Below are 113,310 nucleotides of genomic sequence, written 5' to 3' on the forward strand. Positions count from 1 at the left end.
TAGACGAACGGCCAGTTCACCTGGAACGCGCCCGAGCCGGACTGGAACTCCAACCGGACCGGGTCCTCGGTGGCGTTGCTGAACGACGGCGACGTAACGCCCGACGTGGCGAACGTCTTCAGTTGCTCCAGCGCCCGGACCGTGCCCTCGTCCATCACGGCCTTCTTGCCGTCGTCGGAGAGGACCTTTCCGCCGGCGCTCTCGGCCAGCGTGTTGTAGAGGACGACCAGACCCTCGTACTGGGCGCCCATGGTGAGCACCTGGTACGGCTTGCCCTGGTCCTTGAGCTGCTGGGCAGCGGCGATCATCTGGTCCCAGGTGGTCGGCGGCTGCGGCACCAGGTCCTTGCGGTACCAGAGCAGTTGCACGTTCGTGTTCTTCGGCGCGGCGTAGAGCTTGTCCTCGTAGCGGGCGGTGTCCAGCGGCCCGGCGAGGGTGCCCTGCTCAACGTCGGAGCGGTCCTGGCCGGTCCACTCGCGGATCCAGTCGGCGCTGGCGAACTCCTGGGTCCAGGTGACGTCCAGACCGAGGACGTCCATCCCGCTGTCCTCGGCGGCCAGCCGACGCACCATCTGTACGCGCTGGTCGTCGGCCTGGCGGGGCAGCACCCGGTAGACGATCTTGTATCGTCCCTGGGCCTGCGCGTTGCAGTCGTCGACCACCTTCTGCAGGTTCTGCTCCGGCGGGTAGTACAGGTTGATCGTCGGCGTACCGCCGCCACCGTCGTCGGCGCCGCACGCGGCCAGCGGCGCGACAAGCGCCAGCGCGGCGGCCGCGGCGCCGAGCCGGGCAACCGGTCGACGCCGGTGTCGAGCCGTTTCGGGGTCCGTCATCGCCCTCCCCCTCTCTTCGGCGAGAAACCGGGGAGGGGCATCCGTGCCCCGGTGCACGGCGAGACGATTCCGGGCCGATGAGCTGCGGAAACACCCCGGCCCGGATGCTCCTGGCGGCTACACTGCCCCACCCGCGAAGTCACGAAACCTGCCTGTCTCAGCGGAAATCCGGGCTGATCGACTCGGGTTCACGGAAGTCGGGCGATCGCCGCGCCGGGATGCCCCCGTTTCCAGAAAGCCGAGTCGATCAGTTCGGCCGCTCGCGCCGGGGCCAACCGTGGCAATGTCAGCCCCGGGCTCTCGCCCAGGAGAGGAAGCGCTCGGTCATCTTCGCCGGCGGGTGGTTGGGGTGGAGCTGGGTGAGCTGAGCCGTCGCCTCGTTCATCAGCGTGCCGAGATAGATCAGCAGACCAATCCGGTTGGTCCGGTACTCCGTCAGCAGGGCCAGCTTGGCCGGCTGGCAGGGCCACTGCCTGCCACAGCTCCGGCACCGCCACAGCGGGCGCATGGCGACGTGCGGGACGGGCGGACGCACCACCATCACCGCCACCGTGTTTCGTCGTGGTGGTCTGTCGGGCTCGGCACACTGACCTCCTCGGGACGTGGGAGGGGGTCGCTCCCGCAAGGGGAGACGGGAGCGACCCCGGGCAGAGCCCGCCGCCGCCTGTCCGGCCACCAGCGAGCCCGCCACCGGTGACAGTTTGCGATGACCCGACTACGGTCGATACGTGCTCGCGCCATCCGTGCAGCTCAGCGGTCCGGTCGAGCAGCCACGAAGGACACGCCGGTGCATGTTGGGCAGGGATTGGGGATTCGATGGGCAACGTCACCGACTACGTGTTGGAGGAGCTGCGGTTGTTCCGCACGACGCTCGGGCTCAGTCAGGACGACTTCGGCCGGGGCATCGGCTATTCCGGCTCACACGTCAGCTCGGTGGAGACCGGCGGGCGACCGCCCACGAAGGAGTACATGCGGGCGGTCGACGCCCACCACGAGACCGCCGGACGCTTCCAGCGCATGCTGGAGCGGTTGGGCCGACTGGACGCCGAACCGGCCTGGCTGCGCGAGTGGATCGAGTTCGAGCGCGAGGCGACGACGCTGCGCTGGTTCGAGTTGGCGTACGTGCCGGGCCTGCTCCAGACTGAGCGGTACGCCCGCGCCACGTTGGCCGGTGGCCGGTTCGACGCCGAGGACGTCGACCGCATCGTCGCCTCCCGGCTGGAGCGCCAGGCGATTCTCCAGCGCCCGCGCCCGCCGCAGCTCATCGCCGTTCTGGACGAGGCGGTGTTGCGCCGGCCGGTGCTCGACCAGCCGGGCCTCATGGTCGAACAGTGCGAGCACCTGGTGCAGTTGGCGACGGCGGAGCATGTCCAGGTGCACGTCGTGCCGGCGGATGCGGGCATGTATCTGGGCCTGGCGGGTCAGTTCATCATCGCCGAGATGCCCGACGGCGCGCGGGTGGCCCACGCGGACAACCAGCTCATCGCGCAGTTCGTCGATGCCCCGACCGACGTGGCTAAGCTGGCGAAGACGTGGGAGATCGTGCGCAGCGAGGCGCTCCCCCGCCGGCAGAGCATCGAGCTGATCGAGAGAGTGGCGAAGTCATGGACATGCTGACTCCACAGTGGCGCAAGTCGACCAGGTCCGGCGGCAACGGCGGATCCTGCGTCGAGGTCGCCGACAACATGCCGCACGTCGTGCTGGTGCGCGACACCAAGGACCGCGAGGGCGGCACCCTGCACGTCACCCCGGCGGACTGGAAGGCGTTCGTCACGTACGCCAAGCAACACTGACCGCAACCTCCTGAGATCTTGGACAGTTTCCGTCCGCGCAGAACGGAAACTGTCCAAGATCTACGCGGAAGAATCCCGCGACCACCAGGGCGGCGCTGATCGGGCATCCTGGGGGTGTGATCGCACGCTTCAAGGACCTCTGCCTGGACGCCTCGGACGCGCGCCTGCTGGGTGCCTTCTGGGCCCGGATCCTCGACGGGGAGCTGGCCGACGCCGGCGGCGACGACACCCGCGTCGACCCCCGCTCCGCACGTTCCGACGCCGAGTCCATCTGGGTGAACCGGGTGCCCGAGCCGCGGGTCGGCAAGACACGCGTACACCTGGATCTGCGGTTGGCCGGCGCGGACCCGGCGGCGTTGCTCGCAGCCGGCGCACGGCTGGTCCGCGAGCCGGCCGGTGCGGCCACCTGGTGGGTGCTTGCCGACCCTGAGGGCAACGAGTTCTGCGCTTTCCCGGCACGCGAGGGCACCGGACCGGGCCCGTTCGAGGTGGTCGTGGACTCGGTCGACCCGGTTCGCCAGGCGACCTGGTGGGCCGGCGTGGTGGGCGGCACCATCGAGCACGAGCCGAACACCTCGTCGGTGGTCGGCGCGGCCGGGTTCCCCTGGGAGCACTGGGTGTTCCACGCGGTGCCCGAGCCCAGAACGGTCAAGAACCGCATGCACTGGGACGTCGAGATGCTCAGCCCGGAGCCGGCCGCGCTGCTCGACGCGGGCGCGACGCTGGTCCGCGAGCCGATCGACGAGGCGCGGTGGTGGGTGCTTGCCGACCCGGAGGGCAACGAGTTCTGCGCCTTCGCGCCGCGCCCCACCGGGTGAACGGCCGACTACCCAGCGCGGGCGGCGTCGGCTAGCGTTTCCGTAGCGCCGCAGCCAGCGCGTTCGCCGCCGACGTCGACACGCCTCCGGCCGGCCCAGCCTGCCCGATCGGTTGGTTATCGCGGGAACGTCCCACCGCCGCTGCACCGGTTCGGCAGGATCGTCCCAATGAGGGAGGTGCCGTCGTGCAGGACACCCGCGCTCTCGCCCTGACGTTCGAGGTGAGCGGCCTGCCACCGGTCAAGACCGAAGCGTTGTCCATCTTCGCCGCCGGGCATCGGCAGGCGACGAGGGTCCGCACCCTGCTCCAGGCCGCCCTCGGCGCGGCCCAGCGCACCGGCTGGACGCCGTTGCCCGGGCCGATCGAGGTGGACCTGGTTCTGCGCTGCCCGCCCGGGCACCGTACGTCCGACGCCAGCACCCTGCTCGGCGGCGTCTGCGCGGTGCTCCAGGACAAGAAGCGGGTCTCCACCATCGGCCTGACGCACCTCGGCGTCCTGGTGGACGTCGCGCTCTACGACGACGACAGGCAGATCCGCCGCTTGTCGTACCACGAAGAGCCGGCGGAGGACTTCTCGTACCAGGTGCGGGTCGCCGCCGTGCCGACAGGCGTTTGACCGACGGCCGCGGTGGGGTATCGCGGACGCCGACGAAGGGAGCACCGATGTCGGAGCCACATGTCACGCTCGACCCACGCGGGCTCGATCCCGTGCAGCAGAAGCTGCGCGGGCCGCTGGAGGAGCAGCTGACCTCGGCTCTCCAGGCAGCCACCGACCGAATTCGGGCCGGCTACGCCGGTGAGCCGGTCGAGCTGGTGTGCCAGCGGCTGTTGGACGAGACCCGATCCGGGTTGCATCCCGACATCGCGGCAGGGTTCAACCCGGACATGGACGAGTTCTGCCGGGTGGCGATATCGATCGTCCGCGGCGGGTCCGACGAGTCGGACGCCCACCACACAGGCGACGGCCGGCACCGCGCTTAGGGCCTGTGTCATGAGGACTGGCCGGGTCAGGACCGGGTCCGCAACTACCCGGTCCTGACCCCCGGCCGTCCGACGGGGGAGCGGACAGGCCGGCACCCACCGCGCGCATGGGCGCGGCACGACGCCACGCGGCTCGGTGGGGAGGCCCGGCCGCCCTGCACTCAGCTCCACGGTGCCCACCTGCCGGACGCCGGTGCGCCCCCGGCACACCCCGAAAGGCCGCGAACGCCGGCCCAGGTTAGGCCGTTCGCGCAGGGCCGGACAAGCGTTGCCGGGCCGTCTGCGACGTGACTGATCTCAAGGGCGAAAAGCGGCATGTACGCGTAACGAGACCATGATCGTCGACGCTGTTCGGGTTCGACGGTCAGAAGTGTCGGAGCAGGTCCCGGAAGGCGGCCAGGCGCAGCACGCCACCGTCGGTCGGGTCCAACTCGTCGTTCTCCAACACCCAGGTGTTCTCGTTCGGAATGAACACCGCGTTCAGACCGGCCGCCCGCGCCGGAAGGATGTCGGACTTCGGGGAATTGCCGATCATCCACGCGTCGTCCGGTGCGAACCCGTGCTCGCGGATGAGCCACCGGTAGGTGTCGACGTTCTTCTCGGCGACGATGTGCGCGGCCCCGAAGTGGTGCAGCAGCCCGCTGGCATCCAGCTTGCGCTGCTGCTCGTCCCGATCACCCTTGGTCAGCAGCAGCAGTTCGTGCCGGCCGGCCAACTCGTCGAGCGCCTCGGCGACACCGGGCATCAGCTCCACCCGGTGCTCCACGAGCGCCAGGGCCAATCGGTCGATCTCCTGACGCTCGGCGTCGGTGGCCGGCCGTTCGCGCAAGCGCTCGAGGCACTCGGCGAGGCTGCGGAGGAAGACCTTGCTGCCGTACCCGTGCGCCACCGCGTTGGCCCGCTCGATGTCGTCGAGGATCGCCCGGGTCTCGGCCCGGTCCAGGGTGGGGTGGTCGAGCCAGGCCAGGAAGTCGTCGATCACCCGCTCGAAGACGACGTTGTTCTCCCACAGGGTGTCGTCCGCATCGAAGATCAGCACCCTCGCCTGCCGCCGTGCCGTCCCGCTGGCCGCCATCTGTCCCTCCCCCGCGCCGACGGTGCCCGAAGGCCGAGGGCCCAGAATAGGCGGGCGAAAGCCCGGGCCTTTTCGAGGAGTACGCCATGTCCACGGTGAATCGGGTTGCCGGCGCGGCGATGCTGGCGTGCGTCGGGCCGGCCAACCGCGAGCCCCTCGACTGAGCAGGATGTGCTCACGGCCACCGCAGTAGCCGTCGTGCGATCAACGCCTCCCGGTCCTCCTGCCCCTCGGGTCGCAGTCGACCACCTCGGGTGAGCATCACCACGCCGTGCAGCAGGCTCCAGCCCACCTCGGCGAGGGTGTCCGGGTCCCGGCCCTCCGCCAGCGGGGTCAGCGCCGCGCGCAGCTCGGCGAAGACCGCCCGCGGCGCGGCGGGCACGCCATCGACGCCGAGGGCCAGGTCGGGGGTCAGCGCGAGCATCGCGTCATAGACCTCGGGATTCGTGTACGCGAAGTCGAGGTACGCGGTCGCGACCGCCGGCCACACACCCTCGGGGTTGCCGACGGCCTGACTGTGCGCCAGCGCGAGAGCGGCGGCCAGGTCGGCGAAGGCGCACACCGCGACGGCGGCGAGCAACGCCTCCAGATCCGCGAAGTGCCGGTAGAGGTCGCCGACGTCGACCTCGGCCCGATCGGCCAACCGTCGGGTGGTCATCCCGGCCCAGCCCTCCGCCTCGGCCAGCTCTCGGGCGACCGTGACGATCAGGTCGCGCCGGTCCTGTTCGGTGGCCTTCTCGGCGGGTCCGGGCACGTCCACGAGCGTAGAGGCGAACACAGCGCGTGGTCGCCGGCTGACGGATTGGTGACTTGGTCGCGAGACTTCCGAAAACCCTTGCGCAATGGTCAAGAAACGTTGACCATTGCTCCCATGCCTACCGACGATCTTCCCGAGACGTTCCACGTCACCACCGACGACCAGCTCCGTGCCGTCTCCAACCTCACCCGGCACCGGATCATGGCCATGCTCCGCTTCGAGCCCGCGACGATCACGCAGATCGCCGAGCGGGTGGGCCTGGCGAAGGGGAGTTCCAGCTACCACGTACGCCTGCTGGAGCGGGCCGGCCTCATCACCGTGGTGCGGACGCGGAAGGTCCGGGGGGTCACCGAGCGGTACTACGCCATGGCCGCGCGGTCGATAGTGCTGCCGGATCCGGGTGAGGGAGGGCCGGACATGCTCATGCGGCATGCGGTGGCCGACCTGGAGGCCGCGCCGGCGCAGAGCGAGCGGCACGTACGGATGGCGCACCTGCGGCTCACCGAGGAGCAGTTCGCGGAGTTGGGGGCACGGCTACAGGCACTGGCGGACGAGTACCGGGAGCTGTCGGATCCCTCCCTGCCGGACGCGTCCCTCGTCTTCGCGCTGTTCCACCCGGCCCGCCGCCAGCAGGCCGAAGGGGGTGCCAAGTGACCTCAGACGCGCAGAAGTTGCCGACCGGGTTCGGACGACTGTGGACCGCGCAGACGGTCTCCTCGCTCGGCGACGGAGTGTCGCGTGCCGCGCTGCCGCTGCTCGCGTTGACGTTGACGCGGGACCCGATGGCGCTCGCCGTCGTCGCGGCCGCGGGGACGCTGCCGTGGCTGCTCTTCGGAGTGCTCGGCGGCGCGCTGGTGGACCGCTGGGACCGCCGTCGCACGATGTGGATCACGGACGCGGCGCGTGCGGTGCTGCTCGGGATACCCGCGGGGGCGGCCATGCTCGACGTGCTGAGCATTCCGCTGCTCGCGATCGTCGCCTTCCTGCTCGGCCTCGGCGGGCTCTTCTTCGACACGGCCGCCACGGCCTACCTGCCGGACCTGCTCGGCCGTCACCCCGCACTCCTGGAGCGCGCCAACGCCCGCCTGCGCGGCGCCCAGACCGCCATGTCCGGCTTCGCGGGGCCGCCCGCGGGCAGTGCCCTGCTCGCCCTCGGACGGTCGGTGCCACTGCTCTCCGACGCGGTGTCGTTCGCGATCTCCGCGCTGCTCGTACGGTCGCTGCCCGCCGCGCCCCGGCCCGTGCCGCAGGTCCGTGAGTCGCTGCTGCGGCAGGCGCGGGCCGGCGCGTCGTACGTCTTCCGGGATCGGCTGCTGCTCGGCCTCGCGCTGCGTCCGGCGGTCGGGAACGTCGCCTTCCTCGCCGTGGAGACCGTCCTCGCCCTGTTCGCACACGACCGCCTCGGCATCGACACCTACGGCTTCGGTCTGCTCCTCACCGCGGAGGCCACCGGCGGTCTGCTCGGGGCGGGCATCGCCTCGCAACTCGGCCGGCGACTCGGCACCGGCACCGCACTGACCTGCACAGCCGCCCTCGAAGGGCTCGCCATCCTCGGTCTGGCCGCCGCCCCGAACCCGTACGTCGCCGGTCTCGCGCTCGCCGTCTGCGGAGCGGGCATGGGCGCCACGATGGTGCTCGGCCCGTCCCTGCGGCAGACGATCGTCCCCGCCCACCTGATGGGCCGGGTCGCGTCCACGTCCCGCATGCTCGCCATGTGCGCCGCCCCGCTCGGCGCCTTCCTCGGCGGTTGGCTGGCCACCGCCTACGACGTACGCACGCCGCTCTACGCCGCCGCGGGTCTCCTCCTCGCCATGACCGCCGTAACGGCGACCATGACCAGCAACCGTCGGGTCGAGGCGGCGCTACGTGGTGCTTCCGAACGGGAGAGTCCGGCGGAGGACAGCCGCACCCACGCACTGATCTCCGCCTGATCGACGCGCCCACCCGCTCCGACGTCACGACTGCCGGAAAGGCACCAGATGTTCTACTCGACCGCACGCGTCAGCACCGACCGCCCCCGCCGCCAGCTCACGCACCTCGTCTCCCACCTGGGGCACGATGCGCCCACCGACCTCGACGAGGAGCGCTGGTCCATCAGGTTCGGTGGCGGCCACTGCCTGCTCGTGGCGTCGGCGACCCACTTCGACATGATCGTCAGAGCCGGCGACGCGGACGCCGTCGCGGCGGTGGAGGACACCATCACCCAGCACCTGCTGCGATCCGCGACCGGGGACGAGCGCCCCGTCGACTGGCGGCCCCTGGTGCGACAGGCCACGAGCGACGACGACGCCGCCCTCCTCGCGCTCGACCGAGCGGCGTGGACCGCCGGGTCGGGGCTCGCCTCCGCCGAGGGCGAGGAGCGAACGGCGTACTTCTCCGAACGGCGCAGGCCCGAGACCCACCTGGTAGCAGCCCTCGGCGACCAGATCGTCGGCGCCGTGAGCACCCACCGGACGACACCCTTTCCGGAAGCGGCTCACGTCTTCGGCCTGTGGAACCTGGTGGTGGCCGAGCAGGCCCGCCGCAGGAACATCGCCTCGGCCCTGCTCGCGGCCGCCGAACGCCGTGCCGCCGCAGAGGGCGCGAAGAAGGTCGGCCTGCGCGTCCTGGCGACCAACACCGGCGCCCTACGCCTCTACGAACGGCACGGCTACGCCGTCGAAGGCCGACACCTCGACGAGTTCCTGATCGACGGCGCCTACGTCGACGACATCAGCATGGGCAAGCGCCTGACGCCGCTCTCCTGACGGACGTCGCGGCCGACGCTCCCTGCCTCCGCGTGCCACAGCCGATCCCTCGCTCGTTGGGCGAGGAGAGCACCACGACGGGAGGGCACATGGCCGTTGGGCGGCGCCGGCCCGTGGCAGGCCGATGAGCGGGAAGCCTGGCGTACCGCTGGTGCGCGGCGAGGCCAGCCTCCAGCGGGCCACCTTCCTGGAACTCTTCCTCGACCTGGTCTTCGTCTTCGCCCTCACCCGGATCTCGGCGCGGGTGATCGTCGACTTCACCGACGGCCAGCGCGGGGTGCTCGCCGGTCTCGGGCAGGCCCTCCTGCTGTTCCTGGCCCTCTGGGCGGTCTGGTCGCTGACCGTCTGGTCGACCAGTTGGCTGGACCCGGAGGCGCCGATAGTCCAGACCGTGATCGTCCTGACGACGGTCGGCGCCATGACGATGGCCGTCGCGGTGCCCGACGCCTTCGGCGCGCGGGCCGCCCTCTTCGCCATCACCTACGTGAGCCTCCAGATCGGCCGCGTCGTCTACTTCCACGTCGCCGGGCACGGCCGACCGGATCCGCGCCAGACCCTCCGGGTCCTGCTGTGGTTCGGTGTGAGCGCGCCGCTCTGGATCGTCGGCGGGCTGGTCGACGACGGCACGGTCCGTGGGCCCCTGTGGACCGTCGCCGTCCTGGTCGACTACACCGGGCTCTACCTCGGATGGCCGACCCCCCGCATCGGCGCGCAGCGGATCGGTGGCCGGATGATCGCGGCCGAGCACCTGGCCGAGCGGTACCAGCAGTTCCTCCTCATCGCGATCGGGGAGGCGATCTTCGTGCTCGGGTTGGCGTTCAGCGGCAGCGGGTTCCACGCCGACCAGACCGGCGGCTACGTCCTGGCGCTGACGACCACCGTGCTGCTGTGGCGGATCTACTTCCACGTCGCGGGCAGGGTGCAGGACGCCGCAGTCAGCCACTCCCACAACGCTCCTCGACTCGCCACCGAGATGGCGTTCGCCCACCTGCTCATGATCGCGGGAATCGTGCTGACCGGAGTCGGCTTCGAACTGTTCATCACCGAGCCACGCGGGCACCTCCCGGCAGCCTGGCTCATCGCCATCCTCGGCGGCCCCGCGCTCTTCCTCGCCGGACGGTCGGCCCTCGAGTACCAGGTCTTCGCCCGGGTCTCCCGCTCCCGGCTGGCGGGCCTGCTGGCCCTCGGCCTGCTGGTGCCGGTGACAGTTCACCTCGAACCTCTCACCGCCGGAGCCGCCGCCGCTGTCGTCCTGGTCGCCGTCGCCGTCGGGGACGCGCGACGCTCCCGCCAGCGGCCGGCGGAGACACCCCGACCTCCGTTCTAGCTCCGCCCGCGGCTCAGCGGCCCCGACCCACCTGCGCCACCACGAGGCGAGGTTCAGGCAGCCTTCGTGACCCTGGGGCCGCCGCGGACCCGAGCCCTTAACGGAATGACCTGGACGGGATAACCTGTGATGATCGGGGTCGTGTCTGTTCCCACGCGTCAGATCCGTGCCCGCTTCTCGGCTGACACGATCACCGTCTATCAGGCGTACCCCCCGGAGATCGCGCTGCCGGCGGTGACTGCCGGCCGCTTCGTGGCCCCCTTCAAGCGGGATCGCATGACCTGGATCAAGCCGTCCTTCCTCTGGATGATGTACCGCTGCGGCTGGGCCACGAAGCCGGGGCAGGAACGCGTGCTGGCTGTGGACATCACGCGGGAGGGCTTCGAGTGGGCGCTGGAGCGAGCCTGCCTGAGTCATTTCGACCGCAGGCTGCACGCGGACAGCGCCACCTGGTCGCGACAGCTGAAGGCCAGCCCGGTGCGGGTGCAGTGGGATCCGGAACGGACTCTGCGTCTGAGCGCGCTGCCGTACCGCTCGCTTCAGGTCGGGTTGTCCGGCGAGGCTGTCGACAGGTACGTCGACGACTGGATCGTCGGAATCACCGACATCACCCCCACTGTTCACCGCATCCGCGACCTGCTCGTCGTCGACGACGAACCAGCGGCGGCGGCTCTGCTCCCCGTCGAGGGGGTCTACCCACTGCCGGCGGGGATCGGCGCCCGGGTGGACGCCAGCCAGGACGCCGCCGCCGGCGCGGAGACCTGAGCGGCAGACGATCGATCTTGTCCCGCTAACCTGGCGGCATGACGCCGGAGACCGCGCCGAGGAGACGACGGACGAAGCGCGTCCTCGTGGCCGTCTCCGTCACGGTGGGCCTGCTGTCGTGCCTGTGGGTTCTGTGGTTCCTGTCGTTGCGCGTGTTCGGCGATGAGGGAGCCCTACCCCCGAAGTCGCGACTACCCGAGGTGCCGGCCGGGGCGAGCGTCGTCGACGAAGGCACGGAATGCGCGTCCGGTGGGTGCTGGCGGCAGCTCACCCTGGCGCCCGCGGCGGGGCAGACACCGGAGGACCTGGCACGCGAGATGGGCCTCACCGAGGAGCAGAGCCTGCCTCCGACGTTGTTCGACCCCGGGTCCGTCTACGTGGGGGCCCGCGTCGCCGAGGGCAAGCTGATCGTGCACCTCGGCTACGAGTGAGAGCCCTACTCCGGGCACTCAGAGGTCGGTGAGCGTCTTGATGTCGTGTTTCTCGAGCAACGCGGGCAGCGGGTCCGCGAGGCGCCGACGACGGGGCCGCCAGATGCGTCCCACTGTGGTCGGCGAGTTCGGTCCCGGCACGTCGTAGGGACCGCCCTGGGGGTAGACCGTCAGGGTGCTCCCCCACAGCCCCGCGTCCACCCAGCCCAGGCGCACGATCTCGGCCCAGGCGTACGAGCGTCGCAGACCACCGCGACCGCGGACCAGCAGCCCCACCTCGTCGGCGAGCACCGCGTTTCGCCGGACGATGACGGCCACGATGATCGAAGCGGCGGCAGCCGCCAGGACGTTCCAGCCGAACAGGTCGAAGACCAGCCCGACAACGATCACCACGACCAGGACCGCGACGGGTATCGCGATCGCGGGCCAGGCCCGGGACTCGCCGAGGACATGCACCTCACCCACCGGCCGCACCGACTCCCCCATAGCCGTTCACGATAGTGAATGGGTCACACATTCTCGTCCCCGAGCTGGCGGGTCGCCGGCGCGTACGTCGCGTCACATCGTTTGACTTGAAGCGCTTCAAGTTGGGGACGCTTCACCCATGGCAGCGACGGCAGCGGGACGAACCGAATTTCCCCTGACCATTCAGGAGATGGCCCAGCGGTCGGGCTTCAGCGAGCCCACGCTGCGGTACTACGAGAAGATCGGCCTGCTCGGCGTGGTGCCACGTGACGACAGCAGCGGCCACCGCCGCTACGACACCCGGCTCGCCGAGCGCGTCGACGCCCTGGCCTGCCTGCGCTCGTCCGGGATGAGCGTGGCGGATATGCGCCGGTACCTGACGTTGCTCACCGAGGGCGACCGCGAGGCGGCCGCCGCGCAGCGCGACCTGTTCGCCCGGCACGCCGAACGGCTGTCCGCCGAGATCGAGCGCCTACGGGTACGCCAGGCGTACATGCGTGGCAAAGCGGACATGTGGGACGCCCGACACCGAAGTGACGCCGCCGCCGAGACCCGCGCGATCGAGCAGGTCGAGCGCGCTCTTCAGGATTTCTGAGAAACGAGGACACAAACAATGTCGAACGACGTTCAACTCCGCGCCACCGACGACGCGCTCGTGCTGGTGACCGGTGCCACCGGGCACGTCGGCGGGTACTCCGTGGCCAGACTGCTCGACGAGGGCTACCGGGTACGGGTGACAGTCCGCGCGCCGGGCCAGCAGGACGAGGTGCTCGACCGGGTCCGGCAGACCGGCACCAACCCGGACGACCGGGTCGAGTTCCGGACCGCGGCCCTCTCCGCCGACGAGGGCTGGGCCGAGGCGGCCGAGGGGGCGCGGTACGTGCTGCACCACGCATCACCCTTCCCGTTCACCCCGCCCGCGAACGACGACGAGGTGGTCCGCCCAGCCCGCGACGGAGCGCTGCGGGTCCTGCGGGCCGCCCGCGAGGCCGGGGTACGGCGTGTCGTGCTTACCTCGTCGTACGCCGCGGTGGGCTACACGGTGAAGCCCGACGGCCGGTACAGCGAGGCGGACTGGACGAACGTGGACGACGACATCCCGGCGTACCACCGGTCGAAGACGCTCGCCGAGCGGGCCGCCTGGGACTACGTCCGGGACAACGGCGGGGTCGAGCTGAGCGTGGTCAACCCGACAGGCATCTTCGGGCCGCTGCTGGGCGCGCGGATGTCCGCGTCGACCGGGCTGGTGCGGGCGTTCCTCCAGGGCGCGATGCCTGTCGTACCCCGGATGTACTTCGGGGTCGTCGACGTCCGGGACGTCGTCGACCTGCACCTACGCGCGATGCTGCATCCGGCGGCCGCCGGCGGACGGTTCATCGGTGTCGGCGGCCCCTCGATCAGCTTCCTCGACCTGGCGGGAATGCTGGCTCGGCACCTGCCCAGCCTGGCGGACCGGGTGCCGGCTCGGGAACTCACCGACGACGAGGTCCGCGAGGCCGCGAAGACCGAGCCGGCGCTACGCGACGCGGCCGCCCTGCGGGGTCAGGTGCCGGTGATCAGCAACGACAAGGCTCGCAACGTCCTCGGCTGGCGGCCACGTCCGGTGCGGACGACCATCACCGACACCGCCGACAGCCTGATCAAACTCGGCCTGATCACCGCCTGACCGTCAGCGGCGCAGGGTGAGGATCAGGTCGGCTACCAGGGCCGTCCAGCCGGTCTGGTGCCAGGCGCCCAGGCCGGCGCCGTTGTCGCCGTGGAAATACTCCGGGAACGAGATCAGGTCGCGCCAGTCCGGGTGGGTCTGGAACAACTGCGCAGCCCCATAGATCGGTCGACGACCCCAGTCGTCCTGGGTGAACAGCGAGATCAGCCGGGCGGACAGGTCGTCGGCGATCTCGTCCAGCGAGAGTTTCACGCCGGAGCGGGTCGGATACTCCACCTGCAGGTCGTCGCCGAAGAACGCCGCGTAGTCGCGCAGCGCGCTGATCAGCAGGAAGTTCGTCGGCATCCAGATCGGCCCGCGCCAGTTCGAGTTGCCACCGAACAGGCCGCTCGTCGACTCGGCCGGTTCATAGCCGACGGAGAACTCCTGCCCGCCGAGCGTTACCGAGAACGGCTTGTCCAGGTGCGCGCGGGACAGCGTCCGCAGGCCGAAGTCGGAGAGGAACTCGTCGGGGTCGAGCATCCGGGCGAGCAGCCGGACCACCTGCTCCTGGCCGACCATGGACAGCAGCCGCTGCTGGCGGCCGTCCGGGCCGAGCCGGCGGGTGCCGATCACCTGGGCGTACTCCGGGCGGTTGGTGAGGAACCAGCGCAGCCGGGCGCCCAGCTCCGGCAGCCGGTGCAGGGTCTTGGCGGTGAGGCGGGTGGTGGCGGCCAGCGGCAGCAGCCCGACCACCGAGCGGACCTTCAGCGGCACCTTGGTGCCGTCGGCGAGGCGCAGCACGTCGTAGAAGAAGGCGTCCTCGTCGTCCCACAGCCCCTGCTCGTACGCGGCGGCGGCGATGTAGAGGAAGTGCTCGAAGAACTTCGTGGCGGTGTCCACCCACGTCCGGTCGTGCTCGGCCAGCACGATGGCCATGTCGAGCAGGTTGAGGGCGTACATGGCCATCCAGCCGGTGCCGTCGGACTGCTCGAGCACACCGGCCACCGGCAGCGCCGCCGAGCGGTCGAACGGTCCGACGTTGTCCAGCCCGAGGAAGCCGCCCTCGAAGACGTTGTTGCCACCGGTGTCCTTGCGGTTGACCCACCAGGTGAAGTTGAGCAGCAGCTTGTGCATCACCCGGCCCAGGAACTCGAAGTCCCGGCCGCCGTCGATCTCGAACACCTTGAGCGCCGCCCAGGCGTGCACTGGCGGGTTCACGTCGCCGAACGCCCACTCGTACGCCGGGATCTGCCCGTTGGGGTGCAGGTACCACTCGCGCAGCAGGAGCAGGATCTGCTCCTTGGCGAAGCCCGGGTCGACCCGGGCGATGCTCACGCAGTGGAAGGCCAGGTCCCACGCCGCGTACCAGGGGTACTCCCAGGGGTCGGGCATGGAGATGACGTCGAAGCTGGTCATGTGCCACCAGGCGCTGTTGCGCCCGTGCCGACGCCCGGCCGGCGGGGGCGACGAGCCCGGGTCGCCGTCCAGCCAGCGTTTGACGTCGAAGTGGTAGAACTGCTTGCCCCACATCAGCCCGGCGATGGCCTGCCGCGCGACAAGCGCCTCGTCCGCGGTCGCGGCCTCCGGGATCACCCCGGCGAAGAAGCGGTTCGCCTCGGCCCGCCGGGCCCACACCACGGCCTCGAAGCCGTCGCGGAGGTCGGCCGGGGGTGGCGGGGCGGCGGCCGGCGGGGAGGCGGTACGGGTCAGCCGCAACCGGATCTGGCGCTGCCCGCCGGCCGGCACGTCGAGCACGTAGTGCAACGCGCCCTTGGTGCCCTCGCGGGCCGGGTTGACAGTGGGGGCGCCGTTGACCACGTGGTCGTTGATGCCGTCCTTCGGGTACGGGGAGCGGCCGGGCAGCCCCCACAGCCGTTCGGCGTTCGTGTCGTTGTCGCAGAGCAGCGGCACCGGGCCGCCGTCGCCCTCCAGCAGCAGTTGGCCGAGCACCCGGTGCTCACCCACCAGCCGGGTGCCCTCCCCGGTCAGCCGGGGGATCCGGTCGCCGCCGGGCAGCCCCCAGGCCCACGTGTTGCGGAACCACAGGGTGGGCAGCACGTGCAGGGTCGCCGCCCGGTCGCCCCGGTTGGCCACTGTCACCACGATGCACAGGTCGGTCGGTGACGCCTTGGCGTAGTCGACGGTCACCGCCCAGTACCTGTCGTCGTCGAAGATCCCGGTGTCCACCAGCTCGTACTCGGTGTCGTCCCGGCCGCGCAGCGCGTTGACCGCGACGAGTTCGTCGTACGGGAAGGCGGCCTGCGGGTAGTGGTAGCGCCAGCGCATCCAGGAGTGGGTGGGCGTGGAGTCCTCGTACCACCAGTACTCCTTGGCGTCCTCCCCGTGGTTGCCGCTGTCGCCGCCGAGGCCGAACATCCGCTCCTTGAGGATCGGGTCCCTGCCGTTCCACAGCGCCAGGGCGAAGGCGAAGGTCTGACGGTCGTCGCAGACGCCTGCCATCCCGTCTTCGTTCCAGCGGTAGGCTCTGGACCGCGCATGGTCGTGTGGGAAGTAGTCCCACGCCGTACCGTGCTCGCTGTAGTCCTCCCGTACCGTCCCCCACGCCCGTTCGGACAGATAGGGACCCCATGCGCGCCAGTCCTGCTCCCCCGAGTCGGCCTGGGCGAGCCGGAGCCGCTCAGCGTCGGGTGGCGAGGCGTCGGAGGACGAGCGGTCATTGATCACGTGCACATCTTTGACGCCGCCGCGGTGCTTGACCACAGCGGCCATTCTCGTCGTGGTGTGTTACACCTCGGCGGCGGTGGAGGAAAGTTGATCGACATTAACTTCGGCCCGCAGGTCTGCGGCGACCTGACCAGCGCGTCCAGCCGGGAGTGGCTGGTGCCCGACGGCCTCGGCGGATACGCGATGGGCACCGTCGGCGGGCTGCGGACCCGCCGCTACCACGGTCTGCTGGTGGTGCCGGGCGAAACTCCCGCCTCCCGCCAGGTGGGACTGGTGAGCCTCGACCCGACTGTCACCCTGCCGTCCGGCGCGCGGGTCCGGCTCGGCGCCCACGAGTGGTCCTCCGGCGACGTCGACCCGCGCGGCTTCGAGCTGCTGGAGCGCTTCGACCTGGTCGACGGGCTGCCCCGGTGGCGGTGGCGGATCGGCGCGGTGGTGATCGAGCGAGAGCTGGCCATGCTGCCCGGCCGCTCCTGCGTGGCGGTCGTGCACCGGCTGGTCGCCGGCGGTCCGGTCCGGCTGGAGCTGTCGGCCGCGTGCACCTGGCGCGACGCGCACGGCGAGCGGCGGGCCGACGGCCCGACGCCGCAGGTCGAGGCGGTCGCCGACGGCGCGGTGGTCGAGGGCGCGTACCGGCTCGCCGGCCCCGGCTGGACGCCGGAGGGGCAGTGGTGGCTGGGCGTGCACCACCGCGAGGAGGCCGTCCGGGGTCTGCACCCGAACGAGGACGTCTGGTACGCGGGCCGCTTCGCCGGCGAGTTGGAGCGCCCCGGCGACACGGTGTCGGTGCGGGCCTGGGCGGGTCGGCTGGACGAGGAGCCGCCGCCGGCCGCCGAGATCGTGGCGACTGCCCGGCGACGCAACCGGCAGGTGGTGGCCGCGGCGAAGCCGGCCGATGCGGTGGACGCGACGCTGGCGCTGGCAGCCGACGCGTTCGTGGTCCGTCCCGGTGGCGCGGCTGTCGACGTGGTGGCCGGGTACCCGTGGTTCGGCGCCTGGTCGCGGGACACGATGATCTCGTACGAGGGGTTGTTCCTCTGCACCGGCCGGGCCGCCGAGGGGCGTGAGCTGCTGCGGGCGTACGCGGCGACCCTGTCCGAGGGGATGCTCGCCAACACGGCCGACACCGGCCGGGTGGAGTACAACACCGTCGACGGCACGCTGTGGTTCCTGCACGCGGTGAGCCGGCACGTGACGGTCACCGGCGACACCGACCTCGGTGACGAGCTGCTGCCGGCGCTGCGCACCGTCGTCGACGCGCACGTGGCCGGCACCCGGTACGGGATCGCCGTAGACCCGGCCGACGGGCTGCTCACCCAGGGCGCCCCCGGCAGCGCGCTCACCTGGATGGACGCCCGCGTGTACGGGGTGCCGGTCACCCCGCGTACGGGCAAGCCGGTCGAGGTCAACGCGTTGTGGGTCAACGGGCTGGCCGGCCTCGCCGAGCTGACCGAGCTGGCCGGGCAGGACGCGGCCGAGCTGTGGCGGCGGCACGCGCAGGCGACCGCGTCGTTCCGGGACCGCTACCCGTCCCCGACCGGTTGGCTGCACGACGTGCTGGACGCGCCCGCGCCGGCGTACCCGCTGGGTGGGTCGGCCCTGCACGACGACGACGCGCTGCGCCCCAACCAGTTGCTGGCCTGGTCGTTGCCGTTCGCACCGTTGGAGCCGGACGAATCGACGCTGCGCCGGATCGCGACCGGGCTGCTCACCCCGCTCGGGCCGCGCAGTCTCGCCCCGGATTCTCCCGAGTTCGTGGCTCGACACCGGGGTGGCCCGGCCGAGCGGGACGGCGGCTACCACCAGGGCACGGTGTGGCCGTGGCTGCTCGGGCCGTACGTGGACGCCGCCCGGCGGGGCAAGATGTCGGTCGATGACGCATTGATCGGCATAGAGTCCCATCTGACCGAATATGGGCTAGGATCGGTAAGTGAGACGGCCGACGGCGTCGCGCCGCACTCCGCGACCGGCTGCCCGTTCCAGGCGTGGTCGGTGGCCGAGTTGCTGCGGGTGCGCCGAAAAGGCCAGTAGCGCTTTACACGACCGCAACGGCGGTGTCTCCGCTGGTTATCTCGGCCCGGGCAGGATTGGCCCCGATCCAGACGCGACGGCGACATCGACTCCGGTGTCGGTCGGCGCGCGCCCGGGGACAACTCAAAGGGGGCCGCATGTCACCCGACGCCCACGTGATCGACATCCACCCCGCTCGTCAGCTGCGGGTGCTGATGCTGTCCTGGGAATATCCGCCGGTGCTCGTCGGCGGCCTCGGCCGCCACGTGCACGCCCTCTCCGTCGCCCTCGCCGCCGCCGGCCACGACGTCACAGTCGTCACCCGCCACGCCGAGGGCGCACCCCTGGAGGAGTACGCCGACGGCGTCCGCATCCTGCGCGCACCCGAAGACCCCGTCGCCTTCCCCCTCGCCACCGGCTCCCTCCTCGCGTGGACGATGGCCTTCAACCACACCCTCACCCGCACCGCCCTGCGCGCCACCCAGGCCGGCAGCTACGACGTCATCCACGCCCACGACTGGCTCGTCGCCCACACCGCGACCACAGTCGCCGAACACCTCGACCTGCCGCTGGTCACCACCATCCACGCCACCGAGGCGGGCCGGCACCAGGGCTGGCTGCCCGAGGAGATGAACCGCACCATCCACGGCGTCGAGCACTGGCTCAGCGGGTCCTCCACCCGGGTGATCACCTGTTCGGGTTACATGCGCGACCAGGTCAGCGCGCTCTTCGACGTGCCAGCCGGGCTTGTCGACGTGGTCCCCAACGGGGTCGACGACCGGGCCTGGCGGGCCCGCCCGCGCGCTGTCGCGTCGGCCCGCGCGCGGTTCGCCGCGGACGGCCCCCTCGTCGGGTACGCGGGACGCCTGGTCTACGAGAAGGGCGTGCAGCACCTGGTGCACGCCGTGCCCCGGCTGCGCGAGCGGCACCCCGGGCTGCGCGTGGTGATCGCCGGCGACGGCCCGTACCGCCCCGAGTTGGAGGCGCAGGCCCGCCGCCTGGCGCTCGGCTCGACAGTCCGCTTCACGGGCTTCCTCGACGCCACCCAACTGCCGGCGGTGCTCGGCGCCACCGACGCGACAGTGGTCCCCAGTCTCTACGAGCCGTTCGGCATGGTGGCCCTGGAGGCGGCCGCTGCCGGGGCACCCCTCGCCGTGGCTCGCACCGGCGGCCTCGCCGAGATCGTCGAACCCGGCGTGACAGGCGTGACGTTCCCGCACAGCGACCCGGCCGCCCTCGCGGGCGCGGTCGACCAACTGCTCGGCGACGAGGTCTTCGCCCGACGGGTGGCCCGGCAGGCCCGCACCATGGTCGGCGAGCGGTACGGCTGGGCCACCATCGCGGCCCGCACCGCCGCCAGCTACGCCACCGCCCGTCGTGAGTACGGCCCGCTCCAGGCCCGCCGGGCCGCCGCCCGACTGGCCGGGGGGCGTGACCGGATCGCCATCCCGGAGGGCAATCTGCTCGCCGCCGTCGACCACGCCGCCTGCTGAGCCAGGTCGGTCGACCGATAGGTGACTTCCGATCCGCTGGTTAGGGTGTACCCCGGACAGCGGCTGAGGAGGAGCGTGCGCAGGTGCTGATCGCCGGTCGGTACCGGCTGCTCGACCTGGTGGGTCGTGGGGGCATGGGTCGGGTGTGGCGAGCCCGCGACGAGATGCTGCACCGCGAGGTCGCCGTCAAGGAGGTCGTACCGCCGAGTTGGTTGGCCGACCACGAGCGGGCCGAGCTGCGCTCGCGCACGCTGCGGGAGGCGCGCGCCGCGGCCCGGCTCAACCACCCCGCCGTGGTCCGGCTCTACGACGTCGTCCCGGTCGAGGGCAGCCCGTGGATCGTGATGGAGTACGTCCCGTCGCGCACCCTGCAGGACGTCGTCGACGCCGAGGGACCGCTGACGCCGGTCCGCGCCGCGCGGATCGGCCTGGCCCTGCTCGGCGCGCTGGAGGCCGCGCACACGGCAGGAGTGCTGCACCGCGACGTCAAACCGCAGAACGTGCTCGTCGCCCACGACGGTCGGGTGATGCTCGCCGACTTCGGGCTGGCCACCTTCGACGGCGGGGACGGAGCGATGACCCGTCCCGGGATGGTGCTCGGCTCCCCGCAGTACGTCGCCCCGGAGCGCGCCGCCGAGGGGGTGTCCACTGTCGCCGCCGACCTGTGGTCGCTCGGGGCCACCCTGCACGCCGCCGTCGAGGGCCGCTCCCCGTACGCCCGCAGCAACGCCATGGCCACGCTCAGCGCGCTGGCCGCTGGCCCACCGGACCCGGCCCCGCACGCCGGACCGCTCGCGCCGGTGCTCGCCGGGCTGCTGCGCCGCGACCCGGGTGACCGCCTCGACCACGACGGGGCCCGCCGGCTGCTCACCGCGGCCGCGACCGGCCACCCCAGCCCGCCGGTGCACCAGCCGGAAGCCGCACCCGGCGCCCCGACCCGCTCCGCAGGCTCGACCGGCTCGGGGGCGTCCGCTTCGGGGGAGCCGGCCGACCAGGACGCCACCATCGCGCTGTCCGAGCCCGGCCGGACCGCCGCCACCAAGGGCGGTGGCGCCGTTCCACCTGGAAACGCTTCGACCGGCGCCCACCCGAGCGCCGAACCGGGCGGCCGGGCCCCGACGGAGGCCACAGCCTCCACTCCACCAGCGTCGGAGCGACCGGCCGGGCGACTGGGCCGACGACCCACGGCGCGGCGGGGTGCGCTTGTCGTCACCGCGCTGCTGGTGGCCGCCGCGGCCGGCGTGGGCACCGCGCTGGCCGTCGCCGGGGACGCCCCGACCGACACCGCCGGGCGGTCCACCGCGCCATCGACGAACCGTCCCAACGACGGCGGCGGCGCGAACGGGGGCTACGGCGACGACCGGGGCGGTCCGTACGGCGGTGGCGGTCCCGGCGGCCCGTACGGCGGTGGTGGCCCCGGCCGGCCCGGCCCGCCGCCGAATGGCCGCGACGTTCCTCCGCCGCCGTTCCCGTGCGTCCATCCCGACGTCGCGGGCCCGCCGGTCTCGGCCGGATCCCCCGGTCCGGGCGAGCGGTTCCGGCCGCCGGCGGGTTGGGTCTGGCATGCCGACAGCACCGGCTTCCGGGTCTCCGTGCCGGCGACCTGGCACTACTCGCGCGAGGGCGGGGTGGTGTGCTTCCAGGACCCGGCCACCGGGCGGGCGTTGAGCGTCGCGCAGGGCGGGGCGGCCGACCCGCTCATCCGACTGCGGTCGGCCCGCGACGAGGCGGCCGGCGCCGGGGCGCTGCCGGGCTACGACGAGATCCGGCTCGCCGCGGGCGGCGGCGGCGCGGAGTGGGAGTGCCGGTGGACCGCCCCGTACGGGCCCGTGCTGCACGCCCGGCGGCAGATCCTCGCGGACCAGCGCTGGACACTGGGGTGGATCACCGACGACAGGGACTGGACGGCCGCCGGCGCGGACTGGACCGCAGTGCGAAACAGTTTCCGACCACCCCGCTGACCTGCGCCGTATGGCCCTGCTCGGCCCTCCGTCCGGCGTGGATCGAGGCCGCTCAGCGGATGAGAAAACCCACAGTGGTGGCTATCGTGTAACTCGGGGTGACCGAGGGGGAGCGGCGGTGCAGCAGTTGCTGATCGCGGGTCGGTACCGGCTACTCGACCTGGTCGGCACCGGCGGGATGGGCCGGGTGTGGCTGGCCCGTGACGAGATGCTGCACCGGGACGTGGCGGTGAAGGAGGTTGTGCCACCGGCCTGGCTGGCCGAGGCCGACCGCGCCGAGCTACGACTGCGGACGCTACGCGAGGCGCGCACGGCCGCGCGGCTCAACCACCCCAACGTCGTACGCCTCTACGACGTGGTGCACGACCGGGAGAACCCGTGGATCGTGATGGAGTATGTGGCCTCCCGGTCGGTGCAGCAGATCATCAGCGCCGAGGGCCCGCTGAGTCCACAACGTACGGCCCGGATCGGGCTGGCGGTGCTCGCCGCGTTGCGGGCGGCACACACCGCAGGCGTGCTGCACCGCGACGTGAAGCCGCACAACGTGCTGGTCGCCGACGACGGGCGGGTGGTGCTCACCGACTTCGGCCTGGCGACCTTCGACGGCGGCGACGGGGCGATGACCGGCCCGGGCCTGGTGCTCGGCTCGCCGCAGTTCGTCGCGCCGGAGCGTGCCCGCGACGGCGTGTCGGATCCGCGTACCGACCTGTGGTCGCTGGGCGCCACGCTCTACGCGACGGTCGAGGGGCAGTCCCCGTACGCCCGGTCCAGCGCGATGGCGACGCTCAGCGCGCTGGCCACGGAACCGCCGGATCCGATGCGCCGGGCCGGCCCGATGCGGCCGGTGATCACCGGTTTGTTGCAGCGCGATCCCCGGCGGCGGTTGACAGCCATCGAGGCCGAGCCGCTGCTGCGCGCCGCAGCCGCCGGTCACGACGGGCCGGCCGGGCCGGCCCGCTCCTCGGCGGTGGCGGCGGTCCGCAGCGCGGGCCGTTCCGCGCTGGCGGCCCAGGGCGGCTCGCCGGACGACGCGCCGCCACCGACCCGCCCACCGACGGCCCGCCCGCTGGTGACCCGCCCACCGGCCGACGCGCCGTCAACGGCCCGCCCGCCGGTGGCTCGCCCGGCCGGCCGACGCGGCCGGCTGATCGCGCTGGGTGGCGCGGCGACCGCCGCCGCCCTGCTCGTCGCCGGGGGTGTCACGGCGGTGCTGCTCAGCCGTCACGACGAGCGGACGCCGCCGTCCGGCGCCGGAGGTGGCGCGACCGCCTCCCGACCGGCCGCGTTCGCCTGCGCGGCGCCTCCACCGCCGACGGCCACCCCGGTGCCGTCGGTGTCACCGCCCCGCGATGCGCGGTACGGGCTGCTGGAGGGTTGGACCTGGCACGTGGATCCGACAGGCTTCCGTATCGCGGCGCCGGTGGCCTGGGCACGCTGGACCGAGGGCGCGGTGACCTGCTTCCGGGAGCCGAATGGGACCCGGGTGCTCAGCGTCGAGGCGGGGCCGCCGCGGGTCGATCCGGTGGCGCACTGGAAGGCCGAGGAGAAGCGGCTCGTCGGCGGTGGCGCGCTGCCGGGCTACCGCAAGGTGGACATCTCGGCGCTGGACATCTTCGACGGCGGGGCCCTCTGGGAGTGCAGTTGGGAGAACGCCGCAGGTGAGCAGGTGCACAGCATCCGGCTGCTCGCCAACACCTCGGCCGGGCGCGCCTACACCGTCTCGTGGTTGACAAAAGAGTTCGACTGGCAGGTCAACGCGGCATACTTCGTGATGATCCGGCAGAGCTTCACGCCCGCCCTCTGACGATGTCCTGTGTGGACGACACGACCGGCGCCCCTGTGACACGGGCGCTGGCTACAGTGGCGTAGTTTTGGGCGCTCAAGATCCCTGGGGAGGGTGAGCCGAGATGATGGGACCGTCGCACGCGCTGTCCGGCGCGGCGGTATGGCTGGCCGGGTCCTGGGCGCTGGACCAGTTCGCCGACTACCACCAGTCGCCTCTGGCGCTGGCGGTGGGCACGGCGGTCTGCGCGGGTGGGGCGCTCTTTCCCGACCTGGACCTGTCCGGCAAGGTGACCCGCAACCAGGGTGGTGCCACCGTCGCCCGCACGTTCGGGGTCTTCTCGCTCTTCGTCGCCGAGGTGATGGAGAAGATCTCCCTCGGTGTCTACTACGCGACGAAGCTCAGCAAGGATCCGCGCCGCAACAACGGGCATCGCACGCTCACCCACACGCTTCCGTTCACGCTGCTGGTCGGGTGGGGCACCACCGCGCTCTGCGCCGCGTACGGCAAGTGGGCGGTGATCACGATCCTGTTCTTCATGTTCGGTCTGGCCCTGCGCGGGCTCTTCGACGAGTGGGCCGAGCGGGCCGGCTGGGTGATCGTGACGCTGGCGTCAGCCGGGGCGGCCTGGTTCACCTTCGCCAACCTGCCGGGCGGGCGGGGCTATCCGCTGATCGGCACGGCCGTCGGGGTGGGCTGCTTCGTGCACATCCTCGGTGACATGATCACCAGGGCGGGGGTGCCGATCCTCTGGCCGATCCCGATCCGACGCCGCATGTGGACGATGATCGGCCTGCCCAACAGCATCGCACTGCGTACCGGCAGCAAGACCGAGGTGGTCGTGCTGCGCACCGTCCTGACCGTCGTGGTGGCGCTCGCCACCGTCGGCCTGATCGCCCCGTCGGTGCTGCAGCGGTTCAACATCGACATATGACCGGCCCCGCGCAGCCGTCGCCTCCGGCCGCGGACGCGCGGGTGCCGGAGTTCTGGCGCGGGCTCGGGCTCCCCGGGCTGGCGGACGTGCACGTGCACTTCCTGCCGCCGAGGCTGCTGCGCCGCGTCTGGGAGTACTTCGACGCCGCCGGGCCGCTGGTGGGCACCGAGTGGCCGATCCGCTACCGGTGGAGCGACGCGGACCGCGTCGCCCACCTGCGCCACCTCGGGGTACGGGCGTTCAGCGCGCTGGCGTACCCCCACCGACCGGGCATGGCGGCGGACCTGAACCGCTGGACGCTGCGATTCGCCCGGGACACCCCGGGCTGTCTGCCCTCGGCCACCTTCTTCCCCGAGCCCGGTGTCGCCGCGTACGTCGACGACGCGCTGACCGGCGGTGCACGGCTGTTCAAGGTGCACGTGCAGGTCGGCGGCTTCTCCCCCACCGATCCGGCGCTGGACGAGGTGTGGGGGACGCTTGCCGACGCGGGCGTGCCGGTGGTCGTGCACGCCGGGCACGCCCCGGTGGGGACGACGCACACCGGGCCCGCCCCGTTCGCCGACCTGCTCGCCCGCCACCCCCGGCTGGCCGCCGTGGTGGCGCACCTCGGTGCCCCCGACTACCGGGCGTTCCTCGACCTCGCCGAGGCGTACGAACGGGTCCGGCTGGACACCACCATGGCGTTCACGCCGTTCTTCGACCGGTTCGTGCCCTTCCCCGCCGACGAGTTGCCCCGACTGCGCGACCTGGGCCTCGCCGGCAAGGTGCTGCTCGGCAGCGACTTCCCCAACATCCCCTACCCGTACGCCGACCAGCTGACCGGGCTCGCCCGACTGGGCCTGGGCGACGACTGGCTACGCGCGGTGTGCTGGCACAACGCCGCCACCCTGTTCGACCTCACCTGACGCGCCGCGCGGGGGTCGTGGGCAAGATCTGCGCCAGATCAGGGATGTTGCTGTCTCCCTCGGAGGCAGCAACATCGCGGAAGTTGTGCGGATCTTCGCGTGGAGTCGCGGTTGGACTTGTTCTCGACATCGGCTATTGACGTCTCCGTAACAGGTGTCCTAGCGTCTGTCGAACCGCTTCGTCGAAACGCTTCGACGATCATTCGGGGGCGATCCCGTGCTCCCGGGCCGGAGGAGGTGCGCGGTGGCCACCATGCACGACGTCGCCCGCCTCGCGGGGGTCTCGGTCAGCACGGTGTCGTACGTACTCACCGGCGCCCGGCCGATCTCGCAGGGCACCCGGGACAAGGTCCTCGCCGCGATGAAACAGCTCGACTACCAGCCCAACGCGATGGCCCGTGGGCTGGCCAGCCGCCGCAGCCGCATCCTGGGTCTGTTGATGCCGATGGACGAGCGCGGCCTCGGCGCGACCGAGACCGCGTTCGTCACCGGCGCCGCCGCGGCGGCCAGCGCCGTCGGCTACCACCTGGTGCTCTCGCCGGTCGGCGGCGGCAACCTCGGCGACCTGCGCCGGCTGGCCAGCCAGCGGATGCTCGACGGCGTCGTGCTGATGGAGGTGCAGCTCGCCGACGAGCGGGTCACCGTGCTCCAGGAGGCGGGCGTGCCGCTGGTGCTGATCGGGCGCACCGGCGACACCACCGGGCTCTCCTACGTCGACATCGACTTCGAGCAGACCGTGCGGGAGGCCGTCGCGCACCTGGTCGACCTGGGGCACCGTCGGATCGTCTACGTCAACCACTCGGCCGCCACACTGGCCAGCGGCTACGGCCCCGCGTTGCGTACCCGGGACGCCTTCGTCACGGCGATGAGCGGGCACGGCCTGGAGCCGGTCATGATCCCGGCCGAGGACAGCGCCGCCGGCGGGCGGGCGGCCCTGGCCGCCGCGTTCGCGCGGACGCCGGAGCTGACCGCCGTGCTGGCGATGAACGAGACCGCGATCTTCGGCATCCTCGGCGAGCTGACCGGCCGAGGGCTGTCGGTGCCCGACGACGTCTCGGTCGTCTCGATGGTCACCTCACCACAGGTCGCCGAGCTGGCCACCCCGGCGCTGACCGCGATGACGTCGCCCGGGTCGGCCCTGGGCCGGATCGCGATCGAGGCGCTGGTGCGCCACCTGAACGGACCCGGCAACGAGCGCCACCAGCAACTGCTGCCGTGTGCGCTGGAGATCCGGGGATCGACCGCCGAGCCACGACGGCCGGCCCTGGTCAGCGCCGAACCGTCTCCGACGAGCGGGGGCTGACCAGCCGAAACGGCCCGCCGCCGCGCGGCAACGCGACGACGGACCCAGTGAAGTACCGGGCTCGATACTCACGAGGAGGATAGCAATGCAGCGATTTCGCCGGATCGTCGCGGCGATCGCCCTGGCGGCGACCGCGACGACCACCGTGGCCGCGTGCGGCGGCGGCGAGAGCGAGGACGACAGCGGGGCCAAGACCCTCAAGCTCTGGCACTACGAGAGCGAGAACAGCGCGATGGGGGTCGGCTGGAACCGGGCGATCGAGATCTTCAAGGCCGAGCACCCGGGCGTCGAGGTGCGCTTCGAGCGCAAGGCGTTCGAGCAGATCCAGCAGAACGCCGGCATGATCATCAACTCGTCCGAGGGCCCGGACATCATGGAGTACAACAAGGGCAACGCGACGGCCGGCCTGCTGTCGTCGCAGGGTCTGCTCACCGACCTGAGCGCCGAGGCCGACAAGCGCGGCTGGGCCGGCAAGCTCAGCCCCAGCCTGCAGACCACCGCCCGGTACAGCGACAAGGGCGTGATGGGGTCGGGCAAGTGGTTCGGCGTGCCGAACTACGGCGAGTACGTCACGGTCTACTACAACAAGGACCTGTTCCAGCGCAACGGCGTCAAGGTGCCGACCAGCATGGCCGAGATGACCGCCGCGATGGACACCTTCGTCGGCAAGGGCGTCACGCCGCTGGGCATGGCCGGCGCCGAGTACCCGGCCGGGCAGCTCTTCTACCAGCTGGCGCTGTCCAGGGCCGATCGGCAGTTCGTCGACAACTACCAGCTCTACAAGAACCCTGTCGACTTCACGGCGGACCCACTGAAGTACGGCGCGGACACCTTCGCCGAGTGGGTGCGCAAGGGCTACGTGGCCAAGAACTCGGCGAGCCTCAAGGCCGAGGACATGGGCACCGCGTTCATCGCCGGCAAGACCCCGATGATCGTCTCGGGCAGCTGGTGGTACGGCCGGTTCAAGACCGAGATGAAGGCCAACTGGGACACCTTCCTCTTCCCCGGCAACACCCTCAACGCCGGCTCGTCGGGCAACATCTGGGTGGTCCCGGAGAACAGCAAGGCCAAGAGCCTGGCGTACGACTTCATCGACATCACCCTGCGTCCGGAGATCCAGGACCTGATCGGCAACAACGGTGGCGTACCGGTCGCCGCTGACGCGTCGAAGATCAGCGACCCGAAGGACCGCAAGCTGATCGAGGACTTCAACACGGTCAGCAAGTCCGACGGCCTGGCCTTCTACCCGGACTGGCCGGTGCCCGGCTACTACGACGTGCTGGTCGGTGGCTTCCAAGCCCTGATCAACGGGTCGAAGTCTCCGGACCAGGTGCTCGACACGATCGCCAAGCCGTACGCCGAGGGCGTCAAGGAGATCACCGGCAAGTGACACGGCGAGCGGCGGGCACGACAGGCACGACAGGCGTGCCCGCCCGCTCCACCGGGAAGGATCGTCCATGGCAGCCTCCGAGACCGTCGCCGCCACATCCCCGACGGCGACGACACCCACCCCGCGCGAGACCGGTCGCGCACCCCGCGGCCGCAAGGCGGCGTACTGGCTCTACCTGCTCCCCGGAGCGGTGCTGTTCGTCCTGGTCATCGGCGCTCCGCTGGTCGGCACGGTCTACCTGTCGCTGACGAAGTGGTCCGGGATCGGCGACCCCACCTTCGTGGGGTTCGACAACTACAAGCGCCTGCTGGACGACGACGTGTTCTGGGCGTCGTTCCGCAACACCGTGGCGATGATCGTCGCGATGGTGGTGGTGCCCACAGCACTCGGGTTGCTGCTCGCCTCGGTGCTGTTCGACGTCATCGGGCGTCGGTTCAAGCCGCGTACCGCCGCCGCGCTGCGGGCCGCCTTCTACCTGCCGCAGGTGCTGCCCGTGGTGGTGGCCGGCATCGTGTGGGGTTGGATCCTGCGCCCCGACGGCGCGTTCAACAGCCTGCTCGACGCGGTCGGCCTCGGCGCGCTGCGTCACGACTGGCTCGGCGACCCGGGCACGGCCCTGCCGGCCGTCATGGCGGTGATGATCTGGGTGCAGATCGGCTATCCGGTGGTGGTGTTCATGGCGGCGTTGCAGCGCGTCGACCCGGAACTGTACGAGGCCGCCGAGGTCGACGGCGCGAACTGGTTGCACCGGTTCCGGGCGATCACCCTCCCGCAGATCCGGCCCGAGACGTTCGTGGTGGCCCTGACCTGCACCATCGCGGCGCTGAAGGTGTTCGGCCCGATCTTCGCGCTGACCCGGGGCGGCCCGGAGAACGCCACGAACGTGCCGTCGTACTTCGCGTACTACACGTTCTTCAAGAAGCTCCAGGTCGGCTACGGCTCGGCGATCTCCACGGTGCTCACGCTGATCATCGTCGTGGTGGCCGGGGTCTTCATCTGGATGCAGGCGCGCAGCGAGCGCCGGGACCGGGGGTTCTGACATGGCAGTCACGCTCACGCCGGTGCCGGTGCACCGGCCGGTGCCCGACAGGCACCACCGCGGTGTCAGCCGCTGGGTCGTGCTCGTCCTGGTCACCCTCGGTGCGCTCGTCATGCTGGTGCCGTTCGCGTTCATGCTGCTCAACGCGTTCAAGTCGCCAGGCGACTACTCGTCGGGCGGCCCGCTGAGCTGGCCGACGGAGTTCTACAGCAAGGGTCTGCGGACGTACTGGACCGCTGTGAACTTCCCCCTCAAGCTGTGGAACTCGGCGCTCATCGCCGGCTCGGTGGCGGTGCTCGGCGTGGTCGTGTCCCTGCTCAACGCGTACGCCCTGGGCATCGGCCGGGTCCGCGGCCGGCTGTGGATCGTCGGGTTGTTCCTGCTGGCCAACATGCTGCCGCAGGAGGCGCTGATCTACCCGCTCTACTACGTGGCCAAGGAGGTCGGGCTCTACAACACCCGACTCGCGGTGATCATCATCTTCACGGTGATCCAGAGCGCGTTCGGCACGTACCTGCTGGCCTCGGTGCTGGGCACGTTCCCCCGTTCGCTGCTGGAGGCGGCCGCGCTCGACGGCGCCGGCAAGTGGACGGTGCTGTGGCGGGTGGTCTTTCCCAACCTGCGGCCCACCCTCGCCGTGCTGCTCATCTTCTTCTTCATCTGGACCTGGAACGAGTTCCTCATCCCGCTGGTCATGCTCATCGACAACCAGACGCAGACGATCCCGGTGGCGCTCGCGTCCCTGCAGGGTGACCGGCTGATGGACGCCCCGACGACGAACGCCGGCGCGTTGATCAGCCTGGTGCCGGCCATCCTCTTCTTCCTCATCTTCCAGCGCACTCTGGCGCGCGGCATCACGGCAGGAGCCGAGAAGTGAAGTTCACCGACGGGTACTGGCAACTGCGTCCGGGAGTCAGCGTGCTGCGCCCCGGCACGGTGGAATCGGTCGAGCCGGACGACCGCGGCTTCACCGTCTTCGCGCCGGCCGGTCAGCTCACCGGGCGTCGCGACACCCTCAACCGGCCCGTCGTCACCGCCCGGTTCTTCTCCCCCGCCCCCGGCGTCGTCGGGGTGACCATCGGTCACCACAGCGGCGGGCTGCCCCGCGAGCCGCACTTCGGGCTGAGCACCGACGACGAGCACCCGGTCACCGTCGACATCACAGGCATCACCGCGTCACTGACCACCGGCGAGCTGACCGTCCGGGTCGCGCTCATCGACGGCTGGCGGGTGGAGTTCCTGCACGGCGACCGGCTGATCACCGCGTCCACCGCGCGCAGCGTCGGCATCGTCACCGACGGCGAGGGCCGCCGGCACGTGCACGAACGGCTCGCCCTCGGCGTCGGCGAGACGGTGTACGGGCTGGGCGAGCGCTTCGGCCCGTTCGTGAAGAACGGCCAGAGCGTCGACATCTGGAACGCCGACGGCGGCACCGCCAGCGAGCAGGCGTACAAGAACGTGCCGTTCTATCTCAGCAGCGCCGGCTACGGGGTCTTCGTGGACCATCCGGAGCACGTGTCGTTCGAGGTCGGCTCGGAGGTCGTGGCGCAGAACCAGTTCAGCGTCGAGGGTCAGTCCCTGACCTACCACGTCATCGACGGGCCCACTCCGAAGGACGTGCTGTGCCGCTACACGGCGCTGACCGGCCGTCCGGCCCGGGTGCCCGCCTGGTCGTACGGGCTGTGGCTGTCCACGTCGTTCACCACGTCGTACGACGAGAAGACGGTGACCGAGTTCGTCGACGGGATGGCCGAGCGGGAGCTGCCGCTGTCGGTGTTCCACTTCGACTGCTTCTGGATGCGCCAGTTCCACTGGGTCGACTTCGTCTGGGACCCGGCGACCTTCCCCGACCCCGAGGGGATGCTGCGCCGGCTGCACGAGCGCGACCTGAAGGTGTGCGTCTGGATCAACCCGTACATCGCGCAGCGCTCGTACCTCTTCGAGGAGGGCCGCCAGGCCGGCTACCTGGTCCGCAACCCGGACGGGTCGGTCTGGCAGTGGGACATGTGGCAGGCCGGCATGGCGCTCGTCGACTTCACCAACCCGGACGCCGTCCGCTGGTTCACCGGCAAGCTCAAGGTTCTCCTGGACATGGGCGTCGACTGCTTCAAGACCGATTTCGGCGAGCGCATCCCGACCGACGTGGTCTGGCACGACGGCTCGGACCCGAAGCGGATGCACAACTACTACTCGTACCTCTACAACAAGGCCGTCTTCGAACTGCTGGAGACCGAGCGGGGCGAGGGCGAGGCGGTGGTGTTCGCCCGCTCGGCCACCACCGGCGGGCAGCAGTTTCCGGTGCACTGGGGCGGCGACTGCGAGTCGACGTTCGTCGCGATGGCCGAGTCGCTGCGCGGCGGGCTGTCCCTGGCGTCGTCCGGTTTCGGCTACTGGAGCCACGACATCGGCGGCTTCGAGGGCACCCCGGACCCGGCCGTCTTCAAGCGGTGGATCGCGTTCGGCCTGCTCTCCTCGCACTCCCGGCTGCACGGCTCCGGCTCGTACCGGGTGCCGTGGGCGTACGACGAGGAGGCCGTCGACGTGCTGCGGCACTTCAGCCGGCTCAAGCTCAGCCTGATGCCGTACCTGGCCGCCGCCGCGCAGGAGGCACACCGCGACGGCATCCCGATGATGCGCCCGATGATCGTGGAGTTCCCGGACGACCCGGCCGCGGCGCACCTGGACCGTCAGTACATGCTCGGCTCCGACGTACTTGTCGCACCGGTGCTCAGCGCCGACGGCCAGGTCACCTACTATGTGCCCGCCGGCACGTGGACACACCTGGTGACCGGCGCTCAGCTCACCGGCCCGGCCTGGGTGACCGAGAAGCACGAGTTCGACAGCCTTCCGGTGCTCGCCCGGCCGGGCGCGGTCATCCCGTTCGGGGCGCGCTCCGACCGGCCCGACTACGACTGGGCGGACGGCGTGCAACTGCGTCTCTACGCCCCGGCGGAGGGACAGCGGCAACGGGTACGGATCCCGTCGCCCGGCGACGGGCCGGGCGCGGAGTTCGAGGTGAGTTTCCGCGGCGGCGTGGCCACCGCGGAGCTGGTGACGGGCGACTCGTCGGCGTACCACTGCGTGGTCGCCGGCACGGAGGTGGCAGGACGATGACGGCACGTACCTTTCCGGAGAGTTTCCTCTGGGGTTCGGCCACGGCGGCGTACCAGATCGAGGGCGCGGCCAGCGAGGACGGGCGGGGGCCGTCCATCTGGGACACCTACAGCCACACCCCGGGGCGAACGCTGAACGGCGACACCGGTGACGTGGCCGCCGACCACTACCACCGCTGGCCGCAGGACCTCGACCACATCGCGGAGCTGGGCCTGGGCGCGTACCGCTTCTCGATCTCCTGGCCGCGGGTGCAGCCGGGCGGGTCCGGCCGGTTCAACCAGGCCGGCCTGGACTTCTACTCGCGGCTGGTCGACGGACTGCTGGAGCGCGGCGTCCGCCCGGTGGCCACCATGTACCACTGGGATCTGCCGCAGGAGCTGGAGGACGCCGGCGGGTGGCCGGTGCGGGACACGGCGCTGCGCTTCGAGGAGTACGCGTCGGGGATCGTCGCCGCACTCGGTGACCGGGTGCACACCTGGACGACGCTCAACGAGCCGTGGTGCTCGGCGTACCTGGGCTACGGCTCCGGCGTGCACGCGCCGGGGCGGACCGAGCCGGCGGCGGCGCTGGCGGCGGTGCACCACCTGAACCTGGCGCACGGCCTGGCCGGCCGGGTGGTCCGGGAGTTGGCCCCGACCGCCGAGCTGTCGGTGACGCTGAACCTGCACGTGATCCGCCCGGCGTCGGACTCGGCGGCGGACGTCGACGCGGCCCGCCGCATCGACGCGCTGGCGAACCGGGCGTTCCTCGGCCCGATGCTCACCGGGGCGTACCCGGCCGACCTGCTGGCCGACACGGCGGGGGTCACCGACTGGTCGTTCGTGCGCCAGGGCGACGAGAAGGTCGCCGCTGTTCCGCTGGACGTGCTCGGCGTCAACTACTACTCGAGCACCCTGGTGCGCGCCTGGGACGGGCACTCGGCCCGCTCGGACGCCGACGGGCACGGCGCGTCGGCACACTCGCCGTGGGTAGGCGCCGACGACGTCGACTTCCTGCCGCAGCCCGGCCCGTACACGGCGATGGGGTGGAACATCGACCCGCCGGCGCTGACCGAGCTGCTCCAGCGGCTGGGCCGGGAGTACCCGGGCCAGCCGCTGATGATCACCGAGAACGGCGCGGCCTTCGACGACGCCGTGTCGGCCGACGGCCGGATCCACGACGACCGGCGGATCGACTACCTGCGTCGGCACATCTCCGCCGTTGCCGACGCCCGCGAGCAGGGCGTGGACGTCCGGGGCTACTTCGTCTGGTCGCTGCTCGACAACTTCGAGTGGGGCTACGGCTACGACCGCCGGTTCGGGATCATCCGCGTGGACTACGACACCCAGGAACGCGTCTGGAAGGACAGCGCGCACTGGTACCGGCGGCTCGCCGCCACCGGCGAACTGGACCAGGCGCGGGACTGACCCGAGCGTCCGCGACGCGCTGGATGCGCTCGGCCTGAGCCGAGCGCATCCGGGTTGTCGATGGTCACCGCGTCAGCGGTCGTCCAGCGCCGGCCTCCCTGGACGCGATGGGAACGTCGTCGGCACCGGACCTGCGCGGTGTCACCATCCGTGGGTACCGCGTCATGGCGACACGGCGCTCCCGCCGGCAGACTCGGGGCATGGTTGAGCGGGTCACCGTTGTCGGCTTCGCGGGCGTGCAGTCTCTGGACGTCAGCGGGCCGTGGGAGGTCCTCGCCGGGGCGAACCGGTACCGGACGGTACGTGGTGACCGCCCCGCGTACGACCTGAGGCTGGCCGGAACCCAGGCCGAGGTGGTGTCCGAGAGCGGCCTGACCATGGTGGCCAGCGCGCTCGGAGAGCCCGTCCGGGCCGGCACCCTCGTCGTGCCCGGTGGCCGTTCGGCGGCCGCCACGGATGAGCACGCCGACCTCGTGGCCTGGTTGCGGCGGTGTCGCCCCACGCGGCTGTTGTCGATCTGTTCCGGCGCGTTCCTGTGCGCGCGGGCCGGACTGCTCAGCGGTCGCCGGGTGGCCACCCACTGGTCGCTGTCCGGCGATCTCGGCAGGCGTTTCCCCGACCTCACCGTCGACCACGACGCCCTCTACGTGCATGACGGGCCGGTGTGGACGTCGGGTGGCGTCACGGCCGGAATCGATCTGGCCCTGGCGGTCGTCGCGGCCGACCACGGACCACGGGTCGCCCAGCAGATCGCCCGCTGGCTCGTGATGTTTCTGCACCGGCCCGGACAACAGGGTCAGTTCGCCGGCCCGGTGTGGTTGGAACGCGCCACCGAGAAGCGGGTGGCGGCCGCGCAGCGCGTCATCGACGCCGATCCGGCCGCCCCGCACCGGGTCGACGACCTTGCCGCCGCGTACGCCATGTCGCCCCGGCACTTTCAGCGTCTCTTCGCGCGGGAGACCGGGCTCACCGTCGGGCGTTACCTCACCGAGCTACGCCTGGAGACGGCCAAACGCCTCCTGGTGCAGTCCGACCTCGCCCTCGACACGGTGGCGACCAGGGCGGGGTTCGGGTCGGCCGAGTCGCTGCGACGCGTCTTCGGTGAACGGCTCGGCACGACCCCCGGCGCATTCCGCGCACGCTTCTCGACCCTCTGACCGCAGCCACGTCGTCGACAGGAGCTTCCGGTGACCCACGTCGTCATCCCGCTGTACGAGCGCTTCACCGCGTTGGACGTCATAGGTGTCTACCAGCCGCTGGCCCTCACCCCGGGCATCGAGGTGGTCCTGGTCGCCGAGCGCCCGGGGCCCGTCCGCGACGACTGCGGGACGGTGTCCCTCGTGGCCGGGCAGGCGTTCGACGACGTGGTGGCGGCCGACGTTCTCGTCGTCCCCGGAGGACCCGGGACCATCCAGGCCCTTGCCGGGCCCCTGCCGGGCTGGATCAGGCGGATCCACGAGACGACGTCGTTCACCACGTCTGTCTGCTCCGGTTCGGTTCTCCTGGGAGCGGCCGGTCTGCTTCGGGGACGACGGGGCACCAGCCACTACCGGGTGCGGCAGGAACTGACCCGCTTCGGCGCCGAGCCGACGGACCAGCGGGTCGTCGAAGAGCTGGACGCGCGGATCGTCACCGCCGCCGGTGTGTCGAGCGGCATCGACATGGGTCTGCGACTCGTCGAGCTCCTGACGGACCGGACGACCGCGGAGGCCGTCCAACTCTGGATGGAGTACGACCCCCAACCGCCCTTCGACAGCGGCCACCCCTCTCGCGCCACCGACGAGGTGATCGCACGAGCGGCGGCGTACGAGAGCGCGGCCCGAGTGGCCACGTGACCTGTCGGGCCGGCCGGTCCCGGCCGCGTTGGCCTCAGGTTCGACCACCCGTCGCCCCCACTGATGCGGGCACCGCCCGGTCGCGGCCGAGCGGTGACCTACACCCCCACCCGCTGGGGCGGGACCGTGAGCCCGTAGAGCGCCATCAACTCCGGGGTGTCGACGCGACTGCCGTCGGCCACCGTGTCGCAGGCGATGTCGACGATCTGGTCCTTGTGCGCCAACAGGTACGGCCGGGCGCCCACGTCGGCGCTGGCCAGGGTCGCGATGCCGGGCCAGTGCCGCCGGCCGAACAGCATCGGGTAACCGCGCAGCCCGTCGTAGGTGGCGCAGACCAGCACATCCGGGTACGGCAGCGCCGCCACCCGGCGGACCGCGGCGGCGGTCAGGCCCGGCATGTCCACGGGCACCACCACCACCGCCTCGATCCCCGCGTCGTCCATGGCGGCCAGACCGGCGCGGATGGACGAGCCGACCCCGGTGCCCCACGCCTTGTTGATCACAACGGTCGCCCTGCCCAGGTCGGCGGTTTCCCGAACCTGCTCCGCGGCGGCCCCCAGCACGACCACGATCTGCTCGCAGCCCGCCTCGGTCATCGTGTCGATCATCTGGTTGACCAGGGGCTTCTCACCCTGGTGCAGCAGTGCCTCGGGCCCGCCGATGCGGCGTCCCCCGCCTGCGGCGATGATCATTCCTGCGATCCGGTTCAGCTGCGCCCCCTCAAGCACGGGACCACCCGTGACCGGGCGCCCCCTCCTACGGACACTGCAACGAGGAGGGCCGCGCACGAGTGGCGGGGCAAAAAGGAGGAATAGCGCAATCGTTACGCACCAGGCGGCCGGTCAGGCCGCGTCGGCGTAGCAGTCGACGATGGACAGATCCAGGGGGAAGCGCACCGGAGTGTCGCCGAACAGCAGGGCGGTGGCCCGCTCACCCGCGCGGCGCACCGTCGCCGCCACGGTCTCGGCCTGCTCGGCCGGACAGTGCGCCAGCACCTCGTCGTGCTGGAAGAAGACCAGCTCGGCGTCGGTGTCGGCCAGCTCGGTGCGCAGCGTGGCCAGCAGCGTCGAGGCCCACTCCGCGGCGGTGGCCTGGATGACGAAGTTGCGGGTGAAGCGCCCCCGGGACCGGGCGGCCCGCGCCCGAGGGCTCTGCCGGTCGGCCACGGCGTCCGGATCGGTCGGCCCCTCGTCGGGGTCACCGAGCCCGACCGAGCCGGGTGGGCAGGTGCGCCCCAGCCACGAACGGACCAACCCGCCCGCCTCGCCGGTGCGCGCGGCCGCCTCGACGTAGCCGAACGCCGTCGGGTAGCTGCGCTTCAACACCGCCAGCGCGGGCACCGCCGCGCCGCCGGTCTGCCCGTACATGGCGCCGAGCAGGGCCACCTTGGCACGGGGACGGTCACCGCCGAACGAGTCCCGGGCGAGCGCGGCGTAGAGGTCGCCGGCGCCGCCCGCCGCCGCCAGCCGCTCGTCCCCGGAGACCGCCGCCAGAACGCGGGGCTCCAACTGGCCGGCATCGGCGACCACCAGCCGCCAGCCCGGATCGGCCACCACCGCCCGGCGGATCACCTTGGGGATCTGCAACGCGCCACCGCCCCGGGTCGCCCAACGGCCGGAGACCACCCCGCCCGGCACGTACTCCGGCTGGAACCGACCGTCGCGCACCCACTGCTCACGCCAGGACCAGCCGTGCGCCGTCCAGATCCGGTACAGCTCCTTGTATTCCAGCAGCAGGGGCACCGCCGGATGGTCCACCCCGCGCAACACCCAGGCCCGGGTGTTGGGCAGCTCCACCCCGGCCCGGGCGAACGCCCGCAACAGCTCGGCCGGGGAGTCGGCGTGCAGCTGGCGGACGCCGAACGCCTCGGCGATCCGGGCCGCCAACTCGGCCAACCGGCGTGGCGGCCCGCCGACCGGGGACGGCTCCCCCAACAGCTCGGCGAGGATCGCGTCGTGCACCTCGGCCCGCCAGGGCAGCCCGGCGACGCCCATCTCCACCGCGATCAACGCGCCGGCGGACTCGGCGGCCACCAGCAGCCGGAACCGACCCGGGTGCTCGGTGGTGGCGACCCGGGCGAGCTGGTCGGCGTACACCCGGGCCAGTGCCTCGATGCCCGGGCCCGGCGGGCCGGGCAGCGTGTCGAAGAGCGCGCCCTGGCCGTGCCCGGGTGGCGCGGCGGCGCGCGGCGGAGGGTCGGCCGGCACCGGTGCACCGGTCAGGCGGGCCCAGGCGGCGGCCAGCGAGCGGGGCTCACCCCAGCGGCCGGCGTGCCCGAGCAACAGGGCCTCGGTCAGCTCCACGTCGTGGCAACGCTCGACACGAACCCCGGCCCGCAGCAGCGCCGGGTAGATCGCGCCCGCGGCGGCCCAGACCCACCGCGGGTGCTCGGCCGCCTCCCGCGCGGCCATCGCGGCCGCGAGGTCGCTGACGGTCTCCGTCGGGCCGACGGGTCGGCCGGCGGCGTCGAGCGGACGCAGCTCTCCCCCACCGCGTTCGCCCGCCACCACCGCCACCAGCACGAATATGATTCTGCCCTCCCCCTCCGACAGGAAAACGGGTCGGTAGGTCGGGCCGGTGCTCGATAGCGTGGTCCGGTGCCTCCCCAGATCCCGCACTCCGATCCCGGCACCCCCGACACCCGCGGTCCGATGCGATACCTGTGGTGGCTGGTCCGCTGCCAGCCGTGGCGGGTGCTGCGCGGCAGCGTGATCGGCACGGCCTGGATGGTCGGGCTCTCGGCCCGGCCCTACCTGATCTCCCGTGCCGTCGACGACGGCCTGCGCGCCCGCGACAGCCGCGCCCTGGCCCTGTGGGTCGCGGCGATCGTCGTGGCGGGGGTGGCGTTGTCGTACCTGGGCATCTCGCGACACCGCACGATGACCTTCATCCGGGAGGACGCCAAGGCCCGCTCGGCGGAGGTACTGCTGCGTCAGCTGTCCCGGGTCGGCGCGGCGCTGCAACGCCGTACCGCAGCAGGTGAGGTGGCCACCGTGGGCGGTTCCGACATCGACTGGTCGGCGCAGGTGCTGACACTGACCGGGCCGGGCGTCGGCGCGATCGTCGCGTACGGGGTCATCGCCGTGGTGCTCTGGTCGATCTCCCCGCTGCTCGCGCTCTGCGTGCTGGTGGGGATGCCGGCGGTCGGTCTGGTCGTGGGGCCGCTGCTGCGCCGGCTGGAACGCGCCGAATCCGTCTATCGTCGGCAGCAGGGCGCGCTCACCGCCCGCTCCGGCGACATCGTGGCCGGGCTGCGCGTGCTCGCCGGGGTGGGTGGCCGGGATCTGTTCGCCCGACGGTACGCGGCCCGCTCCCAGGAACTGCGCGCCGAGGGGTACCGGGTCGGCGCGGTCAACAGCTGGATCGACGCGGCGACGGTCGCCATCCCCGGGCTGTTCCTGGCCGCGGTGGTCTGGCTGACGGCGCGGATGGCGGTGAGCGGCGCCGTCACGATCGGCGAGCTGGTCGCCGTCTACGGCTATGTGGCGACCCTGATCGTGCCGGTCTGGTTTCTGCTGGAGGGCAGCCACCAGTTGATCCGGGGGCGGGTCGCCGCCCGACGCATCGCCGACCTGCTCAACGTGACCCCGGACGACGTCGGTGGCCCGGGTCGCCGGTGGCCGTCCGCCGTCCCCGAGGCGCGTCACCCGCACGCGGCGGCCGCGCCGACCGGCCCCGCCAACCTGCACGACCCGGTGACCGGGCTGACCGTACGCGCCGGCCAGCTGACCGCGGTGGCGGCCGACGACCCGGCGGCGGCCGTGGCGCTCGCCGACCGGCTGGGCCGGTACGTCGTCAGCGACACCACCTGGGGCGGCGTACCGCTGGCCCAGGTCGCCCTGGACGAGGTCCGTGCCCGGATCCTGGTCGCCGACCACGACTCGTACCTCTTCGCCGGGACGCTGCGCGACGTCCTGCGCCCCGGGGCCGACGACGAACGGCTCGGCGACGCCCTGCGGACCGCCTCGGCCGACGACATCGTCGACGCCCTCCCGGCCGGGCTGGCCACGCCGCTGGACGCCCGGGCCCGGACGCTCTCCGGCGGTCAACGCCAACGGATACGCCTGGCCCGGGCGCTGCTCGCCGAGCCGGAGGTGCTGATCCTCGTGGACCCGACGTCGGCCGTGGACGCGCACACCGAGGCACGGATCGCCGAGCGACTGTCGACCGCTCGGGCCGGCCGGACCACACTGGTGCTCGCCACGTCGCCGCTGCTGCTCGGCCGCGCCGACGTGGTGGCGCTCCTGAGCAAGGGCGGAATCACCGCCACCGGCACCCACGACGGCCTGCTCGAATACGTGCCGGCCTACCGGCACCTGGTGGCCCGGGGCAGCGCGGATCTCGACCAGGCCACCGACGCCGACGCCGAGGAGGTCTACCGGTGAGCCGGCTGCCGGTCGCCGACCGGGGCACCGTACGCCGCGCCCTGCGCGACATGATGAACCGCCATCGCCGGGCCGTCGGCGTCGTACTGGCGTTGCACAGCGCCGCCGCGCTCACCGGGCTGGCCCCACCCTGGCTGCTGGGCGTCATCATCGACCGGGTCACCGCCGGCACCGGCGTGGCCACCGTGGACCGGCTGGCACTGGCGATCACCGGCTGTGTCCTGGTCAGCGCCCTGCTCTCCCGCTACGCCCAGTACGCCGGCCACCGCTTCGGTGAACGGGCCGTCGCCGAGCTGCGCGAGCAGTTCGTCGGCCGCACGCTCGGGTTGCCCGTCTCGGTCGTCGAGCGCGCGGGCTCCGGTGACCTGGCGACCCGCAGCTCGGTCGACGTGGCGACGGTCGGCACCACGGTCCGGGACGTGGTGCCCATCATCGTCATCGCCTCGGTGCAGTTGACGTTGCTGTTCGGGGCGGTGTTCCTGCTGCATCCGCTGCTCGGGCTCGCGGCGCTGGCCGGGCTGCCGTCGATCGTGGCGGTGACCCGGTGGTATCTGCGTCGGGCCAGCTCCGCGTACCTCGCCGAGGGCGCCGCGGCTGCCGAGCTGACCGAGGCGTTGACCACCACCGCCGAGGGCGCCCGCACGGTGGAGGCGCTGCGGCTGGCCGACGACCGGATCCGACACGGCACCACCCGCGTCACCCGGCTGTGGCAGGCCCGACGGGCGACCCTCGCGCTGCGTACGGTGTTCTTCTCGGTGGTGGAGGCCAGCTATCCGCTGCCCATCGCCATGGTCCTGCTCGTCGGTGGCTACCTGCTCGCCGCCGACCGGGTCACGCTCGGCGCGGTGGTCGCCGCCGCGCTCTACCTCCAGCAGGCCATCGACCCGCTGGACCGGCTCCTGCTGTGGACGGAGCAGGCGCAGCGCGGCTTCGCGTCGTTCGCCCGGGTGCTCGGCGTCGGGCTGGTCCCACCGGAGCCGCCCGGCACCAGGGCCCCGTCGCCGGGCGAGCGGCTCGTCGTCCGCGAGGCGCGGTTCTCCTACGCCGACGGGCACGACGTGCTGCACGGCATCGACCTGGAGGTGCGGCCCGGCGAACGGCTGGCAGTCGTCGGCCCGTCGGGCGCCGGTAAGTCGACCCTGGCCCGACTGCTGGCCGGCATCGACGCGCCCCGCCGTGGCGTCGTCAGCATCGGCGGCTGCCCGGTCACCGACCTGGACCCGGCCGAACGCCGACGGCGGATCGCCCTGGTCACCCAGGAGCACCACGTCTTCATCGGCTCGGTACGCGACAACCTCGCGTTCGCCGCGCCGGACGCCTCGGACGAGCAGATGCGCGCCGCGCTGGCCACCGTGGGCGCCGACTGGTACGACGGGCTGCCCGAGGGTCTGGACACGGCGCTCGGCGACGGCGCACGGCAGCTCGGCGCGGCCGAGGCCCAGCAACTGGCGCTGGCCCGGTTGGTGCTCGCCGACCCGCACACGCTGATCCTGGACGAGGCGACCGCGGCGCTCGACCCGAGCACCGCCCGGCGGACCGAGCGGGCCCTGGCCGCCGTGCTCGTCGGGCGGACCGTCATCGCCATCGCGCACCGGCTCAACACCGCGCACGACGCCGACCGGGTGGCGGTCCTGGCCGACGGCCGGATCACCGAGATCGGCAGCCACGACGACCTGGTGGCGGCCGGCGGGGCGTACGCCGCGCTCTGGCGCTCGTGGCACGCCCACGCCGACGAGGGGCCGAGGTGAGCGCCTACTTCACCGCGCCGGAGGTGAGGCCGGCCTGGATCTGACGCTGGAAGACCGCGTACACGATGATCATCGGGAGGATGGCGATCGTCAGCGCGGCGAACAGCCCGGACCAGTCCGCCTCGTAGCCGGCGTTGACCGAGATGTCGGCGATGCCCTGGGTGAGCACCCACTTGTCCTTGGCGTTGGAGAGCAGCACCAACGGGAGCTGGTACTGCGCCCACTGCCCGATGATGTTGAAGATCGCCACGCTGATCAGACCCGGCTTCGCCATCGGCATCATCACCTGGAAGAACAGCCGGGTGTGCCCGCAACCGTCGATCATCCCGGCCTCGGCCACCGACGTCGGCAGCGTCTTGAAGAACGCGGCCAGGAAGAAGATCGTGAACGGCAGCGAGTACGCGGTGTAGACCAGGATCACGCCCTGGTAGGTGTCCAGCATGCCCAGCTGCTTCACCACGAAGAAGAGCGGCACCAGGGCCAGGAAGACCGGGAACGCCAGCCCCGAGACGAACAGGTAGTAGATCGCCCGGTTGCCCCAGAACCGGTACCGCGCCAGCACGTAGGCCGCCATCGAACCGAGCAGCATGGTGAGGAACGTGCTGCACGAGACCACGAGGACGCTGTTGAGGAAGTACCGGCCGACGTGCGCCTTGGTCCACGCCCGGCCGAAGTTCTCCCACCGCAGCTCCGCCGGGAGCGTCCACGGGCTGCTGAAGATCTCGCTGGTGTTCTTGAACGCGGCGAGGAAGGTCCAGAGGATCGGCACGATCACGATCACCGCCCACACGGCGAGCGCGACGTGTCCCAGGCCGGCGAAGAGCCGTACCTCCGAGCGGGGGTCCTTGCCGCGCCGGCCACCGGGCGCGGACGGGCTGCCGGTCTTCGGCGGTAGGGCCGCCGGCGTCGGCGGCAGCGTCGACTGCGGGTTCATCAGTACTCCACGCTTTCCCGCTTGGTGAGCCGCAGCGTCAGCGCCGCGAACGTGAGGGTGAGGAAGAACAGCGCCACGCCCATCGCCGAGGCGTAGCCGTACTTCGAGTAGACGAACGCGTTGCGGTAGATCTCCATGGCCAGGACTGTGGTGGCGCCGTCCGGGCCACCCCCGTCCACCGAGAGCACCGCCACGATGGCGAACGCGTCGAACGCCGCGATGCCCAGATACACCCACGCGACCTGGAGGGTGTCCCAGAGCAGCGGCAGGGTGACCCGGAAGAACAGCGTCACCCTGCTCGCCCCGTCCATCTCCGCGGCCTCGTAGATCTCACCCGGGATGGAGGCCATCCCGGCCGAGAAGAGCACCACGTAGAAGCCGACGGCCTGCCAGACCAGCACCGCGAGGATCGACCAGAGGGCCAGGTTCGGCTTGACCAGGAAGAGGATCGGGTCCAGGCCGAGCTTCATCAGCACGCCGTTGATCAGACCCGACTCGTTCGGCCGGTAGACCATCTGGAACAGCACCGCGATGATCGCCACCGCCAGGACCTGGGGGAAGAAGAACACCACCCGGTAGAACTTCGCCCCCCAGACCCCCTGGCGTTGACCGCCGCTGCTCTTGCCGCCCACGTTGAGCAGGAAGGCGAAGAACAACGCGATGGCGATGGTGATCAGCGGCAGGGCAAGCAGCAGTACGCCGTGGTGCTGGACCGCCTTCCAGAAGGCGCCGTCGTCGAGCAGCCTCCGGTAGTTGTCGAAGCCCACCCACTGCGGGGCGGAGAGCCCTCGCCAGTTGGTCATCGAGATCTGGAACGCCTGCGCGTACGGCCAGATCACGAATGTCACGTACAGCGCGACCGGGGCGAACAGGAACCCGATCACGAATGGATACTTGCCGTGCCGCATGACCCTAGCTCCGATCGATCAGCGCTTGAACTTGGCGACCGAGCTGTCCTTCTTGATCGCGTCGGCGCGCTTCTGGATCCGCTCCACGAAGGCGTCCGCGTTGATCCGGCCGAACATCAGCTCGTTGGTGGCGCTGCGCGCCTCCGTGTCAAGCTCCTTGTACCAGCCGTCGAAGTACAGGTTGAACACGTCCTGCCCGGCCGCCTTGAGGGCGGCCTGCGAGCTGGCCACACCGGGCGGGAAGGCGAAGCCCTCCGAGCCGGCGGTGACCACGGTCGGGGCCTTGACCACCTCGGTGAAGCCCTTCGCGCCCGCCTTGGACAGCATCTGGCGCATGTACTCCAGGCCGCCCTTGGGGTTCTTGCTCTTCGCCGAGACGAAGTAGCCCTCGCCCGCGGTGGCCCGCAGAGCCGTCGCCGGCAGCTTGTCCGACGCGGTGAGGCTCGGCACCGGCATGAGCTGGTAGTCGAAGCCGGCCGGGGTGTCCTTCTTCTGCTCGCCCTCCAGCCAGTCACCGCTGGGGTACAGGGCCACCTTGTACTGGTTCTGCCGCAGCTGCACGTCGGTGTGCTTGAGCCCCTCGAAGCTCTTGTCGCTGAACTTCGCCCCGACCTCGGCCCACGCCGTGGCCGCCTGCTTGACCGCGTCCTGCTTCCAGGCGCCGTCCTCCAGGTTGTCGATGTTCTTCAGCACCTCGACGCCACCGAGCTTGGCGGCCTGGGTGAGGATGACGTTCCACTGGTAGTACGCCGCGTTCGCCCCGGCGTACCCGTACGGGGTGATGCCCTTGGCCTTGATGGCGGTGAGCAGGGTGATGAACTCGTCCCAGGTCTTCGCCGGCGCCCAGCCGTTGTCCTTGAACAGCTTGGCCGAGTACCAGATGCCGAAGACCGTGGAGACGTAGTACAGCACGTACGGCTTGCCGTTGAACGAGCCCGCCTCGACGGTGCCCGGCACGACGGTGTCGCGGACCTTCTTGGCCGGGTCGTCGACCGACGGGGCGTCCCACAGCTCGGTGAGGTCCTGGAGCTGACCGTCGGCGACAAGCGCACCGAAGTCCATCAGCTTCTCGCCCGAGTTGTTCACGAACTCCGGCGGGTTGCCGGACGCGAACCGCGGCTGCAGGACGGTGGAGACCGCCTGCGTGGACTGGTGCTTGATCTCCGCCTTGGGGAACGCGGTCTTGTACAGCGGCTCGTGCACGTCGGTGGCGTACTTCTCGCCGTAGCCGCCGTTGAAGATGATCACCTCGATGGGCGCGTCCTCCTTGACGCCCAGCGGGTTCTTCTCGCTCTTGGTGCCGCCGGCGACCTGCTCGTTCTCCTTGTCACCGCTGCTCGTGGCGCAGGCGCTGAGCAGGCCGATGGCCGGGGTGGCGAGCATGCCCACGGCGGCGGCGCGACGCAGCACCGTGCGACGGTCGAGTGCGGCCGGGTGCTCGGGGGTAATCGACATCGTCGTCTCTCCTTGTGGAATTCGGGTCAGGCGGTGCGCCGGAGACGCCCGGCGTACCGCGACTCGAGGGCGTTGTTGTGCTCGTCCCCGCCGGGGACGTTGGCGGAGAGGTAGATAGGGGGTACCTCCCCGGCCTGGTGGAACCGTCGTACGACCTCGGCGGTCAGCAACTGCGCCAGCAGCGCCGTGGTGACCGAGGAGACCGCACAGACCGCGCCGCCGCCCTCGAGCGGCAGCAGTGCGTCACCGTACGGCGCGCCGTTGTCCAGCACGACGTCGGCGAGGTCGGCGAGCCGTTGACCGGACGGGTGCCGTGGCGCCACCCGTGCGGTGTGCTCGACCGAGGTGACCGCGATCAACGGGTGACCGCGCTCGGTGACCAGCGCCGCCAGCTCGACCACCGAGCCGTTGATGCCGGACTGGGACGCCACCACGAACACGTCACGCGGCTGGGGCGCCGCGAGCGCGTAGATCTGGTGGGCGATGGAGGGATCGCGTTCCAGCTTGGGGTCGGCGAGCACGTCACGCGGGGCGTCACCGTGCACCACCAGATCCCGTACCGAGAGCCGGTTGGTGGGGACCAGCCCCCCGGCGCGGGCGACGAGCTCGGCGGCGAACGCCTCGGAGTGCCCCGCGCCGAACGCCTGGAGCACCCCGCCGGCGCGCAGACTGTCGGCGATCAGGTCGGCGGCCCGGGTGATCCCGTCGGCCTCCGAGTCGAGCAGCCGGTCGAGCACCGGGCGGACGGCGTCCGCGTACCCCTGGGCACTGATCATGAGAGGGTTCCCTTCGCGGCCTTGTGCCCGTCGACGGCCTGCGCGGTACGGCGGAAGGCCGCGTGGGCGCGGTCGTGGGTGCGCTGGGCGACGGCGATGTAGAGCAGGTCGAGCACCACCAGTTGCGGGTGGCGGGCGGAGAGCGCGTCCGGCCGGAAGGTGGTGGCCTGGCTCGCGGTGAGCAGCACGATGTCGGCGAGCTCGGCCAGCGGTGAGCGGGGAAAGCCGGTGAGGGCGAGAGTGGTGGCGCCCCGGCTGCCCGCCTCGGCGAGCATCTCGATGGTCTCCCTGGTCTGCCCGGTGTGCGAGATGCCGAGCGCGACGTCGCCGACACCGAGCAGCGCGGCGCTGGCCAGCCCCTCGTGCACGTCGCTCCAGGCCCAGGCGGCCACGCCGATGCGGTGCAGGCTGAACTGCATCTCCTCGCCGACGAGGGCGCTGCCGCTGGCGCCGAAGATGTTCACCCGGCTGGCGCCGGCGATCGCCACGGCGGCGCGTTCCACCTCGCCGAGGTCGAGCAGCGCCGCGGTGTCGTGCATGGCCCGGGTGTCGGCGGCCATGATCTGGTCGAGGACCCGCGCGAGGGGGTCGTTCGGTTGGATCTCGCGGCCGATGTCGACGGTCCAGCCGGCCGAGCGGGCCCGACCGGTCTCGGCGGCGATGCCCAGCCGCAGGTCGGCGTACCCCTCGAAGCCCATCGCCCGGCAGAAGCGGGTGATGGTGGCCGGCGAGGTGCCGCTGCGCTCGGCCAGCTCCACGATCGTCGAGCGCGCGGCGGCCTCCGGGTCGCTGAGCACGTGCTCGGCGACCCGGCGCAGCGCGCCGGTCAGCTCGCCGAGGCTGTTGCGCACCCGGGCCAGCACGCCGTTGGAGGGCGAGTGTCGTCGGTCGGTCACGGGGGCGTCGACCATCGCGGTCCCCGCGACGGTGTCCACCTCGTGATCAACCATGGGACGCCTCACCTTTCCGAAAAGACTGTTAACTGTTAGTGGTAAAAGTTCTTACTGAACGGCCCTCCGTGTCAAGACTGTGGGCGAAGTTTTCAAACTGTTACCTGGCGCACTGGCCCTCGCGGCCGCCCGAAGTTGCCCTACGCGGCCGCGCCGACCAGCATGAACAGGCCCAGTACCGCGCAGCGCAAGGAGGCTCGTGCCGATGTCCGACACCGTCGTGGTCGGTCTCGACGTCGGGGGTACGTCCACCCGGGCGACAGCCCTGACCATCACCGGCGAACGCCTCGGCACCGGTCGGGCCGGCGGTGGCAACCCCACCAGCCACGGCGCCGAACGGGCCGCCGCCGAACTGCTGACCGCGCTACGCGCCGCGCTCGCCGACGTCGACCCGACCCGGGTGGCCGCCGGCACCATCGGGCTGGCCGGCGCCCCCCGGCTGCTCGCCGACCCCGCCGGACGGGCCGCCTTCGACCGAGCCTGGCACGACGCCGGCCTGCGCTGCCCGTACGCCGTGCACGGCGACGCCCTGGTGGCCTACGCCTCCGGCACCGCCGAGCCCGACGGGACGGTGCTCATCGCCGGCACGGGCGCGATCACCGCGCAGGTCACCGACCTGCGACTCGACCGGATCGCCGACGGCCACGGCTGGCTGCTCGGCGACACCGGGTCGGGCTTCTGGCTCGGCCGCGAGGCGGTCCGCCGGCTCCTCGCCGACCTGGACGCCGGCCACGCCCCCGGCACGCTGGGGGCGGCGGTGCTCACCGACCTGCTGGGCAGCGCCGACGTCGCTCCCCGCCCCCGCGACACAGTGGACGCCACGATCCAGGCGGTCACCCGCCGGCCGCCGATCGAGCTCGCCCGGCTGACGCCACTTGTCGTCACCGCCGCGACCGACGGCGAACCGGTCGCCACCGCCCTGATCGCGGAGGCTGCCGCCCACCTCGCCGAGAGCGTCGGCCGGATCCGTCCTGCGGGGGCGACGACGCCTGTGGTCCTCGGCGGCGGGCTGCTCACCGCGGACACCCCGCTGGCCACCGCCGTCCGCGCCGAGGTCGGCCGACGCTGGCCGTCCGCGCCCCTGCGTACCGCAGGTGACGGGGCCGCCGCCGCGGCCTGGCTCGCCGCCCGCGACCTCCCCGAGGTCACCGACCCGGCGGCCCTACACGCCCGACTCTTCCCCAACCCCTGACCCACCCGCCCGGGCGGCCGGCGTCGTGATCGGTATCGGTCAGTAGTGAGTGTGTCCTACTTGAGTTGGCCGGCGGTGAGGCCAGCCTGGACCTGCCGCTGGAAGGCCACGTAGATCGCCAGCACCGGCAGCACCGCGATGCTCAGCCCGGCGAAGAGTCGGGCGTAGTCGCCCGCGTAACCCTGACTCACCGACAGCGCGAACAGCCCTTGGGCGAGCATCCACTTGGACTCGTCGCCCTGCATCAGCACCTGCGGCAGCAGGAACTGGTTCCAGTGGCTGAGGAAGTTGAAGATCCCCACGCTGATCAGTCCCGGACGTGCCATCGGGAGCATCACCCGGAAGAACAGCCGGAAGTGACCGCAGCCGTCGACCATGGCCGCCTCCGCCACCGAGGTCGGCAGGGTCCGGAAGAAGGCGGTCAGGAAGAACACCGTGAACGGCAGCGAGTACGCCGCGTACACCAGGATCAGGCCGGTCCAGGTGCCGAAGAGGCCGGCGTTGCGGACCACGAAGAACAGCGGCACCAGTGCGAGGAACACCGGGAACATCAGGCCGCCCACGAACAGGTAGTAGAAGATCTGCCGGCCACGGAACTCATAGCGGGCGAAGACGTACGCGGCGGCGGCGCCCATCAGCATGGTGAGGCTCACCGAGCCGGTGACCACCACGAGGCTGTTGAGGAAGTACCTGCCGATGTGCGCCCCGGTCCACGCCCGCGCCCAGTTGTCCCAGCGCAGGGCCTCGGGTAGCCCCCAGGGATCGGCCAGGATCTCGCCGTTGGTCTTGAACGAGCTGAGGAACATCCACAGCAGCGGCAGGACGGTGAGCAGGCCCCAGAGCAGCAGGAAGCCGTGCGAGAGAGCGTTGGCGACGCCGAGTTCCCGGCGGACCGGGCGGTCCCGGCCGGCGACCGGCGTCGGCGCGGTGACTGTGGGCTGGTCCAGTGTGGTCACGAGTACTCGATCCGATCGCGCCGGCCGACCCGCAGCGACAGCACCGCCACCGAGAGGGTCAGGAAGAACATCACCACGCCGATCGCCGACGCGTAACCGAACTTGGTCTCGCTGCCGAAGGCGGTGTCGTACATGCGGACGCCGATCACGTCGGTGGAGAAGTTCGGCCCGCCGTTCGTCATCAGCTGGACGAGGATGAAGCCGTCCAGGGCGAAGATCGCCAGGTAGACCCAGGCGACCTGCACGGTGTCCCAGAGCAGCGGCAGGGTGATCCGCCGCAGCGTGGTGAAGCGGGACGCGCCGTCGAGCAGCACCGCCTCGTAGATCTCCTTCGGCACGGCCGACATCGCGGCGCCGAACAGGACGACGTAGAAGCCGACGTTGCTCCACACCATCACCGCCAGCACACACCAGAAGGCGGTCGCGGGGTCGCCGAGCCAGGTCGGCGCGGGCAGGCCGACGGCGTGCAGCGCGCTGGTCAGCAGCCCCTTGTTGGGGTGGTAGACCTCCTTGAACAGCAGCGCGATGATCACCACGGAGAGCACCTGGGGAAAGAAGTACACGGTGCGGTAGAACGCGCCGCCGCGTACCCCTGTCACCCCGGCGCGGCCCCGGCGCCCGCCCAGGGCGAGCATGGTGGCGAAGAAGAGCCCGAACCCGATGGTCAGCACGGGCACCAGCGCCAGCAGGATCGCGTTGTTCGTCAGCGCGTTCCAGACGTAGTCGTCGTGCCACAGGGCCCTGAAGTTCGCCAGGCCGACCGGGTTGGCGTCGGCCGAGTAGCCGAGCCAGTCGGTGGTGGAGATCTGGAACGCCTGCAGGTACGGCGAGACGACGAAGAAGACGTACAGCAGCACCGGCGGCACCAGGAACGTGACGATCAGCGGCCACTTGCCATGTCTCACGAGGGGACCCCTTCCGTTGGGTACGGCCGGTGGGGGTGGATCTCTCCCCCACCGGCCGGGCGGTCAGGCCGCTCGCTTGTACTTCTTGATCGAGCTGTCCTGGGCGATCGAGTCGGCGCCCTTCTGGCACTGCTCAAGGAACTCCGCCGGGCCGATCCGGCCGCTGAAGAACTCGCCGCACGCCGCGTCGACGAGATTGCGCTCCAGCTTGCGGTAGTAGTTGTTGTAGACCCAGTTGAAGCCGTTGGCGCCGGACGCGTCGAGCGCCTTGACCACTGTGTTGAGCCCGTACGGCAGCTCGACGCCCTCGCTCGCGCCGGCGACCACGGTGAGGCTGGCGACCTTCTTCGTGAAGTCCTGGGCGCCCTTGCGCGACAGCATGGTCCGGAAGTACTCCAGGCCACCGGCGAGGTTGCGGGCCTTCGCGGGCACCATGAACGGCTCACCGGCGGTGCCCCGGATCGCCTCGAACGGCAGCTTGTCGCCGCTGCCCAGGCTCGGGGTGGGCGCAATGGTCATGTTGAAGCCGGCCGGCGTGACGTCCTTCTGCTCACTCTCCAGCCAGGAACCGCAGGAGATGAAGGCGGCCTTGCCCTGGCACCAGGCGGTCTGCGACTGCTTGTGGTCCAGGCCGGGCGAGCCCTCCAGGATGAACTTGTCCTTGATGATCTGGTGCCACGCGTCGGCGGCGGTCCGCATCGAGTCGGACTTCCAGGCGTTCGGCTCCAGGTTGTCGATAGCGGTCGCCACCGACGGCCCGCCGAGCTTGATCGCGGTGGCGATCAGTGGCCAGCTCATGTAGCGCGGGTGCAGGCCCGCGTACGTCCAGGGGGCGATGCCGGCGGCCTTGATCTGCCGGCAGAGGGCGATGTGCTCGTCCCAGTTCTTGGCGTACGACCAGCCGCGGTCGGCGAAGAGCTTGCTGGAGTACCAGATGCCGTACGCCGTGTAGGTGTAGTTGAGCACCAGGAACTTGCCGTCGTACGAGCCGACCTCGACCGCGCCGGGCAGCAGGGTGTCGCGGACCGTCTTGCCCGGCACGTCGAGGCTCGGCGCGGCGAGCAGGTCGCCCAGGTCGGCGATGGCGTTCTGGCTGACCAGGCCGTTGAAGTCGATCTGGCCGGCGCCGGAGTTGTTGACCACGTCCGGCGGGGTGCCGTCGACGAAGCGCGGCTGGAGGGTCTTGCTGATCTCCTGGGTGGCGGAGTGCTTGATCTTCGCCTTCGGGTACTTCTCGGTGTACATGGCCTCGTGGGCCTTGGCGTACTCCTCACCGAACCCGCCGCCGAAGATCACCACTTCGAGCGGTGCGTCCTCCTTCACGCCGAGCGGGTTCTCGGCGCTCTTGGTGCCCTGGTAGGTGCCGGCATCGCCCTTGTCACCGCCACCGCCTGTCGCACAACCGGCCAACAGGCCGGCGGCGGGGGTAGCCAGCAGGCCGGCAGCGGCACTGCGCCGCAGGATGTCACGCCTGTTCATCAGGTCTCCTCGGGTCGGGTCGGGCGGATCGCCGGAAGTGGGGGAAGGTGTCCGCCGCGCGAGGCACGTCGATTCTCTTCAGTTAACGCGTTGTTGCTGAAGAATTTCTACGACAGCGAGGCCGCGACTTCAAGTCCTGAGGGTCGAACCGTTATCACCACCCCCTGCTGCGACCGTTCAGGTCGGGGTGGGGAACCTCGCTGGCCGGGGTCTCCTACCCTGGGTCCGTCCACTCTCGCCGGGGAGGCACGCGATGCGTATCGACGAGACCATCGCCGCGCTGGAACGCGTCGCCGCCCGCGAGGTGGGCCGGGGCAGCGAGGCGCTGGCCGCGCCGGCGGCCGGCGGGCTGTCGGCCGCCGCCCGGTCGCTCGCCGCCGCCGGCACGCCGGACGCCGCGGTGCTCACCGGGTTCTTCATCCCCGGCGCCGAACCGCCGGCCGCGGAGACCGACGGCCCGCTCGGCGCGGTGCAGATCGCCGCCGCGCTGCGCCTGCTCGGCGGCCGGTGCCGGCTCGTCACCGACGAGCCCTGCGCGCCGGTGGTCGAGGCCGCAGTCGCCGCCGCCGCGCCGGGCCTGCCGGTGGACGTCGCGCCACTGCGGGGGTACGAGGAGTGGGCCGCAGCCCTCCTGCCCCGCTACGGCCGGCTGACGCACCTCATCGCCTGCGAACGGGCCGGACCCGGAGTGGACGGGCGCCCCCGCAACATGCGTGGCGAGGACATCGGCGCGCACACCGCGCCCCTGGACCGGCTCTACCGCGCCGGGTCGGCCTTTCGGATCGGCATCGGCGACGGCGGCAACGAACTCGGCATGGGCCTCCTGCCGGCGGACCTGATCGGACGCGTGGTCGCCTCGGGCGAGCGGATCCGGTGCGTGGTGGGCGCGGACGCGCTGCTCGTCGGCGGCACCTCCAACTGGGCCGCCGCCGCCCTCGTCGGCGCGCTGTCGCTGCTGCGCCCCGAGGTGCCCGAGCTCCGGACCCTCCTGGAGCCCGCATGGTCGTACGACCTGCTGACCGCGATCGTGCGCGCGGGCGCGGTGGACGGGGTGCGCCGCCGCCCCACGCTCAGCGTCGACGGCCTCGACTGGCCCGCGTACGCCGCACCGCTCACCGAGATCGCCGAGCTGGTCGAGGCAGGCCGGTAGGGGTGGGAGGATCGGCCGCCGGCCGCAGCGGCCTCGACACGCGTCTCGGCGGGCTGGCCCCGGCGGCTCGGCGGGGGCGCAGCGGCAGGTGCAGGGCGGCGGCGACCACCGCGAAGGCCACCCAGCCGGCACCCAGCGCGACGGCCGGGGAGACGTCCTGAACGTAGTGGTACGCGGTGAGGAAACCGACAAGCGCGAGGCTGTTGCGGACGAAGTGCCCGCTGAACTCGAACAATTGACGGCGAGCCTCGACGGCGACCAGGACCCCCGAGTACGGGAACGTCACCACCATGCCGCGCAACACCGTGCCGAGCAACGCGGTGAGGATCGCCCCAACGAAGATGACCACCAACTTGAGCAGCGCGGGCAGACCGTCCGTACGCGTCCCGGCGACGGCGGCCGGGTCGTCAGCGGCTGCGGTGCGCAAGCGGGCGCGACGGCGCAGCAACAGCATGGCCGCCAGCCAGAGCACGAGAGTGGCGGCGAGGGCGACCTCGAACGGGATGTCGACGGCCAGCAGACCGGCGCTCAGCGCCACGTACACACCGATCCCCGCGCCGTCCGCCAGCAGGATCGGCCAGCGCCACCGCTGGTGGGTGACCGCCACGGTGACGAAGAAGAGGTTGAGCCCGAGCACGCCGAGCACCTGCGCGCCGCCCACCCCGTACGGGGTGCTGACCAGGGCGAGCGTCATCGGCAACGGCAGGCTGTAGACAAGCGCCCGGAGCCGGACCGAGCGGATCACGCTGACCGCCCAGACCACGACAGTCACCAGCAGGACCGCGCTCCACGTCATGGCGTCCCCGTCTCCGCCGTCAGTCCTGGAAGGTCGCGGCGTTCACGCAGACGTCGAACACGCGACCGAGACGCTCGACGTCCGCCCGGTTGACCGAGAACTGGTTCTCGCCGATCTCCCCGTGCGCGGTCATCCGGGCCTCCCAACAGCTCGACCCGTCCCAGAGTGTCAGATTGACGAGGAGCTGTGGACTGACCACACCGAAGGGCAGCAGACCCACCCGCGCCCCGGCCGCGCGTTGCCGCTGCACCAGGTCGGACAGCTCGTCGGTAAGCGTGGCGTAGACGAAGACCCGGGTGATCCGGACACCCCGCTGCAGGGCAGCGATGTTCGCCTCCCAGTAGCGCCGGCCGATCTCGCTGCGCCACCAGCTCAGCTCCCCGCTCACCCGGGGCATCACGTTTGTCAACGCGTCCAGCCGGTGCACGCAGTCGCGGGTCGCGCCGACCAGGTCCTCGTCCTCGTCGCCGCGCCGGATGATCCGCCCCTGCGCGAGCTGCTCGGCCTCCAGCCGGAACTGCTCGTAGCGCCGCTGCGCCTCCGCCGCGACCCGCGTACCGGCGTGCTGCTCGGCCGCCTCCCGCATGGCGCCGGCCAGCTCCGTGGTGGTGTGGACGAGCCACGGCGGGCCGTCCAGCAACGTCCGCAGGTGGAACCGGCGCTCCGCGCGGGCCAGCGAGTCCACCAGCAGCGAGATGGTGATGCCCATCAGGCCGGCCAGCAGCGACTCCACCCCGGAGGCGGCGTTGGTGAGGTCGAGAATGACGCTGAGGCTGATCGACAGCGTGATGCCGACCAACGCCACCGGGTCGGTGTGCGCCACCAGACGCGCGAAACCGTCGGACGCGCCGCCGCGCCCCCGCAACCGCGGACGGGGCACGTTCCGGGGCATGTCACGGGCCAACGCACGTCTCCCCTCAGCCGGTGCCGCCAGGGTAGACGCCGGCCACAATCGCCGGCCGCCCCGCCAGGCCGGGGCGGGGGCATCCGGCAGGGACGGGAACGCCCGGACGCTCTGGAGCCGACCTTCCACGCGCCCACGTCCAGGCTGGTCCTCGACGCGGCCGCCACACCCGGCGTGGAGCGTGCGACGCCGCCAGCCCGCCCGGCGTACGCCCACCTGGTCGTGCTGGGCGGCCGGGCGCACGCCTGCGTGCGACCCGGTCGCGTCACGGTGTCCGTCGTCCCGCCGTGGATTCGGCAGGTGCGGCACGCCCGGTGATCGTGGCCGGCGCGAGGCGGCGGTGTCGCGGTAGCACGATGCCGGCAGCGGTGGCCGCGAAGGCGAGCGCGGCGGAGACGCTCATCGCCGGGACGTAGCCGTCGCTGAACAGACCAGCGGTGGCGTAGCCGCCGGCCGTGGCGAACACCGCGCCGGTGAGGGCGACCCCGAACGCGCCGCCGAACTGCCGGAGGGTGCTGAAGGTGCCCGAGGCCCGGCCGATGTCCTGCGGCGCGACGCGACTGACGACCGATCTGGTGACGGCGGGAAGGGCCAGCGAGAACCCGAGGCCACCGACGGTCATCGCCACGGCGGTCGTGGCGTAGCCGATGCCCGGATCGGAGATCAGCGCGATCCATCCCATGCCGACGCCGAGCAGGAGCGTACCGAGGATGACCAGCATTCGTTCGCCGATGCGATCGGTGAGCGCGCCCGCCCGTGGCGCGATGAGGAACGGCGCGATGCCCCACGGCAACAGCCGCAAGCCGGCGTCGACCGCACCGTGGCCGAGTGCGACCTGCTGGAACTGGGCCGTGAAGAAGATCGCGCTGGTCAGCGACGCGTTTATGAAGAACACCGCGGCGTTGCCGGCGGAGAAGGCCGGTGCGCGGAACAAGCGCATCGGCAGCATCGGGGCGGGGGTTCTCAGCTCCCGGACGATGAACAGGCCGCCGAGCAGGATCCCGCCGACAAGCGTCGACAGTGTCTCGGCGCTGGTCCATTCGGCCGCGTTGCCGCGTACCAGGGCCCAGGTGACGCCCAGCGCCGACCCGGCGGCCAGGGCCAGGCCCGGAAGGTCGAGCGTGCCCCCCGGCCCGCGGGTCTCGACAATCCGGCCGAGCACCAGCGGAATCGCGACCAGCGTGATCGGAACGTTCAGCCAGAAGATCCACTGCCAGGTGAGGTTCTGGGTGACGACGCCACCCAGAACCGGCCCGGCGACCGCGGCGAGCCCGGTCACGCTGCCATAGATGCCCGTCGCCCAGCCACGCCGCTCGGGCGGGAACGCCCCGTTGAGCACGCCCAGCGCCACCGGCATGATCATCGCCGCGCCGACGCCCTGCACCACCCGCGCCGCGATCAGCGGGCCCACCTGGGTGGACAGCGCGCAGGCGGCCGAAGCCACGCCGAACAGGCCCAGCCCGATCGCGAACAGGCGACGCCGCCCGTAGCGATCGCCCAGCGCCGACCCGGTCAGCAGCAGGACCGCGAAGCTGAGCGTGTAGGCGTTGACGGTCCACTCAAGGTCTTCGAGCGACGCGCCGAGGTCCCGTTGGACGGCGGGCAGCGCGGTCGCCACCACCAGCATGTCCAGCACCACGATGAACGATGCCAGGGAGCTGAGGGCCAGGACCCACCGCTGCGCCGACGACGTCGTTGTTCCTGTCTTGTTCACGTTCTTCTCTCCAAGAGTCGACTGTCCGAGGCTCGGGTCCCGCCTCGCCCAGGGGTGGACGAGGCGGAACGGTCAGGCGGCGGGGCAGTCGTGGTATGCCTCGATGAGCCAACGGCCGGAGCGGCCGGACAGGACCCACGTGGCGATCGACCAGCGGTCGGCGCCCGGCTCGTTCTCACCGACACCGACGGTCACGCTGCGGCTGATCACGATCGCGGTGACGTCGTCGAGGAACCGCACGCCCTGCACGCGATGCACGCGCCGGGTGCCCTTGAGCTGGTCGGCGAACGCCGCCGCCATCGCGGTACGGATCACCGCCCTGCTCAGCAGGGCGACCCCGGGCAGTACCGCGGTCGCGTCGTCGGCGTAGTGGGCGACGAACGCGTCCACGTCGTTGTCCACCCAGGCGGCCGAGACGCTGTCGATCACCGCTCGCACCGCCTGCTCGGCGGTGGCCTCGCTCGTTGTGGAACTCATGGTCGTCCTCTTCTCGATCTGGGAGGCGCGGTGGGTGGCCTGGGGGCCAGGCCACCCGACCGCTCGCCGGTCACGAGTGCAGACTCAGCGGATGGATCGGACTGGTCGGCCGCCGACCGCGACGTGGGCTTCGCCACACTGAGGCCCGGACCGATCACTTTCGGGCCGACCGCAGGTCTGTACCAGGACAGGTCAGGCCGCGGACGGGTGGAGTGACGAGATGACCCAGGCAGCGCAGGGGACGTACGCGGAGGAGTTCTCCCGGCTCACCGAGCCGTTCCGCCGCGAACTCCTGGCGCACTGCTACCGCATGCTGGGCTCGACGCACGACGCCCAGGACGTCGTCCAGGAAACCTACCTGCGGGCCTGGCGCGGCTTCTCCGGTTTCGAGGGCCGATCGTCGCTGCGGGTCTGGCTGTACCGCATCGCCACCAGCGCCTGCCTCACCACACTCAAGCACCGCGGTCGACGGGTCCTGCCCTCCGGGCTGGGCCCGGCCGGCGACCCGGACCACCCGCTGGCGGTCGCCGGCCCCGACGTCGCCTGGGTCCACCCGCTGCCGGACGCGGAACTGCCCGGCACGGACCCGGCCACGATCGTCAGCACACGCAGCAGCGTCCGACTCGCCCTGGTGGCGGCTCTGCAATACCTTCCGGCCCGACAGCGAGCCGTGCTGATCCTGCGCGACGTGCTCGCCTGGCACGCCTCCGAGGTCGCCGAACTGCTCGACACCAGCACCGACGCGGTCAACAGCGCGCTCGCCCGGGCCCGCGCGCAGTTGGCTCGCACCGGCCTCACCGAGGACATGTTCGCCGAACCGGCCGATCCGGCCGACCGGATGCTGCTCGACCGGTACGCACGGGCATTCCAGAACGCCGACACGGCAGCGCTGCTACAGGTGCTGCGCGAGGACGTCACGATGGAGATGCCGCCACACCTGACCTGGTTCGCCGGACGCGACGCTGTCACTCGCTTCCTCACGACCACCGTGTTCGGCCGCATCAGCGCGATCCGTACCGTTCCGGCGACGGCCAACGGTCAGCCTGCGCTCGCCACCTTCACCCGGGGCGCCGACGGGCTCTTCCACCCCCACAGCCTCCAGGTGCTCACCACGACCCGAACGGTCGTCTCCCGGATCGTCTCCTTCCACGACGCGAGCCTCTTCGAGCCCTGCGGTCTCCCGACGTGCCTCGACGATGCCGGCCGGCCCGTCGGAGGACGGTAGTCCCGCTGGAGGTGACGCCCCTGGTCAGGCCCCGGCGGGGTAGGTCGATGCCTGGTACAGCGCCTGCATCGCCCGGATCGCCGACCGGACCTCCTGAAGGATCAGATAGGTCTCCGTCGGCTCGACCCACTGGCTGAACGCGTTGTCGAAACCCACCGTCTCCACTTCGCAGCCGTAACGAAGACCCAGGAGCCGGACAGCGTCACAGTGCTGAAACGGGACGAAGACGTCGGTTGTGACGAGCAGTAGTCGCGTCCCGACCCGCGTCTCCTGCACGAGTTCCGCCCAACCGGTCAGGGTGTCCGCGGTGTTCGCACGCTGCCCCGGCCGCATGGACGGCGCGGCCAGCACGTGCATCGGTGGCCGCGTGTCGAGATAGGTTCGCACCCACCAGGGTTGGCCGGCCTCGGTCTCACCCGACCGCTGATCGCCCCCGGCCGCCACGCCGAAGGCGTGGCGCAACGCCTCGTCGACCGCGTCGAACTCGGTCACACATTCGCCCAACCCCAACTCGCGTGCGACCCCGCCCTGACCATCGAGTACGCGGAGACTGCCGAGACCGGCGACGGAGCTTGCACCGACACCCTGGCGGAGGATCGTGGCGGCCAGGTGCGCGCGGGCCATCATCGTGCGGACACCGCCGCCAAGCACCAGAACATGGTCGTACTGCCGTCTCAGCGGCATCGACCGGCCCGCCAACCCCAGCGATCTGGCTGCGGATCGGATCTGTGCGTCGACGGTGGGCTCGAAATACTCCCCCACCGCCTGGCTACGCTCCAGGAGCCCACCCCGGTAGTCCCAACGCTTGGCCGAGATCTGCTCCAGGGCAGCCAGCCGCTCGGCGAGTGGACTGCCTGGCAGCGGCCCGTAGCCGAACTCGCGAAGCAGGGCCGCCATCGCCGGCGAATCAATCCAGGCCGCGATGTCGTCGATCAGCCGGGCGCGCCCCTCCCCGCCCGGGACGACGGCGGGCAACGGCACGGCAGGGAAGACGGCGGTCACGCGGCGATGCTTCCGGCCAGCGCGAGGTGCAGCCGCCGCATCGACAGAATCCCGGAACGAATCTCCTGGAGGTACCGGTCGGGGCTGGTGGCCTCGGCCGCCATCGGAATCGTGGCATTCGTGGGGTCGAAGCCGATAGTGTCGATCCCGCATCCGTACCGCATCGCGAGCATGCGAATCGCATCACTGTGTTGGAAGGGCACATAGATCGACGATGTGATGACGAGGATGCGGTCGGTCGACCGGAGGCTGAAGCGGCGTGCCCAGAACTCGTACGTGTCCGGGGTGTTGGCGCGGCGCGACTCGGGTTCGCTGGACGGTGCCGCCAACACGTGCACCTCGGGGCCGCCGGCAGCGCGGTACGTTCGGGTCTGCCAGGACTGGTGCGTGACAGCACCGTCGGAGGCTTCCGATCGCGCAGGCTCGTCGAGCCCGAATCCGATGCGGACGCCGACGTCCATCGCGTCCACTTCGTAGCGGCTACCGTCGAGCCCGGGAAGGGTGGTTTCGGCCTCGGTGAGGGGCCGGAAGCTGCCGAGTGCCGCCACCTCCGAAACGGCGACGATGTCGTCGCGGACCAGATGGGCCGCGTATTCGGTGCGCTGTAGGCATGCGCGGCCGAGGCCCCCCAGGACGAGCAGATGGTCGTAGGTGGAGTGCGGGGGCCGATCCGGGTGGACGAGACGCAGCGCGGTCGCCGCGGCGCGAATGAGGTCAACCCGATCCGGCCGGAAGCTCGGTGCCTTCACCTGGTCGCGTTCAACCTTGCCGTGCTTGCGAAAGTCCCAGTGCTCGTCCGAGAAGGCATCCAGCCACACCAGCAGGTCACCAACGTTTGCCGGCGGCAACGTACCGCCGTACTCGGCGACGAGCGCGCGCATTGGCTCCGAAGAGATCCAGGCGTGGATTTCCGCGGCCACCGCCTGCGGGTGGAAGTCGGGCTCACAACTCGGAAGGGCGACAGCATCGAAGCCGGCCATGCTTCTCCTTCGCCGGGACTCGTGACGAGCGGATGGGAGGAGTCACTGGGCCCCGCATCGACTCTAGACGACGGTGACGTTGGTGAGCGAGGAGCGATGCTGCGGGGTTTGCCGTTTCGCGTGGCGGTCCCGTCTCAGAACGAGCAGTTCACGAGATCGCATTCGGGGCCGAGCCGGATACCGAAATGCGCCTCGACGCCCTCCCGGATGTGCGCCGCGAACTTCATGACCTCCGATGTCGTGGCACCACCCCGATTGGTCACGGCCAGTGCGTGACGACTGGACAACGCCACCGATCCGTTCCCCCACTCGTGCCCGTATCCACGGGGGAACCCGGCATGCTCGATCAACCACGCCGCCGGCAACTTCGTACCCTTGACGTCGGGGTATCGGGGGCACTCCCGGGCACGGTCCGGCACTGTGGCGAGGACCGGGTTGATGAAGAACGAACCGACGCTCCAGGTGTCGTGATCCTGCGGGTCGAGGACCATACCCCTGCCGCGACGGAGAGCCAGTACCGCCTCGCGTACGTCGACCGGAGCGGCGGTGCCGCCGACCTCGATCCCCAGTCTCGCGGCCAGGTCCGCGTACTCGATCGGCCTCGACTGGTTGCTCCGGCGCAGGCGGTACGTCACGTCCAGCACGACCCAACGGTCGCTGTGCTTGAAGACGGACTGCCGGTGGCTGCCGAACCCGCAGCGTTCCGCGGTCCACCGCTCCCGAGCTCCGGTCTGCCGGTCGTAGACGGTCAGCGACTCGAGCACGTCCGACGTCACCGTGCCGAAGGCGCCGACGTTCTGCACGGGCGTGCCCCCGACCAGCCCGGGGATACCTGACAGGGCCTCCAACCCCGCCAGCCCTTCGTCGAGGGTGGCCTTGACGAGGTGGTCCCACTCCACTCCGGCCGCCGCGGTGACGAACTCGCGGTCGATGTCGAACTCCGAGGTCGCCATCCTGATGACCGTGCCGTCCCAGCCGACCTCACCAACCACCAGATTCGACCCGCCTCCCATCACCAGCAGGGATTCGCCGGTGTCGGTGCTCCGACGCAGAAGTTCGACCGCCTCCGGGGTGGTCTCCGGGACGAGCAGGCGGCCGATCGGACCACCGACCCGCATCGTGGTGAGATCAGCAAACGTGGTTGTCACGGTGCCAGCCTACTGATCGACGGACGGCGGGTCGGCCGTGATCACGGCGGTCCGGAGAGGACGCCCGGTCATAGTCCAGGTAGTGGTCGGAGCCGTCGTACAGCCAACTGAACCGCACGCTCGCAGATCGAGCGCTGGTCGTCGGCCGAGGTCCGACGCAGCCGCAGGCCCGCCAGGATGTTCACCGGCCACGACAAGACATCGTGTGGCTGCGCTCCGTTGACCTCGAGGAACAGCTCCACGTCATGCTCGTCCGACGTCCGCTCCAGGTACTCCTGCACCACGGCGAGGAGAGCATTCGCGAGTGCGAGTACGGCCACACTCCCGTCGCTGACGTCGACGCTGTTCCCCACTGCCGACGAGATCCGATCCTGCAACGTCTTGGCGTCCATGGCCGCGGTTCGATAAAGATCGTCGGTGGACATCGGGCTGTCGGTTTCCTCGATCACAGCTGGCACATCCCGTCGGACCAGGGCCCCGCCGCGCAATGCCACGACGTCCGGTCATAAATGATCGTGCGGCAACGGTACGGGTGCGGGTTGGCGCGTGTGGTGCTGGTCGTCCCGTCAGATCAGAACGGCAGTATTGAACCGGCACGTGCCCGTCAATGCAACAACACCGTCGGAATTCCGTCAAACGACAGCGCCAAAGCCTCCGGCACCGATTCAGCGTCACGCGCGCAGTACGGCAAGTGTCGCGTCGTCATGCCGTTTGACCCGACCACGCCCCGGTCGGGCCAGCAACCCTGAGCAGTTCATCTCATAATCTCGGACCAGATCGATGGCCGCTCGCGGCCCGGAACGCTCGACCAGGCTGAAGACATCAGTCCAGCTGATCCCGAAAAACTCGGTGAGCCGCGAAACCCCGTCGGTGCAGAGCAGCAGTCGGCGCAGCCCATCAAGGGTCACGCTGCCCGTGACCGCCTCGGCCGCGGCGGCCGGGTCGGTCGAGGCGACCCAGAAACCACCCGGCTGGTTGCGTAGTCGAGCCACCGAGTGTCGGTCGTAGGCGGGCAGGCGCTCGGTGCGGTCATCGTGGACGACGGTGACACCGGAGGCGTCCTCGTACGCCACCGACGAGTCGCACAGCACCAGGTAGTCCACCTGACCGCTCCGCTCGCGCACGATCGCGACGGTGGACGACGGGCTGTTCGGGTTCGTGAGGTCACACCGACCCTCGTGGCAATCGCGCAGCCGTCCGATCGCCTCCGCGAGGATGCCGTCCAGTGGTGCCGTGGGATGCGGCGTCAATGCCTCCACCAGGCAGGAGCCCAGCTTTCGGACCAGCCACACCGGATCGTGCACACAACCAGTTTCCAGGCCGGGCAGCTGGGTGACGCCGTCGAGGACGATTGCCAACCCGGCCGACACGATGACGTGATCCTCGTTGGGTCGGCCCGGGCCGGCCTCGGTGGCGTACGCGAAGTCCATGTCGTCCTCCCAGGACGAGTCATGGCCGCCGAAAGCGGAACACCGCCAGGGCGGCCAACGTCAACACCGCCGCGCCCGCAGCGGCCGAGAGAACGGACCAGGTCTCGGGGGCCGGCACGCCGCGCATCTGCCACCAGCCGATGCTGCTACCCAGCCATCCGAGGGCGGCACCCAGGGCCAACCCACCCACGGCAATCCAGTGGGGTCGAGGTGCCGGGACGCCGGAACGTGGCCAGCGCAGCACTGCGGCGGGGAGCACCAGTGCCAGAATTCCGAGTACGCAGACCAGCGGCGGCACCAGCGGCCCGGTCAGCGGAACCTCGTACTGGAAACTCTGGATGGCGGCCAGCGTCATCAGGAAACAGCCCACGATGGACGCCTGGACGAGAGTCAGACCCTCCTGCCGGTGGCGTTGCCGCTCGTCGATGATCGCGGTGGCCAGGCGGCCGAGCTGGTCGGCTTTGCGCCAGGTGGAGTCCACGTACGCGAGCTCGGTGTGAAGCTGCTCCACCAGCCAGACCGCGCGATCCCGGTCCCGGTCCAACGGTCCACCGGACCGATAGCGCAGATCACGACCAAGCACGGCTTCCATGTTGGTGCGGATTCCCCGTACGGTCTCCACCATCTTGCCGGCGTCGGCCGAAGCCGTCACGAGCCCGCCCCGCTCGGCCTGCACCCTGGCCAGATCCAGGGTGGCAGCCCGCAGCAGCCGCTTGGACGGATCGGCTTCGCGCACCAGATCGGCAAGCGCCTCGCACGCCCTCTCGGCCCTCCTCACCGCACCGCGCAGCTCTGGCAGGGCCGCTTCGAACACCCGCTCCTGGTGGCGGAGCTCGGCAACACACAACAGATACCGGGTCAGCGGCGGCAGGACCTGACCATCGACCAACCAGGTCAGCCGGTCCGAAGCGGGTTCGTCGGTCAGGTCGGCCAGGACGAGCTGCCGGCGTTGGCCGTACCCCTCGATTGGCGGTAGCTCCCAAAGCAGCAGCCGGTCGGCGATTCGGCAGCAGGACGTCGCCCAGGTGGATTCGTCGGGAGCCTCGGGCACCTGCCGGCGCAGCCGCCTCGCCCAGGTCGCCGGGTTTGCCACGCGTCCGGTGAACCGGCTGATCCGGCGTTGATCGGAAAGGCCCAGATAGATGGTGGCGGTGCCGAGTTCCGCGCCGCACGTTGGCGGAACGTTCGACGTCCACTGATCGCTGAGCGCCTGCCAGCCGACGCCGTCGTCATTCGGAGCGAGCAGCACGCTCACGCCGACGACGTCGTGCCGCTGGTACGCCAGCGCCTCGTACAACGCCCCGGGAGCGGCCCGCCGGCGGGCCGCGAGCACCCGCAGGCCAGTTGGATCAGAATGACGAATCTCCGGCAGATCCGTCGGGTACGACGCGATGGGTTCGCCCATGCCGAGGTGCGCCAACCCGGCCCACAACGCCCGCATCGCGTCGGTCGCCGGGTCCGCGGCCGTTGGACCCGACGAACTCTCGGCCCGCTCCGGCACGAAGAAGGTGTGAACGATGAGCGCCGGCTTACGCGGTGTCATCGACGCGCCGCTCCTGTTTGGGCACGTGACCGATCTTGCGCAGCAGTATGACGCTCAGGTCTCGCGACTGCGGCGGAGCTGGTTTTCCACTCGGCGCGGGCAACGATTCGTGCAGGCCCTTGCGTGCTCGCGCACTCACCTTCGCCAGCTCGTACAGCTCGTACAGCTCGTTCCTGCCGGTGATCAACTCATCGCTGCCGGTCCCGAGTGACTGCTCGACGAGCGTCAACGCCCGATCGAACCGGCGCCAGCCGTCATCGTCAAGCCTGCCCTCGATCACCTTCTCGACCAAGGTCGTCAAGCGTCGCCGCTCCGTTTCTTCCATGGTCATTGACCTCATCACACTGAAGTCCTCAGTCAATGGATACGGCGTATCGGCTACCTGACTCGTGGATTCCCCGAGCACCCGATTGACGTCGTATCCGGTGCCGCCCAATACTCGGCCGATGCCGAACGAAGGCGCCCTTCCCCCTGCTGTCAAACGGGTGCTCGACCGTGATGATCTGATGATGCTCGCGCGCGACGCGGAGGCGGCTGTCGACATCGTCCGGGAGGGCGTAAGGAACGAGCACGTTTTCCGGCACGAGGGCGAGCTCTTCTCCGAAGCCCTGAAGATGTACAGCGACACCGGCCGCAACGCGGCGCAGGAATCGAACTCGCGGTCCATCGTGGTGGACTCGTTGGATTGCGCCGGCGTCATCGCCCAGCTCTGCGACCTCCTCAAGGTCGACCTCACCGCACCAGTCGACGTCGACGTCACCGCGTTCCACACGCAGGCGCTCGCCATGCTCGAAGCGGCAAGCGAAACACTGGCCGGCGCGGAGATCGACCAGGACCTGTACCGGGGACGGACCGTTCGCTACCGGGCGGCCCGTGATCTGCGGATTCGCGGCAGCTACGAGGCTGCGATTTCGCTGAACGACCTGCCCGACAATGAGTTCGTCGGCAACGGCGCCGACATCTTCCGCGCTCACTTCCATTACGAGTTGGCCGCCTGCCACCTGCTCAGTGAGCAGGTGGCAGAAGTCCGCCCCGTACTCGAAGACGCTTTACGGAACGGGTTCTGGAAGGCGGTCGCGACCAGCCAATTCGTCAGCCGCCACCGCGTCGACTACGCACTCGCCCTGGCCCGCTGGGCGGTCGGCGACCGCGACGAGGCAGCCGACCTGCTGGCCAAGGCTCAACGGTATCTGCACCGGACCGGGAGAAAGGCCGCCCGGTACGACCTCGAAGACCTGTTGCTGTCGATGGCGCAGGCGGACCTGCTCATCGAGGCCGGTGCCGCCTCGTTGCCAGCGGTCAATCGTGTGGTCGACCACCTGGACCACGCCCTCCACATCATCGAGGGGATCCGCGGCCGGTGGCGGGTGATCGCCCGTTCCGCCAGCCCGCTCTCGGCCGCGATTCGTCGGGTCTACGGCGACATCGCTCGCGCCGCCTCCGGCGTGCCTGGGCGCCAGGCTGCCGAACTCGGCCTACGGGTGGCACTCTCGGCGAAGCAGTCCGGCTTCGCGGGCAGATTGCGGGCCGACCGGTCTGCGGTCGACGGCCAGTGGCGGACGTGGCGGAAAGGTCGACGCCTGCGCAGCCTGCTCGAGACGGTGGTGAAGGCCGAGACCGAGCAGCTCGGCGGGCCCACCGCCGGCGGGGAGAAGGACCTCCACGACCTTCGGTTGCGCATCGAGGAGGCAGTCTCGCCACTCCTCGCCGACGCTGTCATGCCCGCTCCGGCCACCATCGCCCGGGTGATCGACTTGGTGGGTGACCGCTACGCCCTCGACTACGTCGGTCTCCCCGACACGGTCACCGGGGAGACCTCGTGGTTCCGGACGCTCATCGAGCCCACCGGTGCGATCTCCTTCTGTCAGCTCACCGTGGGCGAGGCACTCTCGGCGTTCGTCGCGGCGATCCGACCGGCGACGGTCGACCTGGCCCGAGTCCTGGCCGGTGGCGTCGACTGGCAGGCACTTGGCGACGAACTCATCCCGCGACGGCTCCGTGACGTCCTGGCGCTCTCCGACGATCCCATCACGCTCGTGATCTCGGCACACTCGGCGCTCAGCCTGATGCCCTGGGCGGCGCTCGGGCTCGATGGGCACACCCGCCTCGTGGAGCGGGCCGTCATCACGCAGACGCCGGTGCTCACCTGCCTGTCCGGCCCCGCGACCGGCGGTGCCAGCGGGCCTGCCCTGATCCATCTGGTGCCGACGTCCCGTGCGGGTGATGACGAGCTCGACATCGGACTCGAGTCCGCGACATGGGGCATCGCCTCCCACAACGACGGGCACGCGCTGCTCAGTGAATGCGCGCTGGAGCAGGGCGCCCGACCCGTCGACCTGCCCGGCACCCTGGCCGCCGCGCTGTCGGACGAGACCGGGCAGTGGCGATACGCCCACATCGCCTCGCACGGCCAGGGCTCCGGACTCGGCCAGACGCTCGTGCTGCCCGGTGCGCCGATCAGCGCCGGCAGGGCTCTCACGCTGCGCTGGCCGCAGTCCCTGCTCATCGCGTCGTGCCACGTCGGCCGGCTGGTGAACATCGAGCATGCCGAGCCACTGAACTTCGTCATGGCGGTCCTCGCCGGCGGTGGCGAGCAGGTGGTTGCCTGTATCGACGGAGTTGGTGACTTCTCCGCCGGCGAGACCGCCGCCGACATCGTGCGCAGGAGTATGGACGGTGTCCGGCTCGAGATCGCCCTCCGCGAGGCCCAACTGGAGTGGATCAGAGGTCGCTGGCCGGACAGCTCCTGGATCCTGTTCGCCGCCTACACGCGCTGAGCGGCGGGCGGGGGTGGTGGCAGCGACACGCTCCGCCGCCACCACCCACCCGAGGGTCCCCAGACACTCCCCCGCTCGACCCGGCAAGCCGGGTCGCTTGTTGCTCAAGAGCCGCTCGGCCGGCTCCCGTCATCGTCCCCGTCGACGTAACGGTCGAGGATGGTCCACCGCAGTCGCCACTCTCGATAACCGGTCGCGTCCCTTGCCGCCTGGCAGGCGGTGACGCCCCGCAGGAACGCCGGCATCGTCGCGCTGCCGATCAGGTTCGCATTCCCCCGGATCTCCCCCTCGGCGTCCTTCTCAGCCAGCCAGGCGGACAGTTCCTCGACCGCAGTGTCGTCGAGCGGGTTGCGTTCCAGGCACTCCGCGAAGCCCAGGGTAGAGGGAAGGTCGAGGCCGGGTAGTACAAGCGCGGCGTTGAGCCTGAGCTGAGCGACCGAGCGTCGGTGGTCGATGATCAGTGGGACAGCCTTGCCGTCCTCGTCGAGGACCGGCCGCTCGATCGCCTCGTACGCCTTGACGAAGCGCCGCACCGTCGCCTCGCGCATCTCGGCCCAGCCCTCGTACTCGGATCCGGGGCTCAACCCGAGTGCCTCCATCTCGTATGTCAACGGCAGCACGTGCAGGGCCGCCCGGGCAGTCATGATGCCCGGGTTCCGGAAGGCCGTACGGAGTGCGAGCCGGTGCCGACTCACTCGCTTGACGAGGCCGTAGGCGCGCTCGATCTCGGCGGCCCGGTCGAGCGACTCCTCCCCGATCACGACGCCGAGAGACAGCTGCTGGTAGAGGAGTTCGACCCAGTGCTCCTCGTCGTCGGCGCTCCACTGCCGCTCGTGCTCCTCTTTGTCGCTCTCGTTGACCCAGCGGCCGATGACCCGCTCCGCCGCACGGCACGCGGTGCCGGTCTCGGCGAGCACCAGTTGGAGGAACACCTCCTTCAGGCCGGTCAACTCCCGTTCGCGACCGGGTGCCTGGCCGTGGCTGTCGACATAGTGCTCGTGACGCTGGCGTACCTGTTTGTGCAACAGGAACGCTTCGTTGTAACCCTGCGTAGTGTCCCGTTTCGACTGGACCAGCGCATCGGCGCGGAACGCTCCGAGAGCGCGTGGCGCGAAGTTCGGCCACGGCAGGCCTTCCGCAATGACAGTCAACTGCCGGATGAGCTGAGCCGCCGGAACATTGATCTCGGTGCCACGGTCGACACGTCGGGCCCGCCGCAGTATCTGCCAGCTCGCTTCGTAGATCATCCAGCCGAACAGCCACAGGTGTTCACGCAAATCGTCCGGCGGCTCGATCGAGTTCTCGATCGACTCATTCGAGCGGTGCTTGGCGTACCACTCGCGGTACTCCGCGACCTCCCTCTCCATCTCCTCGATGAGCGCCTCGTCGGCAACGCGGCGGTCCACGTCGGGGTCATTTCTGCGCTCGGATTGCGCGCGCAGGGCGAGGCAGATCGCTTCCAATTCATCGGGGGTCCACATGAGCGGGACGGCTCCTCTTCCGATCGGGTGGCAATGATCAAGAATGAGCTGTTCGACGCGCTTTGGGAGAGAGACTAGATTTGGGTCGCGAGTGGCCGCATCACCCGTTCAGGTCGATGAATACGAGCATTACGGCCGACCGGTGATTAGTTTTTCAAGCTCCAGGAACCCCCGGGCAGGGGCATGCCGTCCCGGTGTCGGATATCCGTTAACGGGAAATGCCGCCCCCCGATTGTTGAAGCAAAGCGATGCTGGTAACGCACCCCTTGCCGCCATCGAAGGGGTGGCGAGGGCAGAGGCGGTCAGCGCGCCGCCGTCTCCTCGATCGCCTCCAGGAACGCCTCCGAGCGATGCTCGTAGTTGCGGTACCGGCCGTAGCTGGGCGCGGCAGGCGACAACAGGACGACACCGTTGGCCGGCGTGAGCTTACGAGCCTGCCGGACCGCGGCAGTAAGGTCCTCGACGATCTCGCAACGCACTCTCGGCAGCCCGGTAAGCGTCTCGATGATCCGCGGGCCACTGTCCGGAATGCCGATGACAGTGAGGTCCCGCTCGGCCAGATGGTCACGCAGCGGGCCGTAGTCCACGCCCCGATCGTTGCCGCCCAGGATCACAGTCAACGGCCGCCCGTCGTACGCGTCGATCGCGTGCATCGCCGCGTACGGGCTGGTGGCCAGGGTGTCGTCTACGAACGTGAGGCCGGACGGGTCGGCGATCTCGGTGAGCCGGTGCGCCAGCCCCTGAAACTCGGCAACCGCCACGGCCAGGGTGTCCCTGTGGGCGACCACGTCGACGCCGAGCGCGTCGAGTACGGCCAGCGCCACGCACAGGTTGCTCTCGTTGTGCCGGCCGACCAGCGGCAGCACCGCGCGCGGGAAGAGAGGATGGTCCCCGAGGTAGAACCAGGGCATCCCGTCCGGCCCGACGTCGACGTGGGTGGTGTCGGGCAGACCTGCCCGCACCACCGGTCGGTCGCCCAACTCCGCGAGGAGTCGCGGATCGGTGCCGTTGACCACCACGGTCGCCGGATCGTGTGCGATCAGGTTGAGCTTGTCCCGGTAGTACTCCCGCTCACCGCCATGCGCGTCCAGGTGTTCGGGGAAGAGCGCGGTGACCACCGCGACATGCGGCGAGTCGGTGAGGTCGCTGCACTGGTAACTCGACAGTTCCAGCACATAGAGGTCCGCTTCGGGCAACTCCAGGGTCGGTACGCCGATGTTGCCGCCGAACAGGTTCGGCCGCTCGACCGCGTTCAGCAGGTGACTGGTGAGACTCGACGTGGTGCTCTTGCCCTTGCTACCGGTGATCCCGACGGTGCGGGCCGCGTGGTCGGCCATCCAGAGCGCGGTGCCCTGCGTGACCGGAACTCCGCGTTTGCGGAGTTCGACCATCCAGGGGTGCGTCTGCGGCACCCCCGGGGAGCGGATCACCACATCCGCCGCAACCAGCCGAGCCAGCCCGTCTTCGCCGGTCACCAGCGGCGCAGCCTGGGCGATCGGCCCTTCCCACGGCAGCGACAGGAAGTTCGTCCGGTCGTCCACGGCGACCAGGCTGGTCGGGCCGTGCGCGGCGACCGCGGTGACGGCGGCCACGCCCTCACGGCCGGTACCCCAGACGGCCACAGAGCGTCCGCGCAGGTCAGCCAGGTGCACCTAGGATCTCCTTGCTCGCAAGCGGACAGGCTCGGACTAGTATGACCTGTGCCTAACGGACAACTGCGGCGGATGGACGCCTTCACCTTCCCGTCCTACTCGATCGACTTCGCCACCGGCGAGGTGTTGTTCGACTACGCCCTGACCGGTCCGGCCGGTGAGCAACGGTTCACCGAGGTGATCACCCTCCCGCTGCCGGCCGAGCCGCCGTCGGACGAGACGGTGGCGACCCTCGGCCGGGTGCTGGAGGTGCTGCACCTCGTCGCCGGGGTCAGTTACTACAAGACCGCCGCGCCGCCCCGGCTCGTACTGCCGGCGCCGCTGGGCGCGGCCACCGTCGACTACGTCACGGCCGTCTACACCAAGGGCCTCGCGGAGTACGCGTACCGCAACCAGTTGCCGCACGTGCTCGAGTTGCGCCCAGATGTGCCCGGCGGTGCACCGGAGCCACCGCGCGTGTACGACGACTCCGACCGTCGCCCCCTCTCCGCGGTCGGCGGCGGCAAGGACTCGATCGTCAGCCTGGAGGCGCTGCGCCGCGCCGAGCTGGACCCGGTGCCGTTCTCGGTCAACCCGAACCACGTCATCGTCTCGGTCAACGAGGCGTCCGGGCTCACCCCCCTCTCGGCCCGGCGGCGCATCGACCCGGTGCTGTTCGACCTGAACGCGGCGGGCGCGCTGAACGGGCACATTCCCGTCACCGCCATCAACTCGCTGATCGCGGTCGCGACGGCGGTGCTGCACGGGCTGGGCCCGGTGGTGATGTCCAACGAGCGCTCCGCGTCCGACCCGAACCTGGTCTGGAACGGCCACGAGATCAACCACCAGTGGTCCAAGGGCGTCGAGGCCGAGGGCCTGCTGCGGGGGGCGTTGGCCGAGCACGCCGGCCTGACCGAACCGTACTTCTCGCTGCTGCGGTCGTTGTCCGAGCTGCACATCGCCCGGCTGTTCGCCGAGTTCACCAGGTACGACGACGTGGTGACGAGCTGCAACCAGGCGTTCAAACTGCGCGACGCGTCCGAGCGCTGGTGCCGGGACTGCCCGAAGTGCCGGTTCGTCTTCCTCGCGATGGCGCCGTTCATGCCCCGCGAGCGGGTCACCCACATCTTCGGCGGCGACCTGCTGGCCGACCCGGAGCAGATCCCCGGCTACCGGGAGCTGCTGGGAGTGGACGGGCACAAGCCGTTCGAGTGCGTGGGCGAGGTCGAGGAGTCGGTGGTGGCTCTCGGCCTCCTCGCCGAACAGGACCAGTGGCGCGACGCCCCGGTGATCAAGGCACTGGTCGAAGCCGTACCGGAAACGGCCTGGTCCGCAGTCGCCCATTCGGACGTCTTCACCCCCGGCGGCCCCAATCACATCCCCGAAACCTACGCGAAAGCCCTAACCGCCCTGTCCTAACCTAACCCCGCCCCGCCCGGCCCCGCCCTCGCCCCGTTGATCATGAAGTTATTACCACTCGCGTCGGCGTGTCATGACAATAACTTCATGATCAACCAACCGTGGGTTGGTGGGGCAGGCAGGCCCGTCAGGGGGTTCGGACCGCTTCCAGGGCCAGCAGGGCCACGTGCAGGGAGAGGCTTGCCTCTACCGAGTCGAGGTCCACGTCGAGGATGCGGGCGATGCGGGCCAGTCGCTCGTAGAAGGCCGGGCGGGACAGGTGGGCGGCCGCGGCGCCGGCGGACTTGTTGCGCCCCTGCTCCAGGTACGCGCGGAGGGTGTCGAGGAGCCGCTCCCGGGGGTGCTGGGCGTCGTACTGCAACAGTGGGCCGAGTTCGCGCTCCACGAAGGTCTGCAGCCGGGGCTCGTCGCGCAGCAGGTGCAGCAGCCCCGCGAGGCCCACGTGCGGCAGCCGGAAGATCGGCAGGTCCCGCCGGTCCCGCCGGGCCGCCTCGGCGACCTGCCGCGCCTCGACGAGCGACCGCCGCGCCTCGCGCAGACTGCTCACCCCGGACCCGGCGGCCACGATCACCGCGCCCGGGACACCGCCCCGGGAGCCGTCGCCGGCTGCCGCACGGCCGGTGCCGGCGTCGAGGCGTACCCGACGAAGAGCGCTGGCGAACGCGGACAGCGCGCGGTCCTCGGCGGCCGGGTCGGTCAGCGCCAGCAGTGCGCCCACCGAGTTGTCGTCGACCGCGCTGGTGAGCGCGGTCAGCTTCGCCTCCCGCAGTGCCTGGCCGACGGCCTCGGACAGGTCCCGCAGCCGGGCCTGGCCGGCCTCCGGGCCGGCCTCCCCGCCCGGGTCGTCGGCCCGCTGGCGAACCATCACGCCGACGAGGTGCCGCCGGTCCAGTGCCACTCCGAGCGCCTTGGCCCGCAGCGCCACCTCGTCGACGGGTCGGGAGTGGTCGAGGAGCGCGGTGAGCAGGGTGCGGTGGAGCTGCCGTTCCAGCCCTTCGGCGTCGCGGCGGATCAACCGGCCCAGCGCGAGGGTCGACGCGGCCCGCTCGATGAGGATGGTGAGCCGGGTCGGCGGGTCGACTGTCGGCTCGCCGGCCCGGGCGCTCGACGCATCCCCGCTGGCCGGCCAGCGCAGCAGCAGTCGCCCCCAGTCCTGCCCCCGGGCGCCGACGACAGTCACCAGCCAGCCGCTGTCCGGGTCGTACGCGGTACGCCCGGCCGGCCGGATCCGCCGCGAGTGCTGTTCCCAGCCGTCCAGCAGCAGCTCGGCGCTCTCCCCCGCCGGGTCGTACCCGAGGACCTGCCGGGACAGGTTCTCCAGCACGACGGGGCACCCGGACAACTCGGCGGCCTGCCGGATCACCTCGGACGCGTCGGCGCCCTCGACGGAGAGGTCGGTGAACCGCTGGTGGATCTCCTCGGCGGCCCGTAGCTCGGTGAGCTGCGCGTCGACGATCAGCGCGTGCACCGCCTCGGTGATCCGTACGAACGGGGTGCCCCGGCGCAGCTCGACCAGGGGCAGGCCGCGTCGCTCGGCGGCGGCGATCATCACCCGGGGTACGCCGCTGACGTAGCGGCGACCCAGCTCGACGACGAGCCCGGAGACGCCGACGTCGGCGAGGTCGCCGATGAAGGCGCGCAGTCCCGCGTCGTCGGCCGGCAGCCCGATGCCCGTGGTGAGTACCAGCTCGCCACCGCCCAGCAGGGTGGCGATGTCGGGCACCTCGGCGACGTGCACCCAGCGGACCGGTCGGTCCAGCCCGGCGTCCCCGGCCACCACGCGCGGAGTGCCGTGGCGGACGGGGTCCAGGGCGAGGACCTCACGGACGGTAGGGAACACGGCCGACACGCTACCGTCCGTGACCCCGGACCTCGACGTGCCGGGGCCGATCAGTCGACGCCGAACTCCATGGCGGCGCGGTCGAGGGCCTCGTCGGCGGCGGAGGCGACGCCCCGGGAGGCGATGGCCTCCGCGCCGCCCTCGGGCATCGCGCCGATCAACCCGGTCGAGGCTGCCTGCGCGGCGCCGATCATCCGCTGGGGCGCCGCGCCGCCGACGATTCCGAGGGACGCGTACTGCTCCAGCTTCGCCCGCGAGTCGGCGATGTCCAGGTTGCGCATGGTGAGCTGGCCGATCCGGTCGGACGGGCCGAACGCCGAGTCCTCGGTGCGCTCCATCGACAGCTTGTCCGGGTGGTAGCTGAACGCCGGGCCGGTCGTGTCCAGGATCGAGTAGTCCTCGCCCCGGCGCAGCCGCAGCGTCACCTCGCCGGTGACGGCCGTGCCGACCCAGCGCTGCAACGACTCGCGCAGCATCAGCGCCTGCGGGTCGAGCCAGCGGCCCTCGTACATCAGGCGGCCGAGGCGGCGGCCCTCGCTGTGGTAGTTGGCCAGGGTGTCCTCGTTGTGGATGGCGTTGACGAGCCGCTCGTACGCGGCGTGCAGCAGCGCCATGCCGGGGGCCTCGTAGATGCCCCGGCTCTTGGCCTCGATGATCCGGTTCTCGATCTGGTCGGACATGCCCAGGCCGTGCCGGCCGCCGATGGCGTTGGCCTCCAGCACCAGGTCGACGGGGCTGCCGAACTCCTTGCCGTTGATCGTCACCGGGCGGCCCTGGTCGAAGCCGATGGTGACGTCCTCGGTCGGGATCTCCACCGACGGGTCCCAGAAACGGACGCCCATGATCGGGCTGACCGTCTCGATGCCGGTGTCGAGGTGCTCCAGCGTCTTCGCCTCGTGCGTCGCGCCCCAGATGTTGGCGTCGGTGGAGTATGCCTTCTCGGTGCTGTCCCGGTACGGCAGGCCGCGCTCCAGCAGCCACTCCGACATCTCCTTGCGGCCACCCAGTTCGGTGACGAAGTCGGTGTCGAGCCACGGCTTGTAGATGCGCAGCATCGGGTTGGCCAGCAGGCCGTAGCGGTAGAACCGCTCGATGTCGTTGCCCTTGAAGGTCGAGCCGTCGCCCCAGATCTGGACGTCGTCGGAGATCATCGCCCGCACCAGCAGGGTCCCGGTCACCGCCCGGCCCAGCGGGGTGGTGTTGAAGTACGCCCGCCCGCCCGAGCGGATGTGGAAGGCGCCGCAGGTCAGCGCCGCCAGGCCCTCTTCGACCAGGGCGGCGCGGCAGTCGACAAGCCGGGCGACCTCGGCGCCGTAGCTGAGCGCACGGCCGGGCACCGAGCCGATGTCGGGCTCGTCGTACTGGCCGATGTCGGCGGTGTAGGCGCAGGGGACGGCGCCCTTGTCGCGCATCCACGCGACTGCGACAGAGGTGTCGAGGCCGCCGGAGAAGGCGATGCCGACACGTTCGCCGATGGGCAGGGAGGTGAGAACCTTGGACACGGGGAAGATTATTCAACAAGACGCATGGTCATGCAAGCGGATCGTCGCGACCCAGTTCCCAGAACGCCACCGCCGCCGCCGCGGCGACGTTCAACGAGTCCACGCCACGCCGCATCGGGACGACAACCCGCACGTCGCTGGCCGCCTGCGCCGCGGCGGTGAGGCCGGGGCCCTCGGCACCGAGCAGCAACGCCGCCCGCGCGCGCTGCGCCGGGGTCAACCGCTGAATGGGTACGGCGTCCGGCGCCGGCGTCATGGCGAGCACCGTGAAGCCCGCGTCCCGCACCTCGTCGAGGCCGGCGGGCCAGCGTTCGAGCTTGGCGTACGGCATCGCGAAGACCTCGCCCATGCTGACCCGGACGCTGCGCCGGTATAGCGGATCGGCGCAGGACGGCGACAGCAGCACGGCGTCGACGCCCAGCGCGGCGGCGCCCCGGAAGATCGCGCCGAGGTTCGTGTGGTTGTTGACGTCCTCCAGGATCACCACCCGGCGCGCGGCGGCGAGCACCTCGGCCGCCGTCGGCAGCGAACGGCGGTGGAACGACGCCAGCACCCCCCGGTGTACGTGGAAACCGGTGGCCCGCTGCAGCACGTCCTGGGTGGCGGCGTAGACGGGCGCGTCGCCGGTGTCCAGGTCGGCGAGCTGGTCGACGCGCTTGGCGTCGACCAGGTACGACCGGGCCGGGTAGCCGGCGCGCAGCGCTCGGCGCAGCACCAGCTCGCCCTCGGCGATGAACAGGCCGTGCGGGGGTTCCCAGCGGGTGCGCAGCTCGACGTCGGTGAGCGCGCGGTAGTCGGCGATCCGGTCGTCGTCGGGGTCGGTGATCTGGTGGACGGGCACCCGACGATTCTGCCCCGACGGCCGACCACCGCCCCGGACGCCCGCCCCGCGGGGCGTTTTGTCCGGTCGAGAAGGGGAACGACCGGTGGAGTACCGGACCCGACGGGAAGGACCAGCCAGGTGAGCGCAGACCACACGGCACCGGGCGAAGAGGGCACCCTGCCCCGACGTCCGACCGTTGCGGACCACATCGTCTCCCGCCTGGCGAGCTGGGGCGTGCGCCGCTACTTCGGCTATCCCGGCGACGGCATCAACGGCATCACCTCGGCTCTGCAACGCACCAACGAGCGCGCCCAGTTCGTCCAGGTACGGCACGAGGAGACCGCCGGCTTCGCCGCCTCCGCGCACGTCAAGTACGGCGGCGGGCCGCTGGGCTGCGCGCTGGTGACCAGCGGTCCCGGTGCCATCCACCTGCTCAACGGCCTGTACGACGCCAAACTCGACCACCAGCCGGTGGTCGCCCTGGTCGGGCACACCGCTGTCACCGCCGAGGGTGGCGGCTACTACCAGGAGGTGGACCTCCTCGCCCTCTACAAGGACGTGGCCTCGGCATTCCTGGCCCAGCTCGACCATCCGGCGCAGGTGCGTCACCTCGTCGACCGGGCGTGCCGCACGGCGCTGTCCCGGCGTACCGTCACCGCCCTGATCCTCCCGTCGGACCTGCAGGACGAGCCGGCCATCCCCGACCCGCCGCACGCGCACGGCTACTACCACACCAGCAACGTGCCGAGCAGCACGCCTACCGTGCCGCCGCAGGCCGACCTGCGCCGCGCCGCCGAGGTGCTGCGCGGCGGCGAGAAGGTGGCCATGCTTGTCGGGCAGGGCGCGCTCGGCGCCGAGGACGAGGTCCGCGAGATCGCCCACCGGCTCGGCGCCGGGGTCTCCACCGCGCTGCTCGGCTTCACAGTCGTCGACCACCGCGAGCCGTGGGTGACAGGCGCGATCGGGTTGCTCGGCACCCGGCCGAGCTGGCAGCTGATGAGCGGCTGCGACCGGCTGCTGATCGTGGGCAGCAACATGCCGTACTCGGAGTTCTACCCGCCACCCGGGCAGGCCCGCGCGGTGCAGATCGACCTGGACGGCACGCAGCTCGGACTGCGCTATCCGACCGAGGTGAACCTGACCGGCGACGCCCGTCCCACCCTCCGGGCGTTGCTGGACGAGCTGGGCCCCGGCCCGGGCCCGACCGCCTGGCGGGCGGAGATCGCCGAGGCCACCTCGGCGTGGCGACGCGCCCAGCGCGACCTGGCCGCGCAGAAAGCCGACCCGGTGAACCCGCAACTGCTGTTCACCACGCTCAGCGACCGGCTCCCCGACGACGCGATGCTCGCCGTGGACTGCGGCACCGCGACCGCCTGGTACGCCCGCCACGTGCAGGTCCGACCCGGAATGCTGGCCAGCCTGTCCGGGACGCTGCTGTCGATGGGCGGCGCCATGCCGTACGCGCTGAGCGCCAAGTTCGCCCACCCGGACCGGCCGCTGATCGCGATGATCGGCGACGGAGCCATGCAGATGAACGGCGTCAACGAGCTGATAACCGTGGCGAAGTACTGGCGCGGCTGGGCCGACCCGCGGTTCGTGGTGCTGGTGCTCAACAACAGGGACCTCGCGTTCGTCAGCTGGGAACAGCGCTCCAGCGAGGGCACGCCGATGTTCCCGGACAGCCAGCAACTGCCGGACATCGGCTACCACCGGTGGGCCGAGGTGCTCGGGCTGCACGGGGAGCTGGTCGACGCGCCCGAGCAGGTGCCCGGCGTCTGGGAGCGGGCGCTGGCCGCCGACCGGCCGGTCGTCATCAACGCGCTTGTCGACCCGGCCGAGCTGATGCTGCCGCCGCACTTCACCGTGGAGCAGGCCCGCAAGACCGCGGCGGCGGTGCTCCGCGGCGACACCGACTGGGCCGGCATCATCCGCCGTGGCCTGCCCGCGACGATCGCCAGCTACCGCCCCCGCCGCCGCAAGGGCTGACCGCGACGGTCGCGAGAGGAACCCGGCGCCTGCGGTGCCGGCAGATCGAAGGATTGCTCGAGATCAATCGCGGGTACCTGCCTGTCCGCTCACCCACGGGGGGTGGCACAAGGGAGCTGACGATGAGATCGACGACAGTCAGAGCAAGTGTGGCCGCGTTTGTGGTGGCGGCCCTGCTGAGCGGCTGCGGGGGTGGCGGTGACGACGGGAAGCCGGAGTCGACGGCACCCGCCGACAACGGTGTCGCCGCGCTCGCGCCGAACGAGGCCCTGCAGCGCGCCACGACGGCCGTGCAGAACGCCAAGTCGTACCACCTGGTGGGCGACGTCGACAACGACGGCCAGAAGATGAAGCTCGACTTCAAGGTGACCGGCAGCGACCTGGGTGGCCAGGTGTCCACGAACGAGGGCACCGTGGAGCTACTCTCCGTCGCCGGGCAGCAGTACATCCGGCCGGACGAGAAGTTCTGGGCCAAGAACGTCGGCGCCCAGGCGTCGGACGAGATCGTGAAGCTGATGGGCGACAAGTGGGCCAAGGTGTCCGCCAAGGACGACTTCTCCCAGCTGTTCGACGTCGCCAACATCGACGCACTGCTCAAGCCGGACGGCACCATGACCAAGGGCGAGGGCAAGGAGATCGACGGCGTCAAGACCATCGGCCTCGTCGACGGCGACAAGAGCGGCACGCTCTACATCGCCACCACCGGCGAGCCGTACCCGATGCGGATGGAAGGCAACCAGGACTCACCCGGTCAGATCACGTTCAGCGAGTTCGGCGCGACCTTCGACGACGTGAAGGCGCCGCCGGAGGGCCAGGTTGTCGACTTCGACCAGTTGAAGAACAAGAAGTAGACGACACGAGGCGCCTCCCCACCCTGCGGTGGGGAGGCGCCGTCGTGTCGCGGGTCAGTCCCGCCGGTCGCTGGCCGGGCTCGACAGGGCTTCCCGCGCGGTCTGGAGAATCTCCTCCGACAGGGGCGTCTGACCCGTCGCGCGGGCCAGCGTGAGCGCACCGACCATCGTGGCGAGGTCGACGAGCGCGCGCCGGCGGGCCTCGGTCCCGTCTCGGCCGGGCGCCTCCGCGAGGTCCGTCATTCGCTTGACGGTCTCCTGAAGACCCATCGCGTACGACGTGCGGAGCGGGCTGTCGGCGGATGCCCGGGCGGCGTCGGCGGCCAGCGCGGTGTTCGCACATCCCGTGCCGGGTGTGTCGCGATGCTCGGGTGACAGGTAGTGCCGCAGCAGCGCGCTCCGCGCTTCCGACCGGTCGGGTAGGTCGTCGGAGAACTGGTCGAGCAGGGCCAGGAGTTCGCCGAACGCCGTCGTGGCGGCAATGCCCAGCAACTCGTCCTTGGAGCTGAAATGCTTGTAGAAACCTCCGTGGGTCAGCCCGGCGGCACCCATGAGGTCCTGCACGCTCATGCCCGCCGCGCCGCGTTCGCGGAGCAGCCGCGAGGTGACGGCCACCACCTCCTCGCGGTGCCTCGCCGCTTCGGCACGTGACGTCCTGCCCATCGCGCTTCCTCTCTCACGTGCTCACCACTCGACTCCTCGATTATAGAGGATGGCCCTAATCCAAAACTTGCCGCGGCGGCGAACCTTCGTTAGATTATGAGCGTCATCTAAAGCTCGAGGACTTGGAGAGCCCCATGAGCACCTACCTGATCAACCACCTGCGCATCCCCGGCGGCATCCCGAACGAGGCGGGCCTGTCGTACCTGGAGCAGGTTGAGGCGACCGTGCGCCCGTACGGCGGCAAGTGGCTCGCCCAGGGCGACGTGGACGTGGTCGAGGGCACCTGGCCCGGCTCTGTCGTCCTGATGGAGTTCCCCACCCGCGCCGACGCCGAGAACTGGTACAACTCGCCCGAGTACCGGGCAATCCTGCCACTGCGGACGAACAACGCGGTCTCGGACATCATCCTGGTCGACAGCCTGGCCCCGGACTTCACCGTCGCCGGTTTCGCCCAGCAGGTGCGCGCCGCCATCTCGGCAGCCTCCGCCAACAGCTGAGGCTGGGCCCGGTCGAGTCATACTCCGAGGTCACCGCCAGGCACGGCAGTGACCTCGGAGTGACCGAGGCCGCCATCGGACCTGCGGGAAGAGCACGGCGGCCCGGCCCGAGGTGGGCCAGGCCGCCACTGCATGCGGGGTCAGCCCCGCCGGTCGAGCCAGCGTTGCAGGGCCGAACGCGGGTCCTGAGCGGGCTGCTGCTGACGCTCGGGGACGGTCGGGCGCTCCACCGGGCGGTGGGGCTCGCCTGCCAACTCCTTGCTGGGAGCGGCGAACGCCTTCTCCGGCTGCCCCTTCACCGCCGTGGCGATGACCCGGGCGACCGCGTCGATCACCTTGCTCTGCACCGCGGAGCCCACCGCGTCGGCCGGGTCGTCCGGGTTGGCGGCGATGCCGGCAACGGCCACCTGCGGGGTGAAGCCGACGAACGTCTCGGTGGCGTTCTCCTCCGAGCTACCCGTCTTACCGGCCACCGGCCGGCCGTCGAGGATGTCGTTCACGCCGGTGGCGGTGCCGCCGTTGCACTGCCCGAACGCCGACTGCTGGCCCACCGGGCACCGAGCCGCGTCGGTCGCGGCACGGGCGATATCGGGGTCGAGGACCTTCTTGCAGGACGGCTGCCCGACCGGCACCTTCGCGCCGTTCGCGTCGGTCACCGAGACCACCGGCACCGGCGTGCAGTAGGTGCCTTCGGCAGCCACCGTGGCGTACGCGTTCGCCAGGTCCAACGGAGTGGTGGCCGCCACGCCGAGAGTGAAGGAACCCCAGTTGGCGGCGTTGTTCTTGGCGAAGGAGGCGTCCGAGTCGGCGCGGAAGGTGATGCCGAGCCGCTGCGCCATCTGCACCACCTTGTCCTGGCCGACCTGCTCGGCCAGCCAGACGAAGTAGGTGTTCACGGAACGACCGAAGCCGTCCCACATCATCCGGTACCCGTCCATCCAGTCCGGGTTGGCGTTCGCCGGGCACCAGTGCCCGTCGCAACTGCCCGGCCCCTCGGCGGCGTACCGGGTGGGCAGCTTGGCGGGCGCGTCGAAGCCGGTGGAGAGGGTACGGCCCGACTCCAGCGCGGCGAGCATGGTGAACAGCTTGAACGTCGAACCCGCCTGGTACCCGTCGACACTGGCCCCGCCGGAGATCAACGGGTTGACGGTGTTCGGGTAGTTCGCCTGCCCGGCCGGGTTGTCGGCCAGGCTGTAGTGCCTGTTGACCGCCATCGCCAGCACCCGCCCGGTGCCCGGCTGCACGGCTGCGATCGGCAGTGCGCGCTTGTTGTCGTAGGAGTACACCTTGGTGGCCTGCTGTTGCGCGGTGGCCTGGACCTTCGGGTCCAGCGAGGTGACGACGGTGTAGCCGCCCGAGCGCAGGGCCTGCTCGCGCTCGGCGGTGGTGGCGCCGAAGGCCGGCTGGGTCAGCCACCACTGACGCAGATAGTCACAGAAGTAGCCCCAGTCGTCGTGGCCCTGAGCGACGGCGGTGCAGCCGTTGGGCTGCGCGGTCGGGTGCAGGGCCAGCGGCTGCGCCTTCGCCTGCGTGGCCTGCGCGGCGGTGATCGCGCCGGTGGCGACCATCGAGTCCAGCACGTACGACCGACGGGCCAGCGCCTCGTCCTTGTCGCCACCGATCGGGCTGTACGCGTCCGGGGACTGCACCAGGCCGGCGAGCAGCGCCGACTCGGCAAGGGTCAGCTTCGCCGGCGCCGTGCCGAAGTAGCGCTGGCTGGCCGCCGCGATCCCGTACGCTCCCGCGCCGAAGTAGGCGATGTTCAGGTACCGGTTGAGGATCTCGTCCTTACCGAGGCTCTTGTCCAGCGCGCCCGCGTACCGGATCTCCTGGAGCTTGCGCCCGACGGTGGGGTCGGTGGCGGCGGCGCGCTCCTCGGGCGTACGGGTGGGGTCGGTCTTGAGGACGTTGCGGACGTACTGCATGGTCAGCGTGGAGCCGCCCTGCTCGGTGCCGCCGCCCTTGACGTTGGCGACCAGCGCCCGGGCCAGGCCCCGCAGGTCCGCGCCGCCGTGGTCGTAGAACCGCCGGTCCTCGGCCGCCACGATCGCCTGCCGCATCACCGGGGCGACGTCCGCCAGCGCGACGTCGGTGCGGTTCACGTCGTAGAACGTGGTGAGCAGCGTCTTGCCGTCGTTGGCGTAGAGGTACGAGCGCTGCGGGGTGGCCGGTGTCTTCAGCGAGGCCGGCAACGCGGCGTACGACCCGATCGCGGCGCGCGCGGCGAACCCGACCAGCAGGTTGCCCGGGAGCGCGGCGACGGCCAGGGCGAGCCCTGCCAGCACGCCGGCGAGCAACACGGTGAGCAGCCGCGACAGCGGCGAGCGAGAGGCGGCCATGCTCCCCAGGATTGCCACAAAAAACGCCAACCGACCACCCCAACCCACCGAGTGTCACCAACTTCACCCGCTCATCCCCCACCCCACCCCCACCCCCACCCCCACCCCCACCCCCACCCCGCCCCCACCCCCACTCGCGTTGATCATGAAGTTATTGCCACGACACGCCGAAGCCGAGCGCAATAACTTCATGATCGACGCGGCTGAGGGGTGGGTGGGTGGGTGGGTGGGTGGGTGGGTGGGTGGGGGGTGGGGTTTAGGGGGTTGGGGTGCTCAGGCTGGCGCTGGCTGCGTCTCTGGCGGTTTCTCGGGGCATCAGGCGGCCGGAGCGGTAGCCGATGCCGATGCCGGCGATCAGCACGAAGATCGCGCCGAACGTCTGCAGCGAGCCGATCAGGGCACCTCCCAGGCCGAGCAGCGGCGCGGCGATGATCAGCATGACGCCGTCACCGAGGCTGAAGGTGCCCGAGCGGGCCACCGCCCAGCCGGTGAGGAACCAGCCCACGCTGTAGAACGTCGCGCCGAGCAGGACCAGCGACCGCGCGGTGGTGCCGAAGACCGGCGTCTGCTCCTCCAACCCGGCGAAGGGCAGCATCAGCACAGTGCCGGCGATGCTGACCAGCAGGCCGGCGGCGGCCACCCGGCGGCTGCGCGTGGCGGCCAACAGACCGGTGAGGGCCAGCAGCGCGAGCAGGCCGAGCCACACCGCGGCCACCCAGCCGATCAGGTACACGGCCCGGCCGTCGGCCGGATACGGGTCGTTGCCCACCCCGCCGTCGCTGGCCATCGCCACCGCGCCGTAAAGGATGGCGTACGCGGGCAGCAGCCACACCGCGGCCCGCGCGAACCGGCGTACCGACCAGGCCCAGCTGGCGTTCGTGGCCGGCCCGGCCGGGGTCGGCTCGCCCACGAAGGGGAGTACGCCGAACCCGCCACCGGTGCTGCGGGAGCCCAGTGGGGCGGCCGGGTCGTGCGCGCCGGGCACCGGGGCCGAGGACCACATCCGATTCGCCGGATCCTTCATGCGTCACCTCGCTCGTCCACGAGCGGTGCGGAACGCGCCGGGGCGCCCCGATTACCTGGTCACCACCCGTCCTAGGACCGATCGTGGCAGGCATCGGAGCGCCCCATGAGTGTTTCTCGCATTCAGGGCCTGCGTCGAAGCCCCTGACCGGCCGGTCGGCCGGCGTGCCGGATCAGCCGCGCTCGCGCTGGTCGGCCGGGTCCTCGGTCAGGCTGGGCGCGGTGACCGGCTCCGGAGCGGGCAGCCCCTGCGGCTTGTTGCCGCCGGTGGCCTGCGCCTCGGCGACGCGTACCTCGTCGTGGATCTGCTGGGCGGCATCCGCCGCAGCCTGCGCCGCCTCCGCGGCCTCGCGCTCCACCTGGCTCGCGTGGTCGGCAGCCTCCGGCGAGGGCAGGTCCCCCACCATCTGGCTCAGCCCGCCGAGCGCGCCACCCATGCCCTCCAGGGCCTTGGTCAACTCGGCCGGGATGATCCAGACCTTGTTGGCACTGCCCTGGGCGATCTGGGGCAGAGCCTGCAGGTACTGGTAGGCGAGCACCTTCTGGCTCGGGTTGGCCTGGTGGATCGCGTCGAAGACCGTCCGGATCGCCTTCGCCTGACCCTCGGCCTGCAGGATCCGGGCCTGCCGGTCACCGTCGGCGCGCAGCACCGCCGACTGCTTGTCACCCTCGGCGGTGAGGATCACCGACTGCTTGTGCCCCTCGGCGGTCAGGATCGCCGCGCGGCGGTCCCGCTCGGCGCGCATCTGCTTCTCCATCGAGTCGCGGATGCTGGCCGGCGGCTCGATCGCCTTGATCTCCACCCGGGTCACCTTGATGCCCCACCGACCGGTGGTCTCGTCCAGCACGCCGGAGAGGTGCCGGTTGATCTCGTCCCGGCTGGTCAACGCCCGCTCCAGGTCGAGCGAGCCGATCACGTTACGCAGCGTGGTGACGGTGAGCTGCTCGATGGCCTGCAGGAAGCTGGAGATCTCGTAGGTCGCCCGGACCGAGTCGACCACCTTGAAGTAGAGGACCGTGTCGATCGAGACCACCAGGTTGTCCGAGGTGATCACCGGCTGCGGGGGGAAGCTGACGACCTGCTCCCGCATGTCGACCTTGGTGCGTACGGCGTCGATGAACGGCACCAGCAGGTTGAGGCCGGGGTTGAGGGTGCGCTTGTACTTACCGAGCCGTTCCACCACGTCCTGGCGCTGCTGCGGCACGATCCGCACCGCCTTCGCCAGCGTTATCACGGCGATCAACGCCACCGCGATCACCAGCACACCCAATATCGTCATCCCGTTCACCCTCTCGCTTCCGGCAGCTCGCCGGCGGAAGAAACATCGTCCTGCCAGACCAGGGCGGTCGCGCCCCGGACCTTTATCACCCGAACCCGCTCACCGGGCTCGAAAGTCTGCGTCGTGTCGTACGGCCGGGCGGTCCACAGCTCCCCGTCGATCTTGACGAGGCCGTGGTCGGCGTCCACCCGCTCCAGCACCAGGGCCGTGGAGCCCTCGATCGCCTCCACGCCGAACGGCTGCTCGCCGCTCTCCAGCGCCGAACGGTGATGCCGCCGAATCACCGGACGCGCCACCACCAGGCTCAACGCGGACACCACCGCGAAGACCAGAGCCTGCACGGCCACCGGTGCGCCGAGAGCGGCGGCACCGGCAGCGGCGAACGCACCGAGCCCGAACATGATGAGAAAGAGCGTCGTCGTGAAGATCTCGGCGACCGCCAGCACCACACCCAAAACGATCCACACCACCGCGTCCACACCACGATCGTGACACGCAAACGCACGCGCGGCCTCCCCAGGAAGATCAGTAGGCTCATCGACGCCCTTTCCGGCCCGCCGAAACGCCACCAATCGGCTCCCAACCCGAGGAGGTCCCCCTTGACCCTGCTGCCCGAGACCGCCCGTCAGATCGACGTCCGGGTCGCGCAGGCCCAGGCCGACGGCCACGTCCCCTCGCTGGTGCTGGGCGTCGTGCGCGACGGCACGCTGGCGCACCTGGCCCTGGCCGGAGAGCATCCCCGCCCGGACGTCGATCTCCAGTACCGTCTGGGCTCGATCAGCAAGACCATGACCGCGACCCTGATCATGCAGTTGCGCGACGCCGGCCGGCTCGCCCTCGACGACCCGCTGGAGCGACACCTGCCGGGCACCGGCGTCGGCGCGCTCACCCTGCGCCAACTGCTCGCGCACGTCAGCGGCATGCAGCGTGAACCCGAGGGCGACTGGTGGGAACGCGCGGCCGGCGTGGACCTCACCACCCTGCTCGCCGGGGTCACCCCCGACAAGATCGCTTATCCGCCGCACGCCACCTACCACTACTCCAACCTGGCGTACGGACTGCTCGGCGGCGTCCTCGAACGACTCACCGGGACGCCCTGGGCCGACCTGCTCGGCGAGCGGATCCTCACCCCGCTGGGCCTGCGCCGCACCACGTACGCGGCCACCGAGCCGTTCGCCCGTGGCTACGTCGTACACCCCTGGCACGACACCCTGCGCGAGGAGCCGCGCACCGACACCGGAGCGATGGCCCCGGCCGGCCAGCTCTGGTCGACGATCGAGGATCTCGGCCGCTGGGCCGCCTTCCTGGCCGATCCCGACCCTTCGGTGCTGGCCGCCGAGACGCTCACCGAGATGTGCTCGCCCGTGGTGATCAGCGACCAGGAGTCCTGGACACACGGCCACGGACTCGGGCTCGAACTCTTCCGGGAAGGCGACCGGATCTACGTCGGACACGGCGGCTCCATGCCCGGCTACGTCGCCTCGCTCGCCGTGCACCGGCCCAGCCGCACCGCGGTCGTGGGCTTCGCCAACTCGTACGGTTTCCGCACCGGCTACCTGGGCGGGCTGAGCCGGCAACTGCTCACACTGGTGTTGGACGCCGAACCCGCCCCGGTCACCGCGTGGCGACCGACCGCCGCCCCGCCGTCCGCCGGACTCGCCGAGCTGACCGGCCGCTGGTGGTGGATGGGCACCACCATCGAGGTGTACGCGGACGCCGCCGGCGACCTGCACGCCGGACCGGTCGGCACGCCGAACCTCTTCGTCGCCGAGGGCCCGGACCGTTGGCGGGGCCGGGCCGGCGGACAGGACGGCGAGATCCTCACGGTGCGCCGCGACGAGCAGGGCCGCGCGGTCGCGCTGGACATCGCCACCTTCGTCTACTCCCGCACCCCCGACCAGGAGCCCTGAGCGCCGGCCGCGCCGACCGCCCGCACGCGCCGCACGCGCCGGCCGCGCCGCGCCGTTTGCGCCGCGCCGACCGCCCGCGTCGCCTCGCGCCGTCGGGCCCAAGATCCGCGCAACTTCCCTGATGTTGCTGCCTCGGAGCGCCTGGAGGCAACAACATCAGGGGAACTGCGCGGATCAGGCTGGTTCGGTGACGAAGTCGATGAGGCGTTCCATGGCGTTGATCAGTGGAGTCTCGACGTCGGCGAAGCTGTTCACCCGGGACAGGATGTGTCGCCACATGTCGGCCGGCTCGGCCACCCCGAGGGCCGCGCAGACCCCCTCCTTCCACGGACGCCCCGGCGGCACCACCGGCCACGCCGCGATGCCCAGCGCGGCCGGCTTGACCGCCTGCCACACGTCGACGTAGGGGTGCCCGGTCACCAGCACGTACGGCGAGGTCACCCGCGCCACGATCCGGCTCTCCTTGCTGCCCGGCACGAGATGGTCGACAAGCACACCCAGCCGCCGGGTGGGGCCGGGGCCGAAGTCGCGAACCGTGGCGTCGAGGTCGTCGATGCCGTCCAGGGGCTCCACGACCACGCCCTCGATCCGCAGGTCGTCGCCCCAGATGCGCTCGACAAGCGCGGCGTCGTGGATGCCCTCCACCCAGATCCGGCTGGCCTTGGCCACCTGGGCGCGCACATTGTCCAGCGCCACCGAACCGGACGCGGTACGCCGACGGGCCGCCGGCACCGGGGCGCGGCTCGGGCGGCGCAGTGTCACCGGCCGGCCGTCGAGCAGAAACGCCGCGGGTAGCAGCGGGAAGTTGCGCCGTTTTCCGTGTCGGTCCTCCAACACCACCGCGCCCGCCTCGAAGCCCACCACCGCTCCGCAGAACCCGGAGTCGGCGTCCTCCACCACGAGCTCCGGTTCGGCGTCCACCTCGGGGGTGACCTTCCGCCGCCGCCAGTCCCCCGCCAGCACGTCCTCGCCGTATCGCCCCGCCATGTCGATCACGCTAACCCCACGCCGCCGGCCCGTGTCATCCCGACACACCGTCACCTGCCACCGCCCAGGACGGACGAGGCAGGCACCCGAGCGCCGCCCGTCAACTGGCGGGACCCGCGCCTGAGCCGAGGCGTGCCCACGGCTGGGCAGGCGGGGAGCGGATGGGGCGAAGGGGGCAGTTCGGGGCAGGCAGGGCAGCCGGAGCGGCAGTCGAGACAGGGCCACCGATGACCACGTACCCTTTCGGCATGTCCACCCCCGCAACGGGCGCGGCCACGCTTGCGCCGCGCCGGTCGAGCCGGTTCGTTGCCTGGGTGCGCGCGTGGCGTGCCGGGCTGGTGCCGTTCGACGAGGTCGCCGACGCCATCGCCGGTGACGAGGAGCACCTCGTCGCGGACGCCCCCGGCACCTGGACCGACGTCCCGCTGGGTGCCGCGCTGCCCACCCTGGCCAAGCTCTCCCCCGACGAGATCCGTCTGGTGCTGCCCGCGCCGGGTGACCCGCGGGGTCTGCCCGGTCCCGGGGACTTCGCCGGGGCGGCGCTGGTGGCGGGCGAGGCGGTGGTGGCCGGTGGGCTGGGCCTGATCCCGCAGGTCCGCAGCCACACGTCCGGTTCGGGGGACTGTTTCGAGACGGTGCTGTGGCGGGTCTACCCGCTGCCGGCCAACGCCCCGGCGGCCTCGCTGTCGCTGCCCGGCGCCGCCGAGGCGGAGGCCGAGCTGGCTGCCGCGCTGGCCGAGACGACCGCCGCGCTGACCCGTCTCGACGTGGCCCAGTGGCGGCCCGAGTTGGCCGGAGCGCTGGCCGCGCTGCGCCGCCCGGACGGCGCCACCGACCTGCCACCGGGCTTCGACCCGCGGGCCCGCCGGCTCTTCGCCCGGGCTGCCGTGCTGGACCGGGTGCTCGCGCTGGCCGGGCACGCCGCCCCCGGTGGCGCGATCAACAACTACGAGGCCCAGCAGCGCGACGCCGCGCTGCGCCCGCTCACCACGGCCTGCCGGCAGGCACTGGTGGCCGCCTGCAACGCCCCCCTACGCCCCTGACCCACCCCCCGCCGCGCGGCGTCAGATCTCGTCGAGCAGGTCCGCCACCGAGCTGATGATCCGGGACGGGCGGTACGGGTAACGCTCCGCCTCGGTACGGCTGCTGATGCCGGTGAGCACCAGGATGGTCTCCAGCCCGGCCTCCAGGCCGCAGAGGATGTCGGTGTCCATCCGGTCGCCGATCATCGCCGTGGTCTCCGAGTGCGCGTTGATGGTGTTCAGCGCGGAGCGCATCATCATCGGGTTGGGCTTGCCGACGAAGTACGGCTCCACCCCGGTCGCCTTGGAGATCATGGCGGCGACCGACCCGGCGGCCGGTAGTGCGCCCTCCACGGACGGGCCGGTCACGTCGGGGTTGGTGCAGATGAACCGGGCCCCGTCGTTGATCAGCCGGACCGCCTTGGTGATCGCCTCGAAGCTGTAGGTGCGGGTCTCGCCGAGCACCACGTAGTCCGGGGCGAAGTCGGTGAGCACGTAGCCGACCGCGTGCAGCGCCGTGGTCAGGCCGGCCTCGCCGATGACGTACGCGGTGCCGCCCGGCCGCTGGTCGGCGAGGAACTGGCCGGTGGCCAGGGCGGACGACCAGATCGACTCCTCCGGCACGTCCAGGCCCATCCGGCTCAACCGGGCCGTCAGGTCCCTTGGTGTGTAGATCGAGTTGTTGGTCAGCACCAGGAACGGCTTGCCGGAGGCGCGCAGCCGGTTGATGAACTCCGGTGCGCCGGGAACCGGCTGGCCCTCGTGCACCAGCACACCGTCCATGTCGGTGAGCCAGCTCTGCACGGGCTTACGGTCATGCATCGGTGCTCCCAGCGGGCGTCGGGCGGCGGGTCGGTACGCAGCAAACGGTGGGGCAGGTGTCCCACATCGGCAGCTCGCCGAGCCGGCGACGTAGCTGCGCGCCGTCCGGGTCGGTCCGCTCGGTGACCAGCTCCCGGACCATCGTCACGAAGCGCGGATCGGTGCCCGGGGTGCCGGCCCGGACGAAGTCCAGACCGAGCTGCTTGGCCGTCTCCAGCGCCTCGGTGTCGAGGTCCCACACGACCTCCAGGTGGTCGGAGACGAAACCGATCGGGCTGACCACCACGCTCGTGGTGCCGCCCTGCGCGAGGGCGGCCAGGTGGTCGTTGATGTCCGGCTCCAACCACGGCACCTGTGGTGGGCCGGAGCGGCTCTGCCAGACCAGGTCGTACGCGAGGCCGGGTGCGGCGGCAGTGGCCACCAGCCGGGCGGCCTCGCGCAGTTGCGCCTCGTACCGGCCGCCGTGCGGGCCGGCGTTGGCCGCCATCGAGCTGGGGATGGAGTGGGCGGTGAACACCAGTCGGGTGGTGTCCCGCTTGGCCGGGTCGAGCTGGCCCAGCGCGGCACGGACGGCGTCGGTGTGCGGCTCGATGAAGCCGGGGTGGTCCCAGAACTGGCGGAGCTTCTCGATCACCGGGGCGTCCGGGCCGACGGCGGCGCGGGCGGCGGCGATGTCCTCCTGGTACTGCCGACAGGACGAGTAGCCGCCGTACGCGCTTGTGACGAAGGCCAGCGCCCGGGTCACCCCGTCGTCGCGCATCCGCGTCACGGTGTCGGCGAGCATTGGATCCCAGTTGCGGTTGCCCCAGTAGAGGGGCAGGTCGAGACCGTGCGCGGCGAAGTCGGCGCGGACGGCGGCCAGCAGCTCGCGGTTCTGCTGGTTGATCGGGGACACCCCGCCGAAGTGCTGGTAGTGCTCGGCGACCTCGGCCAGCCGCTCGGGCGGCACACCTCGGCCGCGGGTCACGTTCTGCAGGAACGGCATCACGTCCTCGGGCCGTTCGGGCCCGCCGAAGGACACCAGCACCACCGCGTCGTACGCCATGGGGTCATTCTTGCCCCTCGGCCGTGACGGCCCGGCGACGCCCCCTGGTCCGGACGCGTGGATCACGCGGCCGGCGGCCAGGGAGCGGCGCGGCGCGGCGTCAGGAACCGATGGCGTGGTAGCCGCCGTCGACGTGCACGATCTCGCCGGTGGTGGCCGGGAACCAGTCGGAGAGCAGCGCCAGGCAGGCCCGGGCGGCCGGCTCCTGGTCGGTGAGGCTCCAGCCCAGCGGCGCCCGCTCGGCCCAGGCCTCCTCGAACTGGTCGAAGCCGGGGATCGACTTCGCGGCGATCGTCCGCAGCGGCCCGGCGGCGACCAGGTTGCTGCGGATGCCCTGCTTGCCCAGGTGCAGGGCGAGGTAGCGGGACGCGGACTCCAGGCCGGCCTTGGCCACGCCCATCCAGTCGTAGACCGGCCACGCCTTCGTCGCGTCGAAGGTCAGGCCGACCACCGCGCCGCCTGCCGACATCAGCGGCAGCGCCGCCATGGCCAGCGACTTGTACGAGTAGGTGGAGACGTGCAGGGCGGTCGCCACGTCCTCCCAGGGCGCGTCGAGGAAACCGCCGCCCAGGCAGCTCTGCGGGGCGAAGCCGATCGAGTGCACGACCCCGTCGAGGCCGTCGACGTGCTCGCGGACCCGGTCGGCGAGGCTGGCCAGGTGCTCGGTGTTCGTCACGTCGACCTCGATCACCGGCGCGGGCTCGGGCAGCCGCTTGGCGATCCGCTCGACCAGGGAGAGCCGGCCGAAGCCGGTCAGCACGACCTGCGCGCCGTTCTCCTGGGCGAGCTTCGCCACCGAGAAGGCGATCGAAGCCTCGGTGATCACACCGGTGACGAGCAGCCGCTTACCGGCGAGCAGTCCGGACATCGCTGATTTCCTCCGTAGTCAAAAGGGTTAGTGGCCCATGCCGAGGCCGCCGTCGACCGGGATCACGGCGCCGGAGACGTACCCGGCGCTGTCCGAGGCCAGCCAGGTGACCACGGCGGCGACCTCGTCCGGGCTGGCCATCCGGCCGGCCGGAATGGACTTGAGGATCTCCGCCTTGCGGTCGCCGGAGAGGCCGGCGGTCATGTCGGTGTCGATGAAGCCGGGCGCCACCACGTTCGCGGTGATGTTGCGGCTGCCCAGCTCCCGGGTGATCGAGCGGGCGACGCCGACGAGGCCGGCCTTGCTGGCGGCGTAGTTGACCTGCCCGGCGCCGCCGGCGAGGCCGACCACCGAGGAGATGAAGATCATGCGGCCCCACTTGGCGCGGAGCATCTTGCCGGAGGCGCGCTTCGCGACCCGGAACGCGCCGGTGAGGTTGGTGTCCACCACGTCGGTGAACTGCTCCTCGGACATCCGCAGCAGCAGCGTGTCGGCGGTCATTCCGGCGTTGGCGACAAGCACCTCGACCGGCCCCAGCTCGGCCTCGACGGCGGCGAACGCGGCGTCGATGGAGGCCGCGTCGGTGACGTCGGCGCGTACGCCGAACAGCCCGTCGGGGGCGTCGCCACTGCGGTGGGTGACCGCCACCCGATCGCCCTGCTTGGCGAAGGCCTGCGCGATGGCCAGGCCGATCCCCCGGTTGCCCCCGGTCACCAGCACGGTTCGGGACACGGTTCCTCCTTGCGAATGGTCAGCACGGACGCGTCGGAGCCTAGGCGTTACCCGCAGGTAAGCGCTAACGGGCGTCGCGTCACACTGGGGTACGACACCGGAATCAACCCCTGGTGGCACGCCTCGCAACGGGGTCGGCCCGTAGCCTCCGGGTGGTGAACCGGCAACCGATCGTCATGGCGCTGCGGGCGCTGCGGCAGACCCTGTGGGGCCCCGACGCCCCGCCCGGTCGACAGCTGCTGGCCCGCTGGCCCCGGCTGGCCCCGTACGCCACCCCGGTCGGGCTGCTCGCCGCGCTCGGCCTCTTCCTGATCACACTGAACGTGGAGAGCAGCTGGGGCCTGCCCACGCCAGTCGCGCTCCTGTTCGCGGGGATGACCGTGGCGCCGCTGCTGGCGCTGCCCCGGCGTCCGCTGCTGGCCTGGCGGCTGACGGTGCTGGCCCTGCTGATCTGCACGTTCAACGCGCCAGCCAACCGGTCCTGGCCGTGGACCCCACCGCTGGTGCTCGGATCGGTCGCGGTGGTCGCGGTGGTCGTCGCGCGCGTCGACAGGCCGGTGCTGGTCTGGTTGGTGGTGATCAGCACGGTGCCGGTGCTGACCTTCGTCCACCCCGACAATCGGGTTCCGGTCCTGCTGCTGCTCGGTGCGCTGGCGATCGTCGGTGACCTGATCCGGCGCAACCGGCTGTCCCGGCGGGCGCTGGCCGCGCAGACCGAACTGAGCGAGCGGGAGCAGGAGCGCCGCGCGGTACTGGAGGAGCGCACCCGGATCGCCCGCGAGCTGCACGACGTGGTGGCGCACCACATGTCGCTGATCGCGGTGCAGGCCGAGACCGCGCCGTACCGGCTGACCGACGTGCCGGCGCCGGCAGCCGCCGAGTTCGCCGCCATCGCCGGCTCGGCCCGCGACGCGCTCACCGACATGCGGCGGCTGCTGGGGGTGCTGCGCAGCGAGGCCACCGGTCCGCAGACCGCACCACAACCCGACCTGGGCGACCTGGGCGCGATGGTGGACGTGGCCCGCCGCGCCGGGCTGCCGGTGACGCTTGACGTCGACCCGTCGATCGACGGGCGGGTGCCCGCGCCGGTCGGGCTTGCCGCGTACCGCATCGTGCAGGAGGGGCTGGCGAACGCGGCCCGGCACGCGGCCGGCGCCGCGGTGCGCGTCACCGTCCGCACCGGCCGGTCCGGTCTGGGAGTACGCGTCGAGAACTCCCCGGCCGACGCCCGACCGGCCACCGACGGCGGTCCGGGGCACGGGCTGACCGGCATGCGGGAGCGGGCCACCTCGCTGGGCGGTACGTTCACCGCCGGGCCGCTGCCCGACGGCGGTTACGCGGTGGCGGCCGAACTGCCGTACGAGGCGGAGAGCGGAGACGCATGATCAAGGTGCTGATCGCCGACGACCAGGCGATGGTCCGGCAGGGCTTCGGCGCGTTGCTGGCCGCCCAGCCGGACCTGCTCGTGGTGGGTGACGCCGCCGACGGCGCACAGGCGGTCGCCGCCACCCGCCGGCTCGACCCGGACGTGGTGCTGATGGACGTGCGGATGCCGGTCATGGACGGGCTGGAGGCCACCCGCAAGCTGCTCGGTGACCGGTCGGCGCAGCGCCCCCGGGTGCTCATCCTGACGACGTTCGACCTGGACGACTACGTGTACGAGGCGCTGCGCGCCGGGGCCAGCGGCTTCCTGCTCAAGGACGCCCCGGCGGCCGACCTGGTGCAGGCGGTGCGGGTGGTGGCGGCCGGGGACGCGCTGCTCGCCCCGGCGGTGACCCGCCGGTTGATCGCCGAGTTCGCGGCCCGCCCGGACCGGCGCCGGCCCCGCCCCACCGACCTGGCCGGACTGACGCCCCGCGAGACCGAGGTGCTGCGGTTGATCGCCCGGGGCCGCAACAACGCGGAGATCGCCGGTGACCTGGTGGTGGCCGAGCAGACCGTGAAGACGCACGTCGGGCGGATCCTCGGCAAGCTGGGGCTGCGCGACCGTGCCCAAGCCGTGGTGTTGGCGTACGAGACGGGTCTGGTCGCCGCCGGCGAGTAGTCCTCCGGAGCCACCCGGGAAACGGCTCCCCGGTGCGACGACCGCGACCCGTGCGTCCCCGCACTCTCCTCCGGACGACATATCCGGAGGGAGAACGTGATGCGACGACGAGGTGCCGCCCGTTTCGCACTGAGCGCACTGCTCGGCGTGAACCTGGTCCTGCCCAGCCGACCCGAGCCGGTCGCCGCGGCGAGGTTCGTCGAGGCGTACCCGGTCAGCGCGGCGGCGATGCGCGCGGCCGGCCCCCCGTACGCGGACTGGGCAGCCGACGGACGCCGGTTCCTGGTCTTCGACCCGCGCGGTGACGGCCGCGCGGTGGAGGTGCTCGGCGACCTGGCCGACGCGGACCGGATCGCGGTGCTGGTGCCCGGGGTGGGTAGCACCCTCGCGGACTTCGACCGCGGGTTGGGCGGGGTGGCCCGGCGGGCGCCGGCGGTGCAGGCCACGCAGCTCTACGCGCAGGTGCGGTCGACCGACCCGACGGCGCGGGTCGCGGTGCTGGCCTGGCTCGGCTACGACCCGCCCGACGGGGTGCTGTCCGCCGTCAGCGACGCCAGCGCCCGGCGTGGGGCGGCCGGGCTGGCCGGGCTGCTGCGGGAGCTGGCCGCACGCCGCCCCACCGCGACGATCACGGTGATCGGGCACAGCTACGGGGCGTTGGTGGCGGCGCTGGCGGCGACGCACGCCCCGGCGCAGGTCGCCGACGTGGTCAGTCTCGGTGGCGTCGGCGCCGGGGTGCAGCGCGCCGCCGACCTGCGCGACGGTCTGCGGTTCTGGGCTGCCGAGGCGCCGTCGGACTGGATCCGCCGGGTGCCACCGGTGCGGCTGCCCGGCCTCGGCTACGGGCGTCGCCCCGGCGATCCGGCGTTCGGCGCCCGGCCGCTGCCGGTGGACGGGGTGGCCGGGCACGACGGCTACCTGGTGGCCGGCAGCGGCACCCTGGTCGCGGTCACGGCGGTAGTGCTCGGCAGCGGCCCGGTCGAGGACGCCCGGTGAGCCGCGATCGCGCGGTCGACGCGCTGCGGGCGTACGCGATCGGTGGGGTGGTGTTCGGGCACTGGCTGGTCACCGGCCTGGTGCTGGCCGGCGACGGCGGGCTGCACCAGGCCAGCCCGCTGACCACGATGCCCGACCTGGCCCCGATGACCTGGGTGTTGCAGACGCTCGGCCTGTTCTTCTTCGCCGCCGGCTTCGGCTCAGCCCGGTCGCTGGCCCGGCACCGGGGCGGCACGGGACGCTGGCTGGCCCGCCGGTTGCGCCGGCTGCTGCTGCCCACGGTGGCGCTGCTGGGCGCCGGCGCGGCAGTCCTGCTGGCCGCCACCGTGGCGGGCGCACCCGACGACACGCTCACTGTCGGACTGCACCTGGCGGTCAGTCCGCTCTGGTTCCTGGCGCCGCTGCTGCTCCTGGTGACGGCGAGCGGCCCACTGCGCGCCGCCGTACGCCGGTGGGGCGTGGCGCGTTGCGTCGTCCCGGCGGTGGCCGTGGTGGCGGCGAGTGACGTGGCGGTGCGCCTGCTGCCGGACGGGGTGGCCGTGGCTCCGGTAAGCGTGGTGGCGGCGTGGGCCGTGCCGTACCTGCTCGGCCTGGCGTACGCCGACGGGCGGTTGGCCGGGCGGCGGGCGGCCGGCCTGCTCGCGGCCGGTGGGGGCGCGGTGCTGGCCGTGCTGCTGGCGGTGGGCTACCCGGTCAGCGCGGTCGGTGTGCCCGGGGACGGGGTGTCCAACCTGAACCCTCCGTCGCTGCTGGCGGTGGCCCTGGCCGTCACCCAGGTCGGGCTGGGTCTGCTGGCCCGGCCCGGCTGGGAACGGCTGCTGGCCCGGCCGCTGCCGAGCCGGGCGGTGACCGCGGTGAACCACAACGCGGTGCGGATCTACCTGTGGCACCAGCCGGTGCTGATCACGGTGACCGCGCTCACCGCCCGGGGTGGCCTGGCCCTGCCCGGACTGCACACCGCGCCGGACGGCCCGGGGTGGGTGCTGGCCCGGTTCTGCTGGCTGCCGCTGCTCGCCACGGTGCTTGTGACAATCGTGCGAACGGGCCGCCGGGCCGGGTCGACGGACCGCCCCGACCGGTGGCGCCGGCCGGGCGGTGGAGCGGTCGCCGACCGGTCGGCCGAGTGCGTCCCGGCGCCGGCGCAGGTGTACGATCATCGACGTTCCGGCCGGGCCGACTTGCAGGAGGTGATCGCTGTGCGAGATAGCGATCCTCCCAGTCGTGGCCGGGCCGATGGTCAGCCCCGCTGAGCCACGACTCAGTCTGGCGAGCTGACCCCGCTCCGCTCCCCCACCGCCTCGGCTGACGCCGGGGCGCGTGTGCCGCGCCGTCCGATCACCGGACGGTCGCCGGGAGCCGCCCGGTCACGACTTCGTGTGCGCGTCCCCACCCCCTGCGGTCCGCCCCCGCACGCGGACCGTCCAGCCGCCACCCGGAGCCGTCCATGAGCCGCTACGTCGCCCCGCTGGGCTTCACCCTCGCCGCCGTCTGGGTGGCCGTCGTCTTCGTCCTGGCCGGCGGCGGTCACTGACCGCCGCTCGTCCGAGGTTGTCGGTTGCCGGCGCGGGTGCCTGCCCGGCTGACCCGTAACGCTACGGGAATCCGCCAGGGCCCGGCGAGGAGCGCGACGCCGATCTGCGCGACGCCGGCGACGACCAGCGTTGTTCCCGTGCCGACCAGGCCGATGATCGTTCCGCCGGCGAGCAGGCCGAGCGACACAGCCCCGTCGTGCACCAAGCTCTCTGCGGCGAAGGCCGCTCGTCGTTCCGCGCCGTCGGTGCGAACACTGATCAACCGGTTCACCGCCGCGATACCGAGGGGCATGGCGAAGCCGCCGACCGCCGCCAGGTAGGCGATCGACGCCAGCGACGCGGTGAACAGCGGCAGAACCATGAAGGTCGCACCAAGAACGGCCCAACCGGCGGCGATGGTCGCCAGTGGCGGCAGCCGGGGTACGAGCATCGGCGCGAGCAGTGCGCCGACGACGGAGCCCGCACCGTACCCGGTCATACCGGCCGCGATGAGCAGACCCGGCCGGCCTGTCTCGGCGCCGAGGATCGCCAGGCCGAGCGTGAAGGCGAACCAGGCCAGCCCTCCGATCCCACCCATGACCACAGCGCGACGCACATCGGGATGTCGGGACAGGACGTGTCGCAGGGCAGGAGCGTCGCTCGTTGCCCCACCCGGGGCGACGGGGGCACGGCCCCGTACGGTCAGCAGCGCGACCACACCAAGCCCGACGCCGAGCGCCTCGGCCCAGAGCAGCCGGAACGGACCGTCGAGCGTGATCGCCCAGCCGGCCAGCGGCGGTGCCAGGATCATCGTGGCGCGATGGGCGAAGTCCTGCCAGGCGAGCATCCGGGCGGCGAGTTCGGTGCCCAGTCCGTCGCAGATGTCGGCGAGCAACGCCCGCTGGGCCGGGCCGCTGAGCGCGGTGCCACAGCCGGTGATCAAGCCCGCGGCGATCAGGTGGATCGGGCCGACGGTGCCGAGCACGGCGCCGACGGGCACGACCAACAACCCGATCACCTGGACGGCGAGCACGCCGGCCAGCACACGGCCGGTGGTCAACCGCTGCCGGATACGGCGAGCCCACCAGGCCGAGGTGAGCATGGGTAACCCGACCGCCCCGCCGACCAGCCCGGTGGCCCAGGTGGAGTCGGTCTCGGCGAGCGCCACGAGGGGCAGCGCGAGGGCTGTCGTGCGCTGCCCCATCCAGGTCAGGAATGTCGTCGTCAGCATGACGGCGATGTCACGTCGAGCGGTCATGGAACCAATCCTGATCTTGCCTGGGACCGTCGGGTAGATCGCGGATCGGCCGAGTAGCTCATAATCTTGGCTTATGAGCTCATCCCCATCGGTCGAGGACCTGCGGCTCGTCGAGGCACTCGCCCGACACGGCTCGCTCGGAGCGGCGGGGCGGGAACTGCTGATCAGCCAGCCGGCCGCCAGCAACCGGCTGGCGGCGCTGGAACGGCGGATCGGCGAACGGCTCTTCGATCGGGACACCACCGGGGCGCGGCCCACCCCGGCCGGCAGGGCCCTCGCGGCAGAGGCGGCACACGTCCTCGCCCATCTGGAAGAGATCTTCGATCGCACCCGAGTGGCAGCGCACACCGGGACGCTCACGATCGGCACCTTCGGCAGCCTCGCTCCCTGGCTGTTTCCGGCGCTGGAGGAGTTGTTGGCCGGAAGAAACGTGCACCAGGTCACCGACCATGGCGACCGACTGGTCGACTGGGTCGGCGAGGGCTCACTGGATGCGGCCTTCGTCGCGATCGCCAATCAGATGCGGCTGCCCGGCACCGTGAGCGCGCTGCCTGTCGGCGCCGACAGGCTGGCCGTACTCACCCCGCCGGACTTGACGCTCCGTGCCGGACGTCGGCCGTTCGCCGGACTCGACGTCATCGCGTACACCTACGACATGTCCACGGCTGCGCTGCACCGGCGGCTCTCCGAACTGGGTGCTCGACCACGCGCGGCAGCCACTGCCGAAACAGCCGTACGAATGGGCCGTCTGCTGCGGTGCCCGGTCGTCCTGCCCCGGGGAATGGGCCTCGCCTACGCCGAACCGCAGGAACGGGTCGGGGCCGTAGCGGTGGCCGGTCGGCTCATGCTTCACCTGGTTACCCGCCGGCCCACGCCACCCGTCCTGGCCCGCGCCGCGCTCAGCCTGCCCGCCCGCCTGGCCCTGGACCCATTGATGAAACCCTGAGCCGGCTTCAGACGATCCGCGACGACCAGAGCAGACTGAGCGCGCCGGCACAGAGCGCCAGCAGCAGCGCCAACCCCGCGTACCACTGGGTCACCTCGCGCGGCTCGGTGCGGAACCCGATCGAGCTGCCCATGTCCTGGTAGACCTGCTTCAGCTCGCTCACCGAGGCCGCCTCGTAGAAGTAGCCCTCGGTGGTCTCGGCCAGCTCGGCGAGGGCCAGCCGGTCCACCGGCACCCGCTGGAGCTGCCCGCCGATGTCGACCTGACCGGTGTCGGTGCCGAACGCGATGGTGGACACCGGCACGTTTGCCGCCTGCGCGGCGGCCGCCGCCTCCTCCACGGACCGGCCGGAGGTGCGGAACCCGTCGGACAGCAGCACGATCCGCGCCGGTGGGATGCCCGCCGCGCCGTCGGCCGGCACCGACCGGATCGCCTCCAGACAGGTGAACACCGCCTCGCCCGTCGCGGTCGCCTCGGCCAGCACCAGCCCGTCGATGGCGGTGGTCACCGCGTCCCGGTCCTTGCCCGGCGGCACCAGCACGTTGGCCGCCTTCGCGAACGAGACGAGGCCCAGGTTGTAGCTCTCCGGAAGCTCACCGACGAACTGCTTGGCCGCCTCCTGCGCGGCCTCCAGCCGGTTCGGCGCCACGTCGTCGGCCTGCATGGACAGCGACACGTCGATGGCGAGCATCACCGTCGCCCGCTCCAACGGCTCCTTCGTGTCCACCGCCGGACGAGCCAGCGCCGTCGCCAGCACCAGCAGGCAGAGCAGGAACGCGGTCGCCGGCACGTGCCGCCGCCAGCCCAGACCCTTCGGCGCGACGGTCCGCAACAGGTCCACATTGGTGAACCGCATCGCGTACGCCCGGCGGTGCAACTGCCGCCACACGTAGAACGCGGCGAGGGCGAACACCGGCAGCACGGCCAGCAGCCACCACGGTTGCAGAAAACGGATCATCGTGTCGTCCCCCGGGTACGCGCGTGCCGCTGCGCGGCCACGAAACGCACCATGTCCAGCAGCCAGTCTCGGTCGGTACGCAGACGCAGGTGGGCCGCCCCGGCGCCACGCAGCGCGGCGGCGATCGCGGCCCGTTGGGCGGTGGCGGCCTCGGCGTAGCGCTGCCGCAGCCGCGGGTCGGCGGTCTGCACCTCGTGCAGCTCACCGCTCTCCGGGTCGACCACCGGCAGCACCCCCACGTCGGGCAGCTCCAGCTCGCGCGGGTCGACCACCTCGATCGCCAGCAGGTCGTGCCGGACGCGCAGCTTGCGCATCGGCCGTGCCCACTGCTCGGTCGGCGCCAGGAAGTCCGAGACCACGACTGCCACACCGCGCCGCCGGGGCGGGCGGTTGAGCATCTCGACAAGCGCGCCCAGATCGCCCCGGCCGGGTTGGATCGCGGTGCCGGCGACGGCCCGCAGCAGGCCCTGCGCCTCCTTGCGGCCGGAGCGGGCCGGCAGTCGGGTGAGCACCCCCGGGCCGACCGGCGGCGGGCCACCCCTGAAGCGTCGCGCCGGCGCGGACGCGCCACCACCGGTGCCGATCACCGCGCCGATCCGGTTGCCGCCCCGGACGGTCAGATGGGTGATGGCGGCCGCGGCGGCCACCACGACCTCCCGCTTGAGCCACTGCCCGGTGCCGAAGTCCAGGCTGGCCGAGAGGTCCAGAGCCAGCCACGTCTCCAACTCCCGGTCCGCGACAGTGCGCCGCACGTGCGGGGTCGTGGTCCGCGCGGTCACCGGCCAGTCCATCCGGCGTACGTCGTCGCCGGGGCGGTACTCCCGCGACTCGCCCGCCTCGCTGCCCGGCCCCGGGAGCAGGCCGGCGTAGTCACCCTGGAGCAGACCGTCGAGCTTGCGGGTGACAAGCAACTGGAGTCGGGACAGCACGGCCTCGCTGCGGTCGGGGGCGGGACGAGGGGTGGGTGAGGTCACGGCCGCTGCCCGGGCCAGCCGGCGCCCGGCGGCGGGGTGCTCGACGGTGGGGTGGCCTGCTGCCGGGGCGCGACCGCCGGAAGCGGGATGGTCGACATCACCCGGTGCACGATGTGGTCGGCCGGTACGTCGTCGGCGAGCGCGTCGTAGCTGAGCACCAGCCGGTGGCGCAGGATGTCCGGGGCGATGTCCTGGACGTCCTGCGGCAGGGCGTAGTCGCGCCCGCGCAGCAGCGCCAGCGCGCGGGTTGCCCGGACCAGGCCGAGCGAGGCGCGCGGGCTGGCCCCGTACTGGATCAGCTGGGCGACGTCCGGCATGCCGTGCTCGGCGGGCGCGCGCGTGGCCAGCACCAGACGCACCGCGTAGTCGACGAGCGCGTTGTGCACGAATACCTGGTCGGCCTTGCGTTGCAGGGCGATCAGCTCGGGGGTGTCGAAGACCGCCGTCGGCTCCGGGGCGGTCACCCCCATCCGGTAGACGATCTCCCGCTCCTCGGCGTCGGTCGGGTAGCCCACGACGATCTTCATGAGGAACCGGTCCCGCTGCGCCTCCGGAAGCGGGTAGACGCCCTCCTGCTCGATCGGGTTCTGGGTGGCCATCACCAGGAACGGATCGGGCACCCGGTGGCTCTCGCCGCCGATGGACACCTGACGCTCGCTCATGACCTCCAGCAGCGCCGACTGCACCTTGGCCGGAGCGCGGTTGATCTCGTCGGCGAGCAGGAAGTTGACGAAGACCGGGCCCAACTCGACGTCGAACTTCTCACTCGACTGCCGGTAGATCCGGGTGCCCATGATGTCGGCAGGCACCAGGTCCGGGGTGAACTGCACCCGGGCGAAGGACCCGCCGACGACCTTGGCGAGGGTCTCCACGGCCAGGGTCTTGGCCACGCCGGGCACGCCTTCGAGCAGGCAGTGGCCGCGGGCGAGCAGCGCGACGAACATCCGCTCGACCATCCGGTCCTGCCCGACGATCACCCGTTTGATCTCGAACAGCGCCTTCTCCAGCAGGGTGGCGTCCTGCGCCGGTGTGGTCACCGGCGCGGGAGTCTCCGGTGCCGCCCCGTTCGGCGTCGGAGCGTCGGGCATGGTCGGCTGGGCCACCGGTCCTCCACAGCGTTTGTCGGTCGTCGCGGCTGGTGCGGTATCAAGACTCGCATGCCTTCCTGAGTGTCGAGGGGGGGAGAAGCCGATTTTCGTCGCGCCGTCCCGGCAGCCGAATCGCGCATCACGGGTGGACAGGAACCGGCCCGCCGTGTGTACGATTCACCCCGTCGCCGGGCGGCTCCCCCCGTGGCCGCCCGGCGCTCAAGCTCTCCGCCCGGCCGCCCTAGACTGGCCCGGATGAGCCTCCCCTCCCCTGCCGACGAGCCCCTGGTCTGTTCGGCCCGTGGTTGTCGCGCCCCCGCCGTCTGGGCGCTGGAGTGGAACAATCCCCGCCTGCACACCGCCGATCGGCGCAAGACCTGGCTGGCCTGCGCCCAGCACCGCGGCAGTCTCGGCGAATTCCTGGAGGCTCGCGGCTTCCTTCGTGCCGTCACCGCGGTGCCCGGATCGCCTACCCTCGACACGTGAGCGAGCGCAGCGAGCGACCGATGACGCACGGCAGCGTGGCGCTTCGCGCCGCCGACGGGCAGGGCAAGGCCGCGACGCACGGTGCACGCCGCGCGCGGCACAGCAGCGCGCGGCACAGCAGCGCGCGGAACGGCGCCCGTCGGTGAGCGCGGAGGACCGCGTCGACCCGGCGACGTCCCCCGGCGACGCCTCCCCGCCCTGGCCACCCACCCCGGCTCCCGCGCCGCCGCCCGGCGCGTTCCCGGCACCCGGCACACTCGGCCCGGACCCTTCCCCGCCGGACGTGTCGTCGCCGGCCCCGCTGCCGCCGAGCGCCCTGCCCCCGCCCGGCGGAACCGCCACTGGATCACCTCCGCCCGACCTGCCGTCCCCCGGTCTGCTGCCGCCCGACCCCGGCATGCTGACCCGTTCCGGCCCGCAGTCGTCGGGGCGGGGGCCGCTGGAGCCCTGGCCGGACACCGTCCAGTGGCAGCCGATCTCCAGCGACCTGATCTGGGTGGAGCTGATCCGGCTCGCCGTCGTGGTGGCCGTCGGCCTGGCGGTGACCGCGATCGGCTGGGCGCTGACCGGCCACTGGCTGTTCGGGCTCGCCCTGGCTCTCGTGGTGGTGCTCGGCGTGTGGCGGGCCACGGCCGTCGTCCGCGCCGTACGCGCCTGGGGTTACGCCGAGCGCGACGGCGACCTGCTGGTGCGGCACGGGCTGCTGGTCCGGCGGTTGTCCATCGTCCCGTACTCCCGCATGCAGTTCGTCGACGTGAGCGCCGGCCCGCTGGAGCGTGCCTTCGACCTGGCCACCGTGCAGTTGCACACGGCGGCGGCAGCCAGCGACGCACGGGTGCCGGGCCTGCGTCCGGCGGAGGCGTCCCGGCTGCGCGACCGGCTCACCGCGCTCGGCGAGGACCGGGCGGAGGGCCTGTGACCGCCCGCGCGGGCGACCGTCGGCGCCGACGAGAGCCGGCCCGATGAGCGACGGCCCCGCCGAGCCGGGCACCCGGCCGCCGCTACCGGCAGGACCGCTCGGCCCACCGCACCCCGCCGGACCGCTTGGCCCACCGCACCCCGCCGGACCCCCCGGGGCCGTACACAGCTGGCCGGCGTCGCCGGGCGGCGGTGACGGCGAGCCACGGCAGCGGCTGCACCCGCTCAGCCCCCTGCTGCACGGTGCCAAGTCGCTTGTCGTGGTGATCGCGGGCCTGTCCTGGTCGACGCTGTCGCGGGTGGGCTTCGGCTGGTTCGCGGCGATGGTGGCGGTGCTGGCGATCGGCGCGACAGTGCTGTCGGTGATCAGCTGGTACAACACCGGCTACCACGTGGTGGGCCGCGAACTGCGGGTGCACGAGGGGCTGCTCTGGCGGCGTACCCGGGCCATCCCGCTGGAGCGGTTGCAGGCCGTGGAGGTGGTCCGGCCCCTGCTCGCCCAGCTCACCGGCCTGGCCGAGCTGCGCCTGGAGGTGGTCGGTGGGGGCAAGACCGAGGCGCCGCTGGCGTACCTTCTGGTGGCCGACGCGGCCCGCCTGCGCGAGCGGCTGCTGGCGCTCGCCGGGCGGACGACGCCGCCACCCCCGCCCGGTGTCACCGCCGTCCCGACGGAATCCGGGACGGCGGCGGCCGCGTCGGGTCGGCCGCTGCACGCGGTACGCAACAGGAACCTGCTGGTCAGTCAGTTGCTCACCCCGCAGGCGTTCCTGCTGCCGTTCGGCCTGGCCTTCGTCGTGCTGCAGTTCGTCACCGCCGGCTCGTGGTCGTTCGTCGCGGTGGCGAGCACGCTTACCGCGATGGCCGGTGTGCTGCTGCAACCGATCCGCCGGGTCCTCGACGACTGGAACTTCCGACTGGCCCGCGACGGCGGCATCCTGCGGGTGCACAACGGCCTGTTGGAGACGCGCGCGCAGACCGTGCCACTGGACCGCGTCCAGACCGTGCGGGCCACCTGGCCGCTGCTGTGGCGGGTCAACGACTGGCTGCGCCTGCGGTTGGAGGTGGCCGGCTACTCCGTGGCGGAGGCCGACGACCGCAACCGGCCGGACCGACTCCTGCCGGTAGGCGACCTGCCGACCGCCACGATGATCGTCGCCGAGGTGCTGCCGGGCGTACGCCTGGACGCGTTGGCGCTGAGCCCACCGCCGCCCCGCACGCGCTGGCTGCACCCACTCGGGCGCGGCGCGCTCGGTGCGGGCCTGTTCGACCGGGTCTTCGCCACCCGGTCCGGACTGCTGACCCGGCAGGTGGCGATCGTGCCGTACGCGCGGATCCAGAGCGTGCGGGTGGTGCAGGGGCCGGTGCAGCGCCGGCTGGGCCTGGCGACCGTACACGCGGACACGGCGGGCGGTTCAGGCGCGACAGCGCAGGACCGCGACCTGTCCGAGGCATGGGCCCTGGCAGCCGAGCTGACAACCCGCGCGCACGCGGCCCGCGCAACCCCCTAGACCGCGTCGATCATGAAGTTATTGCCTCGACACGCCGGTCGGGACGGCGACAACTTCATGATCGACGGGGTCTTGGGTGGGGGGTTCGGGGTGGCGGGGGTGGCGGGCGCGCCAGGCGCGCTCGGCCAGGCCGACTACCAGGTAGGTGAGCCCGACGTACGTCCAGCCCACCAGCACGTCGATCACGTAGTGCTCACCGGAGTAGACCAGGGTGAAGGTCATCGCCAGCGGGTACGCGAGCAGCAGCGGCCACCAGCGGCGGCGGGTGGTGCGCAGGAAGAACAGCACCACGAACAGCGCCCAGGCGGTGTGCAGCGACGGCATCGCGGCGACCGGGTTCGAGGCGATCTGGCCGGCGTTGAGCACGTTGCCGGCGCCGTGCATGCCGAACGCCTTCCAGCCCCGGGTGGAGATCCGGGCGACCTCGGTGAGCAGGCCGTTCTGCGCGGCCCACCAGGGCGGGGCGGCCGGGTAGAGGAAGTAGGTGGCCAGGCCGGCGGCGCACAGGAAACCCCAGCGGCGCATGTACGCGGCCCAGCGGTGCCGGTCCCGCAGCCACAGCACCGCGGCGGCGGCCAGCGTCACCACGAAGTGCGAGAAGTACACCCAGCTCGCGGCGACGTCCCACCAGTGCACCTGCGGGAAGTAGAGGTGCTCCTGCAACCAGACGGTGGGCACCTCCCCGCCGGTGGCCCAGCCGAACATGAACCGGTCGGCGACGATCAACTCCATCGCGTGCGGGGTGGAGCCGTTGTCGGCGAACCCGCGCGACAGGTTGTAGACGACGAACAGCAGCACCACAGGCACCCAGTCCCGGGCGAAGCGCAGGTGGCTGCGCCACGGCCGCTCGCTGTTCCAGGCGATCGTCGCCAACCAGATCCAGACGAAGGCGTACGCCGGGTCGGTGGGCAGCCCGATCGCGAGCCAGGCGGCGACGAAGGCGACCGCCCAGACCGTCATGGCGACGATGCGCCGACGGCCCCCGTCCGGGGACGCGGGTGGGTCGGTCCGGGCGGGGGGCTGGGGGTCAGTCACGACGGCCATCGCGGTCAAGGTTAACGACGGGTACGGCATCGACCGACGGGGACCACCCGCAGCGGCTGTCCACGGGTGCGCCCGGATCGCCGGGCGCGTGCCCGACGCATCCGGCGAACACCTAGGCTGACGACCATGCAGGAGCAGCCCGAGCCGGCCCTCGCGCCGGGTCTGACCGCCCAGGTCGAACTGACAGTCACCGAAACGGACACCGCCCAGGCGGTCGGTTCGGGGGACGTACCGGTGCTGGGCACACCCCGGGTGCTCGCGCTGGCCGAGGCGGCCACCGTCGCGGCCACGGCGGCCACCCTGCCGGCCGGGTCGACCACGGTGGGCACCCGGGTCGAGTTGGAGCACCTCGCGCCGACAGTGGTCGGGCGCACGGTGCGGGCGCAGGCGCTGCTGGCGACTGTCGACGGTCGCCGGTTGTCGTTCGAGGTCACCGTCGCCGACGGCGACCAGACGGTGGCCCGGGGCCGGGTCGACCGGATCGTGGTGGATCGGCAACGCTTCGTCGACCGGGCCGGGCGGTCGTCATGAGCGCCGGGTTCGCCGAGGTCGCCGACCGGGTGTACGTGCTGCGCGAACCCCTGCTGCGGGTCAACGTCACACTTGTCGTCGGCGACGACGAGGCGCTGCTGGTGGACACGCTCTCCTCCGCCCGGCAGGCCACGGAGCTGGCCGCCGCCGTCGGGCGGGTCACCGATCGCCCGCTGACGCTCGTCAACACCCACCACCACTACGACCACTGCTTCGGCAACGCCGTCCTGGCCGGCGACCCACCCCGCCCGGTGTACGCCCACGAGCGGGCCGCCGCGGCCCTGCGCGAGGAGCCGGAGCGGCTGCGCCGGGAGGCTTACGAGGAGGTGCGTACGGAGCACCCGGAGCTGGCTGCCGAGCTGGCCGACACCCCGCTGCTCGCTCCGACGCACCCGGTGCACACCGAGACGACGCTCGACCTGGGCGGCCGGCGGGTGCTGCTGCGGCACCCGGGGCGCGGGCACACCGACGCCGACCTGGTGGTGCACGTACCCGACGCGGACGTGCTGGTCGCCGGTGATCTGGTGGAGCAGAGCGGCCCCCCCGCCTTCGAGGACTCGTACCCCCTGCAGTGGCCGGACGCGGTCGCGGACCTGCTGCGGCTGACGACAGCGCGCACGGTGGTCGTGCCGGGCCACGGCGACCCGGTGGACGTCGGGTTCGTCCACGCCCAGCACGCCGAGCTGGTGCGACTGGCCTGGCTGATCCGGGCCGCGCACACCGGCGACGCGCCGCCGGAGCGGGTGGCCGCCGAGGCGCCCTTCGGTGCCCGCGCGGCCCTGATCGCCGCCCGCCGCGGCTACACCGAACTCAACGGCACGTCCTAACGGCCGAAGCGGCGGGTGACGTCGGTGCGGGTGGGCATGGCGGTGGCACCGCCCGGGGATTCGCAGACCAGGCCCGCCACCCGCAGCGCGAAGGCCACCCGCTCGACCCAGACCGCCGGGTCGTCCGGCTCGCCGTCGAGGAGCAGGTCGGCGATCAGCGCGGCCATGACCGAGTCTCCGGCGCCTGTGGCGTCGATCGCGTTGACCTTGGGGGCGGGCAGCCGTACCGGGTCGGCGCCGGCGGCGGCCAGCACCGCGCCGGCCGCGCCGAGCGTCACCACCACCGTGGCCGCGCCCAGCTCCCGCAGGTACGCGGCCACCCCCTCGACCGGCTCGCCCGGGTAGAGCAGCTCGGCGTCGGCGGTACTCAGCTTGACCAGGTGTGCGCCCGCGGCGAACTCGGCCGCCACCTCGCGTAGCCCGGCCAGCGCGGCCGGCCCGGCGAGCAGGCGGGGGCGTACGTTCGGGTCGAAGACGCGCAGCCCGGCGGCGAGCGACCAGGCCCGGCGCGCGGCGGCCAGGGTGTCGGGTCGCAGCAGCACGACGGAGCCGCAGTAGAGCACGTCCGCGCCCTGGACCAGCGTCACGTCCAGGTCGTCGGGGCCGAGCAGGCCGTAGGAGGGCGGCTCGCCGTAGAAGCGGAAGTCGGGTTCCGGCCCGGCGTAGGTGACCACCGCGAGCGTGGTCGCCACCGGCACCGTGACCGCACCGGCGACACCGACGCCGACCTCGGTCAGGAAGTCGCGGATGCGCCCGCCCAGCACGTCGTCGCCGAGCGAGCCGACGAACTGCGCCGCACCGCCGAGCCGGTTCACCCCGACGGCGACGTTGAGCGGCCCACCGCCGATCGCCTGCCGGTAGACCCGTTCCCCGTCACGCTCGGTGTCGAGCAGGTCGACGAGCGCCTCGCCGAGCACCACCGCGTACCCCATCGGAGCCCTCCTCGTCGTCGCCCGCCGCCGGCCACGACGGCCGCCTGGAACCAGGCTGGCACAGCGCGCGGCCCGGTGAGCGGCGAAGACGCGGCGCCGCGATCAGCAGGCGTGGTGGATCGGCCCGTCGAGCGCGGACAGGGGCCGGCCGCTGCCACCCCAGCGGGCCGCGACGATCTGCGCGGCGACGCTCACCGCGGTCTCCTCGGGTGTACGCCCACCGAGGTCCAACCCGATCGGTGAGGCGAGCCGGTCGAGCTGCTCCGGGCTGAGTCCAGCCTCGCGCAGCAGCTTGTGCCGCTCGTCGTGGGTGCGCCGCGACCCCATCGCGCCGACGTACGCCACCTGTTGGCGCAGGGCCAGCGCCAGCAGCGGCACGTCGAACTTCGGGTCGTGGGTGAGCACGCAGACGACTGTGCGCGCGTCGACCCGGCCGGCGTCGACCTCGGCCCGCAGGTAGCGGTGCGGCCACTGCACCACCACCTCGTGCGCGTCCGGGAAGCGCCGGCCGGTGGCGAAGACGGCCCGGGCGTCGCAGACGGTCACCCGGTAGCCGAGGAACGCGCCGATCCGGGCCACCGCGGCCGCGAAGTCGATCGCCCCGAAGACGATCATCCGGGGCGCGGTGGCGTACGCGGCCACGAAGAGGCTGAGGCCGGCGCCCCGGCGCTGCCCGTGGTAGCCGTACCGCAGCACGCCGCTGTGCCCGGCGGCGAGCAGCCCGAGCGCGTCGTCGGCCGCGGCGTCGTCCAGCCGGTCGTCGCCGAGCGAGCCGGTCACCTGCCCTCCGGTGAGCGCCAGCCGTCGACCCAGTCGCCCCGCCGGGTCGGTAGGCGTCCCGCCCGGGGAGTCGCCGGCGTCGGCCGCCACGCAGGTGACGACCGCGGCCGGTTCGCCGGCCCGCCGCGCGGCGGCGACCGCGTCGAGCTGCGCGAGGGCGCCGTCGTCGATCCGCTCCACGAACACGTCGAGCATCCCGCCGCAGGTCAGCCCCACGGCGTACGCCTCGTCGTCGCTGACGCCGTAGTGGACGAGCTCAGGTACGCCGGTGTCGAGCACGTGGCGGGCGCGCTCGTAGAGGTCGGCCTCGACGCAGCCGCCGGAGACGCTGCCGGTGACCGTGCCGTCGGCGGCCACGAGCATGGCGGCGCCGGGCGGCTGCGGCGCGGACCGCCAGGTGGCCACGACGGTGGTCAGGGCCACCGTCTCGCCGGCGCGGCAGCGGCGGTGCAGGTCGTCGAACACGTCGGGCACGCGCTGCCGCCTCCTTCGTCTCGCCGCCGGCCGGTCCCGTCGTACGACCGACGGGGCGGGGTGCGCCGCGCCGAGGCGGGAGATCTGCCCGGACGGTCCTCGTCGCCGTGGGGATGCAGATCATCACTATAGGAGAGAACCCGTCGATCCGATCGGGAGACGGGTGAGCCCGCGGGCCGCACCAGCCGTGTTTGACACATCGAGGATCGGCTATTGCGCTGACGGCGGGTGACGTGATGGGATGACGCGTACCGGGCGGTGCGAGGGCTGCCGCGCCGCCGGTTGCCGGGTTGAGTTCAACGCGAGGGCACCGGTCCAGGACAGGACCGTTGATGGCGTGTGTCCGCTGGCCGATCTTCTGCCGGGGCACGTCACGGTGATCGTCGTACCCGCCCCCACGGCGCTGCGACGACACCACACCCCACCCGATTGCGGCGGGGCGGCCTGGGCGGCACGCCTCGCGAGTCAGGAGAACCCGTGAACCGTTCCCGTACGGCCGCAGTGCTCACCGCGGCCCTAACCTTCGCTCTGGGCGCCGTCGCCCTGGCGTCCAGTCCGCAACCGGCAGCCGCGCACGGCGCGGCGATGACGCCGGGCAGCCGTACCTACCTCTGCTGGCAGGACGGCCTGAGCCAGACCGGCGAGGTCAGGCCGAACAACCCGGCGTGCTCTGCCGCGGTGGCGCAGAGCGGGGCGAACTCGCTCTACAACTGGTTCAGCGTGCTGCGCTCGGACGCCGGCGGTCGGACCACAGGCTTCATTCCGGACGGGCAGCTGTGCAGTGGCGGCAACCCCGGTTACAAGGGCTATGACCTGGCCCGCACCGACTGGCCGCTGACCCACCTGACCTCCGGCTCGCGGCTGGACTTCCGGTACAGCAACTGGGCGCACCACCCGGGCACGTTCTACTTCTACGTCACCAAGGACAGCTGGAGCCCGACCCGGGCGCTGGCCTGGAGTGACCTGGAGGAGCCGTTCCTGACGGTGACCAACCCGCCGCAGCGCGGCAGCGTCGGCACCAACGACGGGCACTACTACTTCAGCGGCAACCTGCCGTCGGGCAAGAGTGGCCGGCACATCATCTACTCCCGCTGGGTGCGCTCGGACTCGCAGGAGAACTTCTTCGGCTGCTCCGACGTGACCTTCGACGGCGGCAGCGGTCAGGTGACAGGCGTGGGTCCGGGCGGCTCGAACCCGACCACCGCACCGCCCACCACCGCACCTCCCACCACCGCGCCCCCGACCACGGCGCCGCCGACCACCGCACCGCCGACGACGGCGCCCCCGACCACCGCGCCGCCGACCACCCCGCCGCCGGGTGGCAGCGACTGCATGGCCGTCTACAAGGTGACGAGCACGTGGCAGGGTGGCTTCCAGGGCGAAGTCATGATCATGAACCACGGCAGTACGCCGTTCTCCGGCTGGACCGCGAGCTGGACCTGGCCCAACGGGCAGGCGATCAATCAGATCTGGAGCGCCACTCAGACGACCTCCGGGTCGTCGGTGACGGCGACGAACGTCGGTTACAACGGCACGATCGCACCGGAGGGCACCACCACGTTCGGCTTCCTGGCGAGCAGCACAGGAACGAACGGCATTCCGACCGTCAGCTGCGCCCGCCGCTGAGGTTTCCCTGAAATGATCAAGAGGTTTGCGTCACCCGAGCGATTCCGGGTGACGCAAACCTCTTGATCGACAGGGTGGGACGGGGTCAGCGGACCATGGAACCGACCACCGGCTTCGTCAGCAGGGCGGACTGGTTGCGCTGGATGCCCGGGTCGAGCGTCTTGGCCACGAAGATGGCGTGCCAGATGCAGAAGATCAGCACCGTCCACACCTTGCGGGAGTGGTCGGCCTCCTCCCGCTTGTGCTCGTCGAGCAACCGCAGCGCGTACGACAGGTCGAGCAGGTCGCCCGCGCCCGAGGTGCTCAGCACGTGCCGGGCCCACTCGTACATCTCGCCGCGCAGCCAGACCCGGGTGGGCGTCGGGAAGCCCAGCTTCTTGCGGTTGACGATCGCCGGCGGCACGACACCCTGCAACGCCTGACGCATCGCGTACTTGGTGGCGTCCGAGCGCGGCGGCAGCTTCAGGTCCACCGGGATCTTCGCCGCGACGTCGAAGACCTCACGGTCGAGGAACGGCACCCGCACCTCCAGCGAGTGCGACATCGAGATCCGGTCGGCCTTGACCAGGATGTCGCCGCGCAGCCAGGTGTAGAGGTCGACGTACTGCATCTTGGTGACGTCGTCCAGCTCGGTGCACTCGGCGTAGATCGGGGCGGTCACGTCGGTGTAGCGCACCGAGGGGTCGTAGCGCCGCATCAGGTGCTGCTTCTCCTCCTCGGTGAACATCCGGGCGTTGCCGTAGTAGCGCTCCTCGATCGGGGTGGTGCCGCGCTCCAGGAAGCTCTTGCCCTTGACCCCCTGCGGGATCGCCTTGGAGACGGCGCGCAGCCCCTTCTGCACCCCACCGGGCAGGCCGTTGACGGTGCCGAGCGACAGCGGCTCCCGGTAGATCGTGTAACCGCCGAAGAACTCGTCCGCGCCCTCGCCGGAGAGCACGACCGTGACGTGCTCGGCGGCCTTCTTCGCCACGAAGTAGAGCGGCACCAGCGCCGGGTCGGCCACCGGGTCGTCGAGGTGCCAGACGATCTTCGGCAGCGCGTCGATCATGTCCTGCGGACCGATCTTGGTGGGGATGGTGGTGACGTCCAGGTGTCGGGCCGACTCCTGCGCGACGTCGATCTCCGAATAGCCCGGCACGTCGTAACCGACAGTGAAGGTGAGGATGTTCGGGTTGAACTCGCGGGCCAGCGCGACGACAGCCGTCGAGTCGATGCCGCTGGACAGGAACGAGCCGACCGGCACGTCGGAGCGCATGTGCATGCGGACGCTCTCGCGCAGCGTCTCCCGGATCTCGTGGTACAGCTTCTGCTCGTCGTCGACAGGCGCGGGCCGGAACACCGGCCGGTACCACCGGCGCACGTCGATGCGCCCACCCGGGGTCCAGCTCAGGTACTCCCCCGAGCCGATGCGGCTGATGCCCTTGTGCAGGGTGCCGGGCTCCGGAACGTACTGCAGGGTCAGGTAGTGGCTCAGGTTCGCCGCGTCGACACCCGCGTCGCCCTGGTAGTTGCTGTGCGCGAACGGCAGCAGCGCCTTCTTCTCCGACGCCAGGTACAGGCCGTCGGCGGTCTCCAGGTAGTGCAGCGGCTTGATGCCGAAGTAGTCGCGGGCGCCGAACGCACGCCGTTCCTGCCGGTCCCAGATGACGAAGGCGAACATGCCGCGCAGGCGGGTGAGCACCTGCTCGCCCCAGAAGTGGTAGCCGGCGACGATCACCTCGCCGTCACCGGCGGTGGCGAACTGCGCGCCGAAGTTCCGGACGAGCTCGTCGCGCAGCTCGATGTAGTTGTAGATCTCACCGTTGAAGGTGAGCAGGTAACGGCCGTTCGCGTAGGGCAGCGGCTCGTGACTCGACGCGACGTCGATGATGGCGAGCCGCTTGTGGGCGAACACGCCGTCCGCGTACCGGCCGGAGGCGTCACCGACCACCTCGACCCCTGTCTCGTCTGGGCCGCGGTGGTGCAGGCATTCCAATGCTCCGGCGATGTGGTCGCGGTGCGCGGCGGCGTTACCGTTCGCGCTGAAGAAGGCCAGGAGTCCGCACATGGTGGTCATCTTTCCACGCGGTCTGTCGGCCCGTCGCAGCCGTCCGTCGATCCGGAGCGCTCCCGGCCGCCACCAACACGAACCGGGCACGCGGTACCGTCGGGACCAGCAACGACGCGGAGGGAGCGGCGCAATGACCGAGGAAAGCACCGACGGTACGCCGACAGACGGCACGGAATCGCACGATCCGGACTTTCCGGAGGCGTTCCTGTCCTTCATGCGGCAGGGCTGGCGGGACAGTGAACTCCCGGTCACGCCCCGTCCCGAGGCGCCGAACTACGCCAAGCGCCGCGCCGCGTTGTCGGCGGCCTTCCCCGGCGAGACACTTGTCATCCCGACCGGCGGCGAGAAGGTCCGCGCCAACGACACCGCCTACCCGTTCCGGCCGGGCAGCGACTTCGCCTACCTGACCGGTGACCACGACCCGGACAGCGTGCTGGTGCTGCGCCCCAACGGCTCGGGGCACGACGCGACGCTGTACATGCGGCCCCGCTCGTCCCGTGAGACCGACGAGTTCTTCCGCAGCCGGCACGGCGAGCTGTGGGTCGGCCGCCGGCACACCCTCGGCGAGAAGTCCACCGAGCTGGGCCTGCCCACCGCCGACCTGACCGGCCTGGAGGCGACGCTCGCCGACCTGGCGCCCGGCCGCACGCGGGTGCTGCGCGGCTTCGACGCCCAGGTCGACGCTGCCGTCCGCCCGTACGACGGGGTCCGCGCCGAGGGGCAACCGCCGCGCGACCGGGAGCTGGCGATCGCCATCTCGGAGCAGAAGCTGGTCAAGGACGAGTGGGAGATCGGCCAGCTCCAGGACGCCATCGACGCCACGGTGCGCGGCTTCGAGGACGTGGCCCGGATCCTCCCCGCCGACCGCGCCGTCTCGGAGCGTCTGCTGGAGGGAATCTTCGCGCTGCGCGCCCGCCACGACGGCAACGACGTCGGGTACGGCTCGATCGTCGGCGCGGGCGAACACGCCACGATCCTGCACTGGGTGCACAACCACGGCGCCACCCGTCCGGGTGACCTGCTGCTGATGGACATGGGCGTCGAGGGCCGCAACCTCTACACCGCCGACGTGACGCGGGTGCTGCCGGTCACCGGCCGGTTCACCGCCCTGCAACGCCAGGTCTACGACATCGTGTACGCCTCGCAGCAGGCCGGCATCGACGCCATCCGCCCCGGCGTCAAGTTCAAGGACGTCCACCTGACCTGCATGCGGGTGCTCGCCGAGGGCCTGGCCGACCTGGGCCTGCTGCCGGTGAGCGTGGACGAGGCCATGGACGAGAAGTCCTCGGTCTACCGGCGGTGGAC

102 protein-coding genes (2 of these 102 running past the window's edge) are annotated in these 113,310 nt (G+C 71.5%); 52 read left to right on the plus strand and 50 right to left on the minus strand.

The window, feature by feature from the left end:
* Positions 1-833, minus strand: the 5' portion of a protein-coding gene (locus ACGFIE_RS21560) for an ABC transporter substrate-binding protein (protein ID WP_393297082.1). 457 nt of this gene lie to the left of the window's left edge; only the first 833 of its 1,290 coding nucleotides appear in the window; it begins with the start codon at positions 831-833; the stop codon falls past the left edge of the window.
* Positions 834-1,119: 286 nt separating this feature from the next.
* Positions 1,120-1,374, minus strand: coding sequence for a flavin reductase (locus ACGFIE_RS21565; RefSeq protein WP_393297083.1), 255 nt, complete (start codon positions 1,372-1,374; stop codon positions 1,120-1,122).
* A 275-nt stretch (positions 1,375-1,649) separates the two neighbouring features.
* Here ACGFIE_RS21565 and ACGFIE_RS21570 point away from each other — a divergent pair, with 275 nt between their 5' ends.
* The 5 genes from ACGFIE_RS21570 to ACGFIE_RS21590 all read left to right on the plus strand — a co-directional run bounded on the left by ACGFIE_RS21570 (position 1,650) and on the right by ACGFIE_RS21590 (position 4,426).
* Positions 1,650-2,450, plus strand: coding sequence for a helix-turn-helix domain-containing protein (locus tag ACGFIE_RS21570; RefSeq protein WP_393297085.1), 801 nt, complete (start codon positions 1,650-1,652; stop codon positions 2,448-2,450).
* On the plus strand, positions 2,444-2,626 hold the full coding sequence (locus ACGFIE_RS21575; RefSeq protein ID WP_393297485.1) for a DUF397 domain-containing protein: 183 nt from the start codon (positions 2,444-2,446) through the stop codon (positions 2,624-2,626). The genes ACGFIE_RS21570 and ACGFIE_RS21575 overlap by 7 nt, the downstream gene beginning before the upstream one ends.
* Before the next feature lie 116 nt (positions 2,627-2,742).
* Positions 2,743-3,444: a VOC family protein gene (locus ACGFIE_RS21580; protein ID WP_393297087.1), complete on the plus strand. Its 702-nt coding sequence runs from the start codon at positions 2,743-2,745 to the stop codon at positions 3,442-3,444.
* A gap of 185 nt (positions 3,445-3,629) precedes the next feature.
* The gene (locus ACGFIE_RS21585) at positions 3,630-4,061 is read left to right on the plus strand and encodes a hypothetical protein (RefSeq protein WP_363688302.1); all 432 of its coding nucleotides are present in this window, start codon (positions 3,630-3,632) and stop codon (positions 4,059-4,061) included.
* Positions 4,062-4,108: 47 nt separating this feature from the next.
* On the plus strand, positions 4,109-4,426 hold the full coding sequence (locus tag ACGFIE_RS21590) for a hypothetical protein (protein WP_363688300.1): 318 nt from the start codon (positions 4,109-4,111) through the stop codon (positions 4,424-4,426).
* A gap of 364 nt (positions 4,427-4,790) precedes the next feature.
* Here ACGFIE_RS21590 and ACGFIE_RS21595 read toward each other — a convergent pair whose 3' ends face one another.
* Both ACGFIE_RS21595 and ACGFIE_RS21600 read right to left on the minus strand, forming a co-directional pair.
* A complete protein-coding gene (locus ACGFIE_RS21595) occupies positions 4,791-5,501 on the minus strand; it encodes an HAD family hydrolase (protein WP_393297089.1) in 711 nt (236 codons plus the stop codon).
* A gap of 175 nt (positions 5,502-5,676) precedes the next feature.
* The gene (locus ACGFIE_RS21600) at positions 5,677-6,255 is read right to left on the minus strand and encodes a TetR/AcrR family transcriptional regulator (RefSeq protein ID WP_393297091.1); all 579 of its coding nucleotides are present in this window, start codon (positions 6,253-6,255) and stop codon (positions 5,677-5,679) included.
* Between the two features lie 117 nt (positions 6,256-6,372).
* Between ACGFIE_RS21600 and ACGFIE_RS21605 the strand changes: the two genes are divergently transcribed.
* From ACGFIE_RS21605 to ACGFIE_RS21630, 6 genes are all read left to right on the plus strand, one after another.
* Positions 6,373-6,912 (plus strand): ArsR/SmtB family transcription factor, encoded by a 540-nt coding sequence (locus tag ACGFIE_RS21605; protein ID WP_393297093.1) that lies wholly within the window; start codon positions 6,373-6,375, stop codon positions 6,910-6,912.
* On the plus strand, positions 6,909-8,189 hold the full coding sequence (locus ACGFIE_RS21610; protein ID WP_393297095.1) for an MFS transporter: 1,281 nt from the start codon (positions 6,909-6,911) through the stop codon (positions 8,187-8,189). Before ACGFIE_RS21605 ends, ACGFIE_RS21610 begins: the two co-directional genes overlap by 4 nt.
* Positions 8,190-8,237: 48 nt before the next feature.
* The gene (locus tag ACGFIE_RS21615; protein WP_393297097.1) at positions 8,238-9,005 is read left to right on the plus strand and encodes a GNAT family N-acetyltransferase; all 768 of its coding nucleotides are present in this window, start codon (positions 8,238-8,240) and stop codon (positions 9,003-9,005) included.
* A 124-nt stretch (positions 9,006-9,129) separates the two neighbouring features.
* A complete protein-coding gene (locus ACGFIE_RS21620; RefSeq protein WP_393297099.1) occupies positions 9,130-10,332 on the plus strand; it encodes a low temperature requirement protein A in 1,203 nt (400 codons plus the stop codon).
* A 141-nt stretch (positions 10,333-10,473) separates the two neighbouring features.
* Positions 10,474-11,097 (plus strand): DUF4291 domain-containing protein, encoded by a 624-nt coding sequence (locus tag ACGFIE_RS21625; protein ID WP_393297101.1) that lies wholly within the window; start codon positions 10,474-10,476, stop codon positions 11,095-11,097.
* A gap of 38 nt (positions 11,098-11,135) precedes the next feature.
* Complete coding sequence (locus tag ACGFIE_RS21630) at positions 11,136-11,528, plus strand: hypothetical protein (protein WP_393297103.1); 393 nt, start codon at positions 11,136-11,138, stop codon at positions 11,526-11,528.
* Between the two features lie 18 nt (positions 11,529-11,546).
* On the opposite strand, the gene ACGFIE_RS21635 is transcribed toward ACGFIE_RS21630, so the two are convergent.
* The gene (locus tag ACGFIE_RS21635; RefSeq protein ID WP_393297105.1) at positions 11,547-12,014 is read right to left on the minus strand and encodes a hypothetical protein; all 468 of its coding nucleotides are present in this window, start codon (positions 12,012-12,014) and stop codon (positions 11,547-11,549) included.
* A gap of 169 nt (positions 12,015-12,183) precedes the next feature.
* Here ACGFIE_RS21635 and ACGFIE_RS21640 point away from each other — a divergent pair, with 169 nt between their 5' ends.
* Together ACGFIE_RS21640 and ACGFIE_RS21645 are read left to right on the plus strand one after the other, a co-directional pair.
* Positions 12,184-12,588, plus strand: a complete 405-nt coding sequence (locus tag ACGFIE_RS21640) for a MerR family transcriptional regulator (protein WP_393297107.1) — start codon at positions 12,184-12,186, stop codon at positions 12,586-12,588.
* 18 nt (positions 12,589-12,606) lie between these two features.
* Positions 12,607-13,659, plus strand: coding sequence for an NAD-dependent epimerase/dehydratase family protein (locus ACGFIE_RS21645; protein WP_393297109.1), 1,053 nt, complete (start codon positions 12,607-12,609; stop codon positions 13,657-13,659).
* Positions 13,660-13,662: 3 nt separating this feature from the next.
* Here ACGFIE_RS21645 and ACGFIE_RS21650 read toward each other — a convergent pair whose 3' ends face one another.
* Positions 13,663-16,371, minus strand: coding sequence for a glucosidase (locus ACGFIE_RS21650; RefSeq protein WP_393297111.1), 2,709 nt, complete (start codon positions 16,369-16,371; stop codon positions 13,663-13,665).
* Positions 16,372-16,413: 42 nt separating this feature from the next.
* Between ACGFIE_RS21650 and ACGFIE_RS21655 the strand changes: the two genes are divergently transcribed.
* The 14 genes from ACGFIE_RS21655 (at position 16,414) to ACGFIE_RS21720 (ending at position 35,499) form a co-directional block, all read left to right on the plus strand.
* The gene (locus ACGFIE_RS21655; RefSeq protein WP_393297113.1) at positions 16,414-18,357 is read left to right on the plus strand and encodes an amylo-alpha-1,6-glucosidase; all 1,944 of its coding nucleotides are present in this window, start codon (positions 16,414-16,416) and stop codon (positions 18,355-18,357) included.
* Between the two features lie 137 nt (positions 18,358-18,494).
* Complete coding sequence (locus ACGFIE_RS21660) at positions 18,495-19,829, plus strand: glycosyltransferase family 4 protein (protein WP_393297115.1); 1,335 nt, start codon at positions 18,495-18,497, stop codon at positions 19,827-19,829.
* 83 nt (positions 19,830-19,912) lie between these two features.
* On the plus strand, positions 19,913-21,790 hold the full coding sequence (locus tag ACGFIE_RS21665) for a protein kinase (protein ID WP_393297117.1): 1,878 nt from the start codon (positions 19,913-19,915) through the stop codon (positions 21,788-21,790).
* Positions 21,791-21,908: 118 nt separating this feature from the next.
* Positions 21,909-23,594, plus strand: coding sequence for a serine/threonine-protein kinase (locus ACGFIE_RS21670; RefSeq protein WP_393297119.1), 1,686 nt, complete (start codon positions 21,909-21,911; stop codon positions 23,592-23,594).
* Positions 23,595-23,697: 103 nt separating this feature from the next.
* Positions 23,698-24,507, plus strand: coding sequence for a metal-dependent hydrolase (locus tag ACGFIE_RS21675; RefSeq protein WP_393297121.1), 810 nt, complete (start codon positions 23,698-23,700; stop codon positions 24,505-24,507).
* Positions 24,504-25,412: an amidohydrolase family protein gene (locus tag ACGFIE_RS21680; RefSeq protein ID WP_393297123.1), complete on the plus strand. Its 909-nt coding sequence runs from the start codon at positions 24,504-24,506 to the stop codon at positions 25,410-25,412. Before ACGFIE_RS21675 ends, ACGFIE_RS21680 begins: the two co-directional genes overlap by 4 nt.
* Before the next feature lie 253 nt (positions 25,413-25,665).
* On the plus strand, positions 25,666-26,715 hold the full coding sequence (locus ACGFIE_RS21685) for a LacI family DNA-binding transcriptional regulator (protein WP_393297488.1): 1,050 nt from the start codon (positions 25,666-25,668) through the stop codon (positions 26,713-26,715).
* An 85-nt stretch (positions 26,716-26,800) separates the two neighbouring features.
* The gene (locus ACGFIE_RS21690; RefSeq protein WP_393297125.1) at positions 26,801-28,105 is read left to right on the plus strand and encodes an ABC transporter substrate-binding protein; all 1,305 of its coding nucleotides are present in this window, start codon (positions 26,801-26,803) and stop codon (positions 28,103-28,105) included.
* Between the two features lie 67 nt (positions 28,106-28,172).
* A complete protein-coding gene (locus tag ACGFIE_RS21695) occupies positions 28,173-29,144 on the plus strand; it encodes a carbohydrate ABC transporter permease (protein ID WP_393297127.1) in 972 nt (323 codons plus the stop codon).
* Position 29,145: 1 nt separating this feature from the next.
* The gene (locus tag ACGFIE_RS21700) at positions 29,146-30,021 is read left to right on the plus strand and encodes a carbohydrate ABC transporter permease (protein ID WP_393297129.1); all 876 of its coding nucleotides are present in this window, start codon (positions 29,146-29,148) and stop codon (positions 30,019-30,021) included.
* Positions 30,018-32,258: an alpha-xylosidase gene (gene yicI / locus ACGFIE_RS21705; protein ID WP_393297131.1), complete on the plus strand. Its 2,241-nt coding sequence runs from the start codon at positions 30,018-30,020 to the stop codon at positions 32,256-32,258. The genes ACGFIE_RS21700 and yicI overlap by 4 nt, the downstream gene beginning before the upstream one ends.
* Entirely contained in the window at positions 32,255-33,664 is a 1,410-nt protein-coding gene (locus ACGFIE_RS21710; RefSeq protein WP_393297134.1) for a GH1 family beta-glucosidase, read from the plus strand. The genes yicI and ACGFIE_RS21710 overlap by 4 nt, the downstream gene beginning before the upstream one ends.
* A gap of 200 nt (positions 33,665-33,864) precedes the next feature.
* Complete coding sequence (locus ACGFIE_RS21715) at positions 33,865-34,821, plus strand: GlxA family transcriptional regulator (RefSeq protein WP_393297136.1); 957 nt, start codon at positions 33,865-33,867, stop codon at positions 34,819-34,821.
* Between the two features lie 30 nt (positions 34,822-34,851).
* Positions 34,852-35,499, plus strand: a complete 648-nt coding sequence (locus ACGFIE_RS21720) for a DJ-1/PfpI family protein (RefSeq protein ID WP_393297138.1) — start codon at positions 34,852-34,854, stop codon at positions 35,497-35,499.
* A 98-nt stretch (positions 35,500-35,597) separates the two neighbouring features.
* On the opposite strand, the gene ACGFIE_RS21725 is transcribed toward ACGFIE_RS21720, so the two are convergent.
* Together ACGFIE_RS21725 and ACGFIE_RS21730 are read right to left on the minus strand one after the other, a co-directional pair.
* Positions 35,598-36,191: an NTP transferase domain-containing protein gene (locus ACGFIE_RS21725; protein ID WP_363688420.1), complete on the minus strand. Its 594-nt coding sequence runs from the start codon at positions 36,189-36,191 to the stop codon at positions 35,598-35,600.
* Positions 36,192-36,341: 150 nt separating this feature from the next.
* Complete coding sequence (locus ACGFIE_RS21730; RefSeq protein WP_393297491.1) at positions 36,342-38,051, minus strand: bifunctional 3'-5' exonuclease/DNA polymerase; 1,710 nt, start codon at positions 38,049-38,051, stop codon at positions 36,342-36,344.
* A 99-nt stretch (positions 38,052-38,150) separates the two neighbouring features.
* Between ACGFIE_RS21730 and ACGFIE_RS21735 the strand changes: the two genes are divergently transcribed.
* Together ACGFIE_RS21735 and ACGFIE_RS21740 are read left to right on the plus strand one after the other, a co-directional pair.
* The gene (locus tag ACGFIE_RS21735; RefSeq protein ID WP_393297494.1) at positions 38,151-39,884 is read left to right on the plus strand and encodes an ABC transporter ATP-binding protein; all 1,734 of its coding nucleotides are present in this window, start codon (positions 38,151-38,153) and stop codon (positions 39,882-39,884) included.
* 50 nt (positions 39,885-39,934) lie between these two features.
* Positions 39,935-41,632 (plus strand): ABC transporter ATP-binding protein, encoded by a 1,698-nt coding sequence (locus ACGFIE_RS21740; protein WP_393297497.1) that lies wholly within the window; start codon positions 39,935-39,937, stop codon positions 41,630-41,632.
* A 4-nt stretch (positions 41,633-41,636) separates the two neighbouring features.
* Here the strand turns inward: ACGFIE_RS21740 and ACGFIE_RS21745 are convergent, their stop codons facing one another.
* Genes ACGFIE_RS21745 through ACGFIE_RS21765 form a run of 5 tightly spaced genes read right to left on the minus strand, consistent with a single transcriptional unit; the run spans position 41,637 to position 46,655 of the window.
* Positions 41,637-42,566, minus strand: a complete 930-nt coding sequence (locus ACGFIE_RS21745; protein ID WP_393297140.1) for a carbohydrate ABC transporter permease — start codon at positions 42,564-42,566, stop codon at positions 41,637-41,639.
* Positions 42,566-43,474, minus strand: coding sequence for a sugar ABC transporter permease (locus tag ACGFIE_RS21750; RefSeq protein ID WP_363688242.1), 909 nt, complete (start codon positions 43,472-43,474; stop codon positions 42,566-42,568). The genes ACGFIE_RS21745 and ACGFIE_RS21750 overlap by 1 nt, the downstream gene beginning before the upstream one ends.
* 18 nt (positions 43,475-43,492) lie before the next feature.
* Positions 43,493-44,929, minus strand: coding sequence for an N-acetylglucosamine/diacetylchitobiose ABC transporter substrate-binding protein (ngcE, locus tag ACGFIE_RS21755; RefSeq protein WP_363688240.1), 1,437 nt, complete (start codon positions 44,927-44,929; stop codon positions 43,493-43,495).
* Between the two features lie 26 nt (positions 44,930-44,955).
* Complete coding sequence (locus tag ACGFIE_RS21760; RefSeq protein WP_354858387.1) at positions 44,956-45,705, minus strand: SIS domain-containing protein; 750 nt, start codon at positions 45,703-45,705, stop codon at positions 44,956-44,958.
* On the minus strand, positions 45,702-46,655 hold the full coding sequence (locus ACGFIE_RS21765) for a MurR/RpiR family transcriptional regulator (protein ID WP_363688236.1): 954 nt from the start codon (positions 46,653-46,655) through the stop codon (positions 45,702-45,704). Before ACGFIE_RS21765 ends, ACGFIE_RS21760 begins: the two co-directional genes overlap by 4 nt.
* Before the next feature lie 205 nt (positions 46,656-46,860).
* Here ACGFIE_RS21765 and ACGFIE_RS21770 point away from each other — a divergent pair, with 205 nt between their 5' ends.
* The gene (locus ACGFIE_RS21770; RefSeq protein ID WP_393297143.1) at positions 46,861-47,847 is read left to right on the plus strand and encodes an N-acetylglucosamine kinase; all 987 of its coding nucleotides are present in this window, start codon (positions 46,861-46,863) and stop codon (positions 47,845-47,847) included.
* Positions 47,848-47,903: 56 nt separating this feature from the next.
* Here ACGFIE_RS21770 and ACGFIE_RS21775 read toward each other — a convergent pair whose 3' ends face one another.
* From ACGFIE_RS21775 to ngcE (ACGFIE_RS21785), 3 genes are all read right to left on the minus strand, one after another.
* Positions 47,904-48,803 carry a carbohydrate ABC transporter permease gene (locus ACGFIE_RS21775; protein ID WP_393297145.1) on the minus strand — a complete coding sequence of 300 codons (900 nt, stop codon included), beginning with the start codon at positions 48,801-48,803 and terminating at the stop codon, positions 47,904-47,906.
* Entirely contained in the window at positions 48,800-49,708 is a 909-nt protein-coding gene (locus tag ACGFIE_RS21780; protein ID WP_393297147.1) for a carbohydrate ABC transporter permease, read from the minus strand. The genes ACGFIE_RS21775 and ACGFIE_RS21780 overlap by 4 nt, the downstream gene beginning before the upstream one ends.
* A 63-nt stretch (positions 49,709-49,771) precedes the next feature.
* Entirely contained in the window at positions 49,772-51,187 is a 1,416-nt protein-coding gene (ngcE, locus tag ACGFIE_RS21785; protein ID WP_393297149.1) for an N-acetylglucosamine/diacetylchitobiose ABC transporter substrate-binding protein, read from the minus strand.
* 253 nt (positions 51,188-51,440) lie between these two features.
* On the opposite strand from ngcE (ACGFIE_RS21785), the gene ACGFIE_RS21790 reads away from it, so the two are divergent.
* Positions 51,441-52,337, plus strand: a complete 897-nt coding sequence (locus tag ACGFIE_RS21790) for a glutamate cyclase domain-containing protein (protein WP_393297151.1) — start codon at positions 51,441-51,443, stop codon at positions 52,335-52,337.
* Here ACGFIE_RS21790 and ACGFIE_RS21795 read toward each other — a convergent pair.
* The 4 genes from ACGFIE_RS21795 to ACGFIE_RS21810 form a co-directional block, all read right to left on the minus strand.
* Complete coding sequence (locus ACGFIE_RS21795; protein WP_393297153.1) at positions 52,300-53,133, minus strand: hypothetical protein; 834 nt, start codon at positions 53,131-53,133, stop codon at positions 52,300-52,302. The genes ACGFIE_RS21790 and ACGFIE_RS21795 overlap by 38 nt on opposite strands.
* A 19-nt stretch (positions 53,134-53,152) precedes the next feature.
* Positions 53,153-54,037, minus strand: a complete 885-nt coding sequence (locus ACGFIE_RS21800; protein WP_393297155.1) for a hypothetical protein — start codon at positions 54,035-54,037, stop codon at positions 53,153-53,155.
* A gap of 265 nt (positions 54,038-54,302) precedes the next feature.
* On the minus strand, positions 54,303-55,751 hold the full coding sequence (locus tag ACGFIE_RS21805; protein ID WP_393297157.1) for an MFS transporter: 1,449 nt from the start codon (positions 55,749-55,751) through the stop codon (positions 54,303-54,305).
* A gap of 72 nt (positions 55,752-55,823) precedes the next feature.
* Positions 55,824-56,228, minus strand: a complete 405-nt coding sequence (locus ACGFIE_RS21810; protein WP_393297159.1) for an SgcJ/EcaC family oxidoreductase — start codon at positions 56,226-56,228, stop codon at positions 55,824-55,826.
* A 220-nt stretch (positions 56,229-56,448) separates the two neighbouring features.
* Here ACGFIE_RS21810 and ACGFIE_RS21815 point away from each other — a divergent pair, with 220 nt between their 5' ends.
* Positions 56,449-57,453, plus strand: coding sequence for a sigma-70 family RNA polymerase sigma factor (locus ACGFIE_RS21815; protein ID WP_393297161.1), 1,005 nt, complete (start codon positions 56,449-56,451; stop codon positions 57,451-57,453).
* Positions 57,454-57,477: 24 nt separating this feature from the next.
* Here the strand turns inward: ACGFIE_RS21815 and ACGFIE_RS21820 are convergent, their stop codons facing one another.
* The 7 genes from ACGFIE_RS21820 to ACGFIE_RS21850 all read right to left on the minus strand — a co-directional run bounded on the left by ACGFIE_RS21820 (position 57,478) and on the right by ACGFIE_RS21850 (position 63,887).
* Positions 57,478-58,455 (minus strand): hypothetical protein, encoded by a 978-nt coding sequence (locus tag ACGFIE_RS21820; RefSeq protein WP_393297163.1) that lies wholly within the window; start codon positions 58,453-58,455, stop codon positions 57,478-57,480.
* On the minus strand, positions 58,452-59,435 hold the full coding sequence (locus ACGFIE_RS21825) for a hypothetical protein (RefSeq protein WP_393297165.1): 984 nt from the start codon (positions 59,433-59,435) through the stop codon (positions 58,452-58,454). The genes ACGFIE_RS21820 and ACGFIE_RS21825 overlap by 4 nt, the downstream gene beginning before the upstream one ends.
* Before the next feature lie 134 nt (positions 59,436-59,569).
* Positions 59,570-60,583, minus strand: a complete 1,014-nt coding sequence (locus ACGFIE_RS21830) for a UDP-N-acetylmuramate dehydrogenase (RefSeq protein ID WP_393297167.1) — start codon at positions 60,581-60,583, stop codon at positions 59,570-59,572.
* Positions 60,584-60,651: 68 nt separating this feature from the next.
* Positions 60,652-61,032, minus strand: a complete 381-nt coding sequence (locus ACGFIE_RS21835; protein ID WP_393297169.1) for a hypothetical protein — start codon at positions 61,030-61,032, stop codon at positions 60,652-60,654.
* Positions 61,033-61,254: 222 nt separating this feature from the next.
* Positions 61,255-62,013 (minus strand): protein phosphatase 2C domain-containing protein, encoded by a 759-nt coding sequence (locus ACGFIE_RS21840; RefSeq protein WP_393297171.1) that lies wholly within the window; start codon positions 62,011-62,013, stop codon positions 61,255-61,257.
* Positions 62,014-62,032: 19 nt separating this feature from the next.
* Positions 62,033-63,556: a CATRA conflict system CASPASE/TPR repeat-associated protein gene (locus ACGFIE_RS21845; protein WP_393297173.1), complete on the minus strand. Its 1,524-nt coding sequence runs from the start codon at positions 63,554-63,556 to the stop codon at positions 62,033-62,035.
* Positions 63,543-63,887, minus strand: a complete 345-nt coding sequence (locus ACGFIE_RS21850; RefSeq protein WP_393297175.1) for a hypothetical protein — start codon at positions 63,885-63,887, stop codon at positions 63,543-63,545. The genes ACGFIE_RS21845 and ACGFIE_RS21850 overlap by 14 nt, the downstream gene beginning before the upstream one ends.
* 115 nt (positions 63,888-64,002) lie before the next feature.
* Between ACGFIE_RS21850 and ACGFIE_RS21855 the strand changes: the two genes are divergently transcribed.
* Positions 64,003-66,333, plus strand: coding sequence for a CHAT domain-containing protein (locus tag ACGFIE_RS21855; RefSeq protein ID WP_393297177.1), 2,331 nt, complete (start codon positions 64,003-64,005; stop codon positions 66,331-66,333).
* A gap of 104 nt (positions 66,334-66,437) precedes the next feature.
* Here ACGFIE_RS21855 and ACGFIE_RS21860 read toward each other — a convergent pair whose 3' ends face one another.
* Positions 66,438-67,739 (minus strand): hypothetical protein, encoded by a 1,302-nt coding sequence (locus tag ACGFIE_RS21860; RefSeq protein WP_393297179.1) that lies wholly within the window; start codon positions 67,737-67,739, stop codon positions 66,438-66,440.
* Positions 67,740-68,116: 377 nt separating this feature from the next.
* Complete coding sequence (gene murD, locus ACGFIE_RS21865) at positions 68,117-69,466, minus strand: UDP-N-acetylmuramoyl-L-alanine--D-glutamate ligase (RefSeq protein WP_393297181.1); 1,350 nt, start codon at positions 69,464-69,466, stop codon at positions 68,117-68,119.
* Positions 69,467-69,514: 48 nt separating this feature from the next.
* On the opposite strand from murD, the gene ACGFIE_RS21870 reads away from it, so the two are divergent.
* Entirely contained in the window at positions 69,515-70,864 is a 1,350-nt protein-coding gene (locus tag ACGFIE_RS21870; RefSeq protein ID WP_393297183.1) for a hypothetical protein, read from the plus strand.
* 127 nt (positions 70,865-70,991) lie between these two features.
* On the opposite strand, the gene ACGFIE_RS21875 is transcribed toward ACGFIE_RS21870, so the two are convergent.
* Genes ACGFIE_RS21875 through ACGFIE_RS21885 form a run of 3 tightly spaced genes read right to left on the minus strand, consistent with a single transcriptional unit; the run spans position 70,992 to position 75,047 of the window.
* On the minus strand, positions 70,992-72,713 hold the full coding sequence (locus ACGFIE_RS21875) for a PucR family transcriptional regulator (RefSeq protein ID WP_393297185.1): 1,722 nt from the start codon (positions 72,711-72,713) through the stop codon (positions 70,992-70,994).
* Positions 72,714-72,754: 41 nt separating this feature from the next.
* On the minus strand, positions 72,755-74,206 hold the full coding sequence (gene argG, locus ACGFIE_RS21880) for an argininosuccinate synthase (RefSeq protein ID WP_393297187.1): 1,452 nt from the start codon (positions 74,204-74,206) through the stop codon (positions 72,755-72,757).
* A gap of 28 nt (positions 74,207-74,234) precedes the next feature.
* Positions 74,235-75,047 (minus strand): TrmH family RNA methyltransferase, encoded by an 813-nt coding sequence (locus tag ACGFIE_RS21885; RefSeq protein ID WP_393297189.1) that lies wholly within the window; start codon positions 75,045-75,047, stop codon positions 74,235-74,237.
* A gap of 120 nt (positions 75,048-75,167) precedes the next feature.
* Here ACGFIE_RS21885 and ACGFIE_RS21890 point away from each other — a divergent pair, with 120 nt between their 5' ends.
* Positions 75,168-77,015 carry a thiamine pyrophosphate-requiring protein gene (locus tag ACGFIE_RS21890; RefSeq protein WP_393297191.1) on the plus strand — a complete coding sequence of 616 codons (1,848 nt, stop codon included), beginning with the start codon at positions 75,168-75,170 and terminating at the stop codon, positions 77,013-77,015.
* Positions 77,016-77,137: 122 nt separating this feature from the next.
* A complete protein-coding gene (locus ACGFIE_RS21895; protein ID WP_393297193.1) occupies positions 77,138-77,866 on the plus strand; it encodes a hypothetical protein in 729 nt (242 codons plus the stop codon).
* A 54-nt stretch (positions 77,867-77,920) separates the two neighbouring features.
* Here ACGFIE_RS21895 and ACGFIE_RS21900 read toward each other — a convergent pair whose 3' ends face one another.
* Positions 77,921-78,529, minus strand: coding sequence for a TetR/AcrR family transcriptional regulator (locus tag ACGFIE_RS21900; RefSeq protein WP_393297195.1), 609 nt, complete (start codon positions 78,527-78,529; stop codon positions 77,921-77,923).
* Positions 78,530-78,663: 134 nt separating this feature from the next.
* Between ACGFIE_RS21900 and ACGFIE_RS21905 the strand changes: the two genes are divergently transcribed.
* Positions 78,664-79,026 (plus strand): DUF1330 domain-containing protein, encoded by a 363-nt coding sequence (locus ACGFIE_RS21905; RefSeq protein WP_363688204.1) that lies wholly within the window; start codon positions 78,664-78,666, stop codon positions 79,024-79,026.
* Between the two features lie 140 nt (positions 79,027-79,166).
* On the opposite strand, the gene ACGFIE_RS21910 is transcribed toward ACGFIE_RS21905, so the two are convergent.
* From ACGFIE_RS21910 to ACGFIE_RS21925, 4 genes are all read right to left on the minus strand, one after another.
* A complete protein-coding gene (locus tag ACGFIE_RS21910) occupies positions 79,167-81,365 on the minus strand; it encodes a transglycosylase domain-containing protein (protein WP_393297197.1) in 2,199 nt (732 codons plus the stop codon).
* Positions 81,366-81,621: 256 nt separating this feature from the next.
* Entirely contained in the window at positions 81,622-82,389 is a 768-nt protein-coding gene (locus ACGFIE_RS21915) for a hypothetical protein (RefSeq protein WP_266244281.1), read from the minus strand.
* Positions 82,390-82,561: 172 nt separating this feature from the next.
* A complete protein-coding gene (locus ACGFIE_RS21920) occupies positions 82,562-83,668 on the minus strand; it encodes an SPFH domain-containing protein (protein WP_363689969.1) in 1,107 nt (368 codons plus the stop codon).
* A 5-nt stretch (positions 83,669-83,673) separates the two neighbouring features.
* Positions 83,674-84,147 (minus strand): NfeD family protein, encoded by a 474-nt coding sequence (locus ACGFIE_RS21925; protein ID WP_393297200.1) that lies wholly within the window; start codon positions 84,145-84,147, stop codon positions 83,674-83,676.
* Positions 84,148-84,267: 120 nt separating this feature from the next.
* Here ACGFIE_RS21925 and ACGFIE_RS21930 point away from each other — a divergent pair, with 120 nt between their 5' ends.
* Positions 84,268-85,578, plus strand: a complete 1,311-nt coding sequence (locus ACGFIE_RS21930; RefSeq protein ID WP_393297202.1) for a serine hydrolase domain-containing protein — start codon at positions 84,268-84,270, stop codon at positions 85,576-85,578.
* Positions 85,579-85,752: 174 nt separating this feature from the next.
* Here the strand turns inward: ACGFIE_RS21930 and ACGFIE_RS21935 are convergent, their stop codons facing one another.
* Positions 85,753-86,565 (minus strand): DUF3097 domain-containing protein, encoded by an 813-nt coding sequence (locus ACGFIE_RS21935; protein ID WP_393297204.1) that lies wholly within the window; start codon positions 86,563-86,565, stop codon positions 85,753-85,755.
* Between the two features lie 248 nt (positions 86,566-86,813).
* Between ACGFIE_RS21935 and ACGFIE_RS21940 the strand changes: the two genes are divergently transcribed.
* Positions 86,814-87,608, plus strand: a complete 795-nt coding sequence (locus ACGFIE_RS21940) for a hypothetical protein (RefSeq protein ID WP_358107977.1) — start codon at positions 86,814-86,816, stop codon at positions 87,606-87,608.
* A 21-nt stretch (positions 87,609-87,629) separates the two neighbouring features.
* Here ACGFIE_RS21940 and ACGFIE_RS21945 read toward each other — a convergent pair whose 3' ends face one another.
* The 4 genes from ACGFIE_RS21945 to fabG form a co-directional block, all read right to left on the minus strand.
* Positions 87,630-88,409: an HAD-IIA family hydrolase gene (locus ACGFIE_RS21945; protein WP_363689977.1), complete on the minus strand. Its 780-nt coding sequence runs from the start codon at positions 88,407-88,409 to the stop codon at positions 87,630-87,632.
* The gene (locus ACGFIE_RS21950; protein ID WP_393297206.1) at positions 88,402-89,454 is read right to left on the minus strand and encodes a ferrochelatase; all 1,053 of its coding nucleotides are present in this window, start codon (positions 89,452-89,454) and stop codon (positions 88,402-88,404) included. The genes ACGFIE_RS21945 and ACGFIE_RS21950 overlap by 8 nt, the downstream gene beginning before the upstream one ends.
* Before the next feature lie 100 nt (positions 89,455-89,554).
* Complete coding sequence (gene fabI / locus ACGFIE_RS21955; protein WP_363689981.1) at positions 89,555-90,322, minus strand: enoyl-ACP reductase FabI; 768 nt, start codon at positions 90,320-90,322, stop codon at positions 89,555-89,557.
* Positions 90,323-90,349: 27 nt separating this feature from the next.
* The gene (gene fabG, locus ACGFIE_RS21960) at positions 90,350-91,054 is read right to left on the minus strand and encodes a 3-oxoacyl-ACP reductase FabG (RefSeq protein ID WP_363689983.1); all 705 of its coding nucleotides are present in this window, start codon (positions 91,052-91,054) and stop codon (positions 90,350-90,352) included.
* Between the two features lie 155 nt (positions 91,055-91,209).
* Between fabG and ACGFIE_RS21965 the strand changes: the two genes are divergently transcribed.
* The 4 genes from ACGFIE_RS21965 to ACGFIE_RS21980 all read left to right on the plus strand — a co-directional run bounded on the left by ACGFIE_RS21965 (position 91,210) and on the right by ACGFIE_RS21980 (position 95,344).
* On the plus strand, positions 91,210-92,439 hold the full coding sequence (locus ACGFIE_RS21965; protein ID WP_393297209.1) for a sensor histidine kinase: 1,230 nt from the start codon (positions 91,210-91,212) through the stop codon (positions 92,437-92,439).
* Entirely contained in the window at positions 92,436-93,098 is a 663-nt protein-coding gene (locus ACGFIE_RS21970; RefSeq protein WP_007462555.1) for a response regulator transcription factor, read from the plus strand. The genes ACGFIE_RS21965 and ACGFIE_RS21970 overlap by 4 nt, the downstream gene beginning before the upstream one ends.
* 99 nt (positions 93,099-93,197) lie before the next feature.
* Complete coding sequence (locus ACGFIE_RS21975; protein WP_393297211.1) at positions 93,198-94,094, plus strand: alpha/beta hydrolase; 897 nt, start codon at positions 93,198-93,200, stop codon at positions 94,092-94,094.
* On the plus strand, positions 94,091-95,344 hold the full coding sequence (locus ACGFIE_RS21980; protein ID WP_393297213.1) for an acyltransferase family protein: 1,254 nt from the start codon (positions 94,091-94,093) through the stop codon (positions 95,342-95,344). Before ACGFIE_RS21975 ends, ACGFIE_RS21980 begins: the two co-directional genes overlap by 4 nt.
* 274 nt (positions 95,345-95,618) lie before the next feature.
* On the opposite strand, the gene ACGFIE_RS21985 is transcribed toward ACGFIE_RS21980, so the two are convergent.
* Complete coding sequence (locus ACGFIE_RS21985) at positions 95,619-96,863, minus strand: MFS transporter (RefSeq protein WP_393297215.1); 1,245 nt, start codon at positions 96,861-96,863, stop codon at positions 95,619-95,621.
* Between the two features lie 73 nt (positions 96,864-96,936).
* Here ACGFIE_RS21985 and ACGFIE_RS21990 point away from each other — a divergent pair, with 73 nt between their 5' ends.
* On the plus strand, positions 96,937-97,809 hold the full coding sequence (locus ACGFIE_RS21990; RefSeq protein WP_393297217.1) for a LysR family transcriptional regulator: 873 nt from the start codon (positions 96,937-96,939) through the stop codon (positions 97,807-97,809).
* Positions 97,810-97,816: 7 nt separating this feature from the next.
* Here the strand turns inward: ACGFIE_RS21990 and ACGFIE_RS21995 are convergent, their stop codons facing one another.
* The 3 genes from ACGFIE_RS21995 to ACGFIE_RS22005 are packed head-to-tail and all read right to left on the minus strand — an operon-like array spanning position 97,817 to position 100,844.
* Entirely contained in the window at positions 97,817-98,767 is a 951-nt protein-coding gene (locus ACGFIE_RS21995; protein ID WP_007462563.1) for a VWA domain-containing protein, read from the minus strand.
* Positions 98,764-99,759: a DUF58 domain-containing protein gene (locus tag ACGFIE_RS22000; protein WP_363690031.1), complete on the minus strand. Its 996-nt coding sequence runs from the start codon at positions 99,757-99,759 to the stop codon at positions 98,764-98,766. Before ACGFIE_RS22000 ends, ACGFIE_RS21995 begins: the two co-directional genes overlap by 4 nt.
* Positions 99,738-100,844 (minus strand): MoxR family ATPase, encoded by a 1,107-nt coding sequence (locus ACGFIE_RS22005; protein WP_363689997.1) that lies wholly within the window; start codon positions 100,842-100,844, stop codon positions 99,738-99,740. The genes ACGFIE_RS22000 and ACGFIE_RS22005 overlap by 22 nt, the downstream gene beginning before the upstream one ends.
* A 240-nt stretch (positions 100,845-101,084) precedes the next feature.
* On the opposite strand from ACGFIE_RS22005, the gene ACGFIE_RS22010 reads away from it, so the two are divergent.
* From ACGFIE_RS22010 to ACGFIE_RS22025, 4 genes are all read left to right on the plus strand, one after another.
* The gene (locus ACGFIE_RS22010) at positions 101,085-101,315 is read left to right on the plus strand and encodes a hypothetical protein (protein ID WP_393297220.1); all 231 of its coding nucleotides are present in this window, start codon (positions 101,085-101,087) and stop codon (positions 101,313-101,315) included.
* Complete coding sequence (locus ACGFIE_RS22015; RefSeq protein ID WP_393297222.1) at positions 101,312-101,461, plus strand: hypothetical protein; 150 nt, start codon at positions 101,312-101,314, stop codon at positions 101,459-101,461. Before ACGFIE_RS22010 ends, ACGFIE_RS22015 begins: the two co-directional genes overlap by 4 nt.
* A 251-nt stretch (positions 101,462-101,712) precedes the next feature.
* On the plus strand, positions 101,713-102,234 hold the full coding sequence (locus tag ACGFIE_RS22020) for a PH domain-containing protein (RefSeq protein WP_393297500.1): 522 nt from the start codon (positions 101,713-101,715) through the stop codon (positions 102,232-102,234).
* A gap of 43 nt (positions 102,235-102,277) precedes the next feature.
* Complete coding sequence (locus ACGFIE_RS22025) at positions 102,278-103,741, plus strand: PH domain-containing protein (RefSeq protein WP_393297224.1); 1,464 nt, start codon at positions 102,278-102,280, stop codon at positions 103,739-103,741.
* Positions 103,742-103,759: 18 nt separating this feature from the next.
* Here the strand turns inward: ACGFIE_RS22025 and ACGFIE_RS22030 are convergent, their stop codons facing one another.
* Positions 103,760-104,785: a phosphatase PAP2 family protein gene (locus ACGFIE_RS22030; RefSeq protein ID WP_393297225.1), complete on the minus strand. Its 1,026-nt coding sequence runs from the start codon at positions 104,783-104,785 to the stop codon at positions 103,760-103,762.
* A gap of 126 nt (positions 104,786-104,911) precedes the next feature.
* On the opposite strand from ACGFIE_RS22030, the gene ACGFIE_RS22035 reads away from it, so the two are divergent.
* On the plus strand, positions 104,912-105,316 hold the full coding sequence (locus ACGFIE_RS22035; protein ID WP_363690007.1) for a hotdog domain-containing protein: 405 nt from the start codon (positions 104,912-104,914) through the stop codon (positions 105,314-105,316).
* A complete protein-coding gene (locus ACGFIE_RS22040) occupies positions 105,313-106,143 on the plus strand; it encodes an MBL fold metallo-hydrolase (protein ID WP_393297228.1) in 831 nt (276 codons plus the stop codon). Before ACGFIE_RS22035 ends, ACGFIE_RS22040 begins: the two co-directional genes overlap by 4 nt.
* Here ACGFIE_RS22040 and ACGFIE_RS22045 read toward each other — a convergent pair.
* The gene (locus ACGFIE_RS22045; protein ID WP_393297230.1) at positions 106,140-107,075 is read right to left on the minus strand and encodes a PfkB family carbohydrate kinase; all 936 of its coding nucleotides are present in this window, start codon (positions 107,073-107,075) and stop codon (positions 106,140-106,142) included. The two genes, ACGFIE_RS22040 and ACGFIE_RS22045, sit on opposite strands and share 4 nt — an antisense overlap.
* Positions 107,076-107,177: 102 nt before the next feature.
* Positions 107,178-108,329 (minus strand): XdhC family protein, encoded by a 1,152-nt coding sequence (locus tag ACGFIE_RS22050; RefSeq protein WP_393297232.1) that lies wholly within the window; start codon positions 108,327-108,329, stop codon positions 107,178-107,180.
* Between the two features lie 477 nt (positions 108,330-108,806).
* Between ACGFIE_RS22050 and ACGFIE_RS22055 the strand changes: the two genes are divergently transcribed.
* On the plus strand, positions 108,807-109,955 hold the full coding sequence (locus ACGFIE_RS22055) for a lytic polysaccharide monooxygenase (protein ID WP_393297234.1): 1,149 nt from the start codon (positions 108,807-108,809) through the stop codon (positions 109,953-109,955).
* 85 nt (positions 109,956-110,040) lie between these two features.
* On the opposite strand, the gene asnB is transcribed toward ACGFIE_RS22055, so the two are convergent.
* Positions 110,041-112,002, minus strand: a complete 1,962-nt coding sequence (asnB, locus tag ACGFIE_RS22060; protein WP_363690017.1) for an asparagine synthase (glutamine-hydrolyzing) — start codon at positions 112,000-112,002, stop codon at positions 110,041-110,043.
* A 133-nt stretch (positions 112,003-112,135) separates the two neighbouring features.
* Here asnB and ACGFIE_RS22065 point away from each other — a divergent pair, with 133 nt between their 5' ends.
* Positions 112,136-113,310 carry the 5' portion of an aminopeptidase P family protein gene (locus ACGFIE_RS22065; RefSeq protein ID WP_393297236.1) on the plus strand. 307 nt of this gene lie beyond the right edge of the window, so the window shows 1,175 of its 1,482 coding nt (coding positions 1-1,175); its start codon is at positions 112,136-112,138; the stop codon falls past the right edge of the window.

Source organism: Micromonospora sp. NPDC049275 (assembly GCF_043197115.1).
In the GTDB taxonomy this organism is placed as follows: Bacteria; Actinomycetota; Actinomycetes; order Mycobacteriales; family Micromonosporaceae; genus Micromonospora.

What these genes read in the sequence shown, in the direction of transcription:
- ACGFIE_RS21565 (WP_393297083.1), bottom strand. Translation starts at nt 1,374, where the DNA reads ATGGTGGTGCGTCCGCCCGTCCCGCACGTCGCCATGCGCCCGCTGTGG.
- ACGFIE_RS21570 (WP_393297085.1), top strand. Translation starts at nt 1,650, where the DNA reads ATGGGCAACGTCACCGACTACGTGTTGGAGGAGCTGCGGTTGTTCCGC.
- ACGFIE_RS21575 (WP_393297485.1), top strand. Translation starts at nt 2,444, where the DNA reads ATGCTGACTCCACAGTGGCGCAAGTCGACCAGGTCCGGCGGCAACGGC.
- ACGFIE_RS21590 (WP_363688300.1), top strand. Translation starts at nt 4,109, where the DNA reads ATGTCGGAGCCACATGTCACGCTCGACCCACGCGGGCTCGATCCCGTG.
- ACGFIE_RS21595 (WP_393297089.1), bottom strand. Translation starts at nt 5,501, where the DNA reads ATGGCGGCCAGCGGGACGGCACGGCGGCAGGCGAGGGTGCTGATCTTC.
- ACGFIE_RS21605 (WP_393297093.1), top strand. Translation starts at nt 6,373, where the DNA reads ATGCCTACCGACGATCTTCCCGAGACGTTCCACGTCACCACCGACGAC.
- ACGFIE_RS21615 (WP_393297097.1), top strand. Translation starts at nt 8,238, where the DNA reads ATGTTCTACTCGACCGCACGCGTCAGCACCGACCGCCCCCGCCGCCAG.
- ACGFIE_RS21620 (WP_393297099.1), top strand. Translation starts at nt 9,130, where the DNA reads ATGAGCGGGAAGCCTGGCGTACCGCTGGTGCGCGGCGAGGCCAGCCTC.
- ACGFIE_RS21630 (WP_393297103.1), top strand. Translation starts at nt 11,136, where the DNA reads ATGACGCCGGAGACCGCGCCGAGGAGACGACGGACGAAGCGCGTCCTC.
- ACGFIE_RS21635 (WP_393297105.1), bottom strand. Translation starts at nt 12,014, where the DNA reads ATGGGGGAGTCGGTGCGGCCGGTGGGTGAGGTGCATGTCCTCGGCGAG.
- ACGFIE_RS21640 (WP_393297107.1), top strand. Translation starts at nt 12,184, where the DNA reads ATGGCCCAGCGGTCGGGCTTCAGCGAGCCCACGCTGCGGTACTACGAG.
- ACGFIE_RS21645 (WP_393297109.1), top strand. Translation starts at nt 12,607, where the DNA reads ATGTCGAACGACGTTCAACTCCGCGCCACCGACGACGCGCTCGTGCTG.
- ACGFIE_RS21650 (WP_393297111.1), bottom strand. Translation starts at nt 16,371, where the DNA reads ATGGCCGCTGTGGTCAAGCACCGCGGCGGCGTCAAAGATGTGCACGTG.
- ACGFIE_RS21660 (WP_393297115.1), top strand. Translation starts at nt 18,495, where the DNA reads ATGTCACCCGACGCCCACGTGATCGACATCCACCCCGCTCGTCAGCTG.
- ACGFIE_RS21675 (WP_393297121.1), top strand. Translation starts at nt 23,698, where the DNA reads ATGATGGGACCGTCGCACGCGCTGTCCGGCGCGGCGGTATGGCTGGCC.
- ACGFIE_RS21680 (WP_393297123.1), top strand. Translation starts at nt 24,504, where the DNA reads ATGACCGGCCCCGCGCAGCCGTCGCCTCCGGCCGCGGACGCGCGGGTG.
- ACGFIE_RS21685 (WP_393297488.1), top strand. Translation starts at nt 25,666, where the DNA reads ATGCACGACGTCGCCCGCCTCGCGGGGGTCTCGGTCAGCACGGTGTCG.
- ACGFIE_RS21690 (WP_393297125.1), top strand. Translation starts at nt 26,801, where the DNA reads ATGCAGCGATTTCGCCGGATCGTCGCGGCGATCGCCCTGGCGGCGACC.
- ACGFIE_RS21695 (WP_393297127.1), top strand. Translation starts at nt 28,173, where the DNA reads ATGGCAGCCTCCGAGACCGTCGCCGCCACATCCCCGACGGCGACGACA.
- ACGFIE_RS21700 (WP_393297129.1), top strand. Translation starts at nt 29,146, where the DNA reads ATGGCAGTCACGCTCACGCCGGTGCCGGTGCACCGGCCGGTGCCCGAC.
- ACGFIE_RS21710 (WP_393297134.1), top strand. Translation starts at nt 32,255, where the DNA reads ATGACGGCACGTACCTTTCCGGAGAGTTTCCTCTGGGGTTCGGCCACG.
- ACGFIE_RS21715 (WP_393297136.1), top strand. Translation starts at nt 33,865, where the DNA reads ATGGTTGAGCGGGTCACCGTTGTCGGCTTCGCGGGCGTGCAGTCTCTG.
- ACGFIE_RS21725 (WP_363688420.1), bottom strand. Translation starts at nt 36,191, where the DNA reads ATGATCATCGCCGCAGGCGGGGGACGCCGCATCGGCGGGCCCGAGGCA.
- ACGFIE_RS21735 (WP_393297494.1), top strand. Translation starts at nt 38,151, where the DNA reads ATGCGATACCTGTGGTGGCTGGTCCGCTGCCAGCCGTGGCGGGTGCTG.
- ACGFIE_RS21740 (WP_393297497.1), top strand. Translation starts at nt 39,935, where the DNA reads ATGATGAACCGCCATCGCCGGGCCGTCGGCGTCGTACTGGCGTTGCAC.
- ACGFIE_RS21745 (WP_393297140.1), bottom strand. Translation starts at nt 42,566, where the DNA reads ATGAACCCGCAGTCGACGCTGCCGCCGACGCCGGCGGCCCTACCGCCG.
- ACGFIE_RS21750 (WP_363688242.1), bottom strand. Translation starts at nt 43,474, where the DNA reads ATGCGGCACGGCAAGTATCCATTCGTGATCGGGTTCCTGTTCGCCCCG.
- ngcE (WP_363688240.1), bottom strand. Translation starts at nt 44,929, where the DNA reads ATGTCGATTACCCCCGAGCACCCGGCCGCACTCGACCGTCGCACGGTG.
- ACGFIE_RS21760 (WP_354858387.1), bottom strand. Translation starts at nt 45,705, where the DNA reads ATGATCAGTGCCCAGGGGTACGCGGACGCCGTCCGCCCGGTGCTCGAC.
- ACGFIE_RS21765 (WP_363688236.1), bottom strand. Translation starts at nt 46,655, where the DNA reads ATGGTTGATCACGAGGTGGACACCGTCGCGGGGACCGCGATGGTCGAC.
- ACGFIE_RS21770 (WP_393297143.1), top strand. Translation starts at nt 46,861, where the DNA reads ATGTCCGACACCGTCGTGGTCGGTCTCGACGTCGGGGGTACGTCCACC.
- ngcE (WP_393297149.1), bottom strand. Translation starts at nt 51,187, where the DNA reads ATGAACAGGCGTGACATCCTGCGGCGCAGTGCCGCTGCCGGCCTGCTG.
- ACGFIE_RS21790 (WP_393297151.1), top strand. Translation starts at nt 51,441, where the DNA reads ATGCGTATCGACGAGACCATCGCCGCGCTGGAACGCGTCGCCGCCCGC.
- ACGFIE_RS21795 (WP_393297153.1), bottom strand. Translation starts at nt 53,133, where the DNA reads ATGACGTGGAGCGCGGTCCTGCTGGTGACTGTCGTGGTCTGGGCGGTC.
- ACGFIE_RS21810 (WP_393297159.1), bottom strand. Translation starts at nt 56,228, where the DNA reads ATGAGTTCCACAACGAGCGAGGCCACCGCCGAGCAGGCGGTGCGAGCG.
- ACGFIE_RS21815 (WP_393297161.1), top strand. Translation starts at nt 56,449, where the DNA reads ATGACCCAGGCAGCGCAGGGGACGTACGCGGAGGAGTTCTCCCGGCTC.
- ACGFIE_RS21825 (WP_393297165.1), bottom strand. Translation starts at nt 59,435, where the DNA reads ATGGCCGGCTTCGATGCTGTCGCCCTTCCGAGTTGTGAGCCCGACTTC.
- ACGFIE_RS21840 (WP_393297171.1), bottom strand. Translation starts at nt 62,013, where the DNA reads ATGGACTTCGCGTACGCCACCGAGGCCGGCCCGGGCCGACCCAACGAG.
- ACGFIE_RS21845 (WP_393297173.1), bottom strand. Translation starts at nt 63,556, where the DNA reads ATGACACCGCGTAAGCCGGCGCTCATCGTTCACACCTTCTTCGTGCCG.
- ACGFIE_RS21850 (WP_393297175.1), bottom strand. Translation starts at nt 63,887, where the DNA reads ATGACCATGGAAGAAACGGAGCGGCGACGCTTGACGACCTTGGTCGAG.
- ACGFIE_RS21855 (WP_393297177.1), top strand. Translation starts at nt 64,003, where the DNA reads ATGCCGAACGAAGGCGCCCTTCCCCCTGCTGTCAAACGGGTGCTCGAC.
- ACGFIE_RS21895 (WP_393297193.1), top strand. Translation starts at nt 77,138, where the DNA reads ATGAGATCGACGACAGTCAGAGCAAGTGTGGCCGCGTTTGTGGTGGCG.
- ACGFIE_RS21900 (WP_393297195.1), bottom strand. Translation starts at nt 78,529, where the DNA reads ATGGGCAGGACGTCACGTGCCGAAGCGGCGAGGCACCGCGAGGAGGTG.
- ACGFIE_RS21905 (WP_363688204.1), top strand. Translation starts at nt 78,664, where the DNA reads ATGAGCACCTACCTGATCAACCACCTGCGCATCCCCGGCGGCATCCCG.
- ACGFIE_RS21910 (WP_393297197.1), bottom strand. Translation starts at nt 81,365, where the DNA reads ATGGCCGCCTCTCGCTCGCCGCTGTCGCGGCTGCTCACCGTGTTGCTC.
- ACGFIE_RS21915 (WP_266244281.1), bottom strand. Translation starts at nt 82,389, where the DNA reads ATGAAGGATCCGGCGAATCGGATGTGGTCCTCGGCCCCGGTGCCCGGC.
- ACGFIE_RS21920 (WP_363689969.1), bottom strand. Translation starts at nt 83,668, where the DNA reads ATGACGATATTGGGTGTGCTGGTGATCGCGGTGGCGTTGATCGCCGTG.
- ACGFIE_RS21935 (WP_393297204.1), bottom strand. Translation starts at nt 86,565, where the DNA reads ATGGCGGGGCGATACGGCGAGGACGTGCTGGCGGGGGACTGGCGGCGG.
- ACGFIE_RS21940 (WP_358107977.1), top strand. Translation starts at nt 86,814, where the DNA reads ATGTCCACCCCCGCAACGGGCGCGGCCACGCTTGCGCCGCGCCGGTCG.
- ACGFIE_RS21945 (WP_363689977.1), bottom strand. Translation starts at nt 88,409, where the DNA reads ATGCATGACCGTAAGCCCGTGCAGAGCTGGCTCACCGACATGGACGGT.
- ACGFIE_RS21950 (WP_393297206.1), bottom strand. Translation starts at nt 89,454, where the DNA reads ATGGCGTACGACGCGGTGGTGCTGGTGTCCTTCGGCGGGCCCGAACGG.
- fabI (WP_363689981.1), bottom strand. Translation starts at nt 90,322, where the DNA reads ATGTCCGGACTGCTCGCCGGTAAGCGGCTGCTCGTCACCGGTGTGATC.
- ACGFIE_RS21970 (WP_007462555.1), top strand. Translation starts at nt 92,436, where the DNA reads ATGATCAAGGTGCTGATCGCCGACGACCAGGCGATGGTCCGGCAGGGC.
- ACGFIE_RS21975 (WP_393297211.1), top strand. Translation starts at nt 93,198, where the DNA reads ATGCGACGACGAGGTGCCGCCCGTTTCGCACTGAGCGCACTGCTCGGC.
- ACGFIE_RS21985 (WP_393297215.1), bottom strand. Translation starts at nt 96,863, where the DNA reads ATGACCGCTCGACGTGACATCGCCGTCATGCTGACGACGACATTCCTG.
- ACGFIE_RS21990 (WP_393297217.1), top strand. Translation starts at nt 96,937, where the DNA reads ATGAGCTCATCCCCATCGGTCGAGGACCTGCGGCTCGTCGAGGCACTC.
- ACGFIE_RS21995 (WP_007462563.1), bottom strand. Translation starts at nt 98,767, where the DNA reads ATGATCCGTTTTCTGCAACCGTGGTGGCTGCTGGCCGTGCTGCCGGTG.
- ACGFIE_RS22010 (WP_393297220.1), top strand. Translation starts at nt 101,085, where the DNA reads ATGAGCCTCCCCTCCCCTGCCGACGAGCCCCTGGTCTGTTCGGCCCGT.
- ACGFIE_RS22020 (WP_393297500.1), top strand. Translation starts at nt 101,713, where the DNA reads ATGCTGACCCGTTCCGGCCCGCAGTCGTCGGGGCGGGGGCCGCTGGAG.
- ACGFIE_RS22025 (WP_393297224.1), top strand. Translation starts at nt 102,278, where the DNA reads ATGAGCGACGGCCCCGCCGAGCCGGGCACCCGGCCGCCGCTACCGGCA.
- ACGFIE_RS22030 (WP_393297225.1), bottom strand. Translation starts at nt 104,785, where the DNA reads ATGGCCGTCGTGACTGACCCCCAGCCCCCCGCCCGGACCGACCCACCC.
- ACGFIE_RS22035 (WP_363690007.1), top strand. Translation starts at nt 104,912, where the DNA reads ATGCAGGAGCAGCCCGAGCCGGCCCTCGCGCCGGGTCTGACCGCCCAG.
- ACGFIE_RS22040 (WP_393297228.1), top strand. Translation starts at nt 105,313, where the DNA reads ATGAGCGCCGGGTTCGCCGAGGTCGCCGACCGGGTGTACGTGCTGCGC.
- ACGFIE_RS22045 (WP_393297230.1), bottom strand. Translation starts at nt 107,075, where the DNA reads ATGGGGTACGCGGTGGTGCTCGGCGAGGCGCTCGTCGACCTGCTCGAC.
- asnB (WP_363690017.1), bottom strand. Translation starts at nt 112,002, where the DNA reads ATGTGCGGACTCCTGGCCTTCTTCAGCGCGAACGGTAACGCCGCCGCG.